Consider the following 111,859-nt stretch of genomic DNA (forward strand, 5'->3'; position numbering starts at 1 on the left):
GGAATTTACTGTTCAGGGGGTATGTGGGGGGACTTGGAGGGGGTTGTTGGGCTGCTGGCCTCTTCGCGGGCAGAGCCCGCTCCCACAGAGGCCGCTGCCACAGAGCTCCGCTCCCACAGAGCCCGCTCCGACAGAGCTCCGCTCTCACAGAGGCCTGCGGGGTGTCAGCGCCAGCGAACGGTATAGTGCGCAGGCACGTCGCTCATCTGTGGCTGGAAGTGGGTGTTGGAAATCACGTGGGTCTGTACCTCTCCGGCGGCGTCATGCAACTCGATCCGGTCGCCTGCGCCGGCATTGAGCGTTACCTCGAAGATCAACGCCTTGTTGGGCTCCAGGGACGAGTCGAAGGGGCCGAAGCGGGTGCCGTCGATGCGAATGATGTAGACCCGGTGAGCGCCTTGGGTGGATGTGCTGGTCACTGCGAAAACTCCATACCTTTGCTGGTCGATATCTATGTGGGCTGTCACAGGCTCAGGCGCATGGACAGGTCTACCGCTTTTACATCCTTGGTCAGGCTGCCGATCGAGATGTAGTCCACCCCTGTTTCGGCAATGCTGACCAGGGTCGAATCGTTGATGCCGCCACTGGCTTCGAGTTTGGCCTGGCCAGCATTGATGCTCACGGCTTCGCGCATGTCGGCGAGGCTGAGCTCGTCGAGCATGACGATGTCGGCACCCGCTGCCAGGGCTTCGCGCAACTCATCCAGGCTTTCGACTTCGATTTCCACCGGCTTGCCCGGCGCGATGCGCTGCGCCGCCGCTACTGCCTGAGCCACGCCACCGCAGGCGGCGATGTGGTTTTCCTTGATTAGGAAGGCATCGTACAGGCCGATGCGGTGGTTATGGCAGCCACCGCAGGTCACCGCGTACTTTTGCGCCAGGCGCAAGCCGGGCACGGTCTTGCGCGTGTCCAGCAGCTTGACCTGGGTATGGCCGACACGCTCGGCGAAATACCGCGCGCGGGTGGCCACGGCCGACAGCAGTTGCAGAAAATTCAGCGCGCTGCGCTCACCGGTCAGCAGCGAGCGTGCCGGGCCTTCGAGGTGAAACAAGGGCTGGTTGGGCTGGGCCTGCTGCCCATCCACTACCTGCCAATGCACCGCCACGCGCGGGTCGAGTTGGCGAAACACGGCATCGACCCAGGCGCTGCCGGCAACGGTGCAGGCATCGCGGGTGATGATGCTGGCCTTGGCCAGGCGCTCGGCCGGGATCAGTTGCGCAGTGATATCGCCGCTGCCCACGTCTTCGAACAACGCACGGCGCACGTTGGCTTCGATTTCAGCGGTCAGATCGGCAAGACGAAGATTGGACATGACGCGCTCCATCGGCAAAGTGGCCGGATTATAGGATACTGCAGCGCTTGGAGCGAAGCCCTGTAGCCCGCGCCTTCACGCACGGTAAAAAGCTGTGCATTTGGTCGGCTGCTGTGAGCTTTCGTACATATTTACGGTCAATCTCCTACTTAGCCCCGTGTTCGCTGAACTGCTTGCCACCTTGGTAGTCAGAGATCACTGTCGGTGAGGTCAGGTAAATGACGTCACGTGGTTGACAGGGATGTCGACGCTCTATTTCTCTTGGTGGGGGTCTTGATGGCGAACGATGGGAAAGTGGTTTCACTGAACAAGGCTGCCGCTGATCACGCGAGCCAGCCTGCCAGTGTGCGCCTGCCTGTCGTCTTGTTGCAGGTGCGCGACAAAGCCGCGCTGCAGCTCAAGCAGGCCCTGCAGGTGTTGTTCGATAACGCCGACGATACCCTGTTCGAAATGGCCGACCGGGCGTTGAACAACGTCGATCAGAATACCTTCTTCGAAGCCATGCGCGACCTGCGCCTCAAGCGCAAGAGCATCGAGCGCGGTTTCCTCGAGAAATTCTACGAAAGCTTCGTGCGCGTCGGTCAGTACGACACGGTCGAGGCCAGCGCGCCGCCGCCGCTGAGCTACGACAAGCTGGCGCTGGTACCCAACGACGAGTTGGAACGCACGGTGGCACTGGATGCGATGGTGGCCAAGGTCCTCAGCCGTGACAGTTTTGCCCTGGGCCAACTGACGACCCGCTTGAATGTGCTACTGACTCGCCGCCTGGACGATTCCACCAATCCGCTCGGGCCGGTCATGCTGTGCGACTATTTCCTCCAGGCCGGGCGCAGCCTGGGTGTGGAGATCAAGGTCAAGCTGATCATCCTCAAGCTGTTCGAGAAATACGTTCTTACCGATACCGATCAGCTGTACGCCGAGGCCAATCAACTGCTCATCGCGGCCGGCATCCTGCCCGAGCTCAAGGCCGCGCCTGCGCGTCGCGCCGCCGACCGCTCCAGCGACCGCCCGCGCCCCGCTGCCACCGAGCCGGAAACACGCGCCGAGGCGCCGAGCAAGTCCGCTCAGCGTGACGAGAATGTGCAGGAAGCGTTTGGCGCCCTGCAGGACTTGCTGCACGACCTGCGCGGCAGCATGGCGCCGAAGATGGAGCCGCCGAGCGAGGCCATGCCGATCTCGACCAGCGATCTGCTGCGCCTGCTGTCCCACTTGCAGCAGTACGTGCCCCAGCAGCCGCCGCAGAACGACTACGACCTGCGCCAGCAGCTGGAACAACTGCTTACCCGCGTCAGCGTCAAGAGCGGCAAGTTTCGGGTAGTCGGGGTGATGGACGAAGACGTCATCAACCTGATTGCCATGCTGTTCGAATTCATCCTCGACGATCGCAACCTGCCCGACTCGCTGAAGGCCCTGATCGCACGCCTGCAGATTCCCATGCTCAAGGTCGCGGTACTGGACAAGAGTTTTTTCAGCCGGGGTGCGCACCCGGCGCGGCGGCTGCTCAACGAAATCGCCTCGGCGGCGATGGGCTGGGGCAGCCGCGACGATTATCAGCGCGATGCGCTGTACCTGCGCATCGACCAGATCGTCCAGCGCCTGCTCAACGATTTCGTCGACGACACCTCGTTGTTTTCCGAGCTGCTGGTCGACTTCCTTGCGTTCAGCAATGACGAGCGTCGTCGCAGCGAGTTGCTCGAACAGCGTACCCGCGATGCCGAAGAGGGCCGCGCCCGTGCGGATCTGGCGCGGCATCTGGTCGAGAAAGAACTCAACAGCCGTCTGCTGGGGCGCAAGCTGCCGCAGGTGGTGGTCAATGTGCTGCAGGACGCCTGGAGCCGCGTGTTGCTGCTGGTGTGCCTGAAACACGGGGCCAATTCGTCCGAGTGGCAGGCGGCCTTGTCCACGGTCGACGATCTGATCTGGAGCGTCGAACCTCACGACGACCCGGAAATGCGCATGCGTTTGCTGGAACTGGTGCCCGGCTTGCTCAAGTCTCTGCGCGACGGTCTCACCAGCACCGCGTTCGATCCGTTCGCCACCAGTGAATTCTTCAGTCAGCTGGAGGTGCTGCATGTGCAGGCGTTCCAGCGTGATCTGGCGAATGTCGAGGGGGTGCTGCCTGGTGAGGAATCGCTGGTGCAGGTGGTTGAAGAGATCGTGCTGGCGTCCCCGGGCGAAGCCGCCGACAGCGAGGCTCAAGTACGCCTGGCCGACGATGATCCAGGCCTGCTGCAGGTCGACAAGCTGCGTGTCGGCAGCTGGGTGGAACTGCAGGAAAACGATGAGTTCAAGCTGCGCTGCAAGCTGACCGCGATCATCGAGACCTCGGGCAAGTACGTGTTCGTCAACCGCACCGGCATGAAGGTGCTGGAGAAGACGCGCATGGGCCTGGCGATCGAGTTCCGCCGCGGCACCGTTCGGGTGCTCGACGACACCTTGTTGTTCGATCGAGCCCTGGATTCGGTGGTCACCAACCTGCGCAAGCTCAAGGCACACTGATGAACCCGGCCACGCGCAGGCTGCCTTCCTGCGCGTGAGGGTTCATACTGGAGCGCCTTGATTGTCGGCAGGACTCCAGATGCGGTTGACCTCATGCGCTTGAACGGCCTTACGGGATGGTGCGACGGCGTTCGCCATTGCCTCTCGCCCAATTTCAACGAGCGTCCCGACGGCGAAGTCTCGCTGTTGGTCATCCATAACATCAGCTTGCCGCCGGCGCAGTTTGCCACGGGCAAGGTGCACGAGTTTTTCCAGAACCGTCTGGATTGCAGCGAGCATCCCTATTTCGAGGGGATTTCCCATCTGCGCGTGTCCGCGCATTTTCTCATCGAGCGTGACGGTGCGGTGACGCAATTCGTCTCCTGTCTGGATCGCGCCTGGCACGCCGGCGTGTCGTTGTTCGATGGCCGCGAAAACTGTAATGATTTTTCTGTAGGCATCGAACTGGAAGGTACTGATGATCAAGCCTTCGCCGATGCCCAGTACGCAGCGCTCGTGACCTTGACTCGGCTGTTGCTCGAGCGCTTTGCGGCGCTGAGCGTGGAGCGCATCTGCGGCCACAGCGACATTGCCCCGGGCCGCAAGACCGACCCCGGCCCCTGTTTCGACTGGGTACGTTACCGTGCCGCATTGCTGAATGAAGAGGATGCACGATGATTTTTCTGGTGCTGCTGCTGGTCCTGCTGGCCGAGAAGTTTTCCGGGCTGCGCCAGCGCGTGCAACGTGACGGTTTTTTCCTGGGTGAACTGCATCGGCTCGAAGCCCGGCCGGGGCTGGCGCGCGAGCCGTGGCTGGTGCTGGGCATCGGCGTGGCGCTGCCGGCGCTGCTGCTGGCGTTCGTGCTGTATGCACTGCAGCCGGTGGCGTATGGCTTGCTGGCGCTGCCGGTGCATTTGCTGGTGCTGATCTACAGCCTGGGCCGCGGTGACATCACGGTTGGCCTGGGGCCGTTTCGCGATGCCTGGCGCCGTGAAGACACCCAGGCGGCGGTGCATGTGGCCGAACGCGACATGGGCGTCATCGCCGACAACGGCGGCAGCCTGCTGCAAAGGGTGCAGGGGCACCTGTTGTGGGAAGCCTATCAAAGCTTTTTCGCAGTGATTTTCTGGTACGCCGCCTTGGGTCCGGTGGCGGCGCTGGTCTATCGGCTGGTGGCCCTGGTGGCCGAGCAGTCTCGGCATCCGGCGATAGCCCTGCGGGCGCAGCGGCTGCGTCATGCTCTGGACTGGCTGCCGGTACGTTTGCTTGCGGCCAGCTTTGCTCTGGTGGGCAACTTCGTGGCGGTCAGCCGGGTGATGCTGCACGAGGTGCTCAGCTGGGAAATTACCGCTGCGGCGCTGATCGATCGCGTCGGGCGAGTGGCCGGTGATGTTCCGGCGCCAGTGGTAGGGCAGGTAGGAGTGGAGACGTTGGACAGCCTGTGGCAGATGGTCGTGCGCGCAGGGGTGTTGTGGTATGCGGTTTTGGCGGTGTGTTCGGTGTTGGCGTGATGTTGCAGGGTTGATGGTGTTCGCCGAAGCGGGACGGCGGGTTGGAAGGCGTGCCGCAATGTCCTGTAGCAGCGGCGCGAGCCGCGTCCGGGTTCAATGCGCATCCGCCCAACCGAACAACGCACTGGCATTCTGGGTGCTCGCAGCGGCGAGGGTCGTGGCATCGGTGCCCATGATGCGCGCCAGTGCCTCGGCGATGTCCGGCAGATGCTCCGGGCTGTTGCGTACACCCGGATACATCGCAGGCGCCATGTCCGGCGAATCGGTTTCCAGAACGATGGCCTCCAGCGGCAAACGCGGCAGTACCTTGTGCATGCGCAGCGCCTGCGGCCAGGTCGGCGCGCCACCCAGGCCCAGCTTGAAGCCCAGCTTCAAATACTCCCGTGCCTCTTCCCAGCTTCCGGCGAATGCATGAATGACCCCTGCGCGGGGCAGCTTGAAGCGCTTCAAGGTCGCGATCACTGCCGCATGGCTGTGCCGCACGTGCAGCAACACCGGTAGCTCGAACGCCACGGCCAGGTCCAACTGCGCTTCGAACAACGCCTGCTGCCGATCGCGATCCAGGTCCTTGAGGTAGTAATCCAGGCCGAACTCGCCGATTGCAGACAGCTTCGGGTGTCCGTGCAAACGCTCAAGCCATTCGCGCAAGGCAGTCACATGCTCGGGCCGGTGCTCTTCGAGAAACACGGGGTGCAGGCCCAAGGCCGCATACACCCGCTCGTCCGCCACCGCCAGGTCCCACACCCGCTGCCAGTTGGCTTGATGCACACCCAGCACCACCACCCGCTCCACACCACGCGCTGCGGCGGTGTCCAGCACGCGTGCGCGATCGGCATCGAAGTCGGGAAAATCCAGGTGAGTATGGGTGTCGATCAAGCGCACCATCAGGCCTCGTGAATCCTCTGTTTGAAGGTTCGGGCCAAGGCATTCACGCCGGGCTCGTAGTGCTTTTGTTCCACAGCGGCCAGTGCCAGTTCCAGCGCCTTGCTGGCGATCATGTTGTGCTGTTGGGCCATGGCGTTGACCGGCAGCGGCAGGAAGTCCAGCAACTGGGTGTCGCCGAACGTGCCCAGGTGCATTGCCTGGGAATCCAGCGGCCGCTCCTGCAGCACATCGAACACGCCCTGCAGCAGCACGTAGGAGGTGGTCACCAGCGCGTCGGGAAGGTGGCCGAGCTTGTCGAGCAAGGCCTGCATGGAATGCTGGCCACCTTCGCGACTGAAGTACTCGCTGTGCTCGACCAGCACCGTGCCATCGAAATCGGCAAGCGCGGTATTGAAGCCCTCGGTTCGCGCCTGGCTGATGCTCAGTTCCGGCCGTGCGCCGATCAAGGCGATGTGTCGAGGCTTGGGCAGCAGCAGGCTCTGGGTCAATTGCAGGCTGGCGTTGCGGTCATCGCTGATCACCGAGCAGAACTGCGCCGGGTCCATCATCCGGTCGATGGCGATCACGGGTGTGCCCTTGGCCTGCAATTCACGGTAGCTGTCGTCGCTGGCCGGCAGGCAACTGGCAACGAACAGCGCGTCGCAACGTCGGGCACGAAACAGCTGCAGCAGTTGCAGCTCGCTGGCCGCATCGTCGTCGGAGCTGGCGATCAGCAGCTGGTAACCATGGGCGCGGGCACCTTGTTCGAGCAGCTTGGCGATGCGCGCGTAGCTGGGGTTTTCCAGGTCCGGCAGGATGAAGCCCAGCGTACGCGTGTGCCGACTGCGCAGCCCGGCTGCCTGGGGGTTGGGGGTGAAGCCCTGTTCCTGGACGATGGCCTCGACGCGCGCCACCGTCGCCTTGCTGATGCGCTGTTGAGCGGCCTTGCCATTGATGACGTAACTGGCAGTGGTGACCGAGACGCCAGCCAGGCGAGCAATATCGCTGAGTTTCAACCGTTGATTCCTTAGTGTCGTCGCGCCCATGCCGAGGCATTGAAGCGCGCTCATTCATCGTTTGTCGGATGGCGCCAGGCTAAGTTCAGGCAACGTAACCGACAGGTTGGACTTCAATCATCGAAGATTATCGAGTAACGTGCGCTGCATTCTAGATTAAACGTTTCAGCCTGCGTGTTTCCTGCCGTAAAACATCTCTTGTCGAGGTCTCAACCTTACCCTCGGCAACGCAGGCCGGACCTATCGGAAGTACAGAGCGCGCACTTCGATGCTCTATGCTCACACTTCACAACAATACCTCAGCGCGCTGCCGCCGCTGTAAAGGAGAGAGGCAATGCTGGAGCTCACTATAGAGCAGATATCCATGGGCCAGAGCGCCGTGGATAAACCCGCCGCCCTGCAATTGCTCGCCGACAAACTGGTTGCCGATGGCCTGGTGGCCGAAGGTTACCTGGCCGGCCTGCAAGCGCGTGAAGCTCAAGGCTCGACCTTTCTGGGCCAAGGCATCGCCATTCCCCACGGCACGCCCGATACCCGTGACCTGGTGTTCACCACCGGCGTGCGCCTGCTGCAATTTCCCGAAGGCGTGGATTGGGGTGACGGCCAGAAGGTCTACCTGGCCATCGGCATCGCCGCCAAGTCCGACGAACACCTGCGCCTGCTGCAACTGCTGACCCGCGCGCTGGGTGAAACCGACCTGGGTGAAGCGCTGCGCCAGGCCACCGATGCACCCGCGTTGCTGAAGCTGCTGCAAGGGGCGCCGCAGGAATTGGCGCTGGATGCGCAGATGATCGGCTTGAGCGTGATGGCCGAAGACTTCGAGGAACTGGTCTGGCGTGGTGCGCGTCTGCTGCGTCAGGCCGACTGCGTGAGCAATGGTTTTGCCGCGCTGCTTCAGCAGGTCGAAGCCCTGCCGCTGGGCGATGGCTTGTGGTGGCTGCACAGCGAGCAGACCGTAAAGCGTCCGGGCCTGGCCTTCGTCACCCCCGACAAACCCCTGCGCTACCTGGGCCAGCCGCTGACTGGGCTGTTCTGCCTGGCCAGCCTGGGCGAAGCTCACCAGGCCTTGCTCGAACGCCTGTGCGCATTGCTCATCGAAGGCCGCGGCAACGAATTGGGCGCTGCTACCAGCACTCGCGCCGTGCTCGAAGCGCTGGGCGGTGAGCTACCTGCCGATTGGCCCAGCGCACGCATCGTGCTGGCCAACGCACATGGCCTGCACGCGCGGCCGGCGAAGATTCTGGCGCAGCTGGCCAAGAGCTTCGAAGGCGAGATTCGCTTGCGGGTGGTCGAATCCGGCGGTCTCGCGGTGTCTGCCAAGAGCCTGAGCAAGTTGCTCAGCCTGGGTGCGCAGCGCGGTCAGACCCTGGAACTGGTCGCCGAGCCGACCATTGCCGGCGACGCCTTGCCGGCGTTGTTGGCGGCCATCGAGGAGGGCCTGGGCGAGGAAGTGGAACCGCTGCCAAGCGTCACCGAGGCTGCGCCTGCGCCGCCCGCTGTGACCAAGGCGGTCAAGCTCAAGCCACAGGCGCCAGGCGCGGGCGCGCAGGTCCAGGGTGTCGCCGCGGCCCCCGGGATCGCCATGGGCCCGGCGCACATCCAGGTGCTGCACGATTTCGAATTTCCCCAGCGTGGCGAGTCCGTGGCGCTGGAGCGTGAACGCTTGCAGGCCGCCCTCGGCCAGGTCCGGCAGGACATCGACGGGTTGATCCAGCGCGCCCAGGCACAAGCCATCCGCGAGATTTTCGTCACTCACCAGGAAATGCTCGACGACCCGGCCCTGACCGATGAAGTGGCTGCACGCCTGCAGCAGGGCGAAAGCGCTGCCGCGGCCTGGAACACGGTGATCGAAGCGGCCGCGGTGCAGCAGGAATCGCTGCAGGATGCCCTGCTGGCCGAGCGCGCAGCCGATCTGCGCGACATCGGCCGTCGCGTGCTGGCGCAGCTGTGCGGCGTGCCTACCCTGGAAGAACCCAAGCAGGCCTATATTCTGGTGATGGACGAGGTCGGCCCATCCGACGTCGCCCGTCTGGACCCGGCGCGCGTGGCGGGGATTCTGACCGCCCGTGGCGGCGCCACTGCGCACAGCGCCATCGTTGCGCGTGCCCTCGGCATTCCTGCCGTGGTGGGCGCAGGCGAGGCGGTGTTGCAGATTGCCGCCGGCACCGCATTGTTGATCGACGGCCAGCGCGGCCTGCTGACCGTGGCCCCGGCGCCCGAGGTGCTGGAACAGGCGCTGGCCGACCGTGACCGTCGCGAGCAGCGCCTGCAGGCGGCAGCCGAGCGACGCATGGAGAGCGCCGTGACCCTTGACGGGCACGCGGTGGAAGTGTTCGCCAACATCGGCGAAAGCGCCGGTGTCGCCAAGGCCGTGGAGCAGGGCGCCGAAGGCGTTGGCCTGCTGCGCACCGAGCTGATTTTCATGGCCCATTCGCAAGCCCCGGACGAGGCGGTGCAGGAAGCCGAGTACCGCCGCGTGCTCGATGGCCTGCAAGGTCGGCCGTTGGTGGTGCGCACGCTCGATGTGGGCGGCGACAAACCGCTGCCGTACTGGCCGATCGACAAGGAAGAGAACCCGTTCCTGGGGGTGCGCGGCATTCGCCTGACCCTGCAGCGTCCCGACGTGATGGAAGGCCAGCTGCGCGCACTGCTGCGCGCCGCCGACAACCGCCCGTTGCGGATCATGTTCCCCATGGTCGGCAGCCTCGAAGAGTGGCGCCAGGCCAAGGACATGACCGAGCGCGTGCGTCGCGAGATTCCGGTCAAGGACCTGCAGCTGGGCATCATGATCGAGGTGCCGTCGGCGGCATTGCTGGCCCCGGTGTTGGCCCGCGAGGTCGACTTCTTCAGCATTGGCACCAACGACCTGACCCAGTACACGCTGGCCATCGACCGTGGTCACCCGACCCTCTCGGCCCAGGCCGATGGCCTGCACCCCGCGGTGCTGCAACTGATCGACATCACCGTGCGCGCGGCACACGACTACGGCAAGTGGGTCGGCGTGTGCGGCGAACTGGCGGCTGATCCACTGGCGGTGCCGTTGCTGGTCGGCCTGGGCGTGGATGAATTGAGTGTCTCGGCGCGCAGCATCGCCGAGGTCAAGGCGGGGGTGCGCGAGCTGACGCTCAGCCACGCGCAACAATTGGCCCGGCATGCGCTCGGGCTGGGCACCGCTGCGCAGGTACGTGCCCTGGTGGAGAAATCTTGATGGCACGCATCCTGACCCTGACGCTCAATCCGGCGTTGGACCTGACCGTGGAAATCGACGGGCTGGAACTGGGCGAAGTCAATCGCAGCAATGCCTTGCACCGGCACGCCGCCGGCAAGGGCCTCAACGTTGCCCAGGTGTTGGCCGACCTCGGCCATCAGGTCACCGTGAGCGGGTTTCTGGGCGAGGCCAACCCGAAACCGTTCGAGGCCTTGTTCGCTCAACGCGGTTTCACCGATGCGTTCATTCGCGTACCGGGCGAAACGCGCAGCAACATCAAGCTGGCCGAACGCAGTGGCCGGGTCACCGACCTCAATGGTCCGGGCCCGGTGGTCGACGACCTGGCTCAGGCCGCCCTGCTGGCACGCCTGCACGACATTGCACCGGGTCACGATGCTGTCGTGGTGGCCGGCAGCCTGCCGCGTGGGGTGAGCCCTGAATGGTTTCAGGCACTGCTCGAACAGCTTGCGCACATGGGCTTGAAGGTGGCACTCGATACCAGCGGGGCTGCCTTGCGTGCGGGCTTGAAGACGCGTCCATGGCTGATCAAGCCCAACACCCACGAGCTGACCGAGGTGCTCGGCAGTTCCGTGGAAACGCCGGTCGAGCAAGCGGCTGCGGCGCAGCACCTGTTGGCCGACGGCGTCGCCAATGTGGTGATCTCGCAGGGTGAACGCGGCGTCAATTGGTTCGCGGCCGACCTCGCCTTGCAGGCCTTGCCGCCCACCGTCGAGGTCGCCAGCACCGTAGGTGCCGGAGACTCGCTGCTGGCCGGGCTGGTGCACGGTCTGCTCAGCGAGCAGGCGCCGGAACACAGCCTGCGCACGGCCACGGCGATCGCCGCCATGGCGGTGACGCAGATCGGCTTCGGAATCAGTGATGCTGCGCACCTGGCGCGGCTTGAGAGCGGCGTCAGCGTACGTCCGCTGACAGAACAATAAGAGGGTTGAAGATGAAACTAGCTATTGTCACCGCGTGCCCCAGCGGGCGGGTGTCCAGCGTCTTGAGCGCACGTCTGCTCGACGCTGCGGCCCGTCGCCAGGGCTGGACCACCTTCGTTGAAGTGTTCGACCCGCAACACCCGGAACTGCGTCTGAGCGCAGCCGATATCGAGAACGCGGATTGGGTGCTGGTGGTCAACACCGGCGCCATGGACCTGAGCCGTTTCGTCGGCAAGCGTCTGTTCCAGAGCAGCCCGGCCCATGCCCTGCAGGATGTCGACGGCTTCCTGCGCCAGGCCGCCGATCAGGCCAAGCCCTATGCCGCCGCTCCGGCCGCTGCCGCGGCAGCGTCGCGTGCGCCACGGCTGGTGGCGGTCACCGCTTGCCCGACCGGGGTGGCGCACACGTTCATGGCCGCCGAGGCTTTGCAGCAAGGCGCCAAGCAGTTGGGTTATGAGCTGCAGGTCGAAACCCAGGGTTCGGTGGGCGCGCGCAATCCGTTGAGCGTGCAGGCCATCGACGAAGCCGACGTAGTGCTGCTGGCCGCCGACATCGAAGTGGCTACCGAGCGTTTTGCCGGCAAGAAGATCTATCGCTGCGGCACCGGCATCGCCTTGAAACAGGCCCAGGCCACGCTGAACAAGGCCTTGGCCGAAGGTGAAGTGGAGTCCACCGGCAGCGCTGCCGGTGCGCCCAAGAAGCAGGAAAAGACTGGCGTCTACAAGCACCTGTTGACCGGTGTGTCGTTCATGCTGCCGATGGTGGTGGCGGGCGGTTTGCTGATCGCGCTGTCGTTCGTGTTCGGTATCGAGGCGTTCAAGGAGCCGGGCACCTTGCCAGCGGCGTTGATGCAGATCGGTGGCGAGGCGGCATTCAAGCTGATGGTGCCGTTGCTGGCGGGCTACATCGCTTACTCCATCGCTGACCGTCCGGGACTTGCGCCGGGCATGATCGGTGGTTTGCTGGCGAGCACCCTGGGTGCGGGCTTCATTGGCGGTATCGCGGCCGGTTTCATTGCCGGTTACGCCGCCAAGGCGATCAACCGCTATGCGCGCCTGCCGGCGAGCCTGGAAGCGCTCAAGCCGATCCTGATCATTCCGCTGCTGGCCAGCCTGTTCACCGGCCTGGTGATGATCTACGTAGTGGGCAAACCAGTGGCCGGCATGCTCGCTGGGCTGACCACCTTCCTCGACAGCATGGGTACTACCAATGCGTTGCTGCTGGGCGTGCTGCTGGGGGCGATGATGTGCGTCGACCTGGGCGGGCCGATCAACAAGGCGGCGTACGCGTTTTCGGTGGGGCTGCTGGCCTCGCAGAGCTACGCGCCGATGGCCGCGACCATGGCCGCCGGCATGGTCCCGCCGATTGGCTTGGGCCTGGCCACCTTCCTGGCTCGACGCAAGTTTGCCCAGACCGAGCGTGAGGCGGGCAAAGCGGCATTGGTGCTGGGGCTGTGCTTCATTTCCGAAGGCGCCATACCGTTCGCTGCCAAGGATCCGCTGCGGGTGATCCCGGCGAGCCTGGTCGGTGGCGCGTTGACCGGCGCATTGTCGATGTACTTCGGCTGCAAGCTGATGGCGCCGCACGGTGGGCTGTTCGTGTTGTTGATTCCCAACGCGATCAACCATGCCTTGCTGTATCTGCTGGCTATCGTTGCCGGTGCCTTGCTGACGGCGGTGGTGTATGCAGTGATCAAGAAACCTGAGGTTCAGGAAATCGCCGTCGAGCCGGTCAAGGCCTGATCTCGTAGCAGCGGCGCAAGCCGCGTCCGGCCTCACCGTGGTGAGCCAGATACACCGCATGCACCGCCGACGCGGCTTGCGCCGCTGCTACAGGGGGCGCGTGCGGTTTCATCGCGGTGAGGCTGATACACCGCATGTACCGCCGACGCGGCTTGCGCCGCTGCTACAGAGGGGGCGATCAGGCTGGATGCGGTGTGCGGTTTCATCGCGGTGAGGCTGACACACCGTAACCCCTGTAGCAGCGGCGCGAGCCGCGTCGGCGGTATGCGCGGTGGGTCAGTAGACGTCGCGTCGGTAGCGGCCGGTTTCGATCAGGTCGTCCAGGCGTTCCCGGCCCAGCAATTGGGCCAGCACTTCATCCACCCCGCTGGCCATGCCCTGCAGGCTGCCGCAGACATAGATCACCGCGCCATCCTCCACCCACTGCAGCAACACCTCACCGGCCTCGCGCAACCGATCCTGCACGTACACCTTGTGCGCCTGATCACGCGAGAACGCCAGATCCAGCCGCGCCAGATCACCACTGGCCAGCCACCCCAGCAACTCATCTGCGCACAGGAAATCATGGGTTCGGTTACGTTCGCCGAACAGTAACCAATTGCGCCGCTGGCCTTGTTCGATGCGGCCCTTGAGCAAGCTGCGCAAGCCAGCCAGACCGGTGCCGTTGCCCAGCAGAATCACCGGCACCGGCTCCTGCGGCAGATGAAAGCCGGCGTTGCGCCGCAAGCGCAGGCTGACCGCGCCGTGCACCTGGGCGTGTTCGGTCAGCCATCCCGACCCCAGCCCCAGGCTGCCGTCGGCGTGGCGCTCCTGGCGCACGATCAGTTCCAGCCGGCCGTCGCTGGGCAGCGAAGCAATGGAATACTCACGTGCAGCGATGGGTATCAGCGCATCCACCAGCGCCTGGGCATGCAAACCTACCAGGTGCCCGCGACTGGCCGGCAGTTGCCGACTGGCCAGCGCCTGACCAAGCGGCTCCTGCAAGCCATCGACCTCAACCAGCGCAGACGCCTGCAGCCCCAGCCCGGACAAACACTGGTCGATGGCCGCGCAGCCGTTGCGTGGCAGCACGTCGACCAGATCGCCAGCCTGCCAGTGGGCCTCGCCATCATTGTGCAAGGCAATGCGATAGACCGCTGCGCCTTCACTCCCCGTATTCAGCAGATGGCGTTCGAGCAAAGTCCACGGGCTGAACACCGGTGCCTGCCACACGGCCTGGGCGACGCCCCCGGTCAGCCCGCTCAATTGCTGCTGCCAGTGCTGCAAGGCTGCCGGGTCGGCGTTGTCGACCTCGATCGAGGCAAACAGCGGCTGGGCGCCACGCGCATCGAGCCATTGGTCCAGACGATGAGCGAAGCCACAGAACTGCTGGTATTGCCGGTCGCCCAGTGCCAGCACCGCGTAGCGCAAGCCGGGCAGGGCACAGGCACTGCCCAGCACCTTGCGCTCGAAGCCGCGCGCGGTGTCGGGTGCCTCGCCGTCGCCGAAGGTGCTGACCACGAACAACGCCTTGTCGGCCTGCCGCAGCTGCGCTTCATCCACCTCGCCCAAGGCGCGGACACGCACGTTTTGACCGGCCGACTGCAGTTGCCCGGCGGTTTGCCACGCCAGTTGCTCGGCGAAACCGCTCTGGCTGGCGAACCCTATCAACCAACCGGCCGACGTCTCGTCCTGCTGGTGCAAGGCGCCGCGGGCCAGGCGTACCTGGCGCTTCTTGCGACGCCGATCCAGGTACAGCAGCCAGCCCGTGATGAGGAACAACGGCATCGTCAGGCTCGCCAGCATCATCAGGATACGACCGACCAGGCCGAAATAACTGCCCACATGCAGGGCGTAGATGCTGGTCAGCAGTTGCGCTTTCAGCGACTTGTCCTCATAGCGCTGGATGTCCTTGACCTGACCGGTGGCCGGGTCGAGGCTGAGCAGGCCGAAGGCCCGATCATGGGGCGAATCCGTACGCAGGTAGAACACCGTTGCCGGCAGGCCGACATTGCCCGGAATACGCATGTTGACCACGCTCAATTGTGGACCGACCGCGCCCTGGATGCTGGCCCACAGCGCGTCGTAATCCACCGTGGGCGCCACATCGGCAGAAGACGCGGTGCGCCGCTCGATGCGCTGGGCGGCAGGGTTGTCGGAGAGCATTCTGTTCACCGCGTTGCCGAACCACTGGTAAGACCAGGTCAGGCCGGTCAAGGCCGCCAGCAGATAGAACAGCAGGCACCAGGTGCCGAACACCGCATGCAGGTCCCAATTGAAGGCGCGACCCTTCTTGGCCCAGTCCAGGGTCAGCCAGGTGCGCCATTGCAGCGCCTTGCGCGGCCAGCGCAGATACAGGCCGGAAAGACAGAAGAACACCAGCATCAAGGTACAGGCGGCGGTGATCTGCCGGCCCGTCGCGCCCATGGCCAGGAAACGATGCAGATCCAGCATCAAGTCGAAGAAGCCCTCGCCGACCACCTCGCCCTGCAACTCCCCGGTGTACGGATCGAAATAGGCCGAAGGCCCTCGCCGTTGCCCCGGCGGCGGGGTGAACGACACCCGTGCGGCGCTGCCGTCGACCAGGTCCACACGCAATGCGGCAACCTTGCTGCCCTGCCGCTGCTCGAGGATTTCCACCAGCTGCGCAGCAGGGAGGATGCCGCCATCGCGAATCTGCACGTTCAGGGTCTGCGGATTGAGCGCGCGCAGGATTTCATCCTCGAACGAGTAGCTGGCCCCGGTGATGCCCATCAGGGCCAGCACCAGGCCGCCGGTGATGCCGAAAAACCAGTGCAACTGGAAGAGGACGTTCTTGAACACGAATCACCTTGAGCGGGCCGATCGAAAGGAGGGCAGACGGCATTATGCAGCACTGGCTGAGAATCAGTCTCAGGCGCACCGATTCTGATCATTGCCGTTGCGACGTGAAACGCCCCGCGTCGTCGAAACGGGCGGGGCGCAGCAACCGACGCGCAGTGGCTAGAAGTGGAAGTTGGTGCTCAACAGCGCCGTGCGTCCCGCCGCCTGGTTGGCGAAGTGGGTGCTGAAAGCCTTGTCGTAGTAGGTTTTGTCGGCCAGGTTCTGCACGTTCAGCTGCACGTCGAAATGCTTGCTGATCTTGTAGCTGGCCATGGCATCCAGGCGCACGTAGCTGTCGACCATGGTGGTGTTGGCGACATTGCCGAACACGTCGTCGACATAGAAGGCGCCGCCGCCGATGGTCAGCTTGGGTGTCAGGTTATAGGTGGTCCACAGGCTGGCGCTGTTGTTCGGCGTGTTGGGCATCTGGTTGCCGTCGTTCGCCGCGCCCAGCGGGCCGTTGTCGACCACGCGCGCCTGCAGGTAGCTGTAGCCGGCGAACACCTGCCATTGCTCGGTAAGCTTGCCGGACGCCGACAGCTCCAGGCCATCGACTCGGGTCTTGCCGGCGTTCTCGTAGGCAAAGGTGCTGGTCTGCACGCGGGTGTTTTCTTTCTCGGTGCGGAACAGTGCGGCGGTCAGCGACAGACGCTGGTCGAGCAGGTCCCACTTGGTGCCGACTTCGTAGTTGGTGGTTTCTTCGGGCTCCAGGTCACTGCTCAGCAGGTTGCCTGCGCGATCCGGTGCTCCTCCCAGCGGGTTGCCTTCCATGCCTTCGCCCACCAGCGAACCGGGTGGGGTGGCCGAGGTGGCGTAGGAAACATACACGCTGCCGTTCTCGGCAGGCTTCCACACCAGCCCCAATTGGCCGGTGACGAACTCGCTGGTGTCCTTGCCCTTGGCCGTGGTGGCACCGGCGGCGGTGAAGGTGCGGTAGTCGGTTTCGAAGTGGTCGTAGCGCAGGCCGGCGTTCACCTGCCACTGCGGGCTCAGCTCCAGCGTGTCGAACACGTAGATCGCCCGCGTCTTGCTGGACGTGTCGGTGCCGGCGTAGTTGCGCGCAATGGCGCCGCTCCACGGGTCGTCCGGATTGGGGTTGGCCAGCGACGTGCAGTTGTAGGCGCTGGAAACGATGCTGCCCGGTGTGCAGTTGGTGCTGGCGCCGGCGGTGCGCGGCGTGGTGTCGGTGTTGACGGTGTAGGAACTGCGGTCACTGTCTTCGCGGCTGAATTCGATGCCGGTGGAGAAGCTGTTCTTCAACCCGCCGACGTAGAAGTCACCGAACAGATCGGTCTGGTTGGTGGTGGTCGCGGTGTTGCCGACGCGGCTGTTGGCGCGGCGCCAGACACTGCCGTTGTTGACGTTGCGCTGGCTGTCGTCGGGTTGGGTGAGGATGTAGTCCTGCATGGTGTTGCCATGGCGCAGGGTGTTCTTCACGGTCAAGGCGTCGGTGAGGTCGTGCTCGATGGCGAAGGTGGCGATGTCGCTGCGGGTCTTGCGGAAGTCACGGTCGCTCAGGCCATAGAAGTTGCTGCGGCTGCCACCGTCCTCAGGCTTGTCCGGATTGGCCGAGGTGCGGCCCGCGTTGCCCGCCGCCGGAATGCTGTAGGGAATGCCCGAGTCGGGCAGATCGTCGCTCTCCAGGTGGTAATAGTCGAGGAAGACCCGAGTCTCGGTGCCCAGGCCGAAGGCCAGCGACGGCGCAATGCCCCAACGGTCGTAGTCGACCTGGTCGCGCCCGGCCACGTTGCTTTGGTGGCTCATCAGGTTGAGTCGCCCGGCGGCGCTGTCGCTGAACTGGTAGTTGCCATCCAGGGTATAGCGCTGGGTCTGGTCCGAGCCCCAGGTGAAACCGCCATCCAGTGAGTCGCCCAGGTGCGCTTTCTTGCTCACCAGGTTGATGGTGCCGCCCGCAGCGCCACGGCCGCCGATGGCCGAGTTGGGGCCTTTGCTGACCTCGATGGATTCCACGGCGAAGATTTCCCGGCTTTGCGCGCCGGCATCGCGTACGCCGTCCAGGTAAGTGTCGCCCTGTGCGTCGAAACCGCGGATGAAGGGTCGGTCGCCCTGCGGGTTACCGCCTTCGCCGGCACCGAAGGTGATGCCCGGTACCGTGCGCAACGCGTCCTGCAGGTTGAGTGCGCCGGTGTCCTTGATCACCTGTTGCGGCACCACCGTCACCGAGCGCGGGGTATCGACCAGCGGCGCGGTGTACTTGGCGGACGAGGCGCGCTCGACCTGGTAGGACGTCGGCTCCTGCGCGTCGCCGGTGATGCTGGTGGCACCGAGCGATACTGAGGCGCCCTTGGCCTCGCTGGCCGGCGCGGCCTGTGCCGTTGGCGCGGCGCAGGTAGCGCCCAGGGCCATGCCGATGGCAGAGGCCAGCAGCCGTGGCGATGAGACCGGAATGAAGTGGTGTTGGCGCGTCATGGTGGAAACCTTCCCCAAGGTTATGAGGCGGCGGAGCATAATGTAACTGCATATTTGTAGCAATTGCGAAATATTGCTATTCGAGAGCCGTTTACATTCTTTACAATTTGCTCGACGGTTTTGTCTGCATTTCAGGACATGCGCGCTTGTGTTCCGGCAATGGGAATCAATACCATTGCTGCCCCTTGGCTTGCGGTGACTTTCCATGCTCCTACACATTCCCGGATTGTTCGCGCGCGACGAAGTGCTGCGCATTCGCCAGGCCCTGGAGCAGGCCGATTGGGCGGATGGGCGGATGACGGCAGGCCATCAGTCGGCCAAGGCCAAGCACAACCTGCAACTGCCCGAAGGCCACCCGCTGGCGATGGAGATCGGTGCGGCGCTGCTCGAACGCCTGTGGGCCAACCCGTTGTTCATGTCGGCGGCATTGCCGAACAAGGTGTTTCCACCGCTGATCAACTGCTACACCGCAGGCGGAAGTTTCGATTTTCACATCGACAATGCCGTACGCCAGGCCAAGGGCAGCATCGAACGGGTACGCACCGACCTGTCCTCGACGTTGTTTTTCAGCGATCCACAGGACTACGACGGCGGCGAACTGGTGATCCAGGACACCTTCGGCACTCGCGAAGTCAAGCTGCCGGCCGGCGACTTGCTGCTGTACCCGGCCACCAGCCTGCACAAGGTGCGTGCGGTCAGCCGCGGCGCGCGTTTCGCATCGTTCTTCTGGACGCAGAGCCTGGTTCGCGAAGACAGTCAGCGGGCGCTGCTGTTCGAGATGGACGGGGCGATCCAGCAGTTGAGCCGCGACGTCCCCGAGCACCCCTCGCTGATTCAACTCACCGGCACCTACCACAACCTGCTGCGGCGCTGGGTGGATGTATGAGCGGCGACTTCAGCCTGCGCCGTCGGGAGGTGCTGGACAACGAGCAGTTGAAGGCGATGCTCGTCGCCGAACCGCGCAAGGCCGCCCAGGCGCTGGTGATCGCTGCGGGGCAGGGCGTGGTCGATGCACAGGCATTGCTCGGGCAGATCCTGCTCGATGGCCGCGGTATCGAACGTGATGCGGCGCTTGCACTGAAATGGTTTGTCATCGCGGCCAGCCGGGGCCATGCCATGGCGCACAACATGCTCGGTCGCTGCCACGAACACGGATGGGGCTGCGAGGCCAGTGCCGAACGTGCTGCCGGCCATTACCTGCACGCGGCACGGGCCGGGCTCGATTGGGGCCTGTACAACCTGGCCAATCTGTTGGGTACCGGGCGCGGCGTGGCACTCGACCACCCGCGAGCGTTCGCCTGCTATCTGCAGGCGGCCACCATGGGCCACGCCAAATCCATGAATCTGGTAGGGCGTTACCTGGAACAGGGGCTGGTCGCGGGCGCCGATCTACCCAGGCCACAGGTCTGGTACATGCGTTCAGCGCAGGCGGGAGACTTCCGCGGGCAATTCAGCCATGCCGCGATGCTGGCAGAGGAGGGCGACGTCGATACCGCACTGATCTGGCTGCAGCGGGCTCTCGAAGGGGGGAACGCAAACTTTCTGCGCAGCAGCTTGAAGGTGCTGGAGCAGGCCAGACAGCCGGCCATCAGGGCGATGGCCGGCCTCTACGCGCAGCGCTTGCAGGCGCTGGAGCAGTAGAGTCACGGGCAGCCTCAAAGCTGCCCGCAAGTCTCAGGTGCATTCAGACGTAGAACGATTTCAAAGGCGGGAAGCCGTTGAATTCCACCGCGCTGTAGCTGGTGGTGTAGGCACCGGTGGACAGCCAGTACAGGCGGTCGCCAATGGCCAGGTTCAACGGCAGGCCATATTTGTAGTGCTCGTACATGATGTCGGCGCTGTCGCAGGTCGGCCCGGCGATAACCACTTCTTCCATCTCGCCTTTCTTCTCGGTCCAGATCGGAAACTTGATGGACTCGTCCATGGTTTCGATCAGCCCGCTGAACTTGCCCACGTCGGTGTACACCCAGCGCTCTACTGCGGTACGCGACTTGCGCGCCACCAGCACCACTTCACTGACCAGAATGCCGGCGTTGGCGATCAGCGAACGGCCCGGCTCGAGGATGATTTCCGGCAGCTCGTCACCGAAGTCTTCCTTGAGGAAACGGATGATTTCCTCGGCATAGGTTTCCAGGCTGTTGGTGCGGGTGATGTAGTTGGCCGGGAAGCCACCGCCCATGTTGATCAGCTTGAGAACGATGCCGTCTTCTTCCTTGAGGCGTTCGAAGATCACCTTGACCTTGGCGATCGCCGCATCCCACACGCTGATGTCACGCTGCTGCGAGCCCACATGGAAGGAGATGCCGTACGGCACCAGGCCCAGGTCGCGAGCCAGGATCAACAGGTCCATGGCCATGTCGGTCTGGCAGCCGAACTTGCGCGACAGCGGCCAGTCGGCCGTGGTCGAGCCTTCGGTAAGGATCCGTACGTAGACCTTCGAACCCGGCGCGGCCTTGGCGATGTTGCGCAGGTCGGCTTCGGAGTCGGTGGCGTACAGGCGCACGCCCTTGTCGTAGAAGTAGCGGATGTCCTTGGACTTCTTGATGGTGTTGCCGTAGCTGATGCGCTCCGGCCCCACGCCCTGGTTCATGACCTTGTCCAGCTCGTAGATCGAGGCAATGTCGAAGCTCGAGCCTTTGTCGCGCAGCAGGTCGATGATTTCCACGGCCGGGTTGGCCTTGACCGCGTAATACACCTTGGCAAATTCGAAACCGGCGCGCAGGTCATCGTAGGCCTTGCTGATCATGGCGGTATCGATGACTACGAATGGGGTTTCTTGCTTGTCGGCGAACGCCTTCATTTTGTTGAAGGTATCGGGTGCGAAGTAGTCTTCGACGTTGATCGACATGCTAGGGACTCCTGGTGGCAAACGTCGTGAATATAAATGGGCTCAAATGACCATCCTCCGTATCCCCACTTTGGTTCGCCTACTTCCCAAGGCATGTCGGGCGAAAGCAAAAAGGCCACGGAAAGCTGCTTTCCGGTGGCCTGTTGTCTCGTCGTCAGTACTTGAGCCGGATGGATCGTTTCCAGCATGGACGGTCGGCGCGAACTTTAGGGCGTGGAAGGCTTGAGAGCAACTAAAAATGTCGCGTTTTCGTACGTTGCTCGATTGCTGGCACTGCAACCGCTGCACACTGCTGCAGCGGTTCCCTTTTAACCGACCCACATGACCGCATGATGTTCCCGAGGGGCTGGCCCGTCGGTCACTCCTTCACGTTCATGAATTCCTTGGCCCAGCTTACGTAACTCTCTGGATGGGTGTAGGTGTGGGTCAGTTCGGTGGCGCTCAGGTCGGTGCTCTTGCTGAACTGCTGGCGCTGTTCGCGCAGCGAGTCGTAGGTCGCCTTGATCGCTGCAAAATAGGCACCGTGGCCGTCCACCACCACGCGCACACCCAGCGCCGCCAGGCGTGCGTCGTCGTGCAGCGCAGGGTTGCCGTAGGTCACCAGCATCAGCGGCACACTGAGGTTTTCGGCAATCTGTTCCAGGTGCTCGAAGTCCTTCACGCCGACCATGCAGATGCCATCGGCACCAGCGGCCTGGTAGGCCTGGGTGCGGCTGATCACTTCCTGGGTCGAAAGCACCCCGGCGTGGGTCCGGGCGACGATGGTCAGCTCGGGATCGACCCGCGCTTCGAGCGCTGCGCGAATCTTGCCGACCCCTTCGGCCACCGAGATGAGGTCGGTGGAGCGGCGACCGAACTGCGCCGGCAGCAGGGTATCCTCGATGGTCAGGGCACCGATGCCGGCGCGTTCCAGTTCGACCACGGTACGCATCACGTTCAGCGCGTTGCCATAGCCGTGGTCGGCGTCGGCAATCACCGGCAACTGCGCCACACGACCGATGCGCGTGGCCTGCTCGGCGAACTCGGACAGGGTGATCAGGGCGAAGTCGGGGGCCGCCAGCACCTGCAGCGACGCCACCGAACCGCCGAGAATACCGACCTCGAAGCCCAGGTCGGCGGCAATGCGGGCAGACATCGGATCGAACACCGAAGCGGTGTGATAACACTGTTTTGAAGCAAGCAGCTCACGGAACTGGCGACGCAGGGCCGTGTGGGAAACTTTGGGCATGATCGCTCCTGATTCTGGCGAAACCCCAATGCCTCATGCGGAGGGTTTCTGGAACTTTATCGATTCTTCATGGGTTTTTAGTGACTGGCGCCAGTTTATCACCGCACGGGTGAAGTTGTATTCGTTGGCGCCATTGCGCCGTGCCTGATTCGCCTGCTTCGGCAACTGGCGACGGCGCACGCAAAATGGCAGAGTGTCCGGCCATGCCTGCCTGCCAACGGAATCCCCATGGCCACTCCCACAACAATCGCCAACCCTGCGCCAGGCGCTGCACAGACCAGCCCGCTGGTGATGCGCATCCTGGGTGCCTGCGCCCTCGCGCACCTGGTCAACGACCTGATCCAGGCGGTGCTGCCGTCGATCTATCCCATGCTCAAGGCCAGCTACGGGCTGACCTTCACCCAGGTGGGCCTGATCACCCTGACCTTCCAGGTCACCGCATCATTGCTGCAGCCCTGGATCGGCTTCTACACCGATCGCCATCCCAAGCCGCTGCTGTTGCCCGCCGGCATGGTCTGCACATTGATTGGCATCATGCTGCTGTCCATGGTCGGCAGCTTCCCGATGATCCTGCTGGCGTCGGCGCTGATCGGCATCGGCTCCTCGACCTTCCACCCGGAAACCTCACGGGTGGCGCGGCTGGCCTCCGGTGGACGCTTCGGCCTGGCGCAATCCACCTTCCAGGTGGGGGGCAATACCGGGTCGGCGTTCGGTCCACTGCTGGCGGCGGCCATCGTCATTCCGTTCGGGCAGGGGCATGTGGCCTGGTTCGGCCTGATCGCGGTGTTCGCCGTGGCGCTGCTGTACGGCATCAGCCGCTGGTACCGTGGCCATCTCAACCAGTTCAAGGCGCGCGCCGGCCAGAGCGCCAGCCACGGTCTGTCCAAGGGGCGAGTCAAAGCCGCGCTGGTGGTGCTGGCATTGTTGGTGTTCTCCAAGTATTTCTACATGGCCAGCTTCACCAGCTACTTCACCTTTTACCTGATCGAGAAGTTCGACCTGTCGGTGGCCAGTTCGCAGTTGCACCTGTTCCTGTTCCTTGGGGCGGTGGCGGCCGGGACCTTCTTCGGCGGACCCATCGGCGACAAGATCGGCCGCAAGGCGGTGATCTGGTTCTCCATTCTGGGCTCGGCGCCGTTCACCCTGATGCTGCCCTACGTCGACCTGTTCTGGACGAGTGTGCTGAGCGTGGTCATCGGCTTCATTTTGGCGTCGGCATTCTCCGCCATCGTGGTGTATGCGCAGGAACTGGTGCCAGGCAACGTGGGCATGATCGCCGGGGTGTTTTTCGGCCTGATGTTCGGTTTCGGTGGCATTGGCGCAGCGCTGCTCGGCCATCTGGCGGACATTCACGGCATCGAGTACGTGTACTGGCTGTGCTCGTTCCTGCCCTTGTTCGGCATCCTGACGATCCTGCTGCCGAGCACCAAGAAGGCGGTGTGAGGCAGCGCTAGCGGGCGCGGTGCTCGGCTGGCTGCGGGCGACCGAACAGGTAGCCCTGGAAATGCGAGCAGCCTTCGGCCTTGAGGCGCATGAACTGCTCGTCGCTTTCCACGCCCTCGGCCGTGACCTGCATCTGCAGGCTGCGGCCCATGCCGGTGATCGCGCGGATGATGGCGATGGCCTCGTTGCTGTCGCCCATGTCGTGCACGAACGACTTGTCGATCTTGATCTTGTCGAAGGCAAATGCGCGCAGGTAGCTGAGGGACGAATACCCAGTGCCGAAATCGTCCAGGGCGATGCGCACACCCAGGGCTTTCAAGCGCTGCAGGATACTGATGTTGGCCTGGTTGTTGTCCAGCAGCACCGATTCGGTGATCTCCAGCTCCAGCCGTGCGGCGTCCAGGCCCGACTCGCTCAACGCTGCCTGCACCAGCTCCACCAGGCCATTGTTGCGAAACTGCACCGGCGACAGGTTGACCGCCACGGTCAGGTCGCCGGGCCAGCGTTGAGCTTCGTGGCAGGCTTCGCGCAAAGCCAGCGCACCCAGCTCGTGGATCAGCCCGGTTTCTTCGGCGATGGCGATGAAATCCAGCGGCATGATCATGCCATGTTGCGGATGCTGCCAGCGCATCAGTGCCTCATAGCCAATGATCCGCGTGTCGCGCTTGTCGATGATGGGTTGGTAATACAGATGCAGCTGTTTGTCGACGATGGCCTGACGCAGATCGCTTTCCACGGTGCGGCGCTTCTGCGCCAAGGCATCCATGCGTGGATGAAAGTATTCGTAGCGATGGCGGCCGTTGCGCTTGGCCTCGTACAGGGCCATGTCGGCGCAGCGCAGCAATTCTTCGGGCGTGTTCTGATCCCTGGGCGCCAGCGCAATGCCCACGCTCAAGCCCACGCAGAGGCTGTGCCCCTCGATCAGGAAAGCCGGCTCGATGGTGTCGATCAGGCGTTGTGCGGTGAGCTGCGCGTCTTCGCCGTTCTTGAGTTCGGGCAGGATCACCGCGAACTCGTCGCCGCCCAGGCGCGCCAACGTGTCCTTGACCCGCAGCACGTCGCGCAGCCGCGTGGCGATGGCGCGCAGCAGACGGTCGCCGAACTCATGGCCCAGGGCATCGTTGACGTTCTTGAAGTTGTCCAGGTCCAGGCACAGGGTCGCCGTCACGCGGTCGCGGCTGGCGTCTTCACGCAAGGCCTCTTCGAGACGTTGGCGGAACAGCGCCCGATTGGGCAGCCCGGTCAGGCTGTCGTGGTGAGCCATGTGGCGAATGCGCGCCTGGGCAGCGTTTTCGTCGGTGATGTCTTCCACGATCAGCAGCACGTAACTGCTGCCCAGTTCCTTGCCGCGTATGGTCACCGTCTTGCTGCGCAAGGTCCGCAGGCCCAGCAGGGTGTGCTGCTGGCTCTGGGCATGGTGCAATCCCTCGGTACGCACGCACTGGTCGGTCAACCGGCGCAGATAACCGCTCAACGCCGGCGCCAGGCACTCTTCCAGCTGCCGACCGATCATCTGCTCACGGGCATTGCCGAACAGCCGCTCAGCCTGCAGATTCACCAGCAGGATCTGCCGCGATACGGCGTCCTGCACGATGACGCTGGACGGAATATTGGCGATGACCGAATCGAGAAACATCGACAACGAGGCCATTTCGGCGCTGTGACTTTCCGCCAGGCGCTTGGCTTCCTGCAGGCTCAAGTCCCGTGCACGCTTCTCGCTGATGTCGCGCGTGACCTTGGCGAAGCCGAGCAACTGGCCCCTGTCGTCATGGATGGGCTCGATCACTACATGGGTCCAGAACAGCGTGCCGTCCTTGCGCACCCGCTGGCCTTCGCATTCGAAACGCCCCGCCTCCAGCGCCGTCGCCAGGCTCTGCGCCGGCAAGCCACAGGCGCGGTCCGCGGGGGTGTAGAAGCACGAAAAATGCTGCCCGACGATCTCCTCCGCACGATACCCCTTGGCCCGCTGCGCCCCGGCATTCCAATTCGAAACGATGCCCTGCGGCGAGAGCATGTAGATCGCATAATCCACCACACCCTGTACGAGCAGCCTGTACATCACATCGGAATTTTCGTTCATGGGGTGGCGTCTGCTAGGGGAAACTACGGCGCGGTCGAGGGCAGCGGGTGGTCACCAGGGCGCGGTAACCCGTGCACGTTTCTGGTCTACAGGTTGTCGGCTGGCCATGCGCTATCTTTAGCGCGTGGCGGCCCTTGGAGCCTGAATGCAAAAAGCCCCGTATCGCAGGGCGATGACGGGGCTTTCGAGGCACGCGTGAGGCGGTGTAGCGGGTCGGCTCAGACGTTGAAGCGGAAGTGCATCACATCACCGTCCTTGACGATGTATTCCTTGCCTTCCAGGCGCCATTTGCCTGCTTCCTTGGTACCGGCTTCGCCGTTGTACTGGATGAAGTCGTTGTAGGCGATGACTTCGGCGCGAATGAAGCCTTTTTCGAAGTCGGTGTGGATCACACCGGCGGCCTGTGGCGCGGTGGCGCCGATCTTCACGGTCCAGGCGCGGACTTCCTCGACGCCGGCGGTGAAGTAGGTCTGCAGGTTGAGCAGTTCGTAGCCGGCGCGGATCACGCGGTTCAGGCCGGGCTCTTCCAGGCCCAGGGCCTCGAGGAACATGTCCTTCTCTTCGCCGTCGTCGAGCTCGGCGATCTCGGCTTCGATCTTGTTGCACACCGGCACCACGATCGCGCCTTCTTCTTCGGCAATCACCCGTACCACGTCCAGCAACGGGTTGTTCTCGAAGCCATCTTCGGCAACGTTGGCGATGTACATGACCGGCTTGGTGGTCAACAGATGGAAGCCGCGCACGACCGCCTTCTCGTCGTTGCCCATGGTGCGCATCAGGCTGCGGGCCGGTTTGCCCAGGGTGAAGTGGGCAATCAACTGCTCCAGCAGGCCCTTTTGCACCACCGCGTCCTTGTCGCCGCCCTTGGCGTTGCGCGCAACCTTCTGCAGTTGCTTCTCGCAGCTGTCGAGGTCGGCGAAAATCAGCTCAAGGTCGATGATCTCGATGTCGCGCTTGGGGTCGACGCTGTTGGAAACGTGGATCACGTTCTCGTCTTCGAAGCAGCGCACCACGTGGGCGATGGCGTCGGTTTCGCGGATGTTGGCGAGGAACTTGTTGCCCAGCCCTTCACCTTTCGAAGCGCCGGCCACCAGGCCCGCGATGTCGACGAACTCCATGGTGGTGGGCAGCACGCGCTTGGGATTGACGATGGCAGCCAGCGCTTCCAGGCGCGCATCGGGCATCGGCACGATGCCGCTGTTGGGCTCGATGGTGCAGAACGGAAAGTTCTCGGCCGCGATCCCGGATTTGGTCAAGGCGTTGAACAGGGTGGACTTGCCGACGTTGGGCAGGCCGACGATGCCGCAGTTGAATCCCATGGTGAATCCCTCTTCGAAGAGTCAGGCCTTTTGGCTGTGCAGGTTTTTCATCGCGCGATTCCACTCGCCGGCGAAGATATCCGGCAGCACACCGAGGGCAAAATCGATACTGGCATCCAGCTTTTCCTGTTCGGCGCGCGGGGCGCGGCCAAGAACGAAATTGGACACCAACTTGCTGTCACCCGGGTGGCCGATGCCAAGCCGCAGCCGGTGAAAGCCATTGTCATTGCCGAGCTGCGCGATGATGTCGCGCAGGCCGTTGTGCCCGCCGTGCCCGCCGCCCAGTTTGAGCTTGGCGACGCCGGGGGGCAGGTCGAGTTCGTCGTGGGCCACCAGGATCGCTTGCGGCGGTATGCGAAAGAAATTCGCCATCGCTGCGACGGATTGACCGCTGCGGTTCATGTAGGTGGTGGGGATCAACAGACGAACGTCATGGCCCTGATGGCTGAAACGCGCCGTCAGGCCGAAATACTTGCGATCGACTACCAGGTTCACACGGTGTGCCTGGGCGATGCGCTCAACGAAAAGAGCCCCTGCGTTATGCCGGGTCTGTTCGTATTCGGGGCCGGGGTTACCCAGGCCAACGATCAGTTGTATGGCGGTCACGGCAGGGGCTCTTCCTTGTCGAGTCGTGGACGCCACCCGAGGGTGTCATCCACAGCTCGGCGTGCGAGTAAGATTACTCGGCAGCGCCTTCTTCGGTTTCTTCGTCGGCAACGATACGCGGAGCGTGGACGTTGGCAACTGCCAGGTCGGTACCATGAGCCAGTGCCACGAACTCGACGCCTTGCGGAGCCTTGAGGTCGGACAGGTGGATGATGGTGCCGATTTCAGCGTCAGCCATGTCGACTTCGATGAACTCAGGCAGGTCTTTCGGCAGGCAGGTGACTTCCAGCTCGGTCTCGGTGTGCGAGATCTCGCCGCCTTTCTTGACAGCCGGTTCCTGGTTCATGAAGTGCAGAGGCACGATGGCGGTCAGTTTCTGGCCGGCGATCACGCGTACGAAGTCAGCGTGCAGGACGTGACCCTTGGCTGGGTGACGCTGCAGTGCCTTGATCAGGACGTTCTGCTTGGTGCCACCAACGTTCAGTTCGATCACGTGGCTGAAGGCAGCCTCGTTTTCGAGCAGCTTGGCAACTTCCTTGGCCAGCATGCTGATCGACTCAGGGGCTTTTTCGCCACCGTAGACAACAGCTGGTACCAGGCTGGCGAGACGACGCAGGCGGCGGCTCGCACCTTTCCCCAGGTCGGAACGCGCTTCGGCATTCAAAGTGAAATCGTTCATGTGTTTCTCCAAAATAACCACGTTCGCCCAGCGTTTGCGACCAGCGCCAAGGCGATACGGGCAAAAAAGCCCCGGCCCGACAGAGTGTCGGGCCGGGGCGCTTTTCGTCAGAACGGTGTTCGCGAAGGGCAGGGCCCTCAGCGGAACATCGCGCTGATCGATTCTTCGTTGCTGATGCGACGCATCGCTTCGGCAACAACCGGGGCGATATCCAGTTGACGGATACGCCCGCAGGCTTGTGCGGCTGCGGAGAGCGGGATGGTGTTGGTCACCACCAGCTCGTCCAGCACGGATTTCTCGATGTTCTCGATCGCACGCCCCGACAGGACCGGGTGGGTGCAATAGGCGAACACCTTGGCCGCGCCATGTTCTTTCAAGGCCTTGGCCGCGTGGCACAGAGTGCCGGCGGTATCGACCATGTCGTCGACCAGGATGCAGGTACGGCCTTCGACATCACCGATGATGTGCATCACTTCGGAGTGGTTGGCCTTCTCGCGACGCTTGTCGATGATGCCCAGGTCGACGCCCAGCGACTTGGCCACGGCGCGTGCACGCACCACGCCACCGATGTCGGGGGAAACGATCATCAGGTTCTCGAAGCGCTGGTCTTCGATATCGTCCACCAGAACCGGAGAACCGTAGATGTTATCGACCGGGATATCGAAGAAGCCTTGAATCTGGTCGGCGTGAAGGTCGACGGTGAGGACACGGTCGATGCCCACCACGGTCAGCATGTCGGCGACGACCTTGGCGCTGATTGCCACACGGGCAGAGCGCGGACGGCGGTCTTGACGAGCGTAACCGAAGTAGGGGATCACGGCGGTGATTCGCGAAGCCGAGGAGCGGCGGAAGGCATCAGCCATCAGCACCAGTTCCATCAGGTTGTCGTTGGTCGGCGCACATGTAGGCTGGATAATGAAGACGTCTTTACCGCGAACGTTTTCATTGATCTCGGTGCTGATTTCACCATCGGAAAACTTGCTGACGGAGACATCACCGAGAGGGATATGCAGCTGACGCACAACGCGTCGAGCCAGATCGGGGTTTGAGTTCCCCGCAAAGACCATCATCTTGGACACGCGCAGTACCTGCCGGCTGAGGGTATACCTGGATGAGTATAGGAAAATGGCAGGGGCGGCTGGATTCGAACCAACGCATGGCAGGATCAAAACCTGCTGCCTTACCGCTTGGCGACGCCCCTGTAGCTTGAAACTTCCGAGTGCCCAGCACTCGTTTCCTGTTACAGACTCTGCAGCTTGCGATGCAACATCGAAACGTTGCTTCCCTTGGCCACGAACCCTGTAAGGGTGTCTGCAAGAAGGTGCGAAACTCTATCAGCTTCCGCTTTGCTTGGGAAGGCCCCAAACACACAACTTCCAGTGCCTGTTAGCCGAGCTTCAGTGAATTTGCCAAGCAAATTCAGTGCGTTACGTACATCCGGGTAACGACGCTCTACTACTGGCTGGCAGTCATTACGACTGTTTCCCTCAAGAACGGGGCGCACTTTAATGGGCGCCGAGTCACGTGTCAACAACGGATCCGAAAAAATTTCCGCTGTACTTACAGAGACTTGCGGTACAAGCACGAGATACCAGGGCTGTGGCAGTTCGACCGGGGTCAGTTTCTCGCCCACGCCTTCGGCGAACGCCGCATGGCCGCGCACGAACACCGGCACATCGGCGCCCAGGGAAAGCCCCAGCTGCGCGAGCTGATCTTCACTGCAGCCGGTCTGCCAGAGGTGGTTCAGAGCGAGCAGGGTGGTGGCGGCATCGGAGCTGCCACCGCCGATACCACCGCCCATGGGCAGTACCTTGCGCAACCAGATATCGGCGCCCAGCGCCGTACCCGTCAGTGCCTGCAGCTGCCGCGCGGCCTTGACGATAAGGTTGCTGTCGTGGGGTACGTCGGCTATCTGGGTGTGCAGGCACACCACGCCGTCGTCGCGCAGGGCGAAATCCAGCTCATCACCGTGGTCGAGAAACTGGAACAGCGTCTGCAGCTCGTGATAGCCATCCGCGCGCCGGCCGAGGATGTGCAGCATCAGGTTGAGCTTGGCCGGCGCGGGCAGGGTCAGTACGGGGTTCATGGAAGTGCCTGCGCTCATGTCACTGCCCCAGCCGGCGCGGCTGCCAATCCTTGACCACCAGGGTCACGTCCAGGTCCTGGCCATGCAGCTTGATCCGCTCGGGCAGCCAGTAGCCATTCTGTTCGGTGTAGCTCAGGTATTCGACTTTCCAGCCGTCCTGGGCAAGCCCCGCGAGGCGGCTGTCGCCATCAAGGGTCAGCTGGCTCTTGCTGTCGGGGGCCGGCAGGCCGCGGACCCACCAGGACAGATGCGAAACCGGCAGTTTCCAGCCCAGTTGCTGTTCCAGCAGTTCTTCGGGGGTCGTGGCCTGGTAGCGGCCCTGATTGGCCACCTCCAGGCTGACATCGCCCGGGCGTCCGGTCAGGCGCGCCGCACCGCGCCCCAGAGGGCCGGACAGGCGGATGTCGTAGTAATCCTGACGCTGCAGCCAGTACAGGGTGCCGGAACCGGAGTCCTTGGGCGCACGGATGCCGATCTTACCGTTGATCTCCCAACCGTCGAGCTGGGTGAGTTGCTGTTTGTGCACTTGCCACTGTTGCGGGTTGCCCTGACCCTGCAGGGCTTCGTGGGAGCCCATGCCGGCGCAGCCGGTGAGCACGGCGATGAAAGTGGCAACCAGCAGGTGACGCATCATGTAGGAGGTAGGACGCAAAGACATGGATTAAAGATTCTCTGAACCGGTCAGGCGCAGGATGGTGCTGCGCAGGACAGGGCTGTCGGGTTGTTCTTGCAGGGCCTTGCCCCAGATTTTGCGCGCCTCACGCTGCTTGCCGCTGGCCCACAGCACTTCGCCCAGGTGGGCGGCCACTTCGTGGTCGGGAAAGCGTTCCAGCGCGTCGCGCAGATAGCGCTCGGCGGCGTCGAGGTTGCCCAGTCGGTAATTGACCCACCCCAGGCTGTCCAGCACGGCTGGATCTTCGGGGTTGATCTGGTGGGCCCGCTCGATCAGGGTGCGGGCCTCCTCGAAGCGAGTGGTGCGGTCGGACAGCGTGTAGCCCAGGGCATTGAGCGCCATGGCATTGTCCGGCTCGCGGGCCAGAATGGCCCGCAGGTCCTTTTCCATCTGTACCAGGTCGTTACGCTTTTCAGCCAGCATCGACCGTGTGTACAGCAGGTTCAGGTCGTCCGGATTCTGTTTGATGGCGTTCTGCAGCACCAGCCAGGCGGCTTGGGTCTTGTCGTTGTTGGCCAGGGTTTCGGCTTCGATCAGGTACAGCTGGATCGCGTAGTCGGGCTGGGCATCGCGTGCCTCGGCCAGGCGCCGTGAAGCCTCGTCGGCGCGGCCGTTGGCGATCAGGATATCGGCTTGACGCAGCTGGGCGGGCAGGTAGTCGGTACCGACATCCACCTGGGCGTACTCATCGAGCGCTGTCTGTGGATCGCCGCGTTCTTCGGCGATGCGGCCCAGGTTCAGGTGTGCGGAGTCGACGTGGCTGCCGCGCTCCACCAGTTGCTGGAGGTAATTGTAGGCTTCGTCCCAGGCCTTGCCTTCGAGGCACACCAGGGCCAGCGAATAGCGCAGTTCGTCGTCGTCCGGGTATTGCTGAACGAGAATCGCGAACTGCAGCTTGGCGTCGTCCATGCGGTTCTGTTCGACCAGCATGCGCGCATAGGTCAGGCGCAGACGCTTGTCGTCGGGGATTTTCTTGAGGTTTTTTTCCAGCAGTGGCATGGCTTCGCTGCCGCGATCCAGCGCGGCGAGCAGACGGGCGCGCAGCAGGATGGGGGCGATTTCACCTTCCTGGGGTGGATTGCCTTCCAGCAACGCCAGGGCGCCTTCGGTATTGCCATCCTGTTGCATCAGCAAGGCCTTGCCGAAGATCAGCTGGCCGTTGCCGGGGTACTTGCCCAGCAGGCGATCGAAACTTTGCAGCAAGCCGCGCCGGGTACTTTCGTCGGTGTCGGCCGCCGACAGCGCAAGAAAGTCGAAATGGGTGTCACCCTGGCCCTGCAGGACCTTCTCCATGTACACCAGCGACTCGTCGTACTTGCCATTGCGCGCCAACTGGATGGCAGCAGCACGCTGCGCGTCGAGGTCGGCGGGGGCGTTTTTCGCCCACAACTGCGCGGTCTCCAGCGCTGGCTGATCGGCGCCCAGGTATTCGGCGATGCGGAAAGCGCGTTCGGCAATGCCCGGATCCTGCGTCTTGCGGGCCTGGGTCACGTAGTTGCCCAGGGCAAGATCGAAGCGATCACGCTGCCCGGCCAACTCTGCACTGAGCAGGCTGAACACGGTTTCCTCGCTGAACGAGCCGTAGACCTTGGGCGTCTCGTCCGGCGCAGGCGCCGGCTGCGCCACGGGAACCGGAGTCGCCTGCTCTTTGGGTGGCCATGACTGGCAGCCCTGCAGCAAGGCGAAGGCGAGGAGCAACGTGGAGGTTCTATTCATAGAGGGGATTTTGGCGGCTTACCTGCGGTCGGATCATCATGACACAAGCCACAGGTCAAACCCATAACTCGAGGTTGCCTATTAGGACAATAGATAGCGGTGGTTGTTCTGGGCCGGACGAAGTAGGACAATTACCGGCTTCTCGACATCATCAGCGACCTTGAATGGCCTTTCTCGCCCTCGGTATCAACCATAAGACTGCTTCGGTAGACGTGCGCGAGCGCGTGGCGTTTACCCCGGAGCAGCTGGTAGAGGCCCTGCAGCAGCTTTGCCGGCTGACCGACAGCCGTGAGGCCGCGATCCTCTCGACCTGCAACCGCAGCGAGCTGTACATCGAACAGGATCACCTGGCTGCCGATGCCGTGCTGCGCTGGCTGGCCGATTACCACCGTTTGAGTGTGGAAGAGCTGCGCGCGAGCGCTTATGTGCACGAAGAAGATGCGGCTGTTCGTCACATGATGCGCGTGGCGTCCGGGCTCGATTCGCTGGTGCTGGGCGAGCCGCAGATTCTCGGGCAGATGAAATCCGCCTACGCCGTGGCCCGCGAGGCCGGCACCATCGGGCCGCTGCTGGGGCGTCTGTTCCAGGCGACCTTCAGCGCTGCCAAGCAGGTGCGCACCGACACCGCAATCGGCGAGAACCCGGTTTCGGTGGCGTTTGCCGCCGTCAGCCTGGCCAAGCAGATCTTCAGCGACCTGGCGCGCAGCCAGGCCTTGCTGATCGGCGCCGGCGAAACCATCACCCTGGTCGCACGCCACCTGCACGAGCAGGGGGTCAAGCGCATCGTGGTGGCCAACCGCACCCTGGAGCGCGCCAGTACCCTGGCTGCGCAGTTCGGCGCCCATGCCGTGCTGCTTTCCGATATTCCCCAGGAGCTGGTCAACAGCGACATCGTCATCAGCTCCACCGCCAGCCAGTTGCCGATCCTGGGCAAGGGCGCGGTCGAGAGCGCGCTGAAACTGCGCAAGCACAAGCCCATCTTCATGGTCGATATTGCCGTGCCGCGCGACATCGAACCCGAGGTCGGCGAGCTGGACGACGTCTACCTCTATACCGTCGACGACCTGCATGAAGTGGTTGCCGAGAACCTGAAAACCCGCCAGGGTGCCGCCCAGGCCGCCGAAGAACTGGTAAGCGTGGGTGCCGACGATTTCATGCTGCGTCTGCGCGAGCTGGCGGCGGTGGACGTGCTCAAGGCCTACCGCCAGCAGGGCGAGCGCCTGCGCGACGAGGAGCTGCAGAAAGCCATGCGCCTGCTGGCCAACGGCGGCAACGCCGAAGAGGTGCTTGCGCAATTGGCCCGGGGCCTGACCAACAAGTTGCTGCACGCACCCAGCGTGCACATGAAAAAGCTCTCCGCCGAAGGCCGCGTCGATGCGCTGGCCATGGCCCAGGAACTCTTTGCCCTCGATGAGGGCTCAACGGATAAACCGCCGCAATGAAAGCGTCACTGCTCAACAAGCTGGACACGCTCCAGGACCGATTCGAGGAACTGACCGCCTTGCTGGGCGACGCTGAAGTCATTTCCGAGCAAACCCGCTTCCGCGCCTATTCCAGGGAATACGCCGAAGTCGAGCCCGTGGTGCTGGGTTACCAGCAATGGGCCAAGGTGCAGGCTGACCTGGAGGGCGCGCAGGCGTTGCTCAAGGACAACGACCCGGACATGCGCGAGATGGCGGCCGAGGAAGTGCGCGAAGCCCGCGAGCAGTTGGTGCAACTGGAGGGCGCGCTGCAGCGCATGCTGCTGCCCAAGGACCCCAACGACGGTCGCAACGTTTTCCTCGAGATCCGCGCCGGTACCGGCGGCGATGAAGCGGCGATCTTTTCCGGCGATCTGTTCCGCATGTATTCGCGCTATGCGGAACGCCGTGGCTGGCGCCTGGAGATTCTTTCCGAAAACGAAGGCGAGCATGGCGGCTACAAGGAAGTCATCGCCCGCGTCGAAGGCGACAGCGTCTACGGCAAGCTCAAGTTCGAGTCCGGCGCGCACCGTGTCCAGCGCGTGCCGGAAACCGAATCCCAGGGCCGCATCCACACCTCGGCCTGCACGGTGGCCGTGTTGCCGGAACCGGACGAGCAGGTGGCCATCGAGATCAACCCGGCCGATCTGCGCGTGGACACCTACCGGTCCTCCGGCGCCGGTGGCCAGCACGTCAACAAGACCGACTCGGCGATCCGCATCACTCACCTGCCGACCGGCATCGTGGTGGAATGCCAGGAAGAACGCTCGCAGCACAAGAACCGCGCCCGTGCCATGAGCTGGCTGTCGGCCAAGCTCAACGACATGCAGAGCAGCGCGGCGGCCAATGCCATCGCCAGCGAGCGCAAGCTGCTGGTGGGGTCGGGCGACCGTTCCGAGCGCATCCGCACCTACAATTTTCCGCAGGGCCGGGTAACCGACCATCGTGTCAACCTGACCTTGTACTGTCTGGATGAAGTGCTGGCCGGCGGCGTCGATGCAGTGATAGAGCCGCTTCTGGCTGAATACCAGGCCGATCAGTTGGCCGCGTTGGGTGAATAGAACATGACCATCATTGCCAGTCTGTTGCGCGCTGTCGAACTGCCCGATTCCCCGACCGCACGCCTGGATATCGAGCTGTTGCTGGCCGCGGCACTGGGCAAGTCGCGCAGCTACCTGCACACCTGGCCCGAGCGCATCGTGCCCAGCGAAGCTGCCAACGCCTTCGCCGCCTTCATAAAGCGTCGCCAGGCGGGCGAGCCGGTTGCCTATATCCTGGGCCAGCAAGGGTTCTGGAAGCTCGACCTGGAAGTGGCCTCGCACACATTGATTCCGCGTCCCGAAACCGAGCTGCTGGTAGAGGCTGCGCTGCAATTGCTGCCGACCAGCTCGGCGCGAGTACTGGATCTGGGCACGGGTACGGGAGCGATTGCCTTGGCCCTGGCCGGCGAATGCAGTGCCTGGCAAGTCACCGCAGTCGACCGCGTCGCCGAAGCGGTGGCCCTGGCCGAGCGCAACCGGGTGCGGCTGAACCTGGGCAATGCCCGGGTGCTCGAGAGCCACTGGTTCAGCGCCCTGCAGGGCGAGCGTTTCGACCTGATCGTCAGCAACCCGCCGTACATCGCCAGTGCCGACCCTCATCTGCGTGCCGGCGACGTGCGCTTCGAGCCCGCCAGTGCACTGGTGGCCGGCGAAGACGGCCTCGACGACCTGCGCCTGATCATCGGCCAGGCACCCGCGCACCTGCATCCGGGCGGCTGGCTGCTGCTCGAACACGGCTACGACCAGGCACCGGCGGTCCGTGAACTGCTGGCCCAACACGATTTCGAGCAGATCGAAAGCCGTATCGATCTCGGCGGTCACGAGCGCATCACGCTGGGGCGGTTGCTGTGCTGAGCGATCAGGAGCTGCTGCGCTACAGCCGGCAGGTGCTGCTGTCGCAGGTCGACATCCAAGGCCAATTGAGGCTCAAGGGCAGCCGGGTACTGATCGTCGGCTTGGGTGGGTTGGGCTCGCCGGTGGCGCTGTACCTGGCTGCAGCGGGCGTCGGCGAGCTGCATCTGGCAGACTTCGACACCGTCGATGTGACCAACCTGCAACGCCAGGTGCTGCACGACAGCACCTCGGTGGGTATCAGCAAGGTCGATTCGGCCATTGCCCGGCTGGGCGCGATCAACCCCGAAATCGCCTTGGTGGCGCACCGCGCCGCGCTGGATGAAGACTCGCTGAGCGCAGCGGTTGCCGCCGTCGACCTGGTGCTCGACTGTTCCGACAACTTCGCCACGCGCCAGGCGGTGAACGCCGCCTGCTTTGCCGCCGGCAAGCCGCTGGTCAGTGGTGCCGCGATCCGCTTGGAAGGGCAGTTGTCGGTGTTCGACCCACGGCGTCCGGAAAGCCCCTGCTACCATTGCCTGTACGGTGAAGGCAGCGATGCCGAGCTGACCTGCAGCGAGGCCGGCGTGGTGGGCCCGCTGGTCGGGCTGGTGGGCAGCCTGCAGGCACTGGAAGCGTTGAAGCTGTTGGCGCAGTTCGGCGATGTGCTGGTCGGTCGGCTGCTGTTGATCGACGCACTGGGCACCCATTTCCGCGAAATGCGGGTCAAGCGCGATCCCAAGTGCCCGGTCTGCAGCGCCCGGCATGTCTGAGGCGCCTGTCGGCGTGTTCGATTCCGGCGTCGGCGGTTTGTCGGTGCTTGGCGAAATCGAACGGCTGCTGCCTTGCGAATCGCTGCTGTACGTGGCCGACACCGGGCACATTCCGTACGGCGAGAAATCCAGCGAATTCATCCGCGAGCGTTGTGCCAAGGTTGCGCATTTTTTTCACGGCCAGGGCGCCAAGGCATTGGTGCTGGCCTGCAACACGGCCACGGTCGCTGCGGTGGCGGATCTGCGTCAACGCTATCCCGACTGGCCCATCGTTGGCATGGAGCCAGCGGTCAAACCTGCCGCGGCAGCGACCCGCAGTGGTGTCGTCGGTGTGCTGGCCACCACCGGCACCCTGCGCAGCGCCAAATTCGTGGCACTGCTCGATCGTTTTGCCAACGAAGTGCAGGTCATCACCCAGCCGTGTCCCGGACTGGTCGAACTGATCGAAACCGGCGATCTGGACAGTCCGGCGCTGCGTCTGTTGCTGCAGGGGTACGTGCAACCGTTACTGGACGCTGGCTGCGATACCCTTATTCTGGGCTGCACGCACTATCCGTTCCTCAAGCCCCTGTTGGCCACCATGGTCCCGGCCCACGTGGCGCTGGTCGATACTGGCGCCGCAGTAGCGCGTCAGCTACAGCGATTGCTGAGTGCCGGAAACCAGCTGGCTGACGGGCCGGCGCGGCCCGCGCAGTTCTGGACCAGCGGATCGATAGATATTTTTCGAAATGTCCTACCGAAGCTGTGGAAATTTTCTGACAATGTGCAAGTATTCACGTTGTAAAAAAAATGTGAAAAAAACGGGGTGTAACACTGAACTTACGTTCCAACTCCGATTCCATAGCATGTCCATTTTTTCGACAAAAATTCTTACAACTGCATTCGGTAGGATGTTTCTCATGAAGAGACTGTTCAGTTTGGCTGCGCTTGCGGCTTTGATGTTGGGGCAATCGGTGACCGCGAACGCGGCCGACCTATCGTTTTCCGCGGGCGAAACGGGCGAATCGTCCCAGGTCTATCGCATTGGCTTGCAATCCAACTGGGACAAGAGCTGGTTCCAGACCGACGTCGGTCGCCTGACCGGCTACTGGGATGCCGGCTATACCTACTGGGATGGCAAGGACTTCAAGGACAACCACAGCCTGTCGTTCGCGCCAGTATTCGTCTACGAATTCGGCGGCGGTTCGATCAAGCCCTACATCGAGGCCGGCATCGGTGTCGCCGCCTTCGCGCACACGCAGATCGAAGGCAACAAGCTGGGTTCGTCGTTCAACTTCGAAGACCGTATCGGCTTCGGTTTGCGCTTCGGTGGCGGTCATGAGCTGGGTGTGAGAGCGATCCACTACTCCAACGCCGGCATCAAAGAGCCAAACGATGGTATCGAAGCCTACACACTGAACTACCGCATGCCGCTGTAAGCTGTCCCTCGGCCAGCATTGGCCGACGCGCGGGCAGGATTCTCTGCCCGCGATTGCTTCAATCCTTCTTCCCTATTTGGCTTTGCGTGGCAGATTCTTGAATGCCGCCAAGGCGCGTGCGCGTCCTTCCTTCAGATCCACGATCGGCCGGGGATAGTCGTTCTGCTTGAGCGCATCACCTGACGGCGCATGGACCTGCTTGCGATCCAGTCCTTCCAGCTCGGGCAGCCATTGCTTGAGAAACACGCCTTGCTCGTCGAAACGCTGCGATTGGCTCACCGGGTTGAAGATCCGGAAATAGGGCACCGAATCGGTACCCGTGGATGCACTCCACTGCCAGCCGCCGTTGTTGGAGCACAGGTCGCCGTCGATCAGGTGCTGCATGAAGAAACGCTCGCCCTCGCGCCAGTCGATCAGCAGGTTCTTGCTCAGGAACATGGCGGTAACCATGCGCAGGCGATTATGCATCCAACCGGTGGACACCAGTTGACGCATGGCTGCATCGACGATGGGGATGCCGGTGCGTCCTTCTTTCCACGCCTGCAACTCGCTGGGCGCCTTGCGCCAGGGCAGGGCGGCGTATTCCTCGCGAAACGGCCGGTGCATCGAGACGCGCGGATAGCCCACCATGATGTGCCGGTAGAACTCGCGCCAGATCAACTCGCCGATCCAGGTCACGGCGCCGACGTTGCCGCTCTCGAACTCACCGCGATTGCTGTTGAGCGCCGCATGCAGGCACTGGCGTGGAGAAACCACGCCGGAAGTCAGGTAGGCGGAGATCTGGCTGGTCCCAGGGTGGGCGGGTAGATCGCGCTCGACCTTGTAGTCTTCGATCGGTTGGTCGGTGAAGGTGTCCAGGCGCTTGTGCGCCTCTTGCTCACCGGCCGGCCAGAGCTTGAGCAGCGCCTTGTCGGGGACGGCGAAGCCCTTCACTTGATCGGGCACTGTGTCGGCGGCAATGTGCACCGGTTTCTGCGCGTGGGGCTTTTTCACCAGCGCCGGGACGGACTGGTGCAGGCGTTCGTAACACACCTTGCGGAACTGGCTGAAGACCTGGAAATAAGTGCCGCCTTTGGTCAGTACGCTGCCGGGCTTGAACAGCGCCTGATCCAGATAACGGTGCAGGGGAATGTCCACCTTGGCCAGGGCCGCTCCTACTGCCTCGTCGCGGCGGTTCTCGTTGACACCGAACTCGTCGTTGCAATGCACGGCCTCGATCTTGTGCTCGGCGCAGAGCGCGCTGATGACCTTCGGTGCCTTGTCCCAGGTATCCGCTTCACGCAGCAACAGGGGGATGTGCAGGGCCTTGAGGCTGGCGCTCAGTTCCTTGAGATTGCGCAGCCAGAAGTCGACCTTGTTCGGTGAGTCGTCGTGCTCCAGCCATTGCTTGGGGCTCAGCAGGAACACGGCCAGGGTCGGGCCCTGCTCGCAGGCGGCCGCCAGGGCGGGGTTGTCGTGCACTCGCAGGTCGCTGCGCAGCCAGATCAATTGCATGAAAGCCTCGTCATTCGAATTCAGGGTTGCCGGTCGGCCAACACGCCAGACGCCTGCAGCAACTGCTGGGCGTGCAACGGATCGGTCGCCAGGTGCAGATCGGCAATGGGGGAAGGGCCGTCGCCTGCGGCGGCGCGGTGAATGAGCACGGCCGAGCCCACCAGCCATTTGGGGCACGTGCAACCGACCAGCAACCGCCCCAGCGCCGCGAGGTTGAGGGCCTTGTCGGCGTACAGCACCAGCGCGCGTGCCTCAAGCTTGTCGCAGGCCAGGGCCAGCTCGCCCGCCGGCAGCGGCGCGTCGAACACCTGCACCGGGCAATCGCTGCTGCTGATCAGCCAGGCGCCGAGCCACAGGTAAGGGTCCGGAGTGACGTCGGCCTGATTGACCAACACCACGGGCGCACCGTTCAGCTGGCGGTTGTTGTGATAGAGGCGCGCACCCAGTTTGCTGCGCAGCCAGCCATGGAAGAACACCCGCTGCATCTGCGCGCCGAACTGGCCGGCCCAACGCTGCTCCAGATCGGTCAGCAGCGGCAGCAGCAAATGCTCGCACAGGGTGGCAGGTGGATACAGGGCCATCGCTTGATTGAACAGATCATCCAGTTGACGCTCGGCCATGTCGGCGATGGCCTGGATCAATGTCTGGCGCAGCTGCTGCCAATCGCTCTGGACTTGCGGCCGGGCATCGCGAGGAGCGTCGAGCAGTTGCTTCACCTGACTGACGGCCACGCCCCGGTTGAGCCAGGTCAGCACGTGCTGGATCCGTGCGATCTGCGCGGCGTCGTACAGGCGATGGCCCTTGGCGGTGCGGTGAGGCACGATCAGGCCGTAGCGCCGCTCCCAGGCCCGCAGGGTGACCGGGTGCACGCCGGTTTGCCGGGTGACTTCGCGGATCGGCAGCCAGTCGGTGCCATTGGCGTCAGATGGCATTGCGCAAGCTCAGGTTTTCCGGGTGCGGCTGCAGGTAGGTCTGCTGGGCGATGTACGGGTCCGGATGGATGCGGAACAGGTGCTTGAGCAGCGTCATCGGCACCACCAGCGGCACAATGCCCTCGCGGTACTGATTGATCAGTTGTTGCAGTTCTTGCTTGTCCTGCGCATCGATGTCGCGCTTGAGGTAGCCGCTGATGTGCTGCAGCACATTGCTGTGGGTGCCGCGAGTGGCGCAGCGCTTGAGCGCCTGCATCAGCTCACTGAAATACTGCGGGCCGATCTGCGCGGCATCGCCGCGGCCCATGCTGCCCAGCAGCTTGCCCAGAACCTTGTACTGCAGCGGGTTGTTGGCCATCAGCTGGTATTTGAAGCGCGAGTGGAATTCGGTCAGGGCGCGGCGCGTCAAGCCGTCCGCCAGCAGCGCTTGCCACTGGGCATAGGCGCCGACGCGCACGAGGAAGTTTTCCCGCAGCACCGGATCGCACAGGCGACCTTCCTCTTCCACTGGCAGATCGGGGTGGCGCGCACAGAACGCCTGGGCATAGATGCCTCGGCCACCTTCGCGCTGGGGAGCGCCGTTGTCTCGATAGATCTTCACCCGCTCCAGGCCACAGGACGGCGACTTCTGCATGAAGATGTAGCCACAGAGATCGGTCAGCTCGCCGGCCATCCGTTCGCCGTAGGCGGCCAGGGGCGCGGTGACGTTGATGTCGGGGTGTACGGTACCCACGGCCTGGGTGTGATCCTTGTCGCCGACCAGGCGAATCGGCTCGCGCGGCGTACCCAGGCCGATGGCGACCTCGGGGCAGACCGGGACGAACTCGAAATGCTCGACCAGGATCCGACTGCACCAGCGCGATTCCTTGTGCCCGGCGTTGTAGCGCACGGGTGCACCGAGCAGGCAGGCGCTGATTCCGATCTTGGGTTTGCTGACGCTGGGCTCTTGCATGACGGACCTCTTCTGAAACCTGTACATACTGACAACGCTGTACAGCATAGTTTCATCTTAGGTCCGTATTTGTACAGGTCAAATGCTTTGTACAGAAATACAGCTCTTGGCAGGGTGTCACTGCCAGCCCATTTTCCAGTTCTGCATATCCTGCAAAGCCTGCCAGGGCATGCGCTCGGCACGGTGTGTGAGAACCGCCTGCAACTCGACCTCCAGCACGATGCCTTCGTCATCGCAGAACACTTCGCTGACCAGGAAATGCTTTTCCCGGTTCAGCGGGCGCACGGCGGTCCATTTGGACAGCAACAACTTGCGCGGATTGAGCCGATGCCGGGCATTCATTGCAGGTGCTCGAGCAGGCGCCGCGCGGCTTCCTGGCCACTGAGCCAGGCGCCTTCGACGCGGCCTGACAGGCACCAGTCGCCGCACACGTACAGGCCCAGGTCGGGGTCGGCCAGCGCACCCCATTCATGGGGCTGGGCCGGGCGCGCGTAGAGCCAGCGATGGGCGATGCTGAAGCTTGGCGCAGGCATCGGGCAGTTCACCAGCTCGGCGAAGGCGCCATGCAGCTGTTCGATCACCGCCTCGCGGGACAGGTCGATGTGCTGTTTGCTCCACGCGCTGGTGGCGTGCAGTACCCAGGTGTCGCTGCTGTCGTCACGGCCGGGCTTGCTGCCGCTTCGCGCCAGCCAGTCCAGCGCACTGTCCTGCACGAAGCAACCCTGCATCGGCGTGTCCAGCGGCGTAGCGAAACTCAGTGCCACCGACCAGGTAGGGTCCATCTTGACCCCGGCCACCTGCGTGGCGAGCTTGGGCGCACTGGCCAGCAGCGCCGTGGCCTGGGGCGCCGGCACAGCGAGCACGACGTGGCTGAAGGGTCCATGGCTGGTGCCCTCTGCATCCAGCAGCTCCCAGAATTCCTCGCCCTTGAACACCTCGGCGATGCGGCAGGAAAAAGCGGCAGGCAGGTCGACGGCCATGGTCTTGGCAATGGCGCTCATGCGTGGTGCGCCGACCCAACGTACCTGCTCGTCCGGCGACGGGCTGAGGCGACCCTGCTTGGCGTTGTACAGCGACGGCGACCACGGCTGCACGCAACCTTCGGCCTGCCATTGCTGGACCTGCGCCACGAAGCGCCGGTCGCGGGCAGTGAAATACTGCGCGCCCAGATCAATGGAGCCGACCTCGCTGCGTTTGCTGGACATGCGGCCGCCCACACCGCGCGCCTTGTCGAACAACTGCACGGCATGGCCAGCCTTGTGCAACGCCTGGGCAGCGGAGAGGCCGGCAATGCCGGTACCGATGATTGCAATGGATACGGTCGCTGCAGGTCCAGTCGTCGTAGATGAAGTCGGCGTAGGTAAACTCATAGTGCCCTCGTAACAGCTTCGTAAGCGCTATGCACACGTGTGTTCGGAAAAACAAACCTGTACAAAAGACTTAATAAGTATAAGTTAACGGGATCCTTTTTGCTCAGGTGTCCTATGGTTCATGAGAGAGGCACGCGGATGGAAAGTGCCTGTCTCATGAAAATAGACTAGCGCTGCAGACGCAACGCCACATTGGAGAAACCTTATGCACATATTGCTGACCGGCGGCACCGGGCTCATCGGCCGCAAGCTTTGCCAGCACTGGGTAGGACAGGGGCATCGGCTGACGGTGCTCAGTCGCCAGCCGGGACAGGTCAAGCAGCTGTGCGGAGCCAGCGTGCGTGGCGTGGCGCAGCTCGAGGAAATTGGCGACGAAACGGTGGATGCGGTGGTCAATCTGGCCGGCGCGCCGATTGCCGACCGTCCGTGGACGGCGCGGCGCCGGGCGTTGCTGTGGAGCAGTCGGATCACCCTCACCGAGCGCCTTCTGGCATGGCTGGAAAGCCGTGCGCAGCGGCCCGAAGTGTTGATTTCCGGCTCGGCGGTAGGCTGGTATGGCGATGGTGGCGAACGTGAATTGAACGAGACCTCGCAACCGGTCAAGGAGGACTTCGCCAGTCACTTGTGCATTGCCTGGGAAGAGACGGCCCTGCGCGCCGAAGCGTTGGGCGTGCGGGTGGTGCTGGTGCGCACCGGGCTGGTGCTGGCAAGTCAGGGCGGCTTTCTCAAGCGCCTTGTGCTGCCGTTCAAGCTGGGGCTGGGAGGCCCGATCGGCAGTGGCCGGCAGTGGATGCCGTGGGTTCATATCGACGATCAAATCGCCTTGATTGATTTTCTCTTGCACCAGACCCAGTGCCGCGGTCCCTATAATGCCTGCGCGCCGGAGCCGGTGCGCAACCGTGAATTCGCACGACAGCTGGGACGTGCCCTGCATCGCCCGGCTTTCCTGCCGCTGCCGTCGCTGTTGCTCAAGGCGGGGCTCGGCGAGCTGTCAGGGCTGTTGCTCGGTGGCCAGCGCGCACGCCCGGTGGCGCTGCAGGCCGCAGGTTTCAATTTCCGCTACAGCGAACTATCCGCCGCCCTGACCGAACTGTCGCGGCGCCTCTGAGCTCTAAACGACGAACCTGAAATAGGACGCTGCATGACCGATCACGCCCTGCTGCTGGTCAACCTGGGGTCGCCCGCATCGACCCAGGTGGCCGATGTACGTAGCTATCTCAACCAGTTCCTGATGGACCCTTATGTCATCGACGTGCCATGGCCGCTGCGGCGTCTGATCGTGTCGCTGATTCTGGTCAAGCGCCCCGAGCAATCGGCACACGCCTATGCCTCGATCTGGTGGGAGGACGGCTCGCCGCTGGTGGTCCTGACCCGGCGCCTGCAGGCGGTCATGGCCGAGCAGTGGCGCCATGGTCCGGTGGAAGTCGCCATGCGTTATGGCGAGCCTTCGCTGGATACGGCGCTCGCGCGCCTGGCCGAGCAGGGGGTGCAGAAAGTCACCCTGGCTCCGCTTTATCCTCAGTTCGCCCAGAGCACCGTGACCACGGTGATCGAGCAGGCACGCAAAGTGGTGCGCGAGCGCAAGCTGGCCATGCAATTCAGCGTGCTGCAACCGTTCTATGACCAGCCGGAATACGTGGATGCCTTGGTGGCCAGTGCCAAGCCCTACCTGGCGCAACCCCATGACCATCTGTTGATGAGCTTCCACGGACTGCCCGAACGGCACCTGACCAAGATCGACCCTACCGGCGGTCACTGTCTGCGTTCCGCCGACTGCTGCCAGAATGCCCCGCCTGAAGTGCTCGCCGTCTGCTATCGCGCGCAGTGCCTGCGTACGGCCAGTGCCTTCGCCGAGCGCATGGGCCTTGCCGACGGTAGCTGGTCGGTGTCCTTCCAGTCGCGACTGGGCCGGGCCAAGTGGATCGAGCCCTACACCGAGGCGCGTCTGGATGAACTTGCCAAGCAAGGGGTGAAGAAGTTGCTGGTGATGTGCCCGGCGTTCGTCGCCGATTGCATCGAGACCCTGGAGGAGATCGGCGACCGTGGGCGCGAGCAGTTCTGCGAGGCGGGGGGCGAGGAGTTGGTGCTGGTGCCGTGTCTGAATGATCACCCGCAATGGGGTGAAGCGTTGAATACCCTGTGCGAGCGGGCACCCTTGATGCTTTGACGCTGAATCTGCCAGCAGGGAGCGCCGCCATGGCGCTCCCTGACGGCTTCAGGCCTGCGAGTCCTTTTTCCAGTCACCATGCCCCGGTAGCAACAGGTTCAGCGCAATCGCCACCACGGCGCACAGGGCAATGCCCTTGAGGCCGAAGTCATCGGGCCCGGTTCCGGTGCCGACCAGCACCCCGCCGATACCGAACACCAGGGTTACCGAGACGATCACCAGGTTGCGCGCCTCGGCCATGTCGACCTTGTGGCGAATCATCGTGTTCAGGCCCACCGCTGCGATGGAACCGAACAGCAGGCACAGGATGCCGCCCATCACCGGTACCGGAATGCTCTGCAGCAGCGCGCCGAACTTGCCGACGAACGCCAGGCTGATCGCGAAGATCGACGCCCAGGTCATGATCTTGGGGTTGTAGTTCTTGGTCAGCATGACCGCGCCGGTCACTTCCGCATAAGTGGTATTGGGCGGTCCGCCGAACAGGCCGGCGGCAGTCGTGGCAATGCCATCGCCCAGCAGGGTGCGGTGCAGGCCGGGTTTCTTCAGGTAGTCACGACCGGTCACGCTGCCCACGGCGATCACGCCACCAATGTGCTCGATGGCCGGTGCCAGCGCCACGGGCACAATGAACAGGATGGCCTGCCAGTTGAACGCCGGCGCCGTGAAGTGTGGCAGGGCCAGCCAGGAAGCTGCGGCGATCTTGGCCGTGTCCACCACACCGAAGACGAATGCCATGGCGAAGCCCACCAGCACCCCGGCGATGATCGGCACCAGGCGAAAGATGCCCTTGCCGAACACGGCGACGACGATGGTGGTGAGCAGCGCCGGCATGGAGATCCACATGGCTGTGGCGTAGGGGATCAGTTCGGTGCCATCGCCGGCCTTGCCCATCGCCATGTTGGCGGCGATCGGCGCCATCGCCAGGCCGATGGAAATCACGACCGGGCCGATTACCACGGGCGGCAGCAGGCGGTCGATGAAGCCGGTGCCCTTGATCTTCACCGCAAGCCCGAGGAAGGTGTAGACGAATCCGGCCGCCATGATCCCGCCCATCGTCTCGGCCAGGCCGAACTGGCCCTTGGCGAGAATGATCGGTGTGATGAAAGCAAAGCTCGATGCCAGGAATACCGGCACCTGACGACCCGTCACCAGTTGGAACAGCAACGTGCCCAGGCCCGCAGTGAACAGCGCCACGTTCGGGTCCAGGCCAGTGATCAGCGGCATCAGTACCAGCGCGCCGAACGCCACGAAGAGCATTTGCGCGCCTGACAGCACCTGCCGCCAGAGCGGATCGTTGAACTCGTCCTGCATGGGTCAGGCGTCCTTCTGCTTGGTGCCGAAGATCTTGTCACCGGCATCGCCCAGCCCGGGGATGATGTAGCCATGCTCGTTCAGGCGCTCGTCGATCGAGGCTGTGTAGATCTGAACGTCGGGATGTGCCTTTTCCACGGCGGCAATGCCCTCGGGGGCAGCCACCAGCACCATGGCGCGGATTTCCTTGCAGCCGGCCTTCTTCAGCAGGTCGATGGTGGCAACCATGGAGCTGCCGGTGGCCAGCATCGGGTCGATGATCATCGCCAGGCGCTCGTCGATTTCATCGACCAGCTTTTCCAGGTAGGTGTGCGCCTGCAACGTATCTTCGTTGCGCGCAACGCCGACGGCGCTGACCTTGGCACCCGGAATCAGGCTGAGCACGCCGTCGAGCATGCCGATGCCGGCGCGCAGGATGGGCACCACGGTGATTTTCTTGCCCGCGATCTTTTCGACCACCACCGGGCCGGCCCAGCCTGCAATTTCGTAGTTTTCCAGGGGCAGATCCTTGGTGGCCTCGTAGGTGAGCAGGGCTCCCACTTCCTGGGCGAGCTCGCGGAAGTTCTTGGTGCTGATGTCGGCACGGCGCATGAGGCCGAGCTTGTGGCGGATCAGCGGGTGGCGGATCTCACGGATAGGCATGGGGAAAGGCTCCGAACGGGCAAAAAAACGGCGGTAGATTAATCTATTGTATCGGGCTGTCCTATAGACATACTGCACGTTAGTGCATGAAAGCCTGGATTGTGCTTGATTCATGCCAGGTGTGTGCGTACCTTTGCCCGCTTTTCTTCCACCGCCCCCCTTGGAGAGCGTCATGTCCGCTGATCTCGAGCACATCCGTCAAGTCATGCGAGAGGCCGACTGCCTGTACACAGAAGCCCAGGTCGAGGCTGCCATCGCCAAGGTCGGCGCGCAGATCAACGCTGAACTGGCTGACCGCAACCCCGTGGTGTTCTGCGTGATGAACGGCGGGCTGATCTTCTCCGGCAAGCTGCTGACCCATCTGGATTTCCCGCTGGAGGCGTCGTACCTGCACGCCACCCGCTATCGCAACGAAACCCGCGGCGGCGATCTGTTCTGGAAGGCCAAGCCGGAAATCTCTTTCATCGACCGCGACGTGCTGATCATCGATGACATCCTGGACGAGGGCCACACGCTCAGCGCCATCATCGATTTCTGCAAGCACGCCGGCGCCCGCGCCGTGCACACCGCCGTGCTGATCGACAAGGACCACGACCGCAAGGCCAGTCCCGACCTCAAGGCCGACTTCGTGGGTCTGCCGTGCATCGACCGTTATATCTTCGGTTACGGCATGGACTACAAGGGCTACTGGCGCAACGCTGCGGGTATCTTCGCCGTCAAGGGGATGTAAGGCCTCCCTCCCGAGACCGACCCCGGGTTTATTGCATTCCTCCAGATCCATGGCACGCGCCGCCGACGCGGCTTACGCCGCTGCTACAGGGGTTGCGGGCGCTGCCGACGCGGCTTGCGCTGCTGCTACAGGGGTTGCGGGCGCTGCCGGACGCGGCTTGCGCCGCTGCTACAGGGGTTGCGGGCGCTGCCGGACGCGGCTTGCGCCGCTGCTACAGGGATTGCGGGCGCTGTCGGACGCGGCTTGCGCCGCTGCTACAGGGATTGCGTCGTTCTTGTAGCAGCGGCGCGAGCCGCGTCCGGCCTCGCCACAGACCCGACCCCCTTGCAACATGCTAAAGTCCGCGGCTCTTCCACAAGGAGCCGCCCATGCGCCTGACCGTTGCCGCCATTGCCTTGCTGACCTGTCTGCCGCTGGCCGCAGCGCCTGTGCATGGACTCGTACATGAACAGTTCCTGCCGCCCGATGAGCAGTCCCTGCGCGAAGGCGATCCGCAGCAGCAACTGGTGCAGGTGACCAGCTACTCGGTGGTCATGGGCAATCAGCGCCTTTCCAACCAGCAGCCCATACCGGTGACCGCGCCCATGCTGTTGCGCTTGAAGGGCAAGGCGTTGAGCAAGGACGCGAAACTGGCCGAAGTGTTGATCACCTTCGATGGCGAAAGCAAAAGCCTGAAGCGGCCCGCCTTCGATGCGGCCACTGGCACCTTGGCCCTGACCTATCCGCTGAGCCAGTACCGGATCCTGCTCGACCTGCTGCGCAACGACACCGTCTACGTGCAGTTCCTCAGCTACCCCAATGGGCATGTCTGGGCCGATCTGCACACCGGCAGCCTACGCGCGCGTTGAGCCCATCGCCAAGCCGAGGGTAAACTGCCTGCCCCGTGAATGACCGTGATAGCGAGTTGGAGTCGGTAATGCGTAAAGACAAGAAGCAATTGATTGGCGACGAGATCGGCGATGAGCAGATCAAGCTGTTCCTGAATTTCGAGCCGGTCGATGCCACCTCGCCGTCGCTGCACAAGCTGATCAAGGCGTACCGTGGCCTGCGCGTCGATGATTTCGCACGCTTTCTGGTGTTCTTCAAGGAAGCCGGTTACGAGCTCGACGGCAAGGACGAGCACGGCAACGATTTCATCACCTTGATTCGCGACCAGCGCAACGCCCAGGAATACATCGACCTGATCCAGCGAGCCTGAAACGACCCCTGTAGCAGCGGCGCAAGCCGCGTCGGCGGCACGCGCGGTGTGTCTGCAGAAACGCAGTGCGCCCGGACGCGGCTTGCACCGCTGCTACAAGGGCGGTGTGCACGGACGCGGCTTGCACCGCTGCTACAAGGGCGGTGCGCACGGACGCGGCTTGCACCGCTGCTACAAGAGCGATGCAATTCCCTGTAGCAGCGGCGCGAGCCGCGTCGGCGGTACGTGCGGTGTATCAGGCGTAATGCTGCACGCCGTCCGCTTTTTCCGCGAGCTCGAGCGCCACGTCGCTGTCATGGCTGACGCGACGGTAGGTTTCGGCATCGTTCGCCAGCACCTGTTCACGGGCAGGGAAGATCTCCGCCAGCTTGGTCGCCCACGCCTGTGATCGGGTCTGCTCGGGGAAGCAGCGTTCCAGCAGGTCGAGCATGATCGACACGGTCACCGAGGCACCTGGTGATGCACCGAGCAAGGCCGCCAGCGAACCGTCGGCGGCAGACACCAACTCGGTGCCGAATTGCAGCACGCCGCCTTTCTTCGGATCCTTCTTGATGATCTGCACGCGCTGGCCAGCCACCTCCAGGCGCCAATCCTCGGCCCGGGCCTGCGGGTAGAAGCGCCGCAGCGAATCCAGGCGCTGCTCCATGGACTGACGCACTTCGCTCATCAGGTACTTGGTCAGGTCCATGTTGTCGCGGGCCACGGCCAGCATCGGGCCGATATTCGCCGCGCGCACCGACAGCGGCAGGTCGAGGAACGAGCCATGCTTGAGGAACTTGGTAGTAAAGCCGGCGTAAGGGCCGAACAGCAGCGACTTGTTGCCATCGACCACGCGAGTGTCCAGGTGGGGCACGGACATGGGCGGTGAGCCCACCGCCGCCTGGCTGTAGACCTTGGCCTGATGCTGCTTGACCACTTCGGGATTGTCGCAGCGCAGCCACTGGCCGCTGACCGGGAAACCACCGAAGCCCTTGCCCTCTTCGATCCCGGACATCTGCAGCAGGGGCAAAGCAGCACCGCCTGCACCGAGGAATACGAATTTGGCGTCGATCTCGCGGGTATTGCCGGTGTTGACGTCCTTGACGCTGACCGTCCAGCCAGTGCCCTTGCGCGCCAGGCCGGTGACCTTCTTGCAGTACTTCACCTGCGCGCCGGGTGCGCTGGCCAGATGAGCCAGCAGTTTGTTGGTCAAGGCGCCGAAGTTGACGTCGGTACCACCCATCACACGGGTGGCACTGATGTGCTGGTCGGCGGGACGCCCCGGCATCATCAGCGGCATCCACTCGGCCATCTTTGCCTTGTCTTCGGTGTATTCCATGTCGGCGAAGGCATGGTGGGCCTTGAGCATTTCATAGCGCTTCCTGAGGAAGGCCACACCCTTGTCACCCTCGACATAGCTCAGGTGCGGTACCGGGCTTATGAACGAACGTGCCGAGCCGAAGCTGCTCTTCCTGCTCAGGTAGGCCCAGAACTGCTTCGAGACCTCGAACTGAGTGTTGATCTGTACGGCTTTCTTGATGTCGATGGAGCCATCGGCGGCCTGCGGCGTGTAGTTGAGCTCACACAGGCCGGCATGGCCGGTCCCGGCGTTGTTCCACGGATTGGAGCTCTCCGCGGCACCGGAGTCCATGAGCTCGACGACTTCCAGCTTCAATGCCGGGTCGAGTTCCTTGAGCAGTACGGCCAAGGTGGCACTCATGATGCCGGCCCCTACCAATACCACGTCGACTGCTTCGTTTTGCGCCATTTAACGCGTCTCCAAAATCTTCAGCACCCATTGACAGCATGGGACCCCGGTACGTCTGTGCAGGCCTGGGTCGCCATGTCCGAATCTTCGCAACTGCATCGCTGAAATGGCCTGTGCCGACAAGTCTGCCGGGCATTGCCCATGAACTCACGTTCGGCCCGCCAACGCCATAGGACCATGGTTGATACGTGCGTTCAGCGAACTGGAGCCATCATGCGAAGCGTTCGATCCTTCCTCGTTGGGCTGTTCGGGACGCAGATAGTGCTGGTACAGATCCAAGACTTTTCATTTGCTCGCCACACTCTTGTGAAGTTGTGAAACCCGTTTATTTCACGCTCTTTTGGAGTCGTGAACCTCAAGAAGGCTGCTTGGAGGATCGGCAGCGGCAGGGTGGCACGAGCGAATGGAAACGCCAGCGCGTGACCTGCGTGGGCGGCTCTCTGTGGGCGGTGCGGAGGCCAAGACGAGTGTGTTGGCAGTGCTGCGAGGCCCGATCAGGAGACGTCCTTATAATCGGGGGAAGATTATAGCGATGAAACGCGGCGAGTTGATCGTTATTTACAGGCTTTTGGTGACCGGCCGGTCAGGCGTGCACGGCCCGAATCCCGCCAGCCCCCGTGGCACGGGAGCTGACGCGGGCATGGGCAGGCAATGGCTGGCCCAGCCATTGTGGGCGAATATCGCCAACCTCGACCCAACCCTCGCCGACGGGCGCCTGCTGGCACTGCTTGAAGGCGCGACACAGGCCCTGCTGGTCGAGCGCGACGTAGCAACGGTAGGGCTGGCTGGCGCTGAACAGAGACTTGAGAAAACCCATGAGCGATTCTCCGTGCGATGGCGTGCGGTGGACTGTAGCCGCGATACTGCCCGCAGACGGTGACAGGCTGATGACACGGACCACGCTGGGTCGCCTGCACGTGTTTCATGGCTGGTCCATTGCCCGCAGGCCCCGCTATACTCGCGGCTTATCCACTGCCCGTTGCCGGAGAGATGCGCATGTTGCACCGCCTGTTGTTCGCTATGATCGCTGTGACCAGTCTGACGTTGGTCGGTTGTGCCAACAGCCCGCAACAACTCAGCCCGCAGCCGCGCCTGACTTCGCAGTTCGCCGCTGTCGGCCAGGGCCAGGCAGTGGCCGTGCGCGTCGTCGACGGTCGACCTTCGCCGACCCTGGGCACCCGTGGCGGCCTTTATCCGGAAACCAGCGCAGTGAGCGTTGCCGCCAACGATGTGCTGCCCAAGTTGCAGGCCCAGGCCGAAGCGGCCGTACGACTGCTCGGCTTCACGCCCACGGGCAACAACGGCAGCGCGCCTACGTTGACCATCACCCTGGCCGAGCTCAAGTACCAGTCGCCCAAGGACAAGATGTACGTCACCGAAGCCAACATCGGCGCCACGTTCAAGGCCGACGTCACCAACGGTGGCCGTCACTACAGCGGCCGCTACGGCGCGTCCTTGAACCAGCGTTTCGGCATGGCGCCGAACCAGGAAACCAACACCAAGCTGGTCAGCGATGTGCTGAGCGATGCGCTGACGCGCGTGTTCAAGGACGCCACCATTGGCCAGACCCTGTCTCAGAGCAATTTCTGACAGCCTGTGCCAGCCATGAAAAAGCCCGCGATGTTCGCGGGCTTTTTCATGGGCCGGATTCGACTGCGTGCAGGCTTCAGGCCGCCTGCATGTGAAAGTCGAGCACGCTGATGCCCGTGCCCAGGTCCAGATCGGGCCAGTCACCGTGCTGATGACCGCCCAAAGCGCAATACACCAGCCACTGTCGGTCCTGGACATTGAACGCCAGGGCGTCGATCAGAGCTTCCTGCTCGTCGCTGGCGGTAATGTGGTAGAGACGATCCTGGTTAAGGGCGTGCAGCATGGCGGGCATCCGAAGCGTGTTGGGTGAGGGTGCAACACGATGCCTGTTTTGCATGAAGGGTGTATGAAGGGTGCATGAAGGGCGCATGACAGACCCATGACGGCCGCATGACACCCCATGCCCCAGAGTGACCCTAGAGCGGCAGCCCTGCCTTGACGCGATACTGGTTGCGCACCGGCGTGGCGTATTGCACCACCAGGAACGGTCGTTGTTCCACCGGGCACTCGCGCAGCCGTCGCAGCCATTCGGCACGCGCCTTTTCCAGCTCGGCGGCCGGAAATACATCGGCTGCCACAGGCACCTGCAGTTCGGGATCGGCATCCGCCCACTGCGCGTAGGCCAGGTAGTGCACCGGGAACAGGCGATAGCCGCCCAGGATCTGCCGATCGATCTCCATGGCCAGCTGCTTGGTGTCTTCGAACGACTCGGTGATGGGCGAGGCAAAGTTGATGTGCACGCGGCCCTTGTAGCCGGTAATGCCCTGGGCAATGCTGACGTCGTCTTCGCCAGGTGCCTTGTTGTAGGCGCCCTTGGTTGCACGGATGTACAGCTCGCGCGCCTTGGCCTGATCGCAGGGGTCGTATTCGTAGCTGATCGACACCGGCGTCAGGTTCAGCGCCTTGATGGTTTCGCCGAAAGGCTCATCCTTGCGGCTCATGTGAAACATCTTGAGGATCGCCGAGTCGGTGCGGTCGTCGCCGTCCTTGGCGCGGCCTTCGGCCTGGGCAATCCAGATCGAGGCGCAGTCGTGGCGGATCGAGTGGTTGATGTAGGCCGAGAGCAGCTGGTAGGACGCCAGCTTTTCACGCCGCCCAACCAGCGAGCGATGAACGATGAAGCTTTTGTTCAGGCGCATCAGGTCGCTGACGAAAGGCTTCTGCAGCAGATTGTCGCCGATGGCAATGCGCGGCGTCGGCAGGCCTGCGTGGTACACGGCGTAGTTGACGAACGCCGGGTCCATGACGATATCGCGATGGTTGGCCAGGAACAGGTACGCACTGCCGGACTTGAACTGCTCGACACCGGTGTAGGTCACACCGTCGGTGGCGCGGTCGATGGTGTGGTCGACGTAGAATTCGACCTTGTCCTGCAGAGTAGCGACGTTGTTGACATCCTTGAACTCGCGGCGCAGGCGCCGTGCGATCAACGGCTTGAGCAACCAGCCAAAGGTCTTGGCCTGACGCGGGAAGCGGAAGTGGGTGAGGATATCCAGAAATGCCGGGTCGCTGAGCAGCCGTGCCAGAACGGCAGGTACTTCGGCGTCGTCGTACGGTCGGATGGCATCGAATTCGCCCATCATGCTCTCTTGTTGGAAACGGCTAAGGTAAAGGTACAGGCGCAAGGTTGTGGGCAAAGGGTAGGGGCCCATGTAGCCAACGGCCTGCAAACAGAGTGGCGATTATACGCACAAGTGAGCCGTGGAGGCCGCGATGCTGGAAACCCAAGATTACGATTGCCCCTATTGCGGAGAGCCGGCCGAAGCGGTGCTCGACCTGTCGGGTGGCGATCAGCACTATGTAGAAGACTGCCCGGTGTGCTGCCGCCCCATCGTGTTTGCGTTGCACACCGACGGCGAGCAGTGGTCGCTGCACGTGCGCAGCGAGAACGAGTGATGCAGCGCATCTACGAGCCTGCAAGCCTGCTCGAAGCGCAGATGCTTTTGGGCATGCTGGAGAACGAAGGTGTAGGTGTGCATCTGGCTGGCCGGGATCTGGTTGGCGGCATGGGCGACCTGCCCGCGATGGGCCTGCTGGGTTTGCTGGTGGCCGACGAGCAGGCCGATTACGCACGGCAGCTGATCGGTGAGTACAATGCCGCGCTGCCCATGTCGGGCGACGAGCCCGACAGTTTCCCCGGGGTTCTGCTGTGCTAGACCCCTCAAGAGTTTTTGCCTGATGTGTGGACGTTTTGCCTTGTTTCGCTGGTCACCCGGTTTCGCCGCACAGGAGGGCTTTCCCGAAGGCCAGCAGGCGCAGTGGAATATTTCCCCGGGTGATTCGGTGCTGATCCAGCGTCGGGAGGGAGAACGCTCGACCCTGGCCAAGGCTCGTTGGGGGCTGACCCCGCCGTGGCTGACCGATCTGTCGCGAACCCCCGCCCATGCGCGTGCCGAGACGGTGGCCGAGCAGCCGATGTTTCGCGAGGCCTTGCGTCTGCGGCGTTGCCTGATTCCGGCCAACGGTTTCTACGAGTGGCGGGGCAATGTGCGCAAGCGGCCTTTCTGGCTGACGCCAGGGGAGGGTTCTTCATTGTTTTTCGCGGGTATCTGGGAAGCCTATCCGGTGCAGGAGCAAGTCTGGTTGAGCACTGCAGTGGTGACTCAGCCGGCCATGAGCCAGCGCCGGCCGTTGATCCTCGATGCCGCCGGGCAGGCAGCCTGGCTGGACCCAGCAACGCCCCTGGCTGCCCTGCAGTCGCTGCTCGCCGCGCCCCAGGCCGCTCTGCGCGAGCGTCCGCTGGCCAATCTGGTCAACGACCCCAAACTCAATGCCCCGGAGTGCCTGACCCCGGCGTGAGTCTTTGCACAGACCGCGTCGCCTGTTCGCGGCCACGGACCGCTCCTACGGGCGCGGGCGGTGCAATTGTACCGACCACGTCGCCTGTTCGCGGCCACGGACCGCTCCTACGGGCGCGGGCGGTGCAACTGTACCACGTCGCCTGTTCGCGGCCACGGACCGCTCCTACGGGCGTGCGCGGTGCAACTGTACCGACCGCGTCGCCTGTTCGCGGCCACGGACCGCTCCTACGGGTTCGCGCGGAGCAACTGTACCGACCGCGTCGCCTGTTCGCGGCCACGGACCGCTCCTACGGGTTCGCGCGGGGTACAACTGTACCGACTGCGTCGCCTGTTCGCGGCCACGGACCGCTCCTACGGGTTCGCGCGGTGCAACCGTAGGAGCGGTCCTTGGCCGCGAAACGGGCACCGCGGTGCATCGGGCGGAGTGCTTGCGCTGGTGTCGTGTCCGATACTCACCGTGTAGGATACCCGCCAGGTTTCCCAGGAGAGTCCCAATGGGCAAGTTCTTCATTCCGGCCACCTTGGCCGTCAGCCTTCTGCTGGCCGGTTGTCAGGCCGTCAACACCACTAGCTCGGGCGCTGTGGGTGTGGAGCGCAAGCAATACATGTTCAGCATGCTGTCCACCGATGAGGTGAACAAGATGTACGCCCAGTCCTACCAGCAGACCTTGACCGAGGCCAGTGGCAAGGGCGTGCTCGACAAGACCAGCGCCGAAGCCAAGCGCGTCCAGGCGATCGCCGATCGGCTGATCGCCCAGGCGCCCAAGCTGCGCCCGGATTCGGCACAGTGGCAATGGGAAGTGAACCTGATCAAGAGCGACGAGCTCAACGCCAACTGCGGTCCCGGCGGCAAGATCATTTTCTACACCGGCCTGATCGACAAACTGAAACTCACCGACGATGAGATCGCCGCCGTGATGGGCCATGAAATCGCGCATGCCTTGCGTGAGCACGGCCGCGAGTCGATGTCCAAGGCCTACGGCATCCAGATGGCCCGCAACGGGGCAGGGGCGCTGCTGGGGCTGGGCGAAGACAGCCTGAAGCTGGCCGATACCGTGGTCAACTACAGCCTGACCTTGCCCAACAGCCGCGGCAACGAGAACGAAGCCGACCTGTTCGGGCTGGAGCTGGCGGCGCGTGCAGGGTACGACCCCAATGCCGCCATCACCCTGTGGAACAAGATGACGGCAGCAGCAGGCAGCAATTCGCCACCGGAATTCATGAGCACACACCCGGCTTCAGCCAGCCGGATATCGTCACTGCAGGCGGCCATTCCCAAAGTCATGCCGTTGTACGAGCAGGCGAAGAAATCCTGACGGACCGCGGCGCCTGATTCGCGGGCAGAGACCCGCTCCCACAGGGGACTTCCCATACAAGAATCCCCTGTAGGAGCGGTCAGCGGCCGCGAAAGCCGCGCCGCCGCTCCCAGCACCTTACACCCAGCCGCTGACCTTCATCGCCTGATACACCGCAACGAACGCCAGAATGAAAAACGCCCCCGAGGCCAGCCGGCGGATCAGCGTCAGCGGCAGCTTGTCGGCGGCAAAATTGCCCGCCAGTACCACCGGTACATTGGCAATCAACATGCCCAGCGTGGTGCCGATGATGACCATCAGCAAGTGCGGGTACTGCGCAGCCAGCATCACCGTCGCGACCTGGGTCTTGTCGCCGATCTCGGCAATGAAAAACGCGATCAGCGTGGTCATGAACGGCCCGTAGCGCCGCGCGGTGTTGGCTTCGTCGTCGTCGATCTTGTCCGGTATCAGGGTCCACAGAGCGGTCGCGGCGAAGCTTGCCGCCAGGATCCAGTGCAGGGCGGCGTCGGAGAAGAAGCCGCTGAACCAGGCGCCTACTGCACCTGCCGCCGCATGGTTGGCCAGGGTTGCGGCGACGATGCCGGCGATGATCGGCCAGGGCTTGCGAAAGCGTGCCGCAAGGATCAGCGCGAGCAACTGGGTCTTGTCGCCAATTTCGGCCAAGGCCACCAGCCCGGTAGGGACAAGCAGGGATTCCAACATCAGGAGCGTTCCTATGGGGGCGGGTCGACACGGCTATGACACGAACAGCCTCCCCGCCCCGGGTAAGGTGTGCGTGTCATAGGTCTTGTCAAACCCGGGCCGTCTGTGCGGCCGCTGGGTCGCACGCGCCATGGCCTGAGGGCCAAGTATGTTGACGCGTGCCATGCGAGCTGGCGCTCGCGGGAGACTACTCCCCTAGGACGGTGCGGATTCTGCCTAGGCAATCACGATAGGGCAAGCGAAGATTTGGCTATTTGATGGCACGATAGACCTTGAAGCCGCGCCCCTCGGACAGCGTCTGGCAGCGCCCGAAAGCGCCCTCGATCAGCGGTTGATAACGCAGGAAACTATTGGCAACCAAGCGAAGTTCGCCGCCTTTTTTCAGATGTTGGCTGGATTTTTCCAGCAGATTCTCTGCGGCGTGGTAACTGGTGTGCACCCCGGCATGGAACGGCGGATTGCTGATGATGGCATCCAGATGCAGTGGCGCGGCGTCGATACCGTCACCGGTAATGACATCGGCATCCAGCCCGTTGGCCGCCAGGGTCAGACGGCTGCTGGCGGTGGCGAAGGCATCGACATCGAGCAGGGTCAGCTGGTTGTCCGGGTAGCGCCGCTTGAGACTGGCGCCGACCACGCCGGCGCCGCAGCCGAAGTCCAGCAGATGGCCGCGAGGAAGGCCACCGATGTGATCGAGCAGCAGTTCGGTACCACGGTCCAGCCGACCATGGCTGAATACCCCCGGCAGGCTGATCACGGTCAACGGCTCACCGGCGATCTCCAGCTCATAGTGCTGCGCCAGGCTTTCCAGGTCCACGGCCGCTGGTGCCTGGTCGACAGTCACCTGCCACAGCTGGCAATGCCGTGCGCTGTCCAGCTTGCGCGGCTTGCCGAAGGCATGCAGCAGCTTCGCCGCGCCCTCGATGCCGCCACGCTTCTCGCCCACCAGGTACAGCTCACGCCCCTGCAACCGAGCGGCCAGGGCATTGAGCAGGTAGCTGGTCAGGTCGCGGGACTTGGGCAGGAACAACACCGCGCCATCGAACGCCGTCTCGGGGACGTTGACGCCGAAATGGCTGCGACCCTCGAAGCGCGCGTCCAGCGCTGCCTGGTCGCCGGCATGCCAGCACCAGCCGGCGGCGTTCGGCAACTGGCCGAAGAGGTCGTCGGCAGGCAGCCCGGCCAGCAGCAGTTGACCTTGAAACAAGTTGGCCTGACGAAGCAGCACTTCACTGCGCGGGTCCATGGGAGGGCTCCTGGCAAAAGCGCGGATTCTAGCAGACCAGGGCCGGTTTCAGACGCTGCGGATGGGCTGGCCAGCGAAGAAGGCCGTGGCATTTTCCGCCAGTTGGCCAATGATGCGCTGGCGCGCCTCGACACTGCCCCAGGCACTGTGCGGGGTAATGATCAGGCGTGGGATGTCGTCGGCCAACAGGGGGTTGCCGTCTACCGGTGGCTCGACGCTGAGCACGTCGGTGGCCGCACCGCCCAGGTGGCCGCGGCGCAAGGCATCGGCCAGGGCCTGCTCGTCGATGATGCCGCCGCGCGCGGTGTTGACCACGAAGGCGCTGGGCTTGAGCAGCGCCAGCTCGGGTGCGCCGATCATGTGTCGGGTGTGCTCGTTGAGCGGGCAGTGCAGGGTCAGCGCGTCGATCTGCGGCAGCAGTTCATGCAGCGGCAGGCGATCTGCGCGTGCCGGGCGGCCGGGAATCTGCCCCGACAGCACGCGCATGCCGAAGGCTTCGGCCAGCCTGGCAACCGCGCCGCCCAGCTCGCCATGGCCCAGCAGGCCGAGGGTCTTGCCCTCCAGTTCGACGATGGGGAAATCCAGCAGGCAGAACTGCTTGGCTTGTTGCCATTTGCCGGCCGCGATGGCGCGCTGATAGTCGGGCAGTCGGGTCGCCAGGGCGAGCAACAGCATCAAGGTGTGCTGGGCCACCGATGGGGTGCCGTAGCCCTGACAGTTGCACACGGTGATACCCAGCTTGCGCGCGGCCGCAAGGTCGACGTTGTTGGTGCCCGTGGCCGACACCAGTACCAGCTTGAGGTCCGGGCAGGCCTGCAGGGTCGCGGCATCCAGGGCGATCTTGTTGCTGATGACCACGTTCAGGCCGCGCAGGCGCTCGGGCAGTTGCGCAGGCGTCGTGCTGGGGTAGAACTGCAGGTCTTCGAAGCAGGCCTTGAGCGCGGCAGGGTCCAGGTCACCCAGGTCCAGGGAGCTGTAGTCGAGGAAGGCGGCACGGGTAGCGGGCATGGGTGAACCTCTTGAAGGGGATGTGGATGTTCTACCATAGCTGCTGGATGAAAATCTTGTGGCCCTGGCCTGCTGACCTGAGGTAGCGTCCGGGGCTGTTTTTGCAATCACCGTGTTTGCATCTGCCGCGCCTGGAGCCTGCCGTCATGTACTGGACCGAATTTCTCACCGTTGCCTTCATCCACTTGCTGGCGGTGGCCAGCCCGGGTCCGGATTTTGCGGTGGTGGTGCGCGAAAGCGTCAGCCACGGGCGCCGGGCCGGTCTGTGGACCGCGCTGGGGGTGGGCACGGCGATCTTCGTCCACGTGGGCTATTCACTGCTGGGGATCGGCCTGATCGTGTCCCAGTCCATCGTGCTGTTCAATGGGCTGAAGTGGGCCGCTGCGGCGTACCTGCTCTACATCGGTTTCAAGGCCCTGCGCGCCAAGCCGGCCGCGGTCGACGTGCAGGCCAGCAGCGCGGCGCCGGTCCAGCGCACGCCCAAGGGCGCGTATGTGGCCGGGTTCATGACCAATGGCCTGAACCCCAAGGCCACCTTGTTCTTTCTTTCCCTGTTTACCGTGGTCATCAGTCCGCACACGCCGCTGCCGGTGCAGGCCGGTTACGGCGTGTACCTGGCGCTGGCCACGGCGCTGTGGTTCTGCCTGGTCGCCATGCTGTTCAGCCAGCGCCGGGTGCGCGAAGGCTTCGCGCGCATGGGCCATTGGTTCGACCGCGCCATGGGCGTGGTGCTGGTGGCGCTGGGTGTGAAGATCGCCCTCAGTGAAATACGCTGAAACCTGCCGCGCGCTGGCGTCGGATAACGCTTCTGGCTGGCTATAATGGCGGCGCAGTGCCCCTTGCCAGCACCCTAACGAACAGAGAACAGCGGAACATGGATCAGCGTCGATGAACTCAGTACACCTGTCCTGTCGCCGGGCCAGATTACCCCTGGCAGTTGGTCTGGCGACGCTTGCCGGGCCGGCGCTTGCCGTCAGCTTCAACATCGGCGAAATCGAGGGTCAGTTCGATACCGCGCTGTCGGTCGGCGCCAGCTGGTCCACGGCCGGGGCGAACCGCAACCTGATCGGCGTCAACAATGGTGGCTCGGGCCTGTCGCAGACCGCCGACGACGGTCGCTTGAACTTCAAAAAGGGCGAAACCTTTTCAAAGGTCTTCAAGGGGCTGCACGACCTGGAACTGAAATACGGCGACAGCGGCGTCTTCATTCGCGGCAAGTACTGGTACGACTTCGAACTCAAGGACGAAGGCCGTCCCTTCAAGGACATCAGCGACGTCCACCGCAAGGAGGCCGGGCAGTCCTCCGGCGCGCAGCTTCTCGACGCGTTCGTCTACCACAACTATGCCCTCGCCGATCAGCCAGGCGGCGTTCGCCTGGGCAAGCAGGTGGTCAGTTGGGGCGAGAGCACCTTCATCCAGAATGGCATCAATGCCCTCAACCCGATCGACGTCTCGGCCTTGCGCCGACCCGGTGCAGAGATCAAGGAAGGGCTGGTCCCGGTCAACCTGTTCTACGTCTCGCAGAGCCTGACCGACAACCTCTCGGCCGAGGCCTTCTACCAGCTCGAATGGGACCAGACGGTGGCTGACAACTGCGGCACGTTCTTCGCCCGGGCAGACGTTGCCGCCGATGGCTGCAGTGACAATCTGCGCCTGCTGAGCAAGCGCTCGGGCCTGCCTGCCGCTGATCTTCCAGCGCTTGCCGCTGCCGGTGTGAATGTCAACGAAGAGGGGGTGCTGGTGCGCCGCGGTGCGGACCGCGATGCGCGCGACAGTGGCCAGTTCGGCGTGGCGCTGCACTACAACTACGACCCTTTGGACACCGAGCTCGGTGCCTACTTCATGAATTACCACAGCCGCCTGCCGCTGTTCAACGCCACCGGCGCATCGACCGCGACCTATGCATCAGCGTCGCGCGCCGGGGCTTTGGCGCCGTTGCTGGTGGCCGGCAATTCCAGCTACTTCTACGACTACCCCGAAGACATTCGTCTTTACGGGCTGAGCTTTTCCACCACGCTGCCTACCGGCACTGCCTGGAGTGGCGAAGTCAGCTACCGGCCCAATGCACCCGTGCAGCTCAACACCACCGACATTCTCTATGCCGGTGTTCGCCCGCTGGGCGGCACCTACAGCAATGCGTCGCTGCTCGACGGCACGCCCGGCCAGGACTTGAAGGGCTACCGCCGCAAGGAAATCACCCAGCTGCAGACCACCCTGACGCATTTCTTCGATCAGGTCATGGGCGCAGATCGGTTGACCGTGGTGGGCGAGGTGGGGGTTACCCATGTCGGTGGCCTGGAGAGCAGTTCGCGCAGGCGCTACGGTCGCGACGCGGTGCATGGTCCCGGTGCGTTGCCCGCCACCAATGGCCTGGACACCTGCGCAACGCTCCTCAACACCGGTACCCTGGCCGCTGCGGGTCCCGGTGCCTCGACCCGTAATCTGTCGCGCAACTGCACCGATGGCGGCTTCACCACCAGCACTTCATGGGGCTATCGCGCCCGCGCCATCTGGGACTACAACAGTGTGCTCCCTGGGATCGACCTGCGCCCCAGCGTGGCGTGGTCGCACGATGTGTCCGGCTATTCGCCAAGCCCAGGCGGCAATTTCGAGGAAGGTCGCAAGGCGGTCAGCCTCGGGCTCGACGCCGAGTACCAGAACACCTACACGGCGAGCCTGTCGTACACCAACTTCTTCGACGGCAAGTACACCACGGTGGATGACCGCGACTTCGTCGAACTCAGCTTCGGCGTGCATTTTTAAGCGGCTCTGTGCAAGCCGCTGGCGTCGAGCCTAGTCGGCCCGGTCTGGGGAATCTTTCCCAGGTTTTGCCGTCCAAAGCAGTCAGAGGTCCATGACCCGCCGCATTCTGTTTTGCAGATTTCCGCCTTGTAGTAGGAGTTGCCCATGTTTACCTCGCGTCGCTTGATCACTGCCGCCGCTGCCATCGCCCTGTTGTCCGGGTGCGCGTCGCAGAATCCGTATGAAAACCAGGGCCAGGCCCAGGGTTCTTCGGGCATCAGCAAGACCGCCAAGTATGGCGGGCTGGGTGCACTGGCCGGTGCCGTGGCCGGTGCCGCCATCGACCACAACAACCGCGGCAAGGGTGCCTTGATCGGCGCTGCCGTGGCGGGTGCCGCTTCGGCAGGCTATGGCTACTACGCCGACCGTCAGGAAGCCGCGCTGCGTGAAAGCATGGCCAACACCGGGGTCGAAGTGCAGCGCCAGGGCGATCAGATAAAACTGATCATGCCGGGCAACATCACCTTCGCCACCGACTCGTCGAACATCTCCAGCAGCTTCTACTCGCCATTGAACAACCTGGGCAATTCGTTCAAGCAGTTCAACGAGAACAACATCGAGATCGTCGGCTACACCGACAGCACCGGCAGCCGCCAGCACAACATGGACCTGTCGCTGCAACGCGCCCAGGCGGTCAGCAACTACCTGACCTCACAGGGTGTCGATGGCTCGCGCCTGTCGGTCCGCGGCGCAGGTCCCGACCAGCCGATCGCCAGCAATGCCGACGCCAACGGCCGCGCCCAGAACCGCCGTGTCGAAGTCAACCTCAAGCCGATTCCAGGCCAGCAATACCCGCAGCAGTAATCACTGCTTCGGCCATGAAAAATCCCGCTCTGGCAGCGGGATTTTTCATGGGTGATCAGTGTGTCTCGAGTCGCTCGAGCGTCGCGTCCTTCTGCGTCCACAGCGCGTTGACCCATGCCTGAAAACGAGCCCGGTACTCGTCGTCCTGATCGTAGCTGTGACCGATGAATTGCGCCGGAATCGGCAGCTCTTCGAACAGCACATGGATCTCGCCTACCCGACCGCACAGTAGATCCCAGAACCCGGGGGCGCCCTTGGGATAGAACACCGTCACGTCGACCATCGACTGCAGTTGCTCGCCCATGGCATCGAGCACGAAAGCAATGCCACCGGCCTTGGGCTTGAGCAGATGGCGAAACGGTGATGCCTGGGCCGCGTGCTTGGCCGGGGTGAAGCGCGTGCCTTCGGCGAAGTTGAAGATGGCGGTCGGCTTGCCGCGAAACTTGGCGCAGGCGCGGCGCGTGGTGAGCAGGTCTTCGCCTTTCTTTTCCGGATGCCTGGCCAGATAGGCCTTGGAGTAGCGTTTCATGAACGGGAAGCCGAGCGCCCACCAGGCCAGGCCAATGACCGGCACCCAGATGAGCTCGCGCTTGAGGAAGAACTTCAGCGGGCGAATGCGCCGGTTCAGCACGTATTGCAGCACCAGGATATCGACCCAGCTCTGGTGGTTGCTGGTCACCAGGTAGGAGTGCTGGTAGTCCAGGCCTTGCAAGCCCTCGACTTTCCAGCCGATACCGCCGAGCAGGTTCATCCAGGCCTTGTTGTTGCTGATCCAGGCTTCGTGGATGTGGCGCATCAGTTCGTCGGTCACACGCTGCGCCGCCGCGAACGGCAGGCACAGCTTGATCAGGCTGACGATGAACAGCGGCGTGCAGCAAACGAGGGTGTTCAGCGCCAGCAGCAGCGCGGCGCACAGGCCGGTAAGCGTTTTCAAGAGAAGGGTCCTAGAGGTCGATGGTGCGGTTGGCCTGGATGGCAGTCAGGGCAATGGTGTAGACGATGTCATCGACTTGAGCGCCACGCGGCAGGTCGTTGACCGGTTTGCGCAGTCCTTGCAGCATCGGCCCCAGGCTCACGCAATCGGCGCTGCGCTGGACCGCTTTGTACGTGGTGTTGCCGGTGTTCAGGTCGGGAAACACGAACACCGTCGCGCGACCGGCGACCCGGCTGTCCGGGGCCAGTTGGCGCGCCACGTTTTCATTGGCGGCCGCGTCGTATTGCAGCGGGCCGTCGATCAGCAGATCGCGCTGGATCTCCTGGGCCAACTGGGTGGCCTCACGCACCTTCTCGACTTCTTCGCCACTGGCCGAGTTGCCACTCGAATAGCTGATCATCGCCACTCGCGCGGCAATGCCGAAGGCTTCGGCGGAGTCGGCGCTCTGCAGGGCGATCTCTGCCAGTTCCGCAGCGCTGGGGTGCGGGTTCATCACGCAGTCGCCATACACCAGCACCTGATCGGGGAACAGCATGAAGAACACCGAGGACACCAGGCTGCAGCCGGGCGCGGTCTTGATCAACTGCAGGGCCGGGCGGATGGTGTTGGCAGTGGAGTGGACGATGCCCGACACCAGGCCATCCACTTCATCCAGGGCCAGCATCATGGTGCCGATCACCACGTTGTCTTCCAACTGCTGCTCGGCCATGGGCGCGTTCAGGCTTTTGCTCTTGCGCAGGGCAACCATCGGCTCCACGTAGCGACCGCGGATCAGGTCGGGGTCGAGTATCTCGAGCCCTTCGGGCAGTGCGATGCCGTGGGCGCTGGCGACCGCCTGCACCTCGTCTGGCTTGGCCAGCAGCACACAGCGTGCAATGCCGCGCGTCTGGCAGATGGCGGCCGCCTGGATGGTCAGGGGGTCGTGACCTTCGGGCAGCACGATGCGCTTGTCGGCCTGTTGCGCGCGTTGGATCAGCTGATAGCGGAATACCGCCGGTGACAGGCGCAGTTCGCGCGGGGTACCACAGCGCTGGTGCAACCATTGGGCATCCAGATGGCCAGCGACGAAATCGGTGATGATCTCCGCGCGCTCGCGGTCATCAATGGGGATTTCCTTGTTCAGCTGGTTCAGGCGCGTGGCGGTGTCATAGGATCCCGTGCTCACCGACAGCACCGGCAGGCCGGCCTGCAAGGCGCCCCGACACAGCTCGAGAATGCGCGGGTCGGGCAGGGTGTCGCTGGTCAGCAGCAGCCCGGCCAGGGGCATGCCGTTCATGGCGGCCAGGCTCACTGCCAGAATGATGTCGTCACGGTCGCCTGGGGTGACCACCAGAACCCCCGGTTTGAGCAGCTGCACGGTATTGAGCACTGTGCGCGCGCAGATGATGATCTTGTTCATGCGCCGCTGCTCGTAGTCACCGGCGTTGATCACCTGGGCGCCGAGCAGCTCGGCCACGTCGCGCGTGCGCGGGGCGTTGAGGTCGGCCTGATAGGGAATGCAGCCGAGCAGGCGAAAATCGCCGCCACGCAGCAGGGGCGAGTGTTCCTTGAGACGGGCGGCGAAGACGTCCATGCCTTCATCGGTGCGGACCTTGTTGAGGATGACGCCCAGCACCTTGGGATCACGCGGGCCCCCGAACAGTTGCGCCTGCAACTCGACCCGGCCGGAAAGCTCGGCGAGCACTTCGTTCTCGGCACTCGACACCAGAATCACGTCGGCATCCAGGCTTTTCGCCAGATGCTGGTTGACCCTGGCCGCATAACTGGCGTGGCGCGTGGGCACCATGCCTTCGACGATGACCACATCGTTGCCGACGCAGGCCTGCTGGTACAGCGTCAGGATCTCTTCGAGCAACTCGTCGAGCTGACCGTCGCCGAGCATGCGTTCCACATGGGCCAGGCCCAGGGGCTTGGGAGGTTGCAGGCCATGGGTACGGGCGACCAGTTCGGTCGAGCGTTCGGGGCCCTGATCGCCGGGATGTGGCTGGGCAATGGGCTTGAGAAAGCCGACTTTCAGGCCGGCGCGCTCCAGGGTGCGCACCAGCCCCAGGCTGATGGAGGTCAGGCCGACGCCAAAATCGGTCGGCGCGATGAAAAATGTTTGCATGCGAGCTTCTCGGGTGAGCTTCGGGCTGCACGCTACAAGCATCACGCCACGGCCCGCAAGTAGAAACGAATCGCGCCGTGGGCAGTCATAACCTCAAGATGCGTGCAGAAGGCCCAATGGCCGCGCGCATCGTGTCCGGTCGACCGCTGGCCGAGTGGGTTCGCTTTCACGCCATCCCTTGGTTACACTTGGTCGTTCTACATTCTTATGCAAAAGGTCTTACCTCATGCTGATCGCCGCCAACAAGGCTGTCTCCATCGAATACACCCTGACCAACGACGCCGGTGAGGTTATCGACAGCTCCGCCGGCGGCGCGCCGCTGGTCTATCTGCAGGGCGCTGGTAACATCATCCCCGGCCTGGAAAAGGCGCTGGACGGCAAGCAGGTCGGCGACGACCTGGACGTCGCCATCGAGCCTGAAGATGCCTATGGCGAGTACGCGGCCGAGCTGGTCAGCACCTTGTCGCGCAGCATGTTCGAAGGCGTCGACGAGTTGGAAGTGGGCATGCAGTTCCACGCGTCCGCGCCTGATGGCCAGATGCAGATCGTGACCATCCGCGATCTGGATGGCGACGACGTCACCGTCGACGGCAACCACCCGTTGGCCGGTCAGCGCCTGCATTTCAAGGTCAAGGTCGTCGACATCCGCGACGCCAGCCAGGAAGAAGTCGCCCACGGCCACGTGCACGGCGAGGGTGGTCATCACCACTGATCTGGGCAAGGCGCTCTTGCGAGCGGCCAGGCGCAGATGCAAAAAAAGGGGCACGTCAGCGACGTGCCCCTTTTTTTTGCCCCGCCACATTGCTACCCCTGTAGGAGCGGTCAGCGGCCGCGAAGGGGCGCTGCGGTGTTGGCCAGGGCCACTGAAGACGTCAGGTAGCACGCACCGCTCAGCTGCTTCTCGAACTGCTCGACGATGGCCGCCCAGCCCTGACGGCTGGCATGTCGGCGCGCATTGAGGCGAACCCGCCGCAAGTTCTCTTCGTTTTCCAGCAACCAGCCCGCCGCCTCGAGAAACGCCGCCTCGTCGCCCGGCATGGCCAGGGCGCCACTGTGCCCGTGGCGAATGTGCTGCGCGGCGGCGGCCTCATCGTAGGCCACCACGGCCAGCCCTGATGCCTGCGCTTCCAGAACCACGTTGCCGAAGGTTTCAGTAAGGCTGGGAAACACGAAGATATCGCCGCTGGCGTAGTGTTCAGCCAGCACCTCGCCGCGCAATGCCCCGCAGAATATCGCTTCGGGCATCCTTTGCTGAAGGTTGCTTCGCCGCCCCCCGTCACCCACCACGATCAACTTCATCACGCGCTGCGGATACTGCGCCTGCAGATGGCTGAAGGTGCGTGCTAGCAGGTCCAGATTCTTCTCCCGCGCCAGGCGTCCGACATGGATCACCGCCAGGTCGCCCTCCGCCAGTCCCCAACTCTGGCGCAACGTCAGGCCGCGCCGCGCAGGATGAAACAGCTGACCATCGACGCCGCGCGCCAGCAGATGCAAGCGCTCGAAACCGCGTCGTTGCAATTCCAGGCGTTGGCCGTGGCTGGGCACCAGGGTCATGTGCGTACGGTTGTGAAACCAGCGCAGATAATGCGTCACCACACGCGTCAACAGCCCCAACCCGCTTTGTGCGGCGTATTGCTGGAAGTTGGTATGAAAGCCGCTGACCACCACGATACCCAGCAGCCGTGCCGCGCGCAGTGCGCTCAAGCCCAGTGGACCCGGTGTGGCGACATACACCACATCGGGCCGCCTCGAGCGCCAGTGCCGCACCAGGCGCCGCCCGGACGACTCGCCCCACTGCAGCCCCGGATAGCCGGGTATCGGCCAGCCGCGACACAACATCACATCGTCGCCGAGGCCTCTGTCCTGTGCCTGTCGCGGACGTACCACATCCACTCGGTGCCCGCGGCTGCGCAACCCTTCGCACAGATACTCGAGCGTACTGGCGACCCCGTTTATCTCGGGGGCGAAGGTTTCGGTAACCAGGGTGATATGCAGAGAGGGAGCTGTCATCAGCTCAGTTTCGAAGCGTTGTGTTGCGCGAGTGTGGCGCTTTCATGAGGTTTTTATGACTTCAAGTTTCCAGTCGAAGAGTATTTCGCGTAATTCCTGCCACGGATGTTGTGGCTCGCAACTGTCATTAGCGCATTTCGCCATGTGATTCGAATTGAAAGGCTGAGAAGAGGTTGAATACGTTTGCAATCCGCCGCACTCGACGCAAAAGATTTCACGTTCCATGATATGCCAGGAAACATGCCAGTGCTTCAGTCGTTTATCAGCGGAAAAAGTCGGAATCATCACAGCCTCGCGATGGTTGCAATTGCGACGTGGGAGCAAGCGTACAGTATCTTGATAGAGTTTCATGACGAAGCGACCGAGCCTACACATGGGCGGGAATCTTCAGATCATTTTTCTCGCCCATGGCTCTGCCCACCCAGCCTCCGATCAATCCGCCGATTATCAGCGCGAGCCAGAACATCCAAAGCGCTGCCGCCGCGGCTATCGCTCCAGCAACCTGAGCCAGTACGTAGGGCAATACTTCACTGGAAGAGATCCTGCCACCGGCCCACAGTCCAACGGTGACGGCAGGGTTGAAGTGCCCCCCCGAGATAGGCCCTACCGCATACGCCATGGTGAGCACGGTCAAACCGAACGCCAGCGACACACCCGCGAATCCAATACCCAGTTCCGGGAATTTGGCGGCGAATATGGCACTTCCACACCCCCCGAACACAAGCCAGAATGTGCCCAGGAACTCAGCTGCCAGTTTCCGATTCATATTGCTGATGCTCCAGTAGTTCAAGGTGATAGTTGCAAATCAACCTGACTACTGGAATGCACAGGTTACATCTTGAAGGCGCGATGTAAGGCAGTTGGATATTGCCGTTGCCAACCGCTGTGCGCGGCGTGGCTGGAAAGAACTGAAGAAACGTGTCAGGCGTTTGTCAAAGACGCAAACGTTTCCGGGTAGAGGTAGAATAGTCGATTATGAACTGGCCGTAATCATTAACGACCAGTGGTTATCGCCAAAGACTTATTGTCGCTCGCGCACCCAGAACAATGTCGCGCCTGCCACCGCTGCAGGCATCATCAAAACGTTTACTCCCGGGATCAGCAGTGCCAGGTAAACGATGCCGCCGAAACTGAGGCTGCGCCAGCGCTTCTGGCGCAGCCAGGCGAGCATGTCCTGCCAACTCATCTTGTGGTTGTCGGCGGGGTAGTCGATGTATTGTATAGCCATCATCCAGACCCCGAACAGCAACCACAGAGGGGCGGCAATGATATTGAGCATCGGGATGAACGACAGCACGAACAGCGCCAGGGCGCGCGGCAGGAAATAGCCGAGCTTGCGCGCTTCGCGGGCCAGCGTACGCGGGATCATTTCAAACAGTTCGGTCCAGCGGAAGGCGGGGAAATCGTCCTTGCCCCGGGCAACTACCTCGACCTTCTCGGAGAGAAACCCGTTGAAAGGGGCGGCGATGATGTTGGCCAGCATGGTGAAGCTGAAGAACACCATGAAGGCTACGAGCACTGCAAAAAGCGGCCAGAGTATGAAGCTGAGGAAACCCAGCCAGCTGGGCAGGCTCTGGATCAAGTGGTCGACCCACCCGCTGAACAGGTGGCCGGCGAAGTAGATCAGGCCAACGAACAGCACCAGGTTGATGCTCAATGGCAACAGTACAAACAGCCGCAGCCCGGGAGACAAGACCATTTTCAGGCCTTCGCGCAGGTATTGCGGGCCGGACAGTGCAGGGACAGGCATGGACAACTCCGAGACAGGGGAAACGTGCTGACAGTACCGGCTTTGCCGACGCTCGGGAACCACGGCAATGGCCGGTAACAACCTTGCGTGCTCTGCACGAATGGCCCGTTCGCGTATAGAGGAGGGCTATGGGTTGGATTGCCAAAGGGTATTTCCCTAATCGGGCCCACCTCGTTAAGCTTGGACACATCGAATTTCAACCCTTTCCCATCTTCGCTTCCAAGGAGTTCTTCATGAGCATTCTGGTCAACCGCCAAGCCCCTGACTTCGACGCCGCTGCCGTACTGGGCGACGGCTCGATCGTCGACAGCTTTAAGTTGTCGTCCCTGCGTGGCAAGTATGTGGTGCTGTTCTTCTGGCCGTTGGATTTCACCTTCGTTTGCCCATCGGAAATCATCGCCCACAACAACCGCATCGCCAAGTTCCGCGAGCTGGGTGTCGAAGTGGTCGGTGTGTCCATCGATTCGCAGTTCACTCACCACGCCTGGCGCAGCACGCCGGTGGAGAAGGGCGGTATCGGTGAGGTCGAATTCACCATGGTCGCCGACGTCAAGCACGAGATCGTCCGCGCCTACGGCGTCGAGCACGAAGATGGCGTGGCTCTGCGTGCCTCGTTCCTGATCGACCAGCAAGGTGTCGTGCAGCACCAGGTGGTGAACAACCTGCCGCTGGGTCGCGATGTCGACGACATGGTACGACTGGTCGAAGCGCTGCAGTTCACCGAACAGCATGGTGAAGTCTGCCCGGCCGGCTGGCGTCCGGGCCAGAAAGGCATGAAGGCCGATGCCCAGGGCGTTGCCGACTACCTGGCTGGAAATGCCAAGAGCCTGTAAGCGCTGACCCTGCCTGGATTTCACGGGCAAGTTTCTGGGCTGGCGGCGTTGAACCTTCCCCAAGGTGCCTTGCCAGTCCTTTTTATTCCAGCCGCACCGGATCGGCGCCAACGTCCGGCAGTCAGGAGTTAGTCATGTCTCAAACCCGTCATTCCCGCGTGATCATCCTGGGCTCCGGCCCTGCCGGTTACAGCGCTGCCGTGTACGCTGCGCGCGCCAACCTCAAGCCGCTGCTGATTACCGGCATGCAGGCAGGCGGTCAGTTGACCACCACTACCGAAGTCGACAACTGGCCGGGCGACCCCCATGGCCTGACCGGCCCGGCCCTGATGGAGCGCATGCGTGAGCACGCCGAGCGCTTTGAAACCGAAATCGTCTTCGACCACATCAATGCCGTTGACCTTGCTGCCCAGCCGTTCACCTTGACGGGTGACAGCGCAACCTACACCTGTGACGCGCTGATCATCGCCACCGGCGCCAGTGCTCGCTACCTGGGCTTGCCGTCGGAAGAGGCGTTCATGGGCAAGGGCGTTTCGGCCTGTGCGACGTGCGATGGCTTCTTCTATCGCAACCGTGAAGTCGCGGTAGTGGGCGGTGGCAACACGGCGGTCGAAGAGGCGCTGTACCTGGCCAACATCGCCAGCAAGGTGACCCTGGTCCATCGTCGCGATACCTTTCGCGCCGAGAAGATCCTGATCGACAAGCTGCATGCTCGCGTGGCCGAAGGCAAGATCGAACTCAAGCTCAATGCCACGCTGGAAGAGGTGCTGGGCGACAACATGGGCGTGACCGGTGCGCGCTTGCGCAACAACGATGGCATTGCCGAAGAGCTGAAGGTCGATGGCGTGTTCATCGCGATCGGTCACACGCCGAACACTTCGTTGTTCGACGGGCAATTGGCTCTGAAGGACGGCTACATGGTGGTTCAGGGCGGGCGTGAAGGCAACGCCACCGCGACCAGCGTCGAGGGCGTATTCGCTGCCGGCGACGTGGCTGACCACGTGTACCGCCAGGCAATTACCTCGGCCGGTGCCGGCTGCATGGCAGCGCTGGATGTAGAGCGTTATCTGGATGGGCTGGCCAACGCTTCGTTCTGATCCAGAACCGCAGCGCGGCTTTCGCGGGTAGAACCCGCTCCCACAGGGTGTTGTAGTCCCAGTGAAGGACACTGTCCCTGTGGGAGCGGGTTCTACCCGCGAAGAGGCCCCAAAGCCGGGCACAAAAAAACCGACCCCTGCAGGTCGGTTTTTTCATGCGTGCCCGTTAGCCCCGCTGGGTCAGCGGCTGTTCGGAAAACTTCACCCCCGCCAACCCATGCGCCATCAGATTGCGGATATTACCGTGGTCACTGCCCTCGGGCGTCGCCACCACCGAACGGTAGTGTTCGCCAAACGCCAGCAGTGCCTCTTCATCGCTCAAGCCTTCCAGCAGTGCCAGGCCCAGGGTCTTGCAGGACCCTTCGTTCTGCCCGGCAGCATTGTCCAGAGCGCCGTTGCTGAATGCCTGTGGCTCATAGGCATAGTGCTCGGCGACGAAGGCCAGCGTCGCGGCGAACTGATGTTCACCGCTGGCCAGGCTGGTGCGCAGCGAATTCACATCACGCATTGGGCGTCCCCTTGGCGAAGGCCGCCTGCTGTTCGGCGCTGGCTTCCTGCTGGTATTGCGCCTTCCACTGCGCATAGGGCATGCCGTAGACGACTTCGCGGGCCTCATCGAGGCTGACATCGACCTGCTGCTCGTCGGCAGCTGCCTTGTACCATTTGGACAGGCAATTGCGGCAGAACCCGGCCAGGTTCATCAAGTCGATGTTCTGCACGTCTTTGCGTTCGTCCAGGTGCTTGACCAGACGGCGGAAAGCCGCTGCTTCCAATTCCAGGCGTTGTTGTTCGTTCATGTCGTTCTCCTGCTGAGCGGCAACCGGTCAGCGGCTGCCGGCGAGGGTGATCGAAACCGATTCGGCGAAGCGCAGCGCGTGGGGCTTGTCGACTTCCACTTCGGCATAGCGCACGGCGGTGTTCTGCATGACCAGATCGAGAATCTCCTGGGTCAGGCGTTCGAGCAGGGCAAAACGGTTGCCCTCCACGTGCTGGATCACCGCCTTGGTGATGGTGCGGTAGTTCAGGGCATGCTCGATATCGTTGTCGCGCACCGCTTCGAGCGCCGGATACAGCACGGTGAGGTTGATCAACACGTCCTGCTTGTTGACGATTTCGTCTTCGTTGATACCGATGAAGGTGCGCAAGCGCAGGTCCTTGACCCGGATGCGTGCCATTCCTGGCTGCAGTGGTGCCATCGTTGTGTGCTCCGCAGAATGTTCGGGGCCAGCGTCGTGCCGAACCGACGCAGGCATGCCTATTTTACGTGTCTGCCGCCGTTGACGGTCAAGGTCGTGCCCGTCACGTAGGGGTTTTCCAACAGGTAGCGCAGGCTTTGGTAGATGACCTCGGCACCCGGCTCGATGCCCAGCGCCGACTTGGCCAGCGATTTGTAGCGGTAATCGGCATCGTCATCCGGGTTGAACAGGATCAGCGCCGGGGCAATCCCGTTCACTTTGATCGCCGGCGCGAACCGCGCCGCGAATGACAGCGTGAGGTTGTCCAGTCCCGCCTTGCTCGCGCAATAGGCCATGTGCTTGGCGCTGCCCTTGCGCGTCACGTCATCGCTGATGTGCACGATGTCGGCAGGTTTCGACGCGCGCAGCAGGTCGGCGCAGTGCAAGTTGATCAGATAGGGCGCCAGCATGTGCACATTGACCATCTGCTGGAACGCGGCGGCTTCGTCTGCGGCGCTGTCCGCGATCCAGGCCGAGGCGTTGTGCACGATGGCACGCAGCTGGGTGGTCTGCGCCTTGAGTGCGTCGATGAAGGCCAGGATGCCGGCTTCGCTGGCGAAGTCGGCATGGATGGTCACCGCGCCCATCTCGCGCAGGTGCGCAACGGTTTCGCGCTCCTGGCGATAGCTGATGATGACTGGTTGGCCTTCGCCCAGCAGGCGTTCGGCACAATGCAGGCCGATGCGCTGGCTGGCGCCGGTAATGAGGATCGGGTGAGGCATGGGGCGAGCTCTTCGTCGGCAGGTTGCTGCGCCGATTTATATCACAAAGCGCAGCAGGTCCGGCCGTTCACGCCACCTTGGCCTTGGGCAGCGGCGCCCGACTCGGCGTGGCGTGCAACCAGCCGCGCAACAGGCGCGTCGACAGTGGAATGAAAAAGAACACCATGAGCGGGGTCAGGGCCAGGGTGCTGAGCATGACTCTGGGCACCAGGCTGATCTCGTTCAGCACGTGACCGAACAGGAAGTTGAAGATCAGCGATACCGGGAAGAACGCCAGCCAGATGGCCACCGCCTGTTTCCAGCGCGGCGGGCGCTGCAGGCCACTGTCGCCGAACCAGCCTTCGGTGCCGCTGACCCGGTGCACGTGTGGCTGGGCGAACAGTTCACTGCCACGGCCAAGCCAGGAGCGACGGGAGGCAGAATGCTCCCATGCATGCAGCGTGGTTTCATCGGCAAAACGGAAGATGATCTGGAATTCGTCATCGCCCGGCGCGGGCGCCAGAACGCCTGAACCCAGGTAACCTGGAAAATCGGTGGCCAGTTGTTCGCCCTCATGCAGCCAGGCGATCAGGTCCTGATATTTGCCATCGGCCACGCGGCGCGCAACCATCAGGGTAACGGGGGAGGTAGACATCGTGTATCTCCAGGCAGTCTGGCGCTCCGGGTAGGAGCCTCCATCGAATGCAGCGCCGGGGTGGTGGCGTGCATCTGAAATCAAGCAAGTATTATTCCCGAAAACTGCTGCGTGCACATCTACCGTCGGTTGGATCATCCACAAACCCCAAGCCTCTGCCAGCGGTTACACTGTGCGTTCCTGTTCCTGGCGGCGGTTGACTAGCAATGAGCGAATCCGGCACCCGATTGCCCGGCGTGCAAGACCACGCGCTGGACGAGCTGTACCCCATTCGCGAGGTGGCCCGGTTGACTGGGATCAACCCGGTCACGCTGCGTGCGTGGGAGCGCCGCTATGGTCTGGTGCAGCCTACCCGCACCGAAAGTGGGCACCGCTTGTACTCCCTGGCCGATATCGAAGAGGTGCGCAGTATCCTGGGCTGGATAGAGCGGGGCGTGGCGGTGAGCAAGGTGGGCAAGATCCTGGCGCGCACCCAGCAGGCCAGAACTGCGCTGCCCGGGCCCTGCGACGAGCACGGTGAATGGCAGCAGTGGCAGGAGCGGATTCGCCAGTGCGTACGTGAGTTTGCCGAAGCTCGGCTCGATCAGGTCTACGGCCAGGTGTTTTCCAGCTATCCGCTGGCCGTGGTATTCGAACAGGTACTGATGCCGGTCTGGCAGGAGCTGCTGGTGCATCAGGGCCACTTTGGCCAGGCCAGCGAATGGTTGTTCCTCGACACCTTCCTGCGTGCCCGCACCCTGCAACGGCTGCGCCTGGCTTCCGATCAGGGCCAAGACAGCCGGGTATTGCTGGTGGCCATACCAGAGCAGTGCCGGGAACTCGAGCTCCAGGTCACAGGCCTGCTGCTGGGCGGACCGCAAGTCGAAGTGCAACTGCTCGGTCTGGGCCAGCCGCTCGAAGAGCTGAGCCTGGTCTGTGAAAAGCTCGCGCCCCAGGCAGTGGTGCTGTTCTCCAATCGCCCAGCGCCACCGGCACTGCCACGGCAGCTGGCCAAACTGAACAACGCCCTGAGCTGCCCGTTGCTGTTGGCCGGAGAGCTGTCCGAAATCATGCAGGACAGCCTGCGATCCACTGAGATCGCCTGCCTGGGCAGCGATGGACGTTTGATGCAACGGCGTTTGCAGCAGTACCTGGCCGGGCATCTGGACAGCTGATTCGGCGCATTCAGGTGTGCAGTTGCGGATGCACCAGTTGGTGGTGCATCAGAATGAACTGGCGCAAGGACTCTATCGCCTTGGCGTTGTTCTGGCTGAGCCGGTAGGCAAACAAGCCGTGCTCGGCCTCGCGAATCATCGAACCGCGCAACGGGATCGGTGCGCACCCTTCGGGGGTGAACCACAGCTGGAATTGCGCGGGCGCCTGTGCCCCATTGCGAACCTCGAGCAAGGCGCCCTTGAAGGAAATGTCACGGACCCAGAAGTCGCTGTCACGCCCTTCGCCGTCGCGCAGCACGATCGGCTGCGCGAGGCTCAGCCGCCACGGGCGCAACATCGGTCCGTCCTCATAGATGCTGGGTGCCCCGAGCTCCAGGTGCGCCGCCTGGAACTCGTCTTCCACGACCTGCAGCGGAAAGCTGATCTGCTGGTTTTCCAGGTGTGCTTCGATGGTGACCTGTTCGTGGGATGCCAGGCGCATCAGCAGATCGCGAACCTGCGGTCCACCCTTGATGGAAAGGTTGAGCAGGGTATCGCGAACATTGAGCTGCGGGTTGGCCTGCATCGCCCGCAGAAACTCCAGTTCGTCCTGGGTCAGCAACACATCAGGCGGCATGGCGTGCACTCGCGGCAAAGGGTGACTCGAAGCAACATTGGAAAACGTCCATGGCGGTCATACCGCACCGGGCGGGGCAGGGGTTTCGAGTTCGACGATGCGCTGTTGCAGCGCCGCCACCTGCTGCTCGAGCGCGACGATGCGCTGCTGCGCTTCGACCTCGCTGCTGACATCCTTCTGGATGCCGATGTAGTACATCAGTTGATCGCTGTCGTTGTGTACCGGGGTGATCGACAGCTCATTCCAGAAGAAACTGCCGTCCTTGCGGTGGTTGCGAAGCACCTCGCGGCACGCCAACCCCTGGTCGATCGCCTCGCGCACGCGCTGGCGCGCAGGCTGGTCGCGGTCGTCACCCTGCAGCAGGCGGCAGTCCTGGTAGAGCATTTCCAGCGACGTATAGCCGGTCATGCGCTCGAATGCCGGATTGACGTAGATGAGGATGTTGTCCTCGCCTTCCTGTTCGGCGACGACGATGCCGTCGTTGGACGCATCGATCACCAGTTGCAGCAGCTTCGCATTGATCATGTCAGGGTTCCCTAGCGTGCAGCGTAGTCTAATTCATACGGGCTGCGGGAGGGATCCCAGTACGTCAGATCCTGTCTTTCAATGCGCGGTCGGGCTGGTAAGATCAGCGCTTTCAACGGTCCGAGACAGTCATCATGAAAGTTGCCATCCTCAGCGGTTCGGTCTACGGCGCGGCCGAGGAAGTCGCCCGGCATGCCGAGCAGCTGCTAAAGCGACAGGATATCCAGGCCTGGCACAACCCGCGAGCCACTCTGCAGGACGTGCTGGCATTCGCGCCCGAGGCTGTTTTGGCGGTGACCTCGACCACCGGCATGGGCGAACTGCCGGACAATATCATGGCGCTGTACGCTCAGCTTCGCGATGAACTGCCGGCGGCGCTGCGTGGCCTGCCCGGTGGTGTGATCGCGCTGGGGGACTCCAGCTACGACACCTATTGCGGCGGCGGCGAGCAGTTGCGCGAGTTGTTTGCAGAGCTGGGCGTGCACGAGGTTCAGGACATGCTGCGCCTGGACGCCAGCGAAAGCGTCACCCCGGAAACCGACGCAGAGCCCTGGCTGGCCGAGTTCGTGCAAGCGCTGCAGGCCTGACGATCAGGCCTGCTCGGCGGGGTCGGCCGTAGCCGTAAGCAACTCGTTCAGGGCATCGGGCTGACTCTTGAATGCCTTGGCGAAGATGTCGCGGTTTTTCGCCATGTAGATACCGGCGTCTTCGACCTGTTTGTCATCGAGTGACGGCACGGCTTTTTTCAGTACGTCTGCCAGCAACTCAGCCAGCTCGAGCATTTTGTCGTGACGATCGGCTTCAGCTTTGTCCATAAACAGGCGCTCCAGATCTCGGCTGCTGCGGTATACCACTTCGACGGCCATTGACCACCTCATTTGCCCAGGGAATGGTTTCAGTATAACTACTGTTCGTTTATACAGTGCCAAGCATAAGGCAAATCGGCAGGCTTGAACAGAGGTGCCGACGAGGGGCCCTGCGACAGTCTGGCTGCTTCTCACCAGCCATGCCTGGCCCTTATGCTGCATGCCCTGAACGAGCATAGGCGTTCAGGCGCATCTCACCATCGGTTGGCAAAAGGAATACAGGCAATGAAATGGGCCGAAAAACTTCGCGGGAGTCTGCACGCCCAGGCCGATTCGCTGGGCAATCTGTGCGTCGAGGCGTTCCACTATCTGGCGCTGTTCGGCATTGGCGCCATCACCGCCTGGGCGGCTGTCAGCGCTTTTCTGGGAATGGTAGAGAAGGGCAGCGTGAGCGTGGACGACATTCTGCTGCTGTTCATCTATCTGGAGCTGGGGGCGATGGTGGGGATCTACTTCAAGACCAACCACATGCCCATCCGCTTCCTGCTGTACGTGGCAATCACCGCCCTGACTCGCCTGCTGATCGGCGATGTCTCGCACCACAATGCACCGGATCTGGGCATCATCTACCTGTGCGGTGGCATCCTGCTCCTGGCTTTCGCCATCCTGGTGGTGCGCTATGGGTCTTCGCGCTATCCATCGGTAAAGGAGAAGTCCGACAGCTGAGCCGCACGGCGGCTCATTGCAGGCTGGCGGCGACCGGCGAGGTGTGCGCGGCGTTGGCGCGAAGGACTGGCTTGCTGCCCAGCTTCTCGACGTTGCCGGCATCGGTCATCGCCGCCAGGATCTGCATGGCGCTGCCACCTTGCTCGATGGCCATGCCGAACTGGATGCTTTCGATCAGCCGGCGCATGCGCTTGGGGTCGTTGCGCTGTTCGGCGGTGATCACGCGCTTGGCGGCAACGCCGCGCTCGTTGGACAGGGTCAGCATGATGCTGCCATCCAGGCGCTGAATGCTCAGGTTGACGCGGTACTCGGGTTGGAACGCATCGCTCAGGGCTTGGAATGGATTATCCATGATGTACTACCTGCAATAGTCGAACTTCGTTAATGGACTAGGCGATTAGTTACTGGTTCAAGACCGCTGGTCGGCGCCGCGTTTCATCTTTTGCTATATGTAACTGCCGCCCTACTTCGTCGCAATTGATGTAGCAATCGCCGTGCCCGGACCGAAAAACTTGTTCGCAGGCAATAAAAAAGGCGAGCCCCGGGCTCGCCTTTTCCTACGTTGCAGGGCTCAGGACTTGCTGTTGAGCACCTGTTCGTTTTCCAGAAACTCTTCCTCGAGCAAGGCTTCGTTCGGACCATCGGGAATGGTTTGCTGGTTGGCTGCACGCTTGTTGCGCAGCCTGCCGAACATGTGCTCCAAAGCGTGGCTGAGCTTCTCGGCGGCGCCATCGACCGCCAGGTCCAAGGTTTCAGCCTTGTGCGTCACGGAAATGGGCTGGTGACCTTTTGGACGCGCTTCCATCTGGCAGCGCATGTCGTCGGGCCCGGATTTCTGGCCGTTTTCGTCGGCGAGATGAACCTCGATACGGGTGAGATCCTCCTGATAATGCTCGACTGCGTTTTCCACTACGGTGCGTACCCACTCCTGCAGGCGGGCATCGCCTTGAATATGGTTATCGCTATTGACCTGGATCTGCATAGTTCATCCCTTATTCGGCTTGCTAGCTAGAGATTCGATGACACTGATATTCATCGCCTCTTGAAGTACAAGGTCAGGGAGTTGAAGAAACAATTCAACCCCCTGACGAAGATAAATATTCAGTAACTTTTTCGAACTTTTTCCGAAATAAGTGCGAAACCCGAAACTCTGCGGGGCGCAATTCCGGCCTCCGACCCGCTGCCACAGGGGTTCAGCGGCAGCAGGCGCACGCTGCCAGCGTCAGAAGGCGACGGAGGTTTGCACGTAGACGGTGCGCGGCTCGCCCACGTACTTGCCCTTGTTGTTGTCGTCGAAGGAACGGGTGTAATACTGGTGATTGAAAATGTTCTTCAGGCCCACCGCGACGTTCAAGTCGGACAATTGCGGGCCGAAGTCATAGCCGGCGCGGCTGCTGAAGAGCATGTAGCCTGGGATGCGCCCGGTGCTGCCGTCGGCGCTTTCGGCCTGGGTGTTGGCGTTGTCGGCGAACTGGCTGCTCTGGTAGCTGCTGTCCAGGTCGAGCTTCCACGGGCCCTGGGTGTACCCGACGCCCAGGGTGCCCTTGTGGCGCGAGGAGAACGGCACGCGGTTGCCCTTGTTCGGGCCGTCTTCGCGGATGGTGGCATCGACGAACGCGTAGCTGGCGTGAACGTCGAAACCGGCCAGGGCCGGGCTCAAACCGTCCAGTGCGTAGTTGATGCTGGTCTCGATACCCTGATGGCGAGTCTCGCCGCGAGCGATCACCGTGTCGTTGGTCTGGTTGCTGTCGTACTGGTTGTCGAAGTTGATCAGGAACGCACCGATTTCCGCGCGCAGATTGCCGTTGTCGTAACGCGTCCCCAGCTCCCAGGTCCGGGCCTTTTCCGGCTTCACTTCGCCGCCGGTCACACGGTTGGGCATCTGGCTGTACTGCACACTGCCGAACGACCCTTCGGTGTTGGCGTACAGGTTCCAGTTTTCGTTGACGTGATAGAGCACGTTCAGGGCCGGCAAGGCGGTGGTGTAGTCGCCCTGGTATTTGACGTTGGTGAGGTTGTTGGTCTGCTGCGAGTCGATCATCTCGTAGCGGATGCCGGGCGTGAACGTCCAGCGGCCGATATCGATGCGGTCGTCGACATAGAAGGCGTGGGCCTGGGTGCCGCCGCGGGTATCCCGGTCGTTGCGGCTGTCGGTGCTGGGCAACTGCTGGTTGGCGCTGATCGGCGTGCGGTAGCGCAGCTCATGGCCCGCCTCGCTGATGTAGCGGTAGCCCACGCTCATTTCGTGCTGTGTCTGGCCCAGATCGAAGCCTTGGGAGAAGCGCGTCTCTACACCGCGTACCCAGTACTCGCGGGGCGACAGTGAGAGAAAGTTGCCCTGGTCCAGGTAGCCGCTGCGCAGGGTCTTGGTGAAGAAGGTGTTGGCGGTGAATTCGCGGCGATCTTCCTGGTAGCGGTAGCCGAAGTTGACCATGGTGCGGCGCCCCCAGAACTTGTCGTAGCGGCGGGTCGACTGATAGGGGTCGGCCTTGTAGTCGGCTGCGCTGAGGCCACCGGGCATGTCGGCCTCGCCTTCGTAGTACTGCGCCTGGGCATTGAGGCTGTTGGCGTCGTCGATCTGGTATTTGCCCTTGAGAATCAGGTCGTCGATCTGGGTATCGCTGTGCTCGCGCCAGTCGCCGCCGCGCACGCCGGAGTAGAGCAGGGCGCCGCCCAGGCTGTTGTCGGCAGTACCGCCCGCCAGCAGGTTGCCGGTGGTCTTGAAGCCGTCCTGGCTCGACGAAGGGCTGGCCTGGGTCTGCAAGCCGCCCTTGATGGTAGGTGCATCGGGAATCGCGCGGGTCACGAAGTTGACGATGCCGCCGACGTTCTGCGGGCCGTAGCGCACCGCGCCGCCGCCGCGCACCACGTCCACGGCGTCCATGTTGCCCATGCTGACCGGGGCGAACGACAACTGCGGCTGGCCATAGGGCGCGAACGGCACCGGGATGCCGTCCATCAGCACCGTGGAGCGGGTCGCCAAGCGTGGGTTGAGCCCACGGATGCCGAAGTTCATCGCCATGTCATGGCTGCCCGTGCCGTTGTTCTGTGGTGCATTGACACCCGGAATGCGGTTGAGGACATCGCGCGCGCTGGTGGCGCCAGTGCGTTCGAAGTCTTCGCGGCGCACCACGTCCCGGGCACCGGCGTGCTCGAACACGTTGGTCTGTTCGGCGGCGCCGAGCCAGTCGCCCACGACACTGGACGCACCCAGTTCGACCGCAGCACCGGCGCTGCCAGGCTGGGCCACAGGTGTGGCTTCCAGGCTGTAGGCGCCATCGCCCAACGGCTGCGCGTGCAAGCCGGTACCTTCAAGCAGTACCGCCAGTGCCTGTTCGACGCTGTAGCTGCCTTGCAGGCCACGGCTGGGCTGGTCTGCCAGGGTCGTCGAGCCGAATGAAATCAGTACACCTGCCTCGCGGCCGAACTGATTGACCGCGCTTTCGACCGACGCGGGCGCGATGTGGTACTCGCGGGTAGAGCCCTCGGCGGCCATGGCGTGCGGCAGTTGAGCCACGCTCACGGCAGTGCCGAGCAACAGACAGCGCAGGGCGCGGGCGAGTGGGGTGGGCAGGTTGGACATTCGGCGTTTCCAGGCAGGATGTAGTGGGAGTTACCCTGTCTGTCACGCGGGCAAGGCAAAACGGCTCACCGAGGGTGTAAATAAATGCTCGCCGCCAAACCTGGCATGGCTAGACCCGGGATTGAACCGTGACCCAATAGCGGGTGAAGCGCCGGACTTTCACTGGCAGCGCCGCCTCCAGTGAATCGAGAATTTTCTCGGTATCGCCCAGGGGGAAACTGCCGGAGAGCAACAGATTGGCAGCGCGGGCGTCGCAGTCCAGCTGGCCGCGGCGATAACGGCCGACTTCGGCCAGGAAGTCGCCCAGGCGCATGCGCGCGGCGATCAGCATGCCGTCGACCCAGGCGCCACTGTTGGCGTCCAGTGGTCGCGCCGGATTGAAGCGCTGGCGTTCGAACTCGAGCTGCTGGCCGTCGGCCAGGCGCCGTGGCTCATCGTGCAGCCCGGCGGCCTCGAGGGTGACGGCGCCCTGCAGTGCCTGCACCTGGGTGCTGCCCGGCAGTTGGCGAACATTGACCTGCCCCCGGCCAGCGGTGATCAGCCCTTGGTCGGTGCCGATGAGCAGGGGCCGCGCATCGGCACCCGCCGTGAGCATGATCTCGCCTTCGAGCAAGTGGATCAGGCGCCGACCCGCATCGAAGCGCACGTCCACGGCGCTGGTGGTGTTGAGGTGGATCCGGCTGCCGTCGTCCAGCTGCAATTGGCGGCGCTGGCCCAGCGGGCTGCGGTAGTCGGCCACCAGCGGCGGCAGCCAGTGCTGTTGTCGCAGGGCCAGGGTGGTTGCACCGGCCATTCCCAGCAGCAACAGTGCCTTGAGGGCGCGTCGGCGGCCGGGCGAGTGGGGCGCGCCCACGGTAGCCTGCGCCAGGGAAGCGGGCAGGCCGGCGAACTGCTGATTGACCTTCTGGATGTGATCCCAGGCACGACGGTGCTCGCCGTCGGCGTGCAGCCAGCGCTGCCATGCCTGCTGCTGGCGCGGGTCGAGCGGGCCTTGTTGCAGTTCAAGCAGCCACTGCACGGCCTGTTCGGCCACGTGCGGAGAAAAACTGCGGGCTTCGTTCACAGCGCGAAGTAGCAGCGCAGGGCTGCCTTGTGCAGATGGCGCTTTACCGTGGCCAGGGATATACCGAGTTCGCTGGCGATTTCGCGGTAGCCCAGGCCATCGACCTGTGCCATCAGGAACGCACGCTTGACCGTGACCGGCAGACCTTCGAGTAGCGCGTCCAGCTCGAGCAGGGTCTGCAGGATGATCGCCCGGTGTTCTTCGCAGGGTGCAAGGGGCTCGGGCATCTGGCTCAAGGCCTCCAGATACGCGCGCTCCAGATCCTGGCGACGGTAGTGGTTGAACAGCACGCGCTTGGCCACCGTGGTGAGAAACGCCCGCGGTTCACGGATGGGCGCGACCTCGCGCGCGGTCAACAGGCGCATGAAGGTGTCCTGGGCGAGGTCGGCAGCGTTGTCCGGGCAGCCCAGACGGCTGCGCAGCCACTCGGTCAGCCAGCGGCGATGGACGAGGTAGAGGCCCTCGACCGAATGCGAGGCAGGGGAAGTCACAGAGCTCACCGCGAACACTCCGGCGCCATGGGGTGCGCAGCAGAATAAGAATTGTTCGTATCTTACGGATGAGCCGCCGTTTGGGCAAGGTCGACAGCCGTCCCAGCGTCGGCAAAAAGTGTTGCAGCACAAGATAAACGTCAACGGTCTTTGCGCATGAGAATATTTATCATTATTATCAGCACGATTCAGTGCCGCGTTCGTAGGTTTGAAGGTCTTTCATGAGAAGCAGAATCGGCGGGGTACCTGCCTCGTATCGTTGGGCGGTGGCCTCTCGCATCGTCGCGGCTGTATTTGGCGGCTACGTGCTGGCGGCACTTGCAAGCGTATGCATCGCCTGGCTGCTGCCCATGGCACGCGGCGAGGCCGTGGTCAGCGCCATGATGCTGTCGTTCCTCGTGTATCTGGTGGCCGTGCTGTGGTGTTTCGCCTCGCACAGCGCCGGTCGAGCCTGGCTGGGCCTGGCCATTCCGGGCCTGATACTGGCCGCGATGGCGGGTCTTCTGCACTGGCAGCACCTGCCGTGAGAGAAGGCTTCCGCCAGGCGATGGCGTGGTTGCATACCTGGGCGGGGCTGGTGTTCGGCTGGTTGCTGTTCGCCATCTTCCTCACCGGAACACTGTCCTATTTCAAGGACGAGATCAGCCATTGGGCACAGCCCGAAGTGCCGGTGCGCGTGCTCGACGCTCGGGCCAGCCTGACGCAGGCGCAGGCCTACCTGCAGGCCAATGCCGGGCAATCGTCACGCTGGTTCATCAGCCTGCCGGACGCGCGCGAGCCAGCGCTTTCGGTCATGTGGCAGGACCCGAACAAAAGCGGGCGCGGCAGCTTCACCCGGCAGACCCTGGACCCGCAGACCGGGCAGCGAATCGAGGCGCGCGACAGCCGCGGCGGCGACTTCTTCTATCGCTTCCACTACCAGCTGCAAATGGGCTACCCCTGGGGCCGCTGGCTGAGTAGCCTGGCGGCGATGGTCATGCTGGTGACGCTGGTCACCGGCATCATCACCCACAAGAAGATCTTCAAGGAATTCTTCACCTTCCGCCCCGGCAAGGGCGCGCGTTCCTGGCTCGATGGGCACAACGCGATCGGCGTGCTGGTGCTGCCTTTTCACCTGATGATCACCTACAGCAGCCTGGTGATTTTCATGACCATGCTCATGCCGGCGAGCATCAACAGCCGCTACGATGGCGATACCCAGGCGTTCTTCAGCGAGATCTATCCGGGCAACCAGCGGGTGGTCGCCGCCGGGCAGCCTGCGCCGCTGGTGAATCTGGGAGGGCTGTACGACCGTGCGCTGCAGCAATGGCCCGGAGGCAGCATCGGCCGGGTGTCGGTGCAGATGCCGGGCGATGCCAACGCTCAGGTGCAGTTCAGCCGCCATGACGGCGATAGCGTGAGCCGCGACCTGGGCGCAGCCATCACCTTCGCCGGTACCACGGGCGCGGTGCTCGAGCAGCCGCGCGAAAGCTCCACGCCAATAGCCATCGCGGGCACGTTCTATGGGTTGCACATGGGGCTGTTCGCCGGGCCCGTGCTGCGCTGGCTGTATTTCTTCTGCGGCCTGGGCAGCACCTTGCTGATCGGTACGGGCCTGGTCATGTGGCTGGGCAAACGTCAGCTCAAGCATGCCCGCAGCGGTGTGCGGCCCTTCGAGCTGCGTCTGGTGGAAGTGTTGAACGTGGCCGGCATGGCCGGGCTGGTGCTGGCGGTGGCAGGCTTCATGTGGGCCAACCGGCTGCTGCCGGCGACCTATCCGGAGCGTGCCGGCATCGAGGTCGACAGCTTCTTCGTGGTTTGGCTATTGAGCATCGTGCATGCTGCTGTGCGCAGTGGCAGCAAGGCCTGGATCGAGCAATTGGGTCTGGCGGCGATTGCCCTGGCGAGTGTGCCGTTACTGAGCCTGCTCACCACCAACCATGGCCTGCCGGCGTCCATCGCCGCCGGCGACTGGGTATTGGCAGGCGTCGATCTCAGCGCCCTGGGCTGCGGCCTGGTGCTGGCGTGGGTGGTCATGAAGATACGTCGCCGCGCTGTGCTGGCGGCATTGCCGGTGGTGCGGACGGTGCGTGCGCGTCCTACCATGCCTGGCGAGGTGCACTGATGTTGGCTGCAGGTTTGCTCAGTTATGCCGGCTTCAGTGCCCTGTGCCTGGCCATGGAACGTCATCATCAGGAAATGCTCGGGCATCGACCCAGTCCTTCGCGCAAGGTGCAATTGCGCTTGGCAGGCTGGGCTTTGCTGGCCTTGTCGCTGTGGGTCTCGGTGCTCAGCGCTGGCTGGGCCATGGGGCTGGTGCGCTGGACCGCAGTGTTGATGGGCAGCGCGGTATTCCTGGTGTGGCTGTTGCCGTACCGGCCACGCTGGGCCCTGGCATTGGCCGCAGCCGGCCTGCTGCTGGGGCCATTGGCGGCAGTGGCACACTGGTAGCGCGAGCTGCTCGCCAGTCTGCCGTCAGGTGCAAGCCAGGCGATATTCGCCTGGGGATACCGCACTTGCCTGGCGAAACCGATTGCTGAAGTGACTGGCGCTGGCGAAGCCGCATGCCAGCCCCACCTCGCCCAAGGGCAGGTGCGTCTGGCGCAACAGCGAGCGGGCGCGGGCGATCCGTCGAGCCAGCACGTATTGATGCGGCGGCAAGCCAAAGCTGGTGCGAAACATCCGTGCGAAGTGGTACTCCGACAAGCTGCACAAGGCTGCCAGCTGGCCGAGGCTCAGAGGTTCGGCCAACTGCGACTCGATGAAGTCGCGAAGCAGGCGCCGCTGATGAGGTGCAAGCCCGCCTTTGAGCCGAAGCTGCGGACGCGCGACTGCTTGGCTGAGCAGAGCGTGGGCGAGCATCTCGTGGGCCAGGCTGCTGGTGAGTACGCGCTCCCCCGGTTCGTTCCAGTTCAACGTGATCAGACGAGCGAAGCGTCGTGCCTGTGCCGGGTCTTCGAGGAAGGTATTCTCGCGCAACTGCATTTCGCGGGGCTCACGGTCCAGAAGCGTCACGCAGCCCAGCGCAAACTGCTCTGCGCTGAAATAGAGATGGGCCAGGCGGATATCACCGTTGATCACCCACGCCGACTCATGCCCGGCCGGCAGGATGCACTGCTTGCCGGGCGCGCCTTTCTCCCAAGGGCGATCGCGGCGAAAGGTGCCCGTGCCGCCGCCGATGTAGCACGACAAAGTGTGATGGGTCGGCGCCTGATACTCCTGGGCATCGTGGTGATTGCTCCACAACGCCGCCACCATCGAGTCGCCCAGTTCGGCGCTGTGCTCGAGGCGCGCGTGGCGCGAGTTGTGCAGCGCCTGAAACACTTGCAGGTCCAGCAAAGCAGTCATGGTCGATACCTCCGTGGCCATGGTACTGCGTCGCGGGAAAGCTGCCAGTGCAGCGGCAGAAAAAGCGCAAGTTTGTGCAAGCCGGGATCGGCCGCTGCTCGGACAATGGGCCCCTGACCCCGGAGGGCCTTGTCATGAACCTATCGTTGTATCTGCTGACCGTACTGATCTGGGGAACGACCTGGATCGCCCTCAAGCTGCAACTGGGCGTGGTCGAGATTCCCGTGTCCATCGTCTACCGCTTCGGCCTCGCCGCGCTGGTGCTGTTCGTGATCCTGCTGGCCACCCGGCGACTGCAGGGCATGGGTCGGCGTGGTCACTTCATCTGCCTGGCCCAGGGGCTGTGCCTGTTCTGCGTGAATTTCATGTGTTTTCTCACCGCCAGCCAGTGGCTGCCGACCGGGCTGATCGCGGTGGTGTTCTCCACGGCGACCTTGTGGAATGCACTCAACGCGCGGATCTTTCTGGGGCAACGGATCACCGCCAGCGTGATCGGTGCAGGTGGTCTTGGCCTGCTTGGCCTGGGCCTGCTGTTCTGGCCGGAGCTGGCCGGCCATGATGCCAGCCCGCAGACCCTGCTCGGCCTGGGCCTGGCGCTGCTGGGCACCTTGTGTTTCTCGGCGGGCAACATGCTCTCCAGCGTGCAGCAGAAAGCCGGGTTGAGGCCGCTGACCACCAATGCCTGGGGCATGCTGTACGGAGCGCTGCTGCTGGGCGGCTATTGCCTGCTGCGCGGCACGCCGTTCACCATCGACTGGAGCATGCGCTACGTCGGCTCGCTGCTGTACCTGGTGATACCCGGCTCGGTGATCGGCTTTACCGCCTACCTGACCCTGGTGGGTCGCATGGGTCCCGAGCGCGCCGCTTACTGCACGGTGCTGTTCCCGGTGGTGGCGTTGAACGTCTCGGCCTATGCCGAAGGGTACCAATGGACCGCACCGGCCCTGGGCGGGCTGGTACTGGTGATGCTTGGCAACGTGCTGGTGTTTCGCAAGGGCGCCAGGCCGGCGACGCCCCCGTCGACTGGGTCGCTGGGGGCGCAGCCGGTGCCGGGCGGCGCGGCGCTGGTTCGCCCTAGCCCTTGAACGCCTGCGGGTTGACCAGATCCTGAGGGCGTTTGCCGAGCAGCGCCGCCGTCAGGTTGTCGATGGCGCGATAAGCCATGGCATCACGGGTCTGCGCCGTGGCCGAGCCGATGTGCGGCAGCGTCACGACGTTGCCCAGCTGGAACAATGGCGATTCGGCCAGCGGTTCCTTCTCGTAGACATCCAGGCCGGCGCCGCGCAAGGTGCCGTCGCGCAGCGCCTGCACCAGCGCCGCTTCATCGACCACCGGCCCGCGCGAGATATTCACCAGAATGGCGCTCTTCTTCATTTGCGCCAGCTCGGCGGTGCCGATCATGTGCCGCGTCTTGTCGCTGAGCGGCACCACCAGGCAGACGAAATCCGCCTCCGCCAGTAGTTGCTCGAGGCTGCGAAACTGCGCACCCAGTTCCTGCTCCAGTTCAGGCTTGCGGCTGTTGCCGCTGTACAGGATGGGCATGTCAAAGCCCAGCCGTCCGCGGCGTGCCACTGCCGCGCCGATATTGCCCAGGCCGACGATGCCCAGCGTCTTGCCGTACACATCGGTGCCGAACTGGTCGGGGCCGACGCTGGCTTTCCAGTTGCCGGCCTTGGTCCAGGCGTCCAGTTCGGCCACGCGCCGGGCGCTGCTCATGATCAGGGCGAAGGCCAGGTCGGCGGTGCTTTGGGTCAGTACGTCAGGGGTGTTGGTGAGCATGATGCCGCGCTCGTCGAAATAGCTGACGTCGTAGTTGTCGTAGCCCACCGACACGCTGGAAACCACCTCCAGGTTGGCGGCGTCGGCCAGTTGCTTGCGGCCCAATGGCCGGCCGGCGCCGATCAGGCCGTGGGCCTTGGGCAGCGCCTCGTTGAACTGCGCGGCGATGTCACCCGCCTTCGGGTTGGGCACGATGACGTCGAAATGCGCTTCGAGCCGCTCGACCATGGCAGGGGTGATACGGCTGAACGCGAGGACGGTTTTTTTCATTGGGCGTGTGCTCGTCGGGAGGTAATGAGAGCACGCTAACATTCCCGCTCGAGCAGAAACAATCCCGGCTCAGTTGGCGATCTGCAGGTCGAAGGTCTGCAGGTCGGCGTCGTGCGCCGCCAGAATGTCGGGCAGCGAACCGCGCAGGTATTCCACCCAGGTCTTGATCTTCGCATCCAGGTACTGACGGGACGGATAGATGGCGTACAGGTTCAACTCCTGCAGGCGGTATTCGGGCAGCATGCGTACCAGCGTGCCGTTGCGCAGGCCATCGATGGCCGCGTAGATAGGCAGCACGCCCACGCCCATGCCACTGCTGATGGCGGTCTTCATCGCATCGGCGGAATTGACCTGGAACGGTGCGTTGCTGATGTTGACCATTTCCTGACCATCGGGGCCCTGAAACAGCCATTTTTCCAGTTGCACCACCGGGCTGACCAGGCGCAGGCAGGCATGGTCGCGCAGATCGCCGGGCGTGCGCGCCGAGCCATGAGCCTTCACGTATTCGGGGGAGGCGCAGACGATGCTGTAGGTGATGCCCAGGCGTTGCGAGACGAAGCCCGAATCGGGCAGCTCGCTGGCCAGGACGATGGACACGTCATAGCCTTCGTCGAGCAGGTCCGGGACCCGGTTGGCCAGGGTCAGGTCGAAGGTCACGTCCGGATGGGTACGCCGGTAGCGCGCGATGGCGTCGATCACGAAGTGCTGGCCGATGCCGGTCATGGTGTGCACCTTCAACTGCCCCGAAGGCCGCGCGTGGGCGTCGCTGGCCTCGGCCTCGGCTTCCGCCACATAGGTGAGGATCTGCTCACAGCGCACCAGGTAGCGTTTGCCGGCCTCGGTCAGGGCAATGCGTCGGGTCGTGCGGTTGAGCAGCCGCGTCTGCAGGTGTGCTTCGAGGTTGGACACCGCGCGCGAGACGTTGGCGGTGGTAGTGTCCAGTTGCGCGGCGGCGGCGGTGAAACTGCCGGCTTCGGCCACACAGGTGAACGCACGCATGTTTTGCAAGGTGTCCATGATTCGGTCTCTGGTTCGACGGACAAATTGTCGCATGAAGCAACAATTATACAGAAGGATTATCGCCGGTTCGGTAACAAAGATTCGCAGGAATTCCAGCTTATCGCCGCTGTGCACCCGCTCTAGAATGCCGGCCCAGACCCCTCCGCACGCCTACCCCCTTTCCGGAAATCGCCGCAGTGCCGCGCCGCCTCATCGACGAGTTGAAAACCCTCAGTATCTGGATCTTGACCCTGGCCTTGACCGGCTGTATCGGCACTGCCGGCATCGCTCCTGAGGGCGAAGCCTTGTCGGCCGATGCGCTGGCCACCGACGCTGCCATTCAAACCGCCGTCCAGGATGCTCGCTGGCCTGAGGGCCAATGGTGGCAAGCGTATGGCGACAAGCAGCTCGATGCCTGGGTGAGCCTAGCCTTGCTCGGCAGCCCGAGCATGGCCATGGCGGCCGCCCGCGTGCGCCAGGCCAAGGCCATGGCGGGGCTCGCGGAGTCCGCCGAAACCCTGCACATCGACGCCAGCGCTCATTTGCATCGCCACGCCTGGCCTGACGACCCCTTCTATGGTCCCGGCGACCTGTCGCGCCAGACCACGTGGGACAATGACGCCGGTCTGGGCTTCACCTATGCGCTGGACCTGTGGGGCCGTGAGCGCAATGCCAGCGAGCGCGCCGTCGACCTTGCACACATGAGCGTCGCTCAGGCGCGTCAGGCTCGGCTGGAGCTTGCGAGCAACGTGGTGCAGGCGTACATCCAGCTCTCATTGCACTATGCCCAGCGCGACATCGCGCACAGCACACTGACCCAGCAAGAGCAGATCCTGGCGCTGGCGCAGCGGCGTCTGCGCGGCGGCATCGGCACCCATCTGGAAGTCAGCCAGGCCGAGACCCTGTTGCCGGAAACCCATCGGCAGATCGACGCCCTGGATGAACAGATCGCTCTGGCACAGAACCAACTGGCCGCACTGGCGGGCAAAGGGCCGGGGCAGGGCAGCCAACTCACGCGTCCTAGCTTGTCTCTGCAAGCGCCGCTTGGGTTGCCTTCGGTGCTGCCCGCGCAGCTGCTGGGGCAGCGCCCGGATGTGGTCGCCAGCCGCTGGGCCGTGGCGGCGAACGCGCGCGGCATCGACGTAGTGCAGGCCGGCTTCTATCCCAACGTCGATCTGGTCGGCAGCTTGAGTTACCTGGCTACCGGCGGCGGCATGCTGGAGTTCCTCGCCGGGCGGAAGCTGAGCTACAACGCCGGCCCCGCGTTGAGCCTGCCGATCTTCGATGGCGGTCGGCTGCGTGCGCAGTTGGCCGATGCATCGGCCGGCTACGACCTGGCCGTGGCACGCTACAACCAGACGTTGGTGGAGGCGCTCAAGCAGATCTCCGACCAGCTGATTCGCCGCGCCTCCATGGCCAAGCAACAGGCCTTCGCCGAGCAATCGGTGGCGTCGGCGCGCAAGAGCTACGACATTGCCCTGATCGCCTACCAGCGCGGTCTGACCGGCTACCTGGAAGTGCTCGATGCGCAGACTTTGCTGTTGCGCCAGCAGCAGGTCGAGCAACAGGTGCAGGCTGCGCGGCTGGCGGTGCATGCGCAGTTGGTCACGGCGCTGGGCGGTGGTCTGGGGGCGGGCAGCGATACCCCTGCCGCGCAGCGTCTGCAGGTTCCCAAGCCACTGGTGGTGATCGGTAGATGACCACTTGGCTGGGCAGCCTGCCCTGGCGCCGGGGTTTCTTCGACTGGGCACGCAGCGATGGCGTCACCTGGATCTACATCTTCAAGGTGCTGCTGGCCGCATTCACCACGCTGTGGCTGGCCATGCGCCTGGAGCTGCCGCAACCGCGTACGGCGATGATCACCGTGTTCATCGTCATGCAGTTGCAAAGCGGCCACGTCTTCGCGAAAAGTTTCTATCGTCTGCTGGGCACGCTGGCGGGATCGGCGGTGACGGTGGTGTTGATCGCCCTGTTCGCGCAGAACACCGAGCTGTTCATGTGCGGCCTGGCGCTGTGGGTCGGCCTCTGCTCGACCGGTGCCATGCGCTGCCGCAACTTCCGCGCCTACGGCTTTGTCTTGGCTGGCTACACCGCCGCCATGGTCGGTCTACCGGCCCTGGCCCATCCGGACGGTGCCTTCATGGCGGCGGTCTGGCGCGTGCTGGAGATTGCCCTGGGCATTCTCGTCGCGACGGCGGTCAGCGCGGCCATTCTTCCGCAGTCGGCCTCCGCTTCGATGCGCAACGCCTTGTATCAGCGCTTTGGCGTGTTCGCCCGGTTCGCCGCCGATGGCCTGCGCGGTGACAGCGCACGGGAACAGTTCGAAGCCGACAACGTGCGCTTCATCGCCGAAGCGGTGGGCCTGGAGAGCCTGCGCAGTGTGACGGCCTTCGAAGACCCGCACATGCGCCGGCGCAATGGTCGGGTCAGCCGACTGAACAGTGAATTCATGGTGGTGACGACCCGCTTCAATGCGCTGCACCAATCACTCGAGCGTATCCGCGCGCGCGGTCATCGCCAGGTGGTAACCGCCATCGAACCGGCCTTGCAGGCATTGACGCACGTGCTGGACGACTTCGCCGGGCAGGCCTTGACCGATGCCGATGCCGCACGTTTGGCCCGGCGCATGGTGCAGTACAAGGACGCGCTGCCAGCACAGGTGCGCAGCTTGCGTGACAGCTTCGAGCAGAGTGGTCCGGAAGATGACGACCTGCTGGACTTTCACACCGCTTCGGAGTTGCTCTATCGCTTCGTCGAAGAACTGCACGGCTATGCCCAGACGCATGCCTCGCTGGCCGAGCATCGGCATGCCCGCGAGCGCTGGGACGAGCCGTACCGGGCGCAGACCAACTGGCTGGCCAGCGCCGCCGCCGGTATTCGCGGCGCGCTGGTGTTGCTGCTGCTGGGCGGCTATTGGATAGCGACGGCCTGGCCCAGCGGCGCGACCATGACCCTGGTGGCTGCAGCCACCGTGGGCCTGTCGGCGGCGTCACCGAACCCGCGGCGGATGTCGTTCCAGATGGCCTGCGGCACCTTGCTGGGGGCGCTGGTCGGCTTCTATACGACCTTTTTCGTGCTGCCGTGGATCGACGGCTTCGCGCTACTGTGCCTGACCCTCGCGCCGGTGCTGACGCTGGGCGCCTTCCTTGCCTCTCGACCTCGCTTCGTTGGCTATGGACTGGGCCTGCTGATCTTCTTTTCCATGGGCTCGGTGCCCGGCAACCTCACCCAGTACGATCCGTATGCGTTCATCAACGACTACATTGGCATGGTCCTGGGGATGCTGTTCTGCGCTGCCGCTGGCGCGGTCATCCTGCCGCCCAACAGTCGCTGGATGTGGCAGCGCCTGGAGCAGGACCTGCGCGCCCTGGTGGTGTTCGCCATCAGCGGCAAGCCGCGCGGCCTGGGCTCGGCCTTCGAGAGCCGCACCCGCGACCTGCTGCATCAGGCCTATGGCCTGGCGGCCGGGCAGCCACAGGTGCAGCGCAACCTGCTGCGCTGGATGTTCGTGGTGATGGAGGTGGGGCACGCCATCATCGAGCTGCGCCGCGAGCAGGAGCGCTTGCCGGTGCACCCGGCCTATGCCCCGTGGCAGCCGTGGCGCCAGTCGATCCGGGTGCTGGGGCGTGCGCTGATTCGCCTGTTCATCCAGCCCCAGGCGGGCAACCTCCAGCGCGCGTTGGCGGCCGTGGAGCAGGCCATTCACCTGGTCAGGAACACCGACGAGCCCTTCGCCCGACATTTCGATACCTCGGCGCTGCGCCGGGTGCAGAGTTACCTGCACTTCATTCGCAGTTCGTTGCTGGACCCGCAATCACCCCTTGCCGAACTGGCCGCGCCTGGAGCCGAGCATGCCGCGTGAGATCGCCTTCCATGGTCTGTACATGCCGACCATGACCCTGTTGTTCGTGCTCGCCGCCGGGTTGGCCTGGGCCTTCGACCGGCTGTTCGCCAGCCTCGATGTGTACCGATTTTTCTGGCACCCGGCGCTGTTGCGCCTGAGCCTGTTCGTCTGTCTGTTCGGCGCCATGGCGCTGACTGTCTACCGGTGAGAACCTGCGCAATGAAAAAGTTTTTCAGCCTGTTGGCGACCCTGCTGGTGCTGGCACTGGCGATCTTCATCGGTCGCCAGCTGTGGGTGCACTACATGCAAACACCCTGGACCCGCGACGGACGCGTGCGTGCGGACATCGTCAACGTCGCCGCCGATGTGTCGGGCTACGTCACGGCGGTGCCGGTGCGCGACAACCAGCGTGTGCGCAAGGGCGACGTGCTGCTGCAGATCGATCCGGCGCACTACCGCCTGGCGGTCAAGCAGGCGCAGGCGCTGGTGGCGTCGCGCAAGGCCGCCTGGGACATGCGCAAGGTCAATGCCAGCCGTCGTGCCGATCTCGATGAACTGGTGATCTCCAGGGAAAGTCGCGAGGACGCCAGCAACGTCGCCGCTTCGGCGCTGGCCGACTATCAACAGGCCGAGGCGCGCCTCGAGGCCGCGCAGCTGGACCTGGACCGCACCCGTGTGCTGGCCACGGTGGATGGCTACGTCACCAACCTCAACGTGCATGTCGGTGACTACGCGCGGGTGGGCGAGGCCAAGCTGGCCGTGGTCGATGAACATTCGTTCTGGGTCTACGGCTATTTCGAAGAAACCAAGCTGCCCCATGTGCATGTCGGCGACGCGGCGCAGTTGCAGATGATGAGCGGCGAGACCCTCAAGGGCCATGTGGACAGCATCTCGCGCGGCATCTATGACCGCGACAACCCGCAAAGCCGCGAGCTGACCGCCGACGTCAATCCGACCTTCAACTGGGTTCGCCTGGCGCAGCGAGTGCCGGTGCGCATCCAGCTGGACGAGGTGCCCGAAGGCATGCTGCTGGCAGCCGGCACGACCTGCACGGTGATCGTCACGCCCGCACTGCGGTGATCACTGCGCAAGCGTTCGCCATTGCCGATGCTTATTGGGAAAAACTGCCCTGCAAGCGTTCGGCGCGGAATTCCAGGGTCTGCGGGCGATAGCCGGGGCGCAGTGGCGGCAGCGGCAGGCAGTCCTGCCAGTCGGCACCGGCCTGCAGTTCACCAGGGCCGCGGTAGCGAGGTGCGGTGTAGAGGTTTTCGGCCAGGTTGGCGGTCTGGCCGGGCGCGTAGGCAGCTATCTGCCACTGCAGTTCCTGCATCGGTACGTTGTTGCCGTTGTTCAGGTTCAGGCGCAGCGGACGGTCGCCCGGACAGCCCTGCGGATCGTAGGTGATGCGCATTTCCAGGCGCGCCAGGCGGTGGGCTTCGCGGGTGTCGCTCCAGATGACCCACAGCGAGAGCAACGCCAGGCTGAACAGGGCGGCACCGGAGATCGGCAGCGCCTTGGACGGGTAGCGGACCAGCAAGACGATCCAGGTGATGACCAGAAAGATGCCGATTAACATGACTGCCAGCCTTGGTTGGGAAGAGAGGGGTATCGTACAGAACGTTGGCGTGTCAGTGGCAGGCGCACCCACGCCAGGTCAATCATCCGGGTGATCGCGCAGAAACACCAGGTGGTCGGGCCGCGACTGCTCGGCGCTGTAGCGATAGCCCTGGCGGTCGAAGCCCTTGAGCTGCAGGGGGTCGTGGAGTTTTTCGTCGATCACGAAACGCGCCATCATGCCGCGGGCTTTCTTGGCATAGAAGCTGATGATCTTGTACTGGCCATTCTTCAGGTCCTTGAAGTCGGCAGTGATCAGGCGCGCCTGCAAAGCCTTGCGCTTGACCGCCGAGAAATACTCGTTCGACGCCAGGTTGAACAGCACGTCGTCGCCTTGTTCGGCCAGGGCCTGGTTGAGCCATTGGCTGATGCGCTCGCCCCAGAACGCATAGAGGTCCTTGCCGCGCGCGTTGACCAGCTTGGTGCCCATCTCCAGTCGGTACGGTTGCATCAGGTCCAGTGGCCGCAGCAGGCCATAGAGGCCCGACAGCATGCGCAAGTGCTTTTGCGCGTAGTCGAAGCCAGGCTTGTCTAGAGTGGTCGCATCCAGTCCGGTGTAGACGTCGCCCTTGAAGGCGAGCAACGCCTGCTTGGCGTTGGCTGGCGTGAAGTCGGGTGTCCAGCTGCCGAAGCGTGCCGCGTTGAGGCCGGCCAGCTTGTCGGAAAGATGCATGAGCTCGGCGATCTGCGTGGGGCTGAGCTCGCGCAGTTGTTCGATCAGCACCTGGGAATGGTCGAGAAATTCAGGCTGGGTGTGGCGCTGGATGACCGGCGGGGTATCGAAGTCGAGGGTCTTGGCGGGGGATATCACCATCAGCATGCAGAGGTTCTCCTGTGAGCGTGGGCAAATTCTGGAGCAGTGCCCGGAGCGCGTCCACCATTAAGCGTGGGTGCATCCAGATGGACCGCAGCGACCCCGGACGCGGCTCGCGCCGCTGCTACAGGAGATCGCTTGTGCCGTTGGTACGGCGTTCCTCTGTAGCAGCGGCGCAAGCCGCGTCCGGCAACACCGCGAACCCTCTGGCACACCACCCACCCCCAACCGTATTGACGCCATCGATCCCACTCCCCCACAGTGCCCGGAAAAAGGAAATCCGCGCATGGACTACGCACTCATCGACTGGAGCATCATGCTTCTGGCAATCGCCGCCGCCTACATCGTCTTCGGCATTGCCGGCTTCGGCACGGCACTGGTTGCAGGCCCGGTACTCATCCACTTCATGCCGCTGGCCACGCTCATCCCGCTGCTCGTGGTACTCGATTTCATCGCCGCCTTCGGCAATCTGCTTCCTGCCCGGCAGTCGGTGGTGGGCGTGGAGCTCAAACGCCTGCTGCCGTTCATGGCGCTGGGCTGCACCCTGGGCGTGGTCTTTCTGCTCAACCTGAAATCCGACCTGCTGTTGCTGCTGATGGGTATGTTCATCACCGGCTACGCCCTGTACATGCTGCTGACCACGGCGCGACCCGCACGGTTGTCGCCCTGGTGGGCCGTACCGATGGGCACCATCGGCGGGCTGTTCGGGGCCTTGTTCGGCAGCGGCGGGTTTCTCTATGCGATCTACCTGGGCGCGCGGCTGGACGACAAACAGCAGGTGCGCGCCACGCAAAGCGCGCTGATCAGTTGCAGCACGATCGTGCGCCTGACCCTGTTCATCATTGCCGGGGTCTACGCCGACACCCAGCTGCTGCTGACTGCCCTCTGCCTGCTTCCGGCCATGGCAGCAGGCCTGCTGATCGGACGACGATTGACCCTGCGCATGTCCCGCGAAGCGTTCGTGCGGCTGGTGACCTGGCTGGTGCTGGCCAGCGGCCTGGCGTTGCTGTACCGCTATTTCAACCCTTGACCTGCACGCGCAGGGGACTATCCTGCCGCTTTTGCGTACTGTCGGGCCCTTGCATGAACACTCAGAACATTCTCGTTCCGCGCCTCTCCACCCTGCCGGTGCACGAGCCGCGTGCGCGGGCAATCCTGCGCTGGCTGGTACGCAAGGACATCGTCGAAGAACAGCTGAGCACCTGTGGCCGCAGCGGCAACCGCATGGCCTACGCCATCGGCACGGGCGCGCGCCAAGTCGTCGAAAACCCTGAGGTGCTGCCCTACGGACAAACGGTCAACGGTCTGGAAGTGGTCACCGATCGCTGCATTTTCACGCCCGTGGACGGTTTCCTGCACGAGGCCGGCTGCCCCGAATGCCGTCAGGAAGTGGGTGAAGCGCTGTTCGACAGCCTCGAGGAATGGATGCCCGGCCTGACCGACAACTTCACTTGCCCGCTGTGCGGCCATGAAGATGACATCAATGGTTTTCTGTTCCTGCAGCCCTGCGCCTTCTCCAATCTGGGTTTCATCTTCAATAATTGGGGCCAGACCCCCTTCAAGGCGGAGTTCATCGCCGAATTCGCCGATTGGCTCGACCAGCCGATTGCGCAGGTGCTGGTAAAGTTCCAGGACAATTGACCGCCAGGCCATCTTTGCCTTTCTTGTGGGGGCATGTGTGGGTATAATGGCGCGCTTCCATTTTCCCGCTCGGGAGCCCCCGCATGCTGCGTATCAGCCAAGAAGCCCTGACCTTCGACGACATTCTTCTAGTGCCCGGTTATTCCGAAGTACTGCCCAATGAAGTCAGCCTCAAGACCCGTTTGACCCGCGGCATCGAGTTGAACATCCCGCTGATCTCCGCGGCGATGGACACCGTGACCGAAGCCCGCCTCGCCATTGCCATGGCTCAGGAAGGCGGCATCGGGATCATCCACAAGAACATGACCATCGAGCAGCAGGCTGCCGAAGTGCGCAAGGTCAAGAAGTTCGAGGCCGGCGTGGTCAAGGACCCGATCACCATCGAGGCTGATGCCACCGTTCGCGACCTGTTCGAACTGACCTCGCTGCACAACATCTCCGGCGTGCCGGTGCTGCACGACGGCAACCTGGTGGGCATCGTCACCTCGCGCGACGTGCGCTTCGAAAACCGCCTGGAAATCCCCGTCCGCGAAGTGATGACGCCCAAAGAGCGTCTGGTCACCGTCCGCGAAGGGGCCGACAAGGACCTGGTCCGCGACCTGCTGCACAAGCACCGCATCGAAAAGGTCCTGATCGTCGACGCCGAGTTCCATCTCAAAGGCATGATGACCGTCAAGGACATCGAGAAGGCCAAGGCCTACCCGCTGGCGAGCAAGGATGACCAAGGTCGTCTGCGCGTCGGCGCGGCCGTGGGCACCGGCAAGGACACCGGTGAGCGCGTCAGCGCCCTGGTTGCAGCCGGCGTCGACGTGGTCGTGGTCGATACTGCCCACGGTCACTCCAAAGGCGTGATCGACCGTGTGCGCTGGGTCAAGCAGAACTTCCCCGACGTGCAGGTCATCGGCGGCAACATCGCCACTGGCGAAGCCGCCAAGGCCCTGGCCGAAGCGGGCGCTGATGCCGTCAAGGTCGGTATCGGCCCAGGCTCCATCTGCACCACCCGTATCGTTGCCGGTGTCGGCGTGCCGCAGATCAGCGCCATCGCCAACGTCGCCGCAGCCCTGGAAGGCACCGGCGTGCCGTTGATCGCCGACGGCGGCATCCGCTTCTCCGGTGACCTGTCCAAGGCCATCGTCGCTGGCGCCTACTGCGTGATGATGGGCTCGATGTTCGCCGGTACCGAAGAGGCGCCAGGCGAAATCGAACTGTTCCAGGGTCGCTCCTACAAGGCCTACCGGGGCATGGGCTCGCTGGGCGCCATGTCCCAGGCCCAGGGCTCATCGGACCGCTACTTCCAGGACTCCTCGGCCGGTGCCGAAAAGCTCGTGCCCGAGGGTATCGAAGGCCGCGTTGCCTACAAGGGCGGCCTGTCGGCGATCATCCATCAGTTGATGGGTGGCCTGCGTTCTTCCATGGGTTACACCGGCAGCGCCGACATCCAGGAAATGCGCACCAAGCCCGAGTTCGTCCGCATCACCGGCGCCGGCATGGCTGAATCCCACGTCCATGACGTGCAGATCACCAAGGAAGCGCCTAACTACCGCGTGGGCTGACCCCGGTAGTCCGCCTGCCGCCCGGTGCACGCCCGGCGGCAGACGGAAATTCAATCCAGCGGGGCTGTTCACTACAGCCCCGTGTTGTTTCCGAATACATCTGACGAGAATGAGTCATGGCCCTCGACATTCACGCCCACCGTATCCTGATCCTCGATTTCGGTTCCCAGTACACCCAGCTGATCGCCCGCCGCGTGCGCGAAATCGGCGTGTACTGCGAGCTGCACCCGTTCGACATGGACGATGAAGCGATTCGCCAATTCGCCCCGCGCGGCGTCATCCTTGCCGGCGGGCCCGAGTCGGTCCACGAAGCCGACAGCCCGCGCTGCCCGCAGGCGGTGTTCGACCTGGGCGTGCCGGTCTTCGGCATCTGCTACGGCATGCAGACCATGGCCGAGCAGTTGGGCGGCAAGGTGGCTGGCTCCGATATGCGCGAGTTCGGCTACGCCCGGGTCGACGTGGTCGGCAAGAGCCGCATCCTGGAAGGCATCGAAGACCACATCGACGCCGATGGCGTGTTCGGCCTGGACGTGTGGATGAGCCACGGCGACAAGGTCACCGAGATTCCCCAGGGCTTCAATGTGCTGGCCAGCACCCCGAGCTGCCCGATCGCCGGCATGTTCGACGACGACCGCCACTACTACGGCGTGCAGTTCCACCCGGAAGTGACCCACACCAAGCAGGGCGAGCGCATTCTGTCGCGCTTCATCATCGACATCTGCGGCTGCGAAGCACTGTGGACCCCGTCGAAGATCGCCGAAGACGCCATCGCCCAGGTCCGCGCCCAGGTGGGTACCGACAACGTCCTGCTGGGCCTGTCCGGCGGCGTCGACTCCTCGGTGGTCGCGGCCCTGCTGCACAAGGCCATCGGCGATCAGCTGACCTGCGTGTTCGTCGACAACGGCCTGCTGCGCCTGCACGAAGGCGAGCAGGTCATGGCCATGTTCGCCGAGAACATGGGCGTCAAGGTGATCCGTGCCAACGCCGAAGACCAGTTCCTCGACAACCTGGCCGGCGAAGCCGACCCGGAGAAGAAGCGCAAGATCATCGGCCGCACCTTCATCGACGTGTTCGACGCCGAATCGTGCAAGCTGGACAACATCAAGTACCTGGCCCAAGGCACCATCTACCCTGACGTGATCGAGTCGGCCGGTGCCAAGAGCGGCAAGGCCCACGTGATCAAGTCCCACCACAACGTCGGCGGCCTGCCCGAGGAGATGAACCTCAAGCTGGTCGAGCCACTGCGTGAGCTGTTCAAGGACGAAGTCCGCCGTCTGGGCCTGGAACTGGGCCTGCCGTACGACATGGTCTACCGCCATCCATTCCCCGGCCCAGGCCTGGGCGTGCGCATCCTGGGTGAAGTGAAGAAGGAATACGCCGACCTGCTGCGTCGCGCCGACCACATCTTCATCGAAGAACTGCGCAAGGCCGACTGGTACCACAAGGTCAGCCAGGCGTTCGTGGTGTTCCAGCCGGTCAAATCGGTCGGCGTCGTCGGCGACGGCCGTCGCTACGCCTGGGTCGTCGCCCTGCGCGCCGTGGAAACCATCGACTTCATGACCGCTCGGTGGGCGCACCTGCCGTACGAGCTGCTGGAAACGGTGAGCGGCCGCATCATCAACGAGATCGAAGGGATTTCGCGGGTGACCTACGACGTGTCGAGCAAGCCGCCGGCTACGATCGAGTGGGAATGATCGGGCGGCCGGTATCTTCCGGCACTCGTTGGTAAGAAATGCCCTGGAGCCCGCGTAATTGCGGGCTTTTTGGTTTTTGGGTTCAGATTTTTTCAGCTCTTTCTATGCTGCAGCTGAGAGTGGGCTGTTCGGGAGATACCACCGCAGGCGTCGATTCCAGCGGGATCATTAGACGAACGAAATGCCATCAGTTGTCCCGTTGCTTGCAGATTGCTAAAGTGCAAGCAATCGCAGCAGCTAAGGGGTATGAAAGATGCCATCTGTTACCGTTCGAAATGTTTCCGATGAGGTGCACCGTGCTATCCGTGTCCGGGCTGCTCAACATGGCCGCAGCATCGAAGCCGAGATGCGCGACATTCTCGAGTCTGCGGTGAGGCCGGAAGGTCGGGTCAAGCTAGGCTCTCTGCTGGCCCAGACCGGCCGCAAGGTCAAGCTGACGGATGAGGAGTTCGCTGCCTTCGAAAGCGCGCGCGATAAAGCCCCCGCCCGCGCAGCGAGCTTTGAATGATCCTGCTCGATACCAATGTGATTTCCGAGCCTCTACGCCATTCGCCTGCGGCGTGCGTTATTCAATGGATCGACGAGCAGGCATTGGAAACGCTTTACCTGTCCGCCATGACCGTGGCTGAGCTACGTGCAGGTATAGCGTTGATGCCGGTTGGGCGACGCCGTTCGACGCTGCACGAAAGTCTGGAAAAGCAGGTGCTGCCCATGTTCGTTGGGCGCGTTTTGCCTTTTGATCTGGCCTGCACGCAGGCTTACGCCGAGGTGCTGGCCAAGGCGCGCAAGGCCGGTAGTGGGATCGAGGCTGCCGATGCCTGGATCGCTGCGGTCGCTCTTGCCAATGGATTCATTGTCGCCACTCGCGATACTCACCCGTTCCGGGCTGCAGGTCTGGCGGTCATCAATCCTTGGGAGCTATAGAGCAAGCCTTGCTGCGAAGCCACGAAATGACAGGAAAAACGTAGGGCGCCGTGGCCGATGACCAATCAGCTCACTTCAACACATGCCCCGCAATCAGCCGCGAAATCTCCACCATCGACGTCTTCCCCGAGAACTCGAAGCGCACCTTCCCCAGCGCCGAAAAATACACCTCCAGCTCCGAATCCAGATCGAACGTGCCCGACGTTTCGATCGAGTACGCCACGATGTTCTTGTAGGGCAGGGAGGTGAAGTCCTTCTTGCTGCCGGTCAAGCCCTGCACGTTCACCGCGATGATCCGTTTGTTGGTGAACACCACGCCGTCGCGCATCGACTTGTAGGCGTCGACCACCTGCTCGTCATCCAGCAGCAGGGCGGTGACGCGTTCGGCGTATTCGGCGTTTTGCTTGAGTTTGAAGAAGCCTTTGTTGTTGAAGTCGATCATGGCCTGGAGTCCTTTATATAGGGGTGGCCAGAGTTTACCTTGATGACGGTGGCAGCAAGTGTGTCGGGTCGTAGTGAGGTGCCTGAATGGTGAGGCCAAATATGTAGGCCAGGAGGGTCCAGGGCACTTGCCACACTCGCAGCTCCTTCAGAAACCGATCCCTTTGATATGACTGATGTACTTCCCAATACGCAATTAGGCGATGTGCTCGCAGGCATCGCACGGCAGGTCACACAACAAGTGCCGGATCTGCACCAAATGGCTGTCGCCACTGCCACCCAACTGCTCGCGTCCATGGCCATCGACACCCACCCCGACGCCTTTTACTGGCATCGCTTCGACAATGCGCAGTCCAGCCATCGCTCCTTCAGTGGCTACGCGCACATGGGCCCGCCCAGTGAAACGATGACGTTTACCGAACTGGTGATGCGGCGGTTCCGAGCGAGCGACCAGGATAATGCCGACTTGCTGCATGTCATGGGCGGGTTCTACACGGGCGATGCGCGGGCAGGCTGGTTCGATGAGCGCAACGAGGTAAGACTGGCGCCGGACAAGGTACTCAACGCGTTATGGCACATCGATTTCGCGGCGGCCTATCGCCAGGCGCTGGCGACGTTCTGGACCGACAATGGGCCAGGGGTGCAGACGCTGATCCGCATCAACTGCCTGCGCGCCGCCGTGGATGCAGCTCAGGCCGGGGCCATGATGCGCCAACAGGTGCAATGTGTGTTCGACGTTCTGGGTTGCGAGTACGCCATGGCACCGACCTTGGCCGACTTGACCGGTAGCCATCCGCCGAGCCACGGCGTTACGGTCAGCACGCTGCAGATTGCCGGCCACGGGTTCGCCAGTGTGTTGTGTTTCAAGGCCAGCGGGGGCGAGTGTCTGTTGTACCTGGCCGGTCGCGACAAGGCGTTTGAAGTGTTCGCCGATGTGAAAGCGGCGCAGGCATGGTTGCACCAGCAGCTGCAGGACGTGCAGCGCCGGGAGCGCTTGCTCGACCACGGCAGGCTGCTGGAGCCGGCGGCTGCATAGGCGCGTACGCGCAGCCTGGCGCTGCTGGCGAAGAAGCCGCTGGCGCTGTTCGCAGCAAAGGTGTCCTGGCCATCCATCGCAGCCGATGCGGCGCACTGGCTGCAAGGGCAAACCCGCGAGCAGATGCTGGCCGAGGCCAACCTGCAGTTGCACAGCAACAGCGAGTTGCGCCAGCAGTTGTGGATCGGTTATCTGGGTGCAGGCGTGCACTTGTTCGGCGCGGCAGCCATGGTCAGCTGGCCGATCGCATTGATCGTGGTAGTGGCGAGTGCCGGTAAATTCGCCCTCAATGTGGAACGTGCGGTGAATGCGGGTGACGCCACGGACCGTCGCGCCGCCTTGTATGCATCGATATTCAGCGGTATCGAGTTGCTGCTGAACATGACCCTGCTGATTCCCCAGCGAGCCCCGCAGAGCGCCGAACTGCAGCCACTGCAGTCGCGACCTCAGGTGTCCGCGCTGACGCCTTTGCTGCCCAGTGCCGAAGGGCTGCTGGCAGTCGAGGGGGAGCAGATGATCCGCTTGCACGGCGATCTGTATCGCGTGCGCTACGACCCCAGCCTGCGTTACTGGTTGATCGTCGATCCGCAGCGCCCCTATGCCTTCACCGGTAATTACCCGGTGCGTTTCAACGACCAATTGCAATGGGAACTGATGCCGACCGGTTGCCTGCGGGGCGGTGGCGGCTGCCTGAGCGTGTCACGGCAAATGGAACTTGAACCGCCACCGGTGAGCTACGTGCAGTTCGAGGTTTCGGCGACTCGCTACGAAGTACCGCTGGTGGCTCGCGCTGCCACCGGCGAGCTGTTGAGCGACCAGTTTCGCAAGATGCTCTCCGGTGAATACTTCGACCCCTACACGCCGCTCAATCCGGTGCTCGACAGCCTCAACAAGCTGCGTGTTCAACTGATCGAGGACGCCAACGCATTCATCGCCGAATGGCGCTCGCCCGGCAGATCGCCGTTGCCTGTGCCCGATGCTTCGCTGCCGCCCTATACCGCCGTGCGCCGACTGTTGGACGAATCCGGGGCACTGGTCATCGGTGAGTCTCATCAGGCTATCGCCAGCAAGCGTTTCCTGATCGAGAACATGCGGGCGCTGGCCGGCGACGGCGTCGACACGCTGTACATGGAGCACTTGATGATCGATCTGCATCAGGCCGATCTGAACCAGGTGGCCAGTGATGGCCGGCTGCCCAGTGGGCTGCAGGACTATCTGCGCGATCAGGATCTTGGCCATCGTACCGATCCGGCTCGACAGTACAACTTCACCACGCTGGTGCAGGCTGCGCGGCGCGAGGGTATCCAGGTGCGCGCCCTGGATTGCGCGGCCAGCTATCGACTCGATGGCATGGACGACCTCTACGGCGCCGGCCAGACGCTGCGCCAGCGGGTGTTCAGCTACCACGCCAGTCGCGTCATTGCAGCACGCACCGCATTGCCCGGCCGGGGCAAATGGATCGCCTTGGTCGGTGACACTCACGCGTCCACCTACAAGGGTGTTCCAGGTCTGGCGCAACTGCACGACGTGACAGCACTGCGCATCGTCGATGCCGGTGCCGGCCAGCAGACCAACATCACCCTGGACCCCGGTGAGTACTACCTGCCGTCGATGGGCCGCGGCGACGGGGTGGTCAAAGCGGACTGGCGCTTGGCGCTGACCGTACGCGAAGCGCCGTTCACCTACCTGGATCCGTCCCTGGCCCCACCCAGCATGATCAGGCCATGACGTGCAGGGCCAGACATCACGTGCCCCTGTAGCAGCGGCGCAAGCCGCGTCGGCGGTGCATTCGATCTGTCCGACACCCAACCGCGCGGCGGCGCAAGTCTTAATCTTTCTCAATTGCAGGTGTATGGTGTCGGCCTTTCACGTTCATCACGCAGGTGCCCATAGCCATGTCTTTCACTCGTCGACGATTCCTCGGTGGCCTGGCGGGCGTTGTCGCGGTCGGCGTGGGTGCCGGGGGCGCTGCCCGTTATTGGTTGGGTACGCCTGTGGACCAGGCCGGCGTGGACTATCAGCTGATTGCCGCGCCGCTGGATGTCGAGTTGGTGGCAGGTCATCAGACCCCGGCCTGGGCGTTCGGTGGCTCGGCACCCGGGCGTGAGTTGCGGGTGCGCCAGGGCGAATGGCTGCGGGTGCGCTTCATCAACCAGCTGCCGGTGGAAACCACCATCCACTGGCATGGCATTCGCCTGCCGCTGGACATGGACGGCGTGCCCTACGTGTCGCAGTTGCCGGTCAAGCCCGGTGAATATTTCGACTACCGGTTTCGTGTGCCGGACGCCGGCAGCTACTGGTATCACCCGCACGTGGCCAGCAGCGAGGAACTGGGCCGCGGCCTGGTCGGGCCGTTGATCGTCGAGGAGCGCGACCCCACCGGCTTCGCGCACGAAGCGGTGCTCAACCTGAAGAACTGGCACGTGGACGAGGAGGGCGCGTTCCTGCCGTTCAGCATCCCCCGCGAAGCGGCGCGCAACGGCACCCTGGGCCGGCTGTCGACGATCAACGGGGTACATCGGGCGACGGTCGATCTGCCGGCGGGTCAAGTCGTCAGGGTGCGCATTCTCAACCTGGACAACACAGCCACCTATCGCCTGAACTTCCGTGGCAATGCCGATATGCGCCTGTATGCACTGGACGGCAACCCCATCGAACCGCGCGCGTTCGGCAAGGATTACTGGATGGGCCCCGGCATGCGGGTTTGCCTTGCAGTCAAGATGCCACCTGCCGGTGAAGAGATCGCCGTACGTGACGGTTCGGTTCGCCTGGGCACGCTGCGCTCGGTGCCAACCGAGGCGGCGCCGACCGATTGGCCGCCGGCGTTACCGCCCAATCCGATCGCCGAGCCGGACCTGGCCAATGCCGAGAAGCTCAATTTCAACTTCGAATGGGTCGGCGAGGTGTCGGATACGACCGAGGGCAAGCCGCCCAGCCTGTGGCAGATCAACGGCATCGCCTGGGACATCACCGACAAGACCTGCGCCGACCGCCCCATTGCCAAGCTGCAGTTGGGCAAGAGCTACGTGCTGGAGTTGAAGAACATGACTCAGTACCAGCATCCTATCCACCTGCACGGCATGAGTTTCAAGGTGATTGCCTCCAACAGGCGCAAGATCATTCCTTATTTCACCGATACGTTCTTGCTGGGAAAGAACGAGCGTGCCCAGGTGGCGCTGGTGGCGGATAATCCTGGTATCTGGATGTTCCATTGCCATGTGATCGATCACATGGAAACCGGACTCATGGCGGCAATAGAGGTTTCCTGAACGTTGAAACAACCCAAGATCATTGATCGCAGCCGCGATCGGTTTTTCATGGCCCAGGCGCTAGAGCTGGCCGCTCAGGGTGCGGCGCTGGGCGAAGTGCCTGTGGGCGCAGTCGTGGTGCAGGACGGCGAGATCGTCGGCCGCGGCTTCAACTGCCCCATCAGTGGCAGCGACCCCAGTGCCCATGCCGAGATGGTGGCCATCCGCAACGCCGCGCAGTCCGTGCACAACTATCGCCTGCCGGGCAGCACCCTGTACGTCACCCTGGAGCCTTGCAGCATGTGCGCCGGGCTGATCGTCCATGCGCGCATCGCCCGGGTGGTGTTCGGCGCGCTCGAACCCAAGGCGGGCGTGGTGCAGAGTCAGGGGCAGTTTTTCAGCCAAGGCTTCCTGAACCATCGGTTGGTGGTGGAGGGTGGCGTGTTGGCTGAAGAGTGCGGGGCGATATTGAGCGAATTTTTCAGGGCGCGTCGGGCGAAGGGCTGAGATTGAAGGAGGGAGTGTTGCCGAGGGCCTTTTCGCGGGCAGAGCCCGCTCCCACAGGATCACTCGGGTGCTCTTAGAGCGGCGGCGTCTGCTGTGAGGGCTTAGTTTGGTCCACACCAGGCACGTGCAGATTGCCATCGGCGACCTGGCTGCCTTCGAGCTGTGGCTGGGTCACCCAGGTGAGGATGTCGTAGTAGCGGCGGATGTTGGCCACGAAGTGCACTGGCTCGCCGCCGCGGGCATAGCCGTAGCGGGTCTTGCTGTACCACTTCTTCTGCGCCAGGCGCGGCAGCATCTTCTTCACATCCAGCCACTTGTTCGGGTTCAGCCCTTCACCTTCTGCCAGCTTGCGCGCGTCGTCGAGGTGGCCACTGCCCACGTTGTAGGCCGCCAGGGCGAACCAGGTCCGGTCGGGTTCCTGAATGCCGGCGTCGAGCTGATCCTTGACATAGGCGAAGTACTTGGCGCCGCCATTGATGCTCTGCTTGGGGTCCAGGCGGTTACTCACCCCCATGGCCTGGGCAGTGTTCTGGGTCAGCATCATCAGGCCCCGCACCCCGGTCTTGGAGGTCACGCTGGCCTGCCACATGGACTCTTGATAACCGATGGCGGCCAGCAGCCGCCAGTCGACCTTCTCCTGCTTGGCCGAGGCCTGGAAGGTTTTCTCGAACTTGGGCAGGCGCTGCTGCAGGTGCTGGGCGAAGGTGTAGGCGCCGACGTAGCCGAGCACATCGACATGGCCGTAGTAGCGGTCCTTGAGGCGCTGCAGGGTGCCGTTGCCCTTGACCTTGTCGATGAAGCCGTTGACCTCGTTCAGCAGGCTGTTGTCTTCGCCCCCGGCAACGGCCCAGCGCTGGTCGCGGCCATCGCCCAGGTCGAAGGCGACCCGCACGTTGGGGAAGTACACCTGGTTCATGGCCACTTCGTTGGAATCGACCAGAGTCAGGTCGATCTGCCCCTCGTCGACCATGCGCAGCAGATCCACCACCTCCACCGCGTCGGACTCTTCGTACTCGAGCGCCGGGTACTGCAGCTTCAATTTGGCCAGTTGCTCGGCGTGGCTGCTGCCCTTGAGCACCATGATCTTCTTGCCCACCAGCTCGGCGGCATCGGTGGGGCGGTTCTGGCCGTTGCGATAGATGACCTGCGGCGTGACCTCCAGATAGGGGTGCGAGAAGCGCGCCTGTTGTTCCCGCGCCTCGCTGGTGACCAGCCCCGCAGCCGCTAGCACCGGGCCCTGGGGCTGGCTCAGGCCGGCGAAGATGTCGTCGAGGTTGTCGGCGGTTTCGATCTGGAGTTTCACGCCCAGGTCATCGGCGAAACGCTTGACCAGCTCGTACTCGAAGCCGGTTTCGCCATTGCGATCCTGGAAATAGGTGGCCGGGCTGTTGCGGGTTATGACGCGCAGCACGCCGTCCTCCTTGATCCGTTCGAGTGTGCTGGGTTTATCAACGCAGCCACTGAGCAGCAGGAGAAGTCCGGTTGCGAAGAGCCATTTGGCGCAGCGCGAGCGTAAGACGGTCTGGGTGAGCATGGGTGCAGTATACGCAAACGGTCGCTCGAGCCATATCTCGACAGCAGGCGAAGGAGTCTGGTAGAGCGCAGCGCAACCTCTTGCCGGCCCCCGGCAAGGGATCTGACGAACGATCGCGCTGTTTTTCCATCCGTCGGGTGCCTAGGTGAATGGTTTAGGCTAGAATGCACGGCCTCCAAGCACACCCCCTTTCGAGGCTGTCCCGACGATGTTGATCCTGCGCGGCGCTCCTGCCCTTTCTGCCTTTCGCCACGGTAAATTACTCGAGCAACTGAGCCAGAAGGTCCCCGCTGTTACTGGCCTGTATGCTGAATTCGCCCACTTCGCCGAAGTCGAAGGCGAGCTGGCCAGCGACGACCGGCAAGTCCTTGCCCGTCTGCTCAAGTACGGTCCCAGCGTTCCCGTTCAGGAGCCCACCGGGCGGCTGTTCCTGGTGCTGCCGCGCTTCGGTACGATTTCGCCGTGGTCGAGCAAGGCCAGCGATATCGCGCACAACTGCGGCCTGACCCAGATTCAGCGTCTGGAGCGCGGCATTGCCTTTTATGTGTCTGGTGATTTCAGCGAAGCCGAAGCCGAGCTGATCGGTGCCGTCCTGCACGATCGCATGACCCAGGTGGTGCTGGCCCGTCTGGAAGACGCCGCCGGCTTGTTCCGTCACGCCGAACCCAAGCCACTCACCGCCGTGGATATCCTGGGTGGCGGTCGTGCCGCGCTGGAACGGGCCAACGTCGAGCTGGGCCTGGCCCTGGCCGAAGACGAAATCGACTACCTGGTCAGCAGCTTCCAGGGGCTGGCGCGCAATCCGCACGACATCGAGCTGATGATGTTCGCCCAGGCCAACTCCGAGCACTGCCGCCACAAGATATTCAACGCCAGTTGGGACATCGACGGTCAGAGCCAGGAAAAAAGCCTGTTCGGCATGATCAAGAACACCTATCAGATGCACAGCGAAGGCGTGCTGTCAGCCTACAAGGACAACGCTTCGGTCATCGTCGGCAGCGTCGCCGGGCGTTTCTTCCCGAACCCTGAAACCCGCCAGTACGGCGCGGTGCAGGAGCCGGTGCACATCCTGATGAAGGTGGAAACCCATAACCACCCGACGGCGATCGCGCCCTTTCCGGGCGCCTCCACCGGCTCCGGCGGCGAGATCCGCGATGAAGGCGCGACCGGCCGCGGCGCCAAGCCCAAGGCTGGCCTGACCGGTTTCACCGTGTCCAACCTGAACATTCCCGGTTTCGAACAGCCGTGGGAAAAACCCTACGGCAAGCCCGAGCGCATCGTCACCGCGCTGGACATCATGATCGACGGCCCGCTGGGCGGCGCGGCGTTCAACAATGAATTCGGTCGCCCGGCCCTGACCGGCTATTTCCGCACGTTCGAGCAGCGCATCGACACCCCCCACGGTGAAGAAGTGCGCGGCTACCACAAGCCGATCATGCTCGCCGGCGGGATGGGCAACATCCGCGCCGAACACGTGCAGAAAGGCGAGATCACCGTCGGTTCCAAACTGATCGTGCTCGGTGGTCCTGCCATGCTCATCGGCCTGGGCGGCGGCGCTGCTTCCTCCATGGCCACCGGCACCAGCTCGGCGGACCTGGACTTCGCTTCGGTACAGCGCGAAAACCCGGAGATGGAGCGTCGCTGCCAGGAAGTCATCGACCGTTGCTGGCAGCTGGGCGACAGGAATCCCATCAGCTTCATCCACGACGTAGGTGCGGGCGGCCTGTCCAACGCATTCCCCGAACTGGTCAACGACGGTGGCCGTGGCGGCCGCTTCGAGCTGCGCAACGTACCCAACGACGAGCCGGGCATGGCCCCGCTGGAAATCTGGAGCAACGAATCCCAGGAACGCTACGTGCTGGCCGTGGACGCCGCCGACTTCGAGCGTTTCCAGGCCATCTGCGAGCGCGAGCGCTGCCCGTTCGCCGTCGTCGGCGAGGCCACTGCCGAGCCGCAATTGACCGTCACCGACAGCCACTTCGGCAACAACCCGGTCGACATGCCGCTCGAAGTGCTGCTGGGCAAGGCGCCGCGCATGCACCGCAGTGCCGTGCGCGAGCAGGAGCTGGGCGATGACTTCGATCCGGCCCAGCTGGACCTGGCCGACTGCATCGAACGCGTCCTGCATCACCCTGCGGTGGCCAGCAAGAGCTTTCTGATCACCATTGGCGACCGCACCATCACCGGCCTGGTGGCACGCGACCAGATGGTCGGCCCGTGGCAGGTACCGGTGGCCGATGTCGCCGTCACCGCCACCAGCTTCGACGTCTACAGCGGCGAGGCCATGGCCATGGGCGAACGCACGCCGCTGGCGCTGCTCGACGCCCCGGCTTCGGCACGCATGGCGGTCGGTGAAACCCTGACCAACATCGCCGCGTCCAGCATCGCGAAAATCTCCGACATCAAGCTGTCCGCCAACTGGATGTCCGCTGCTGGCCATCCGGGCGAGGACGCGCGTCTGTACGATGCCGTGCAAGCGGTCGGCATGCAGCTGTGCCCCGAGCTGGGCATCACCATTCCGGTCGGCAAGGACTCCATGTCCATGAAGACCCAATGGAGCGAAGAGGGCACCGACAAGAGCGTGACCTCGCCGATGTCGCTGATCATCACCGGCTTCGCGCCCGTGGTCGACATTCGCAAGACCCTGACTCCGCAACTGCGCATGGACAAGGGTGAAACCGACCTGATCCTCATCGACCTGGGGCGTGGCCAGAACCGCATGGGCGCCTCGATCCTGGCCCAGGCACACGGCAAGTTGGCCAGCCGCGCGCCGGACGTCGACGATGCCGAAGACCTCAAGGCGTTCTTCGCCGTGATCCAGGGGCTCAATGCCGACGGCCACTTGCTGGCCTACCATGACCGTTCCGACGGTGGCCTGCTGGCCAGCACGGTGGAAATGGCCTTCGCCGGTCACTGCGGTCTCAACCTGCAACTGGCCACCGTGGCGCACAGCCGCGAGGAAATTGCGGCAGTGCTGTTCAACGAAGAACTGG

Annotated in this window: 107 protein-coding genes, 1 tRNA gene, 1 pseudogene and 1 riboswitch (1 of these 110 only partly in view); of the genes and pseudogenes, 53 read left to right on the forward strand and 56 right to left on the reverse strand. The window is 63.3% G+C overall.

Annotation, left to right across the window (positions count from 1 at the left end):
- Positions 1-164 precede the first annotated feature (164 nt).
- On the reverse strand, positions 165-419 hold the full coding sequence (locus IFT76_RS12230) for a hypothetical protein (RefSeq protein WP_192058571.1): 255 nt from the start codon (positions 417-419) through the stop codon (positions 165-167).
- Positions 420-463: 44 nt separating this feature from the next.
- Positions 464-1,312, reverse strand: a complete 849-nt coding sequence (nadC, locus tag IFT76_RS12235) for a carboxylating nicotinate-nucleotide diphosphorylase (protein WP_192058572.1) — start codon at positions 1,310-1,312, stop codon at positions 464-466.
- 276 nt (positions 1,313-1,588) lie between these two features.
- Here nadC and IFT76_RS12240 point away from each other — a divergent pair, with 276 nt between their 5' ends.
- The 3 genes from IFT76_RS12240 to ampE all read left to right on the forward strand — a co-directional run bounded on the left by IFT76_RS12240 (position 1,589) and on the right by ampE (position 5,301).
- Positions 1,589-3,811 carry a DUF1631 domain-containing protein gene (locus IFT76_RS12240; protein WP_192058574.1) on the forward strand — a complete coding sequence of 741 codons (2,223 nt, stop codon included), beginning with the start codon at positions 1,589-1,591 and terminating at the stop codon, positions 3,809-3,811.
- Positions 3,812-3,904: 93 nt separating this feature from the next.
- Complete coding sequence (gene ampD / locus IFT76_RS12245; RefSeq protein ID WP_192058576.1) at positions 3,905-4,468, forward strand: 1,6-anhydro-N-acetylmuramyl-L-alanine amidase AmpD; 564 nt, start codon at positions 3,905-3,907, stop codon at positions 4,466-4,468.
- Positions 4,465-5,301, forward strand: a complete 837-nt coding sequence (gene ampE, locus IFT76_RS12250; RefSeq protein WP_122475259.1) for a regulatory signaling modulator protein AmpE — start codon at positions 4,465-4,467, stop codon at positions 5,299-5,301. Before ampD ends, ampE begins: the two co-directional genes overlap by 4 nt.
- 93 nt (positions 5,302-5,394) lie before the next feature.
- Here ampE and IFT76_RS12255 read toward each other — a convergent pair whose 3' ends face one another.
- Together IFT76_RS12255 and cra are read right to left on the reverse strand one after the other, a co-directional pair.
- On the reverse strand, positions 5,395-6,183 hold the full coding sequence (locus IFT76_RS12255) for a TatD family hydrolase (protein WP_192058763.1): 789 nt from the start codon (positions 6,181-6,183) through the stop codon (positions 5,395-5,397).
- A 2-nt stretch (positions 6,184-6,185) separates the two neighbouring features.
- Positions 6,186-7,181 (reverse strand): catabolite repressor/activator, encoded by a 996-nt coding sequence (gene cra / locus IFT76_RS12260; protein WP_122475257.1) that lies wholly within the window; start codon positions 7,179-7,181, stop codon positions 6,186-6,188.
- Positions 7,182-7,515: 334 nt separating this feature from the next.
- Here cra and ptsP point away from each other — a divergent pair, with 334 nt between their 5' ends.
- The 3 genes from ptsP to IFT76_RS12275 are packed head-to-tail and all read left to right on the forward strand — an operon-like array spanning position 7,516 to position 13,072.
- Positions 7,516-10,389, forward strand: coding sequence for a phosphoenolpyruvate--protein phosphotransferase (ptsP, locus tag IFT76_RS12265; protein WP_192058578.1), 2,874 nt, complete (start codon positions 7,516-7,518; stop codon positions 10,387-10,389).
- The gene (gene pfkB / locus IFT76_RS12270; RefSeq protein WP_192058580.1) at positions 10,389-11,330 is read left to right on the forward strand and encodes a 1-phosphofructokinase; all 942 of its coding nucleotides are present in this window, start codon (positions 10,389-10,391) and stop codon (positions 11,328-11,330) included. The genes ptsP and pfkB overlap by 1 nt, the downstream gene beginning before the upstream one ends.
- Positions 11,331-11,341: 11 nt before the next feature.
- On the forward strand, positions 11,342-13,072 hold the full coding sequence (locus IFT76_RS12275) for a PTS fructose-like transporter subunit IIB (RefSeq protein WP_122715150.1): 1,731 nt from the start codon (positions 11,342-11,344) through the stop codon (positions 13,070-13,072).
- 276 nt (positions 13,073-13,348) lie between these two features.
- Here the strand turns inward: IFT76_RS12275 and IFT76_RS12280 are convergent, their stop codons facing one another.
- Both IFT76_RS12280 and IFT76_RS12285 read right to left on the reverse strand, forming a co-directional pair.
- Complete coding sequence (locus IFT76_RS12280; protein ID WP_192058581.1) at positions 13,349-15,874, reverse strand: PepSY domain-containing protein; 2,526 nt, start codon at positions 15,872-15,874, stop codon at positions 13,349-13,351.
- Between the two features lie 159 nt (positions 15,875-16,033).
- On the reverse strand, positions 16,034-18,343 hold the full coding sequence (locus tag IFT76_RS12285; protein ID WP_192058583.1) for a TonB-dependent receptor: 2,310 nt from the start codon (positions 18,341-18,343) through the stop codon (positions 16,034-16,036).
- Positions 18,344-18,548: 205 nt separating this feature from the next.
- On the opposite strand from IFT76_RS12285, the gene IFT76_RS12290 reads away from it, so the two are divergent.
- Both IFT76_RS12290 and IFT76_RS12295 read left to right on the forward strand, forming a co-directional pair.
- The gene (locus IFT76_RS12290) at positions 18,549-19,229 is read left to right on the forward strand and encodes a Fe2+-dependent dioxygenase (protein ID WP_122475247.1); all 681 of its coding nucleotides are present in this window, start codon (positions 18,549-18,551) and stop codon (positions 19,227-19,229) included.
- Entirely contained in the window at positions 19,226-19,984 is a 759-nt protein-coding gene (locus tag IFT76_RS12295; protein ID WP_192058585.1) for a tetratricopeptide repeat protein, read from the forward strand. Before IFT76_RS12290 ends, IFT76_RS12295 begins: the two co-directional genes overlap by 4 nt.
- 43 nt (positions 19,985-20,027) lie before the next feature.
- On the opposite strand, the gene IFT76_RS12300 is transcribed toward IFT76_RS12295, so the two are convergent.
- Both IFT76_RS12300 and IFT76_RS12305 read right to left on the reverse strand, forming a co-directional pair.
- A complete protein-coding gene (locus IFT76_RS12300) occupies positions 20,028-21,191 on the reverse strand; it encodes a type III PLP-dependent enzyme (RefSeq protein WP_122715155.1) in 1,164 nt (387 codons plus the stop codon).
- Positions 21,192-21,549: 358 nt separating this feature from the next.
- Entirely contained in the window at positions 21,550-22,419 is an 870-nt protein-coding gene (locus IFT76_RS12305) for an isocitrate lyase/PEP mutase family protein (protein ID WP_122475242.1), read from the reverse strand.
- Between the two features lie 228 nt (positions 22,420-22,647).
- Between IFT76_RS12305 and IFT76_RS12310 the strand changes: the two genes are divergently transcribed.
- Positions 22,648-23,862 carry an MFS transporter gene (locus IFT76_RS12310; protein WP_122475240.1) on the forward strand — a complete coding sequence of 405 codons (1,215 nt, stop codon included), beginning with the start codon at positions 22,648-22,650 and terminating at the stop codon, positions 23,860-23,862.
- Positions 23,863-23,869: 7 nt separating this feature from the next.
- Here IFT76_RS12310 and IFT76_RS12315 read toward each other — a convergent pair whose 3' ends face one another.
- The 9 genes from IFT76_RS12315 to IFT76_RS12355 form a co-directional block, all read right to left on the reverse strand.
- A complete protein-coding gene (locus IFT76_RS12315) occupies positions 23,870-25,942 on the reverse strand; it encodes a putative bifunctional diguanylate cyclase/phosphodiesterase (protein WP_192058588.1) in 2,073 nt (690 codons plus the stop codon).
- Positions 25,943-26,160: 218 nt separating this feature from the next.
- Positions 26,161-27,261: a redox-regulated ATPase YchF gene (gene ychF / locus IFT76_RS12320; RefSeq protein WP_122475237.1), complete on the reverse strand. Its 1,101-nt coding sequence runs from the start codon at positions 27,259-27,261 to the stop codon at positions 26,161-26,163.
- 21 nt (positions 27,262-27,282) lie between these two features.
- A complete protein-coding gene (pth, locus tag IFT76_RS12325) occupies positions 27,283-27,867 on the reverse strand; it encodes an aminoacyl-tRNA hydrolase (RefSeq protein ID WP_192058590.1) in 585 nt (194 codons plus the stop codon).
- 73 nt (positions 27,868-27,940) lie between these two features.
- Positions 27,941-28,546, reverse strand: a complete 606-nt coding sequence (locus tag IFT76_RS12330) for a 50S ribosomal protein L25/general stress protein Ctc (RefSeq protein ID WP_122475235.1) — start codon at positions 28,544-28,546, stop codon at positions 27,941-27,943.
- A 137-nt stretch (positions 28,547-28,683) separates the two neighbouring features.
- A complete protein-coding gene (locus IFT76_RS12335) occupies positions 28,684-29,625 on the reverse strand; it encodes a ribose-phosphate pyrophosphokinase (protein ID WP_043192909.1) in 942 nt (313 codons plus the stop codon).
- 47 nt (positions 29,626-29,672) lie between these two features.
- Positions 29,673-29,747: transfer RNA gene (locus IFT76_RS12340), tRNA-Gln, on the reverse strand.
- 39 nt (positions 29,748-29,786) lie between these two features.
- A complete protein-coding gene (ispE, locus tag IFT76_RS12345; protein WP_185795007.1) occupies positions 29,787-30,632 on the reverse strand; it encodes a 4-(cytidine 5'-diphospho)-2-C-methyl-D-erythritol kinase in 846 nt (281 codons plus the stop codon).
- Positions 30,633-30,651: 19 nt separating this feature from the next.
- The gene (gene lolB / locus IFT76_RS12350) at positions 30,652-31,266 is read right to left on the reverse strand and encodes a lipoprotein insertase outer membrane protein LolB (RefSeq protein ID WP_192058765.1); all 615 of its coding nucleotides are present in this window, start codon (positions 31,264-31,266) and stop codon (positions 30,652-30,654) included.
- A gap of 27 nt (positions 31,267-31,293) precedes the next feature.
- Positions 31,294-33,021: a tetratricopeptide repeat protein gene (locus IFT76_RS12355; RefSeq protein WP_122475234.1), complete on the reverse strand. Its 1,728-nt coding sequence runs from the start codon at positions 33,019-33,021 to the stop codon at positions 31,294-31,296.
- A gap of 164 nt (positions 33,022-33,185) precedes the next feature.
- Between IFT76_RS12355 and hemA the strand changes: the two genes are divergently transcribed.
- From hemA to IFT76_RS12385, 6 genes are all read left to right on the forward strand, one after another.
- A complete protein-coding gene (hemA, locus tag IFT76_RS12360) occupies positions 33,186-34,463 on the forward strand; it encodes a glutamyl-tRNA reductase (RefSeq protein ID WP_122475232.1) in 1,278 nt (425 codons plus the stop codon).
- Positions 34,460-35,542, forward strand: a complete 1,083-nt coding sequence (prfA, locus tag IFT76_RS12365) for a peptide chain release factor 1 (protein WP_122475230.1) — start codon at positions 34,460-34,462, stop codon at positions 35,540-35,542. The genes hemA and prfA overlap by 4 nt, the downstream gene beginning before the upstream one ends.
- A gap of 3 nt (positions 35,543-35,545) precedes the next feature.
- Entirely contained in the window at positions 35,546-36,376 is an 831-nt protein-coding gene (gene prmC, locus IFT76_RS12370) for a peptide chain release factor N(5)-glutamine methyltransferase (protein WP_192058592.1), read from the forward strand.
- Positions 36,370-37,125 carry a molybdopterin-synthase adenylyltransferase MoeB gene (locus IFT76_RS12375; RefSeq protein ID WP_192058594.1) on the forward strand — a complete coding sequence of 252 codons (756 nt, stop codon included), beginning with the start codon at positions 36,370-36,372 and terminating at the stop codon, positions 37,123-37,125. The genes prmC and IFT76_RS12375 overlap by 7 nt, the downstream gene beginning before the upstream one ends.
- The gene (gene murI / locus IFT76_RS12380) at positions 37,118-37,909 is read left to right on the forward strand and encodes a glutamate racemase (RefSeq protein ID WP_192058596.1); all 792 of its coding nucleotides are present in this window, start codon (positions 37,118-37,120) and stop codon (positions 37,907-37,909) included. Before IFT76_RS12375 ends, murI begins: the two co-directional genes overlap by 8 nt.
- 115 nt (positions 37,910-38,024) lie before the next feature.
- Entirely contained in the window at positions 38,025-38,543 is a 519-nt protein-coding gene (locus IFT76_RS12385) for an acyloxyacyl hydrolase (protein WP_192054703.1), read from the forward strand.
- Positions 38,544-38,615: 72 nt separating this feature from the next.
- On the opposite strand, the gene phrB is transcribed toward IFT76_RS12385, so the two are convergent.
- From phrB to IFT76_RS12410, 5 genes are all read right to left on the reverse strand, one after another.
- Complete coding sequence (phrB, locus tag IFT76_RS12390) at positions 38,616-40,037, reverse strand: deoxyribodipyrimidine photo-lyase (RefSeq protein ID WP_192058598.1); 1,422 nt, start codon at positions 40,035-40,037, stop codon at positions 38,616-38,618.
- 20 nt (positions 40,038-40,057) lie between these two features.
- A complete protein-coding gene (locus IFT76_RS12395; RefSeq protein ID WP_122475220.1) occupies positions 40,058-40,969 on the reverse strand; it encodes a MerR family transcriptional regulator in 912 nt (303 codons plus the stop codon).
- On the reverse strand, positions 40,959-41,921 hold the full coding sequence (locus IFT76_RS12400) for a YbgA family protein (RefSeq protein ID WP_122795335.1): 963 nt from the start codon (positions 41,919-41,921) through the stop codon (positions 40,959-40,961). The genes IFT76_RS12395 and IFT76_RS12400 overlap by 11 nt, the downstream gene beginning before the upstream one ends.
- Positions 41,922-42,038: 117 nt before the next feature.
- Positions 42,039-42,263, reverse strand: a complete 225-nt coding sequence (locus IFT76_RS12405) for a TIGR02450 family Trp-rich protein (protein WP_192058599.1) — start codon at positions 42,261-42,263, stop codon at positions 42,039-42,041.
- A complete protein-coding gene (locus tag IFT76_RS12410; RefSeq protein WP_192058601.1) occupies positions 42,260-43,291 on the reverse strand; it encodes an NAD(P)/FAD-dependent oxidoreductase in 1,032 nt (343 codons plus the stop codon). Before IFT76_RS12410 ends, IFT76_RS12405 begins: the two co-directional genes overlap by 4 nt.
- A gap of 205 nt (positions 43,292-43,496) precedes the next feature.
- Between IFT76_RS12410 and IFT76_RS12415 the strand changes: the two genes are divergently transcribed.
- Positions 43,497-44,399, forward strand: a complete 903-nt coding sequence (locus tag IFT76_RS12415; protein WP_185795015.1) for a TIGR01777 family oxidoreductase — start codon at positions 43,497-43,499, stop codon at positions 44,397-44,399.
- Between the two features lie 33 nt (positions 44,400-44,432).
- On the forward strand, positions 44,433-45,458 hold the full coding sequence (gene hemH, locus IFT76_RS12420; RefSeq protein ID WP_192058603.1) for a ferrochelatase: 1,026 nt from the start codon (positions 44,433-44,435) through the stop codon (positions 45,456-45,458).
- A 48-nt stretch (positions 45,459-45,506) separates the two neighbouring features.
- On the opposite strand, the gene IFT76_RS12425 is transcribed toward hemH, so the two are convergent.
- The gene (locus IFT76_RS12425; RefSeq protein WP_122475210.1) at positions 45,507-46,769 is read right to left on the reverse strand and encodes a uracil-xanthine permease family protein; all 1,263 of its coding nucleotides are present in this window, start codon (positions 46,767-46,769) and stop codon (positions 45,507-45,509) included.
- A gap of 3 nt (positions 46,770-46,772) precedes the next feature.
- Positions 46,773-47,411, reverse strand: a complete 639-nt coding sequence (upp, locus tag IFT76_RS12430) for a uracil phosphoribosyltransferase (protein WP_122475209.1) — start codon at positions 47,409-47,411, stop codon at positions 46,773-46,775.
- A gap of 172 nt (positions 47,412-47,583) precedes the next feature.
- Here upp and IFT76_RS12435 point away from each other — a divergent pair, with 172 nt between their 5' ends.
- From IFT76_RS12435 to IFT76_RS12445, 3 genes are all read left to right on the forward strand, one after another.
- Entirely contained in the window at positions 47,584-48,141 is a 558-nt protein-coding gene (locus IFT76_RS12435) for a hypoxanthine-guanine phosphoribosyltransferase (protein ID WP_122475207.1), read from the forward strand.
- Between the two features lie 368 nt (positions 48,142-48,509).
- Complete coding sequence (locus tag IFT76_RS12440; RefSeq protein WP_122475206.1) at positions 48,510-48,989, forward strand: hypothetical protein; 480 nt, start codon at positions 48,510-48,512, stop codon at positions 48,987-48,989.
- 68 nt (positions 48,990-49,057) lie between these two features.
- Entirely contained in the window at positions 49,058-49,339 is a 282-nt protein-coding gene (locus IFT76_RS12445; RefSeq protein WP_122715179.1) for a PA4642 family protein, read from the forward strand.
- Positions 49,340-49,574: 235 nt separating this feature from the next.
- On the opposite strand, the gene mqo is transcribed toward IFT76_RS12445, so the two are convergent.
- Together mqo and IFT76_RS12455 are read right to left on the reverse strand one after the other, a co-directional pair.
- A complete protein-coding gene (gene mqo / locus IFT76_RS12450) occupies positions 49,575-51,086 on the reverse strand; it encodes a malate dehydrogenase (quinone) (RefSeq protein WP_122475203.1) in 1,512 nt (503 codons plus the stop codon).
- A 583-nt stretch (positions 51,087-51,669) separates the two neighbouring features.
- Positions 51,670-51,903, reverse strand: coding sequence for a hypothetical protein (locus tag IFT76_RS12455; RefSeq protein ID WP_122475201.1), 234 nt, complete (start codon positions 51,901-51,903; stop codon positions 51,670-51,672).
- Between the two features lie 179 nt (positions 51,904-52,082).
- On the opposite strand from IFT76_RS12455, the gene IFT76_RS12460 reads away from it, so the two are divergent.
- Positions 52,083-52,676 carry a YajG family lipoprotein gene (locus IFT76_RS12460; protein WP_122475200.1) on the forward strand — a complete coding sequence of 198 codons (594 nt, stop codon included), beginning with the start codon at positions 52,083-52,085 and terminating at the stop codon, positions 52,674-52,676.
- Positions 52,677-52,752: 76 nt separating this feature from the next.
- Here IFT76_RS12460 and IFT76_RS12465 read toward each other — a convergent pair whose 3' ends face one another.
- Both IFT76_RS12465 and IFT76_RS12470 read right to left on the reverse strand, forming a co-directional pair.
- Positions 52,753-52,959 (reverse strand): hypothetical protein, encoded by a 207-nt coding sequence (locus IFT76_RS12465; RefSeq protein WP_122475701.1) that lies wholly within the window; start codon positions 52,957-52,959, stop codon positions 52,753-52,755.
- 133 nt (positions 52,960-53,092) lie between these two features.
- The gene (locus IFT76_RS12470; protein WP_185795018.1) at positions 53,093-54,259 is read right to left on the reverse strand and encodes a 1-acyl-sn-glycerol-3-phosphate acyltransferase; all 1,167 of its coding nucleotides are present in this window, start codon (positions 54,257-54,259) and stop codon (positions 53,093-53,095) included.
- 130 nt (positions 54,260-54,389) lie between these two features.
- Between IFT76_RS12470 and IFT76_RS12475 the strand changes: the two genes are divergently transcribed.
- The 4 genes from IFT76_RS12475 to IFT76_RS12490 all read left to right on the forward strand — a co-directional run bounded on the left by IFT76_RS12475 (position 54,390) and on the right by IFT76_RS12490 (position 56,793).
- Entirely contained in the window at positions 54,390-54,572 is a 183-nt protein-coding gene (locus tag IFT76_RS12475) for a CPXCG motif-containing cysteine-rich protein (RefSeq protein ID WP_192058605.1), read from the forward strand.
- The gene (locus IFT76_RS12480; RefSeq protein WP_122475195.1) at positions 54,572-54,832 is read left to right on the forward strand and encodes a putative signal transducing protein; all 261 of its coding nucleotides are present in this window, start codon (positions 54,572-54,574) and stop codon (positions 54,830-54,832) included. The genes IFT76_RS12475 and IFT76_RS12480 overlap by 1 nt, the downstream gene beginning before the upstream one ends.
- Before the next feature lie 22 nt (positions 54,833-54,854).
- The gene (locus IFT76_RS12485) at positions 54,855-55,475 is read left to right on the forward strand and encodes an SOS response-associated peptidase (RefSeq protein ID WP_122475193.1); all 621 of its coding nucleotides are present in this window, start codon (positions 54,855-54,857) and stop codon (positions 55,473-55,475) included.
- 496 nt (positions 55,476-55,971) lie between these two features.
- Positions 55,972-56,793: a M48 family metallopeptidase gene (locus IFT76_RS12490; protein WP_122475191.1), complete on the forward strand. Its 822-nt coding sequence runs from the start codon at positions 55,972-55,974 to the stop codon at positions 56,791-56,793.
- Between the two features lie 117 nt (positions 56,794-56,910).
- On the opposite strand, the gene IFT76_RS12495 is transcribed toward IFT76_RS12490, so the two are convergent.
- The 3 genes from IFT76_RS12495 to IFT76_RS12505 form a co-directional block, all read right to left on the reverse strand.
- Positions 56,911-57,495 (reverse strand): TMEM165/GDT1 family protein, encoded by a 585-nt coding sequence (locus IFT76_RS12495; protein WP_122475190.1) that lies wholly within the window; start codon positions 57,493-57,495, stop codon positions 56,911-56,913.
- A 90-nt stretch (positions 57,496-57,585) separates the two neighbouring features.
- Positions 57,586-57,703: riboswitch (yybP-ykoY riboswitch) on the reverse strand.
- A gap of 42 nt (positions 57,704-57,745) precedes the next feature.
- The gene (locus tag IFT76_RS12500) at positions 57,746-58,741 is read right to left on the reverse strand and encodes a class I SAM-dependent methyltransferase (RefSeq protein WP_122475188.1); all 996 of its coding nucleotides are present in this window, start codon (positions 58,739-58,741) and stop codon (positions 57,746-57,748) included.
- A gap of 48 nt (positions 58,742-58,789) precedes the next feature.
- A complete protein-coding gene (locus IFT76_RS12505) occupies positions 58,790-59,749 on the reverse strand; it encodes a 2-hydroxyacid dehydrogenase (protein WP_192058607.1) in 960 nt (319 codons plus the stop codon).
- Positions 59,750-59,895: 146 nt separating this feature from the next.
- Between IFT76_RS12505 and IFT76_RS12510 the strand changes: the two genes are divergently transcribed.
- The 3 genes from IFT76_RS12510 to IFT76_RS12520 all read left to right on the forward strand — a co-directional run bounded on the left by IFT76_RS12510 (position 59,896) and on the right by IFT76_RS12520 (position 63,355).
- Positions 59,896-60,525, forward strand: a complete 630-nt coding sequence (locus IFT76_RS12510) for a LysE family translocator (protein ID WP_192058608.1) — start codon at positions 59,896-59,898, stop codon at positions 60,523-60,525.
- A gap of 112 nt (positions 60,526-60,637) precedes the next feature.
- Complete coding sequence (locus IFT76_RS12515) at positions 60,638-62,512, forward strand: DUF1302 domain-containing protein (protein WP_192058610.1); 1,875 nt, start codon at positions 60,638-60,640, stop codon at positions 62,510-62,512.
- Positions 62,513-62,656: 144 nt separating this feature from the next.
- Complete coding sequence (locus IFT76_RS12520; protein WP_122475182.1) at positions 62,657-63,355, forward strand: OmpA family protein; 699 nt, start codon at positions 62,657-62,659, stop codon at positions 63,353-63,355.
- 55 nt (positions 63,356-63,410) lie between these two features.
- Here the strand turns inward: IFT76_RS12520 and IFT76_RS12525 are convergent, their stop codons facing one another.
- Positions 63,411-64,289, reverse strand: a complete 879-nt coding sequence (locus IFT76_RS12525) for an acyltransferase (protein ID WP_185795024.1) — start codon at positions 64,287-64,289, stop codon at positions 63,411-63,413.
- Between the two features lie 10 nt (positions 64,290-64,299).
- On the reverse strand, positions 64,300-66,396 hold the full coding sequence (gene pta / locus IFT76_RS12530; protein ID WP_122475178.1) for a phosphate acetyltransferase: 2,097 nt from the start codon (positions 66,394-66,396) through the stop codon (positions 64,300-64,302).
- Positions 66,397-66,622: 226 nt separating this feature from the next.
- On the opposite strand from pta, the gene IFT76_RS12535 reads away from it, so the two are divergent.
- Positions 66,623-67,108 carry an FKBP-type peptidyl-prolyl cis-trans isomerase gene (locus tag IFT76_RS12535; RefSeq protein ID WP_122475177.1) on the forward strand — a complete coding sequence of 162 codons (486 nt, stop codon included), beginning with the start codon at positions 66,623-66,625 and terminating at the stop codon, positions 67,106-67,108.
- 110 nt (positions 67,109-67,218) lie between these two features.
- Here the strand turns inward: IFT76_RS12535 and IFT76_RS12540 are convergent, their stop codons facing one another.
- The 3 genes and pseudogenes from IFT76_RS12540 to cysZ all read right to left on the reverse strand — a co-directional run bounded on the left by IFT76_RS12540 (position 67,219) and on the right by cysZ (position 70,156).
- Complete coding sequence (locus IFT76_RS12540; RefSeq protein WP_192058612.1) at positions 67,219-68,406, reverse strand: glycosyltransferase family 4 protein; 1,188 nt, start codon at positions 68,404-68,406, stop codon at positions 67,219-67,221.
- 480 nt (positions 68,407-68,886) lie between these two features.
- Positions 68,887-69,172 (reverse strand): annotated as a pseudogene (locus tag IFT76_RS12545) (aquaporin); the annotation flags it as partial.
- A 255-nt stretch (positions 69,173-69,427) separates the two neighbouring features.
- A complete protein-coding gene (gene cysZ, locus IFT76_RS12550) occupies positions 69,428-70,156 on the reverse strand; it encodes a sulfate transporter CysZ (protein ID WP_192058614.1) in 729 nt (242 codons plus the stop codon).
- Positions 70,157-70,389: 233 nt separating this feature from the next.
- On the opposite strand from cysZ, the gene IFT76_RS12555 reads away from it, so the two are divergent.
- Positions 70,390-70,989 carry a peroxiredoxin gene (locus tag IFT76_RS12555; protein WP_122475170.1) on the forward strand — a complete coding sequence of 200 codons (600 nt, stop codon included), beginning with the start codon at positions 70,390-70,392 and terminating at the stop codon, positions 70,987-70,989.
- 134 nt (positions 70,990-71,123) lie between these two features.
- The gene (trxB, locus tag IFT76_RS12560) at positions 71,124-72,086 is read left to right on the forward strand and encodes a thioredoxin-disulfide reductase (RefSeq protein ID WP_122475169.1); all 963 of its coding nucleotides are present in this window, start codon (positions 71,124-71,126) and stop codon (positions 72,084-72,086) included.
- A 166-nt stretch (positions 72,087-72,252) separates the two neighbouring features.
- On the opposite strand, the gene IFT76_RS12565 is transcribed toward trxB, so the two are convergent.
- The 5 genes from IFT76_RS12565 to IFT76_RS12585 form a co-directional block, all read right to left on the reverse strand.
- Positions 72,253-72,594 (reverse strand): HopJ type III effector protein, encoded by a 342-nt coding sequence (locus IFT76_RS12565; RefSeq protein WP_192058616.1) that lies wholly within the window; start codon positions 72,592-72,594, stop codon positions 72,253-72,255.
- Positions 72,587-72,883, reverse strand: coding sequence for a DUF1244 domain-containing protein (locus tag IFT76_RS12570; protein ID WP_043192964.1), 297 nt, complete (start codon positions 72,881-72,883; stop codon positions 72,587-72,589). Before IFT76_RS12570 ends, IFT76_RS12565 begins: the two co-directional genes overlap by 8 nt.
- A 27-nt stretch (positions 72,884-72,910) precedes the next feature.
- Positions 72,911-73,282, reverse strand: a complete 372-nt coding sequence (gene folX, locus IFT76_RS12575; protein ID WP_049861227.1) for a dihydroneopterin triphosphate 2'-epimerase — start codon at positions 73,280-73,282, stop codon at positions 72,911-72,913.
- A 59-nt stretch (positions 73,283-73,341) separates the two neighbouring features.
- Positions 73,342-74,043 carry a dihydromonapterin reductase gene (gene folM, locus IFT76_RS12580; RefSeq protein ID WP_122475165.1) on the reverse strand — a complete coding sequence of 234 codons (702 nt, stop codon included), beginning with the start codon at positions 74,041-74,043 and terminating at the stop codon, positions 73,342-73,344.
- Between the two features lie 67 nt (positions 74,044-74,110).
- Entirely contained in the window at positions 74,111-74,677 is a 567-nt protein-coding gene (locus IFT76_RS12585; protein ID WP_122475163.1) for an antibiotic biosynthesis monooxygenase, read from the reverse strand.
- Between the two features lie 206 nt (positions 74,678-74,883).
- Between IFT76_RS12585 and IFT76_RS12590 the strand changes: the two genes are divergently transcribed.
- The gene (locus IFT76_RS12590) at positions 74,884-75,831 is read left to right on the forward strand and encodes a MerR family transcriptional regulator (protein WP_192058618.1); all 948 of its coding nucleotides are present in this window, start codon (positions 74,884-74,886) and stop codon (positions 75,829-75,831) included.
- A gap of 10 nt (positions 75,832-75,841) precedes the next feature.
- Here IFT76_RS12590 and IFT76_RS12595 read toward each other — a convergent pair whose 3' ends face one another.
- Together IFT76_RS12595 and IFT76_RS12600 are read right to left on the reverse strand one after the other, a co-directional pair.
- Positions 75,842-76,447, reverse strand: a complete 606-nt coding sequence (locus IFT76_RS12595; RefSeq protein WP_192058620.1) for a hypothetical protein — start codon at positions 76,445-76,447, stop codon at positions 75,842-75,844.
- 57 nt (positions 76,448-76,504) lie between these two features.
- Positions 76,505-76,972 (reverse strand): PAS domain-containing protein, encoded by a 468-nt coding sequence (locus IFT76_RS12600; RefSeq protein ID WP_122475159.1) that lies wholly within the window; start codon positions 76,970-76,972, stop codon positions 76,505-76,507.
- Between the two features lie 134 nt (positions 76,973-77,106).
- Here IFT76_RS12600 and IFT76_RS12605 point away from each other — a divergent pair, with 134 nt between their 5' ends.
- Positions 77,107-77,559, forward strand: coding sequence for a flavodoxin (locus tag IFT76_RS12605; RefSeq protein WP_185795029.1), 453 nt, complete (start codon positions 77,107-77,109; stop codon positions 77,557-77,559).
- A 3-nt stretch (positions 77,560-77,562) separates the two neighbouring features.
- On the opposite strand, the gene IFT76_RS12610 is transcribed toward IFT76_RS12605, so the two are convergent.
- Positions 77,563-77,838, reverse strand: a complete 276-nt coding sequence (locus IFT76_RS12610) for a YebG family protein (protein WP_122475156.1) — start codon at positions 77,836-77,838, stop codon at positions 77,563-77,565.
- Positions 77,839-78,063: 225 nt separating this feature from the next.
- Between IFT76_RS12610 and IFT76_RS12615 the strand changes: the two genes are divergently transcribed.
- On the forward strand, positions 78,064-78,504 hold the full coding sequence (locus IFT76_RS12615) for a phosphate-starvation-inducible protein PsiE (protein ID WP_043192974.1): 441 nt from the start codon (positions 78,064-78,066) through the stop codon (positions 78,502-78,504).
- Between the two features lie 13 nt (positions 78,505-78,517).
- Here the strand turns inward: IFT76_RS12615 and IFT76_RS12620 are convergent, their stop codons facing one another.
- From IFT76_RS12620 to IFT76_RS12640, 5 genes are all read right to left on the reverse strand, one after another.
- Positions 78,518-78,856, reverse strand: coding sequence for a DUF3509 domain-containing protein (locus tag IFT76_RS12620; RefSeq protein ID WP_192058622.1), 339 nt, complete (start codon positions 78,854-78,856; stop codon positions 78,518-78,520).
- A 219-nt stretch (positions 78,857-79,075) separates the two neighbouring features.
- Positions 79,076-79,486 (reverse strand): HPF/RaiA family ribosome-associated protein, encoded by a 411-nt coding sequence (locus tag IFT76_RS12625; protein WP_122475152.1) that lies wholly within the window; start codon positions 79,484-79,486, stop codon positions 79,076-79,078.
- A gap of 240 nt (positions 79,487-79,726) precedes the next feature.
- Positions 79,727-82,087 carry a TonB-dependent Fe(3+) dicitrate receptor FecA gene (gene fecA, locus IFT76_RS12630; RefSeq protein ID WP_192058624.1) on the reverse strand — a complete coding sequence of 787 codons (2,361 nt, stop codon included), beginning with the start codon at positions 82,085-82,087 and terminating at the stop codon, positions 79,727-79,729.
- 109 nt (positions 82,088-82,196) lie between these two features.
- The gene (locus IFT76_RS12635) at positions 82,197-83,150 is read right to left on the reverse strand and encodes a FecR domain-containing protein (protein ID WP_122475149.1); all 954 of its coding nucleotides are present in this window, start codon (positions 83,148-83,150) and stop codon (positions 82,197-82,199) included.
- Positions 83,147-83,650, reverse strand: coding sequence for a sigma-70 family RNA polymerase sigma factor (locus tag IFT76_RS12640; protein ID WP_446731021.1), 504 nt, complete (start codon positions 83,648-83,650; stop codon positions 83,147-83,149). Before IFT76_RS12640 ends, IFT76_RS12635 begins: the two co-directional genes overlap by 4 nt.
- A gap of 212 nt (positions 83,651-83,862) precedes the next feature.
- On the opposite strand from IFT76_RS12640, the gene IFT76_RS12645 reads away from it, so the two are divergent.
- From IFT76_RS12645 to IFT76_RS12655, 3 genes are read left to right on the forward strand one after another with little or no spacing between them, the layout of a single operon-like run.
- Positions 83,863-84,168 (forward strand): DUF3649 domain-containing protein, encoded by a 306-nt coding sequence (locus IFT76_RS12645; RefSeq protein WP_122475147.1) that lies wholly within the window; start codon positions 83,863-83,865, stop codon positions 84,166-84,168.
- Positions 84,165-85,745 carry a PepSY domain-containing protein gene (locus IFT76_RS12650; protein ID WP_192058626.1) on the forward strand — a complete coding sequence of 527 codons (1,581 nt, stop codon included), beginning with the start codon at positions 84,165-84,167 and terminating at the stop codon, positions 85,743-85,745. The genes IFT76_RS12645 and IFT76_RS12650 overlap by 4 nt, the downstream gene beginning before the upstream one ends.
- Complete coding sequence (locus IFT76_RS12655) at positions 85,745-86,071, forward strand: DUF3325 domain-containing protein (protein WP_192058627.1); 327 nt, start codon at positions 85,745-85,747, stop codon at positions 86,069-86,071. Before IFT76_RS12650 ends, IFT76_RS12655 begins: the two co-directional genes overlap by 1 nt.
- A gap of 24 nt (positions 86,072-86,095) precedes the next feature.
- Here the strand turns inward: IFT76_RS12655 and IFT76_RS12660 are convergent, their stop codons facing one another.
- Positions 86,096-86,968 (reverse strand): helix-turn-helix domain-containing protein, encoded by an 873-nt coding sequence (locus IFT76_RS12660; protein ID WP_192058629.1) that lies wholly within the window; start codon positions 86,966-86,968, stop codon positions 86,096-86,098.
- A 134-nt stretch (positions 86,969-87,102) separates the two neighbouring features.
- On the opposite strand from IFT76_RS12660, the gene IFT76_RS12665 reads away from it, so the two are divergent.
- On the forward strand, positions 87,103-88,053 hold the full coding sequence (locus tag IFT76_RS12665) for a DMT family transporter (RefSeq protein ID WP_192058631.1): 951 nt from the start codon (positions 87,103-87,105) through the stop codon (positions 88,051-88,053).
- On the opposite strand, the gene IFT76_RS12670 is transcribed toward IFT76_RS12665, so the two are convergent.
- Complete coding sequence (locus IFT76_RS12670) at positions 88,043-89,017, reverse strand: 2-hydroxyacid dehydrogenase (protein ID WP_122475140.1); 975 nt, start codon at positions 89,015-89,017, stop codon at positions 88,043-88,045. The genes IFT76_RS12665 and IFT76_RS12670 overlap by 11 nt on opposite strands.
- Before the next feature lie 69 nt (positions 89,018-89,086).
- Entirely contained in the window at positions 89,087-90,034 is a 948-nt protein-coding gene (locus IFT76_RS12675) for a LysR family transcriptional regulator (protein ID WP_122475138.1), read from the reverse strand.
- Positions 90,035-90,213: 179 nt separating this feature from the next.
- Between IFT76_RS12675 and IFT76_RS12680 the strand changes: the two genes are divergently transcribed.
- From IFT76_RS12680 to IFT76_RS12695, 4 genes are read left to right on the forward strand one after another with little or no spacing between them, the layout of a single operon-like run.
- Positions 90,214-91,716 (forward strand): efflux transporter outer membrane subunit, encoded by a 1,503-nt coding sequence (locus tag IFT76_RS12680; RefSeq protein WP_192058632.1) that lies wholly within the window; start codon positions 90,214-90,216, stop codon positions 91,714-91,716.
- Entirely contained in the window at positions 91,713-93,878 is a 2,166-nt protein-coding gene (locus tag IFT76_RS12685; RefSeq protein ID WP_192058634.1) for an FUSC family protein, read from the forward strand. Before IFT76_RS12680 ends, IFT76_RS12685 begins: the two co-directional genes overlap by 4 nt.
- Positions 93,868-94,068: a DUF1656 domain-containing protein gene (locus IFT76_RS12690; protein ID WP_122475134.1), complete on the forward strand. Its 201-nt coding sequence runs from the start codon at positions 93,868-93,870 to the stop codon at positions 94,066-94,068. The genes IFT76_RS12685 and IFT76_RS12690 overlap by 11 nt, the downstream gene beginning before the upstream one ends.
- Positions 94,069-94,079: 11 nt before the next feature.
- Positions 94,080-94,940: an efflux RND transporter periplasmic adaptor subunit gene (locus IFT76_RS12695; protein ID WP_122475132.1), complete on the forward strand. Its 861-nt coding sequence runs from the start codon at positions 94,080-94,082 to the stop codon at positions 94,938-94,940.
- A gap of 31 nt (positions 94,941-94,971) precedes the next feature.
- Here IFT76_RS12695 and IFT76_RS12700 read toward each other — a convergent pair whose 3' ends face one another.
- Both IFT76_RS12700 and yaaA read right to left on the reverse strand, forming a co-directional pair.
- Positions 94,972-95,436: a multidrug transporter gene (locus IFT76_RS12700; protein WP_122475130.1), complete on the reverse strand. Its 465-nt coding sequence runs from the start codon at positions 95,434-95,436 to the stop codon at positions 94,972-94,974.
- Between the two features lie 78 nt (positions 95,437-95,514).
- Positions 95,515-96,294: a peroxide stress protein YaaA gene (gene yaaA, locus IFT76_RS12705; protein WP_192058636.1), complete on the reverse strand. Its 780-nt coding sequence runs from the start codon at positions 96,292-96,294 to the stop codon at positions 95,515-95,517.
- Between the two features lie 280 nt (positions 96,295-96,574).
- Between yaaA and IFT76_RS12710 the strand changes: the two genes are divergently transcribed.
- The 6 genes from IFT76_RS12710 to IFT76_RS12735 all read left to right on the forward strand — a co-directional run bounded on the left by IFT76_RS12710 (position 96,575) and on the right by IFT76_RS12735 (position 102,100).
- Positions 96,575-97,318, forward strand: a complete 744-nt coding sequence (locus IFT76_RS12710; protein ID WP_192058637.1) for a sulfite exporter TauE/SafE family protein — start codon at positions 96,575-96,577, stop codon at positions 97,316-97,318.
- 53 nt (positions 97,319-97,371) lie between these two features.
- Positions 97,372-97,929, forward strand: a complete 558-nt coding sequence (locus IFT76_RS12715; protein ID WP_192058639.1) for a sugar ABC transporter ATPase — start codon at positions 97,372-97,374, stop codon at positions 97,927-97,929.
- A gap of 83 nt (positions 97,930-98,012) precedes the next feature.
- A complete protein-coding gene (gene guaB, locus IFT76_RS12720) occupies positions 98,013-99,482 on the forward strand; it encodes an IMP dehydrogenase (RefSeq protein WP_122475125.1) in 1,470 nt (489 codons plus the stop codon).
- A 116-nt stretch (positions 99,483-99,598) separates the two neighbouring features.
- Positions 99,599-101,176 (forward strand): glutamine-hydrolyzing GMP synthase, encoded by a 1,578-nt coding sequence (gene guaA, locus IFT76_RS12725; RefSeq protein WP_185795040.1) that lies wholly within the window; start codon positions 99,599-99,601, stop codon positions 101,174-101,176.
- Between the two features lie 253 nt (positions 101,177-101,429).
- Complete coding sequence (locus IFT76_RS12730; protein ID WP_185795045.1) at positions 101,430-101,684, forward strand: FitA-like ribbon-helix-helix domain-containing protein; 255 nt, start codon at positions 101,430-101,432, stop codon at positions 101,682-101,684.
- Complete coding sequence (locus IFT76_RS12735) at positions 101,681-102,100, forward strand: type II toxin-antitoxin system VapC family toxin (RefSeq protein WP_192058641.1); 420 nt, start codon at positions 101,681-101,683, stop codon at positions 102,098-102,100. The genes IFT76_RS12730 and IFT76_RS12735 overlap by 4 nt, the downstream gene beginning before the upstream one ends.
- A gap of 70 nt (positions 102,101-102,170) precedes the next feature.
- On the opposite strand, the gene IFT76_RS12740 is transcribed toward IFT76_RS12735, so the two are convergent.
- Entirely contained in the window at positions 102,171-102,542 is a 372-nt protein-coding gene (locus IFT76_RS12740; protein ID WP_122475122.1) for a PH domain-containing protein, read from the reverse strand.
- Between the two features lie 168 nt (positions 102,543-102,710).
- Between IFT76_RS12740 and IFT76_RS12745 the strand changes: the two genes are divergently transcribed.
- The 4 genes from IFT76_RS12745 to tadA all read left to right on the forward strand — a co-directional run bounded on the left by IFT76_RS12745 (position 102,711) and on the right by tadA (position 107,332).
- On the forward strand, positions 102,711-103,577 hold the full coding sequence (locus tag IFT76_RS12745; RefSeq protein WP_342365578.1) for a dermonecrotic toxin domain-containing protein: 867 nt from the start codon (positions 102,711-102,713) through the stop codon (positions 103,575-103,577).
- Between the two features lie 60 nt (positions 103,578-103,637).
- Complete coding sequence (locus IFT76_RS12750; RefSeq protein WP_192058645.1) at positions 103,638-105,305, forward strand: membrane-targeted effector domain-containing toxin; 1,668 nt, start codon at positions 103,638-103,640, stop codon at positions 105,303-105,305.
- Between the two features lie 167 nt (positions 105,306-105,472).
- Positions 105,473-106,846 (forward strand): multicopper oxidase family protein, encoded by a 1,374-nt coding sequence (locus IFT76_RS12755; protein ID WP_192058648.1) that lies wholly within the window; start codon positions 105,473-105,475, stop codon positions 106,844-106,846.
- A gap of 3 nt (positions 106,847-106,849) precedes the next feature.
- A complete protein-coding gene (tadA, locus tag IFT76_RS12760; RefSeq protein ID WP_206757920.1) occupies positions 106,850-107,332 on the forward strand; it encodes a tRNA adenosine(34) deaminase TadA in 483 nt (160 codons plus the stop codon).
- 73 nt (positions 107,333-107,405) lie between these two features.
- Here tadA and mltF read toward each other — a convergent pair whose 3' ends face one another.
- Positions 107,406-108,866, reverse strand: a complete 1,461-nt coding sequence (mltF, locus tag IFT76_RS12765; RefSeq protein WP_192058649.1) for a membrane-bound lytic murein transglycosylase MltF — start codon at positions 108,864-108,866, stop codon at positions 107,406-107,408.
- A 208-nt stretch (positions 108,867-109,074) separates the two neighbouring features.
- On the opposite strand from mltF, the gene purL reads away from it, so the two are divergent.
- Positions 109,075-111,859, forward strand: partial view of a phosphoribosylformylglycinamidine synthase gene (gene purL, locus IFT76_RS12770; RefSeq protein WP_192058651.1) — the 5' portion only. Its footprint extends 1,115 nt past the window's final position; only the first 2,785 of its 3,900 coding nucleotides appear in the window; the start codon lies at positions 109,075-109,077; its stop codon lies beyond the right edge, outside the window.

This window comes from Pseudomonas sp. CFBP 13727, from assembly GCF_014841915.1.
Taxonomy (GTDB): domain Bacteria; phylum Pseudomonadota; class Gammaproteobacteria; order Pseudomonadales; family Pseudomonadaceae; genus Aquipseudomonas; species Aquipseudomonas baltica.

What these genes read in the sequence shown, in the direction of transcription:
- nadC (WP_192058572.1), bottom strand. Translation starts at nt 1,312, where the DNA reads ATGTCCAATCTTCGTCTTGCCGATCTGACCGCTGAAATCGAAGCCAAC.
- IFT76_RS12240 (WP_192058574.1), top strand. Translation starts at nt 1,589, where the DNA reads ATGGCGAACGATGGGAAAGTGGTTTCACTGAACAAGGCTGCCGCTGAT.
- ampD (WP_192058576.1), top strand. Translation starts at nt 3,905, where the DNA reads ATGCGCTTGAACGGCCTTACGGGATGGTGCGACGGCGTTCGCCATTGC.
- ampE (WP_122475259.1), top strand. Translation starts at nt 4,465, where the DNA reads ATGATTTTTCTGGTGCTGCTGCTGGTCCTGCTGGCCGAGAAGTTTTCC.
- ptsP (WP_192058578.1), top strand. Translation starts at nt 7,516, where the DNA reads ATGCTGGAGCTCACTATAGAGCAGATATCCATGGGCCAGAGCGCCGTG.
- pfkB (WP_192058580.1), top strand. Translation starts at nt 10,389, where the DNA reads ATGGCACGCATCCTGACCCTGACGCTCAATCCGGCGTTGGACCTGACC.
- IFT76_RS12275 (WP_122715150.1), top strand. Translation starts at nt 11,342, where the DNA reads ATGAAACTAGCTATTGTCACCGCGTGCCCCAGCGGGCGGGTGTCCAGC.
- IFT76_RS12285 (WP_192058583.1), bottom strand. Translation starts at nt 18,343, where the DNA reads ATGACGCGCCAACACCACTTCATTCCGGTCTCATCGCCACGGCTGCTG.
- IFT76_RS12290 (WP_122475247.1), top strand. Translation starts at nt 18,549, where the DNA reads ATGCTCCTACACATTCCCGGATTGTTCGCGCGCGACGAAGTGCTGCGC.
- IFT76_RS12295 (WP_192058585.1), top strand. Translation starts at nt 19,226, where the DNA reads ATGAGCGGCGACTTCAGCCTGCGCCGTCGGGAGGTGCTGGACAACGAG.
- IFT76_RS12300 (WP_122715155.1), bottom strand. Translation starts at nt 21,191, where the DNA reads ATGTCGATCAACGTCGAAGACTACTTCGCACCCGATACCTTCAACAAA.
- IFT76_RS12305 (WP_122475242.1), bottom strand. Translation starts at nt 22,419, where the DNA reads ATGCCCAAAGTTTCCCACACGGCCCTGCGTCGCCAGTTCCGTGAGCTG.
- IFT76_RS12310 (WP_122475240.1), top strand. Translation starts at nt 22,648, where the DNA reads ATGGCCACTCCCACAACAATCGCCAACCCTGCGCCAGGCGCTGCACAG.
- IFT76_RS12315 (WP_192058588.1), bottom strand. Translation starts at nt 25,942, where the DNA reads ATGAACGAAAATTCCGATGTGATGTACAGGCTGCTCGTACAGGGTGTG.
- ychF (WP_122475237.1), bottom strand. Translation starts at nt 27,261, where the DNA reads ATGGGATTCAACTGCGGCATCGTCGGCCTGCCCAACGTCGGCAAGTCC.
- IFT76_RS12330 (WP_122475235.1), bottom strand. Translation starts at nt 28,546, where the DNA reads ATGAACGATTTCACTTTGAATGCCGAAGCGCGTTCCGACCTGGGGAAA.
- ispE (WP_185795007.1), bottom strand. Translation starts at nt 30,632, where the DNA reads ATGAACCCCGTACTGACCCTGCCCGCGCCGGCCAAGCTCAACCTGATG.
- lolB (WP_192058765.1), bottom strand. Translation starts at nt 31,266, where the DNA reads ATGATGCGTCACCTGCTGGTTGCCACTTTCATCGCCGTGCTCACCGGC.
- IFT76_RS12355 (WP_122475234.1), bottom strand. Translation starts at nt 33,021, where the DNA reads ATGAATAGAACCTCCACGTTGCTCCTCGCCTTCGCCTTGCTGCAGGGC.
- hemA (WP_122475232.1), top strand. Translation starts at nt 33,186, where the DNA reads ATGGCCTTTCTCGCCCTCGGTATCAACCATAAGACTGCTTCGGTAGAC.
- prfA (WP_122475230.1), top strand. Translation starts at nt 34,460, where the DNA reads ATGAAAGCGTCACTGCTCAACAAGCTGGACACGCTCCAGGACCGATTC.
- prmC (WP_192058592.1), top strand. Translation starts at nt 35,546, where the DNA reads ATGACCATCATTGCCAGTCTGTTGCGCGCTGTCGAACTGCCCGATTCC.
- murI (WP_192058596.1), top strand. Translation starts at nt 37,118, where the DNA reads ATGTCTGAGGCGCCTGTCGGCGTGTTCGATTCCGGCGTCGGCGGTTTG.
- IFT76_RS12385 (WP_192054703.1), top strand. Translation starts at nt 38,025, where the DNA reads ATGAAGAGACTGTTCAGTTTGGCTGCGCTTGCGGCTTTGATGTTGGGG.
- phrB (WP_192058598.1), bottom strand. Translation starts at nt 40,037, where the DNA reads ATGCAATTGATCTGGCTGCGCAGCGACCTGCGAGTGCACGACAACCCC.
- IFT76_RS12395 (WP_122475220.1), bottom strand. Translation starts at nt 40,969, where the DNA reads ATGCCATCTGACGCCAATGGCACCGACTGGCTGCCGATCCGCGAAGTC.
- IFT76_RS12400 (WP_122795335.1), bottom strand. Translation starts at nt 41,921, where the DNA reads ATGCAAGAGCCCAGCGTCAGCAAACCCAAGATCGGAATCAGCGCCTGC.
- IFT76_RS12405 (WP_192058599.1), bottom strand. Translation starts at nt 42,263, where the DNA reads ATGAATGCCCGGCATCGGCTCAATCCGCGCAAGTTGTTGCTGTCCAAA.
- IFT76_RS12410 (WP_192058601.1), bottom strand. Translation starts at nt 43,291, where the DNA reads ATGAGTTTACCTACGCCGACTTCATCTACGACGACTGGACCTGCAGCG.
- IFT76_RS12415 (WP_185795015.1), top strand. Translation starts at nt 43,497, where the DNA reads ATGCACATATTGCTGACCGGCGGCACCGGGCTCATCGGCCGCAAGCTT.
- hemH (WP_192058603.1), top strand. Translation starts at nt 44,433, where the DNA reads ATGACCGATCACGCCCTGCTGCTGGTCAACCTGGGGTCGCCCGCATCG.
- IFT76_RS12425 (WP_122475210.1), bottom strand. Translation starts at nt 46,769, where the DNA reads ATGCAGGACGAGTTCAACGATCCGCTCTGGCGGCAGGTGCTGTCAGGC.
- upp (WP_122475209.1), bottom strand. Translation starts at nt 47,411, where the DNA reads ATGCCTATCCGTGAGATCCGCCACCCGCTGATCCGCCACAAGCTCGGC.
- IFT76_RS12435 (WP_122475207.1), top strand. Translation starts at nt 47,584, where the DNA reads ATGTCCGCTGATCTCGAGCACATCCGTCAAGTCATGCGAGAGGCCGAC.
- IFT76_RS12440 (WP_122475206.1), top strand. Translation starts at nt 48,510, where the DNA reads ATGCGCCTGACCGTTGCCGCCATTGCCTTGCTGACCTGTCTGCCGCTG.
- IFT76_RS12445 (WP_122715179.1), top strand. Translation starts at nt 49,058, where the DNA reads ATGCGTAAAGACAAGAAGCAATTGATTGGCGACGAGATCGGCGATGAG.
- mqo (WP_122475203.1), bottom strand. Translation starts at nt 51,086, where the DNA reads ATGGCGCAAAACGAAGCAGTCGACGTGGTATTGGTAGGGGCCGGCATC.
- IFT76_RS12455 (WP_122475201.1), bottom strand. Translation starts at nt 51,903, where the DNA reads ATGGGTTTTCTCAAGTCTCTGTTCAGCGCCAGCCAGCCCTACCGTTGC.
- IFT76_RS12460 (WP_122475200.1), top strand. Translation starts at nt 52,083, where the DNA reads ATGTTGCACCGCCTGTTGTTCGCTATGATCGCTGTGACCAGTCTGACG.
- IFT76_RS12465 (WP_122475701.1), bottom strand. Translation starts at nt 52,959, where the DNA reads ATGCTGCACGCCCTTAACCAGGATCGTCTCTACCACATTACCGCCAGC.
- IFT76_RS12470 (WP_185795018.1), bottom strand. Translation starts at nt 54,259, where the DNA reads ATGATGGGCGAATTCGATGCCATCCGACCGTACGACGACGCCGAAGTA.
- IFT76_RS12475 (WP_192058605.1), top strand. Translation starts at nt 54,390, where the DNA reads ATGCTGGAAACCCAAGATTACGATTGCCCCTATTGCGGAGAGCCGGCC.
- IFT76_RS12480 (WP_122475195.1), top strand. Translation starts at nt 54,572, where the DNA reads ATGCAGCGCATCTACGAGCCTGCAAGCCTGCTCGAAGCGCAGATGCTT.
- IFT76_RS12485 (WP_122475193.1), top strand. Translation starts at nt 54,855, where the DNA reads ATGTGTGGACGTTTTGCCTTGTTTCGCTGGTCACCCGGTTTCGCCGCA.
- IFT76_RS12490 (WP_122475191.1), top strand. Translation starts at nt 55,972, where the DNA reads ATGGGCAAGTTCTTCATTCCGGCCACCTTGGCCGTCAGCCTTCTGCTG.
- IFT76_RS12495 (WP_122475190.1), bottom strand. Translation starts at nt 57,495, where the DNA reads ATGTTGGAATCCCTGCTTGTCCCTACCGGGCTGGTGGCCTTGGCCGAA.
- IFT76_RS12500 (WP_122475188.1), bottom strand. Translation starts at nt 58,741, where the DNA reads ATGGACCCGCGCAGTGAAGTGCTGCTTCGTCAGGCCAACTTGTTTCAA.
- IFT76_RS12505 (WP_192058607.1), bottom strand. Translation starts at nt 59,749, where the DNA reads ATGCCCGCTACCCGTGCCGCCTTCCTCGACTACAGCTCCCTGGACCTG.
- IFT76_RS12510 (WP_192058608.1), top strand. Translation starts at nt 59,896, where the DNA reads ATGTACTGGACCGAATTTCTCACCGTTGCCTTCATCCACTTGCTGGCG.
- IFT76_RS12515 (WP_192058610.1), top strand. Translation starts at nt 60,638, where the DNA reads ATGAACTCAGTACACCTGTCCTGTCGCCGGGCCAGATTACCCCTGGCA.
- IFT76_RS12520 (WP_122475182.1), top strand. Translation starts at nt 62,657, where the DNA reads ATGTTTACCTCGCGTCGCTTGATCACTGCCGCCGCTGCCATCGCCCTG.
- pta (WP_122475178.1), bottom strand. Translation starts at nt 66,396, where the DNA reads ATGCAAACATTTTTCATCGCGCCGACCGATTTTGGCGTCGGCCTGACC.
- IFT76_RS12535 (WP_122475177.1), top strand. Translation starts at nt 66,623, where the DNA reads ATGCTGATCGCCGCCAACAAGGCTGTCTCCATCGAATACACCCTGACC.
- IFT76_RS12540 (WP_192058612.1), bottom strand. Translation starts at nt 68,406, where the DNA reads ATGACAGCTCCCTCTCTGCATATCACCCTGGTTACCGAAACCTTCGCC.
- cysZ (WP_192058614.1), bottom strand. Translation starts at nt 70,156, where the DNA reads ATGCCTGTCCCTGCACTGTCCGGCCCGCAATACCTGCGCGAAGGCCTG.
- IFT76_RS12555 (WP_122475170.1), top strand. Translation starts at nt 70,390, where the DNA reads ATGAGCATTCTGGTCAACCGCCAAGCCCCTGACTTCGACGCCGCTGCC.
- trxB (WP_122475169.1), top strand. Translation starts at nt 71,124, where the DNA reads ATGTCTCAAACCCGTCATTCCCGCGTGATCATCCTGGGCTCCGGCCCT.
- IFT76_RS12565 (WP_192058616.1), bottom strand. Translation starts at nt 72,594, where the DNA reads ATGCGTGATGTGAATTCGCTGCGCACCAGCCTGGCCAGCGGTGAACAT.
- IFT76_RS12570 (WP_043192964.1), bottom strand. Translation starts at nt 72,883, where the DNA reads ATGAACGAACAACAACGCCTGGAATTGGAAGCAGCGGCTTTCCGCCGT.
- folX (WP_049861227.1), bottom strand. Translation starts at nt 73,282, where the DNA reads ATGGCACCACTGCAGCCAGGAATGGCACGCATCCGGGTCAAGGACCTG.
- folM (WP_122475165.1), bottom strand. Translation starts at nt 74,043, where the DNA reads ATGCCTCACCCGATCCTCATTACCGGCGCCAGCCAGCGCATCGGCCTG.
- IFT76_RS12585 (WP_122475163.1), bottom strand. Translation starts at nt 74,677, where the DNA reads ATGTCTACCTCCCCCGTTACCCTGATGGTTGCGCGCCGCGTGGCCGAT.
- IFT76_RS12590 (WP_192058618.1), top strand. Translation starts at nt 74,884, where the DNA reads ATGAGCGAATCCGGCACCCGATTGCCCGGCGTGCAAGACCACGCGCTG.
- IFT76_RS12595 (WP_192058620.1), bottom strand. Translation starts at nt 76,447, where the DNA reads ATGCCGCCTGATGTGTTGCTGACCCAGGACGAACTGGAGTTTCTGCGG.
- IFT76_RS12600 (WP_122475159.1), bottom strand. Translation starts at nt 76,972, where the DNA reads ATGATCAATGCGAAGCTGCTGCAACTGGTGATCGATGCGTCCAACGAC.
- IFT76_RS12605 (WP_185795029.1), top strand. Translation starts at nt 77,107, where the DNA reads ATGAAAGTTGCCATCCTCAGCGGTTCGGTCTACGGCGCGGCCGAGGAA.
- IFT76_RS12610 (WP_122475156.1), bottom strand. Translation starts at nt 77,838, where the DNA reads ATGGCCGTCGAAGTGGTATACCGCAGCAGCCGAGATCTGGAGCGCCTG.
- IFT76_RS12615 (WP_043192974.1), top strand. Translation starts at nt 78,064, where the DNA reads ATGAAATGGGCCGAAAAACTTCGCGGGAGTCTGCACGCCCAGGCCGAT.
- IFT76_RS12620 (WP_192058622.1), bottom strand. Translation starts at nt 78,856, where the DNA reads ATGGATAATCCATTCCAAGCCCTGAGCGATGCGTTCCAACCCGAGTAC.
- IFT76_RS12625 (WP_122475152.1), bottom strand. Translation starts at nt 79,486, where the DNA reads ATGCAGATCCAGGTCAATAGCGATAACCATATTCAAGGCGATGCCCGC.
- fecA (WP_192058624.1), bottom strand. Translation starts at nt 82,087, where the DNA reads ATGTCCAACCTGCCCACCCCACTCGCCCGCGCCCTGCGCTGTCTGTTG.
- IFT76_RS12645 (WP_122475147.1), top strand. Translation starts at nt 83,863, where the DNA reads ATGAGAAGCAGAATCGGCGGGGTACCTGCCTCGTATCGTTGGGCGGTG.
- IFT76_RS12655 (WP_192058627.1), top strand. Translation starts at nt 85,745, where the DNA reads ATGTTGGCTGCAGGTTTGCTCAGTTATGCCGGCTTCAGTGCCCTGTGC.
- IFT76_RS12660 (WP_192058629.1), bottom strand. Translation starts at nt 86,968, where the DNA reads ATGACTGCTTTGCTGGACCTGCAAGTGTTTCAGGCGCTGCACAACTCG.
- IFT76_RS12665 (WP_192058631.1), top strand. Translation starts at nt 87,103, where the DNA reads ATGAACCTATCGTTGTATCTGCTGACCGTACTGATCTGGGGAACGACC.
- IFT76_RS12670 (WP_122475140.1), bottom strand. Translation starts at nt 89,017, where the DNA reads ATGAAAAAAACCGTCCTCGCGTTCAGCCGTATCACCCCTGCCATGGTC.
- IFT76_RS12675 (WP_122475138.1), bottom strand. Translation starts at nt 90,034, where the DNA reads ATGGACACCTTGCAAAACATGCGTGCGTTCACCTGTGTGGCCGAAGCC.
- IFT76_RS12685 (WP_192058634.1), top strand. Translation starts at nt 91,713, where the DNA reads ATGACCACTTGGCTGGGCAGCCTGCCCTGGCGCCGGGGTTTCTTCGAC.
- IFT76_RS12690 (WP_122475134.1), top strand. Translation starts at nt 93,868, where the DNA reads ATGCCGCGTGAGATCGCCTTCCATGGTCTGTACATGCCGACCATGACC.
- IFT76_RS12695 (WP_122475132.1), top strand. Translation starts at nt 94,080, where the DNA reads ATGAAAAAGTTTTTCAGCCTGTTGGCGACCCTGCTGGTGCTGGCACTG.
- IFT76_RS12700 (WP_122475130.1), bottom strand. Translation starts at nt 95,436, where the DNA reads ATGTTAATCGGCATCTTTCTGGTCATCACCTGGATCGTCTTGCTGGTC.
- yaaA (WP_192058636.1), bottom strand. Translation starts at nt 96,294, where the DNA reads ATGCTGATGGTGATATCCCCCGCCAAGACCCTCGACTTCGATACCCCG.
- IFT76_RS12710 (WP_192058637.1), top strand. Translation starts at nt 96,575, where the DNA reads ATGGACTACGCACTCATCGACTGGAGCATCATGCTTCTGGCAATCGCC.
- IFT76_RS12715 (WP_192058639.1), top strand. Translation starts at nt 97,372, where the DNA reads ATGAACACTCAGAACATTCTCGTTCCGCGCCTCTCCACCCTGCCGGTG.
- guaB (WP_122475125.1), top strand. Translation starts at nt 98,013, where the DNA reads ATGCTGCGTATCAGCCAAGAAGCCCTGACCTTCGACGACATTCTTCTA.
- guaA (WP_185795040.1), top strand. Translation starts at nt 99,599, where the DNA reads ATGGCCCTCGACATTCACGCCCACCGTATCCTGATCCTCGATTTCGGT.
- IFT76_RS12730 (WP_185795045.1), top strand. Translation starts at nt 101,430, where the DNA reads ATGCCATCTGTTACCGTTCGAAATGTTTCCGATGAGGTGCACCGTGCT.
- IFT76_RS12735 (WP_192058641.1), top strand. Translation starts at nt 101,681, where the DNA reads ATGATCCTGCTCGATACCAATGTGATTTCCGAGCCTCTACGCCATTCG.
- IFT76_RS12740 (WP_122475122.1), bottom strand. Translation starts at nt 102,542, where the DNA reads ATGATCGACTTCAACAACAAAGGCTTCTTCAAACTCAAGCAAAACGCC.
- IFT76_RS12745 (WP_342365578.1), top strand. Translation starts at nt 102,711, where the DNA reads ATGACTGATGTACTTCCCAATACGCAATTAGGCGATGTGCTCGCAGGC.
- IFT76_RS12755 (WP_192058648.1), top strand. Translation starts at nt 105,473, where the DNA reads ATGTCTTTCACTCGTCGACGATTCCTCGGTGGCCTGGCGGGCGTTGTC.
- mltF (WP_192058649.1), bottom strand. Translation starts at nt 108,866, where the DNA reads ATGCTCACCCAGACCGTCTTACGCTCGCGCTGCGCCAAATGGCTCTTC.